The 81,338-nt window shown below is 59.9% G+C and carries 67 protein-coding genes, 1 tRNA gene and 2 rRNA genes; 38 read left to right on the top strand and 32 right to left on the bottom strand.

All coding sequences use genetic code 11. The features are described from left to right. The first annotated feature begins 448 nt into the window (after positions 1 to 448). The 6 genes from AC25BC_RS17410 (at position 449) to AC25BC_RS17385 (ending at position 6,860) form a co-directional block, all read left to right on the top strand. A 23S ribosomal RNA gene (locus AC25BC_RS17410) occupies positions 449 to 3,354 on the top strand. A 229-nt stretch (positions 3,355 to 3,583) separates the two neighbouring features. Beyond that, a 5S ribosomal RNA gene (gene rrf, locus AC25BC_RS17405) occupies positions 3,584 to 3,698 on the top strand. Positions 3,699 to 3,828: 130 nt separating this feature from the next. Further along, positions 3,829 to 3,905, top strand: a tRNA-Met gene (locus AC25BC_RS17400). 792 nt (positions 3,906 to 4,697) lie between these two features. Then, positions 4,698 to 5,501, top strand: a complete 804-nt coding sequence (locus AC25BC_RS17395) for an SDR family NAD(P)-dependent oxidoreductase (protein WP_026157462.1) — start codon at positions 4,698 to 4,700, stop codon at positions 5,499 to 5,501. An 80-nt stretch (positions 5,502 to 5,581) separates the two neighbouring features. Further along, on the top strand, positions 5,582 to 6,076 hold the full coding sequence (locus tag AC25BC_RS17390; protein ID WP_281023984.1) for an FAD-dependent oxidoreductase: 495 nt from the start codon (positions 5,582 to 5,584) through the stop codon (positions 6,074 to 6,076). After that, entirely contained in the window at positions 5,979 to 6,860 is an 882-nt protein-coding gene (locus tag AC25BC_RS17385) for an FAD-dependent oxidoreductase (RefSeq protein ID WP_260687148.1), read from the top strand. The genes AC25BC_RS17390 and AC25BC_RS17385 overlap by 98 nt, the downstream gene beginning before the upstream one ends. A 90-nt stretch (positions 6,861 to 6,950) precedes the next feature. Here AC25BC_RS17385 and AC25BC_RS17380 read toward each other — a convergent pair whose 3' ends face one another. From AC25BC_RS17380 to AC25BC_RS17370, 3 genes are read right to left on the bottom strand one after another with little or no spacing between them, the layout of a single operon-like run. After that, positions 6,951 to 7,286 carry a hypothetical protein gene (locus AC25BC_RS17380; protein WP_017961851.1) on the bottom strand — a complete coding sequence of 112 codons (336 nt, stop codon included), beginning with the start codon at positions 7,284 to 7,286 and terminating at the stop codon, positions 6,951 to 6,953. Next, the gene (locus AC25BC_RS17375; RefSeq protein ID WP_017995038.1) at positions 7,286 to 8,152 is read right to left on the bottom strand and encodes a DUF6772 family protein; all 867 of its coding nucleotides are present in this window, start codon (positions 8,150 to 8,152) and stop codon (positions 7,286 to 7,288) included. The genes AC25BC_RS17380 and AC25BC_RS17375 overlap by 1 nt, the downstream gene beginning before the upstream one ends. Positions 8,153 to 8,210: 58 nt before the next feature. Then, a complete protein-coding gene (locus AC25BC_RS17370; protein WP_128438280.1) occupies positions 8,211 to 9,356 on the bottom strand; it encodes a mandelate racemase/muconate lactonizing enzyme family protein in 1,146 nt (381 codons plus the stop codon). Positions 9,357 to 9,516: 160 nt separating this feature from the next. Between AC25BC_RS17370 and AC25BC_RS17365 the strand changes: the two genes are divergently transcribed. The 6 genes from AC25BC_RS17365 to AC25BC_RS17340 all read left to right on the top strand — a co-directional run bounded on the left by AC25BC_RS17365 (position 9,517) and on the right by AC25BC_RS17340 (position 15,280). Continuing rightward, positions 9,517 to 10,275, top strand: a complete 759-nt coding sequence (locus AC25BC_RS17365) for a FadR/GntR family transcriptional regulator (protein ID WP_012758791.1) — start codon at positions 9,517 to 9,519, stop codon at positions 10,273 to 10,275. Continuing rightward, positions 10,272 to 11,063, top strand: a complete 792-nt coding sequence (locus tag AC25BC_RS17360) for an SDR family NAD(P)-dependent oxidoreductase (RefSeq protein WP_113548515.1) — start codon at positions 10,272 to 10,274, stop codon at positions 11,061 to 11,063. The genes AC25BC_RS17365 and AC25BC_RS17360 overlap by 4 nt, the downstream gene beginning before the upstream one ends. 132 nt (positions 11,064 to 11,195) lie before the next feature. Further along, on the top strand, positions 11,196 to 12,443 hold the full coding sequence (locus AC25BC_RS17355) for an ABC transporter substrate-binding protein (protein ID WP_012758789.1): 1,248 nt from the start codon (positions 11,196 to 11,198) through the stop codon (positions 12,441 to 12,443). A gap of 11 nt (positions 12,444 to 12,454) precedes the next feature. Next, positions 12,455 to 13,378, top strand: coding sequence for a carbohydrate ABC transporter permease (locus AC25BC_RS17350; RefSeq protein WP_128438279.1), 924 nt, complete (start codon positions 12,455 to 12,457; stop codon positions 13,376 to 13,378). After that, on the top strand, positions 13,375 to 14,217 hold the full coding sequence (locus tag AC25BC_RS17345) for a carbohydrate ABC transporter permease (protein WP_128438278.1): 843 nt from the start codon (positions 13,375 to 13,377) through the stop codon (positions 14,215 to 14,217). Before AC25BC_RS17350 ends, AC25BC_RS17345 begins: the two co-directional genes overlap by 4 nt. 13 nt (positions 14,218 to 14,230) lie before the next feature. Beyond that, positions 14,231 to 15,280 (top strand): ABC transporter ATP-binding protein, encoded by a 1,050-nt coding sequence (locus tag AC25BC_RS17340; protein ID WP_012758786.1) that lies wholly within the window; start codon positions 14,231 to 14,233, stop codon positions 15,278 to 15,280. A 58-nt stretch (positions 15,281 to 15,338) separates the two neighbouring features. Here AC25BC_RS17340 and AC25BC_RS17335 read toward each other — a convergent pair whose 3' ends face one another. Together AC25BC_RS17335 and AC25BC_RS17330 are read right to left on the bottom strand one after the other, a co-directional pair. Further along, positions 15,339 to 16,337 (bottom strand): ABC transporter permease, encoded by a 999-nt coding sequence (locus AC25BC_RS17335; protein ID WP_003542537.1) that lies wholly within the window; start codon positions 16,335 to 16,337, stop codon positions 15,339 to 15,341. 40 nt (positions 16,338 to 16,377) lie between these two features. Next, complete coding sequence (locus tag AC25BC_RS17330; protein ID WP_012758785.1) at positions 16,378 to 17,118, bottom strand: ATP-binding cassette domain-containing protein; 741 nt, start codon at positions 17,116 to 17,118, stop codon at positions 16,378 to 16,380. 259 nt (positions 17,119 to 17,377) lie between these two features. Here AC25BC_RS17330 and AC25BC_RS17325 point away from each other — a divergent pair, with 259 nt between their 5' ends. The 5 genes from AC25BC_RS17325 (at position 17,378) to AC25BC_RS17305 (ending at position 21,617) form a co-directional block, all read left to right on the top strand. Continuing rightward, positions 17,378 to 18,358 (top strand): NAD-dependent epimerase/dehydratase family protein, encoded by a 981-nt coding sequence (locus tag AC25BC_RS17325; RefSeq protein WP_128438277.1) that lies wholly within the window; start codon positions 17,378 to 17,380, stop codon positions 18,356 to 18,358. 48 nt (positions 18,359 to 18,406) lie between these two features. Next, positions 18,407 to 19,393, top strand: coding sequence for a substrate-binding domain-containing protein (locus AC25BC_RS17320; RefSeq protein WP_128438276.1), 987 nt, complete (start codon positions 18,407 to 18,409; stop codon positions 19,391 to 19,393). Between the two features lie 195 nt (positions 19,394 to 19,588). Next, positions 19,589 to 20,371, top strand: a complete 783-nt coding sequence (locus AC25BC_RS17315) for a FadR/GntR family transcriptional regulator (protein WP_041935569.1) — start codon at positions 19,589 to 19,591, stop codon at positions 20,369 to 20,371. Positions 20,372 to 20,503: 132 nt separating this feature from the next. Then, positions 20,504 to 21,097 (top strand): ankyrin repeat domain-containing protein, encoded by a 594-nt coding sequence (locus AC25BC_RS17310; protein ID WP_012758781.1) that lies wholly within the window; start codon positions 20,504 to 20,506, stop codon positions 21,095 to 21,097. Positions 21,098 to 21,110: 13 nt separating this feature from the next. Continuing rightward, positions 21,111 to 21,617 (top strand): YHS domain-containing (seleno)protein, encoded by a 507-nt coding sequence (locus AC25BC_RS17305; protein WP_012758780.1) that lies wholly within the window; start codon positions 21,111 to 21,113, stop codon positions 21,615 to 21,617. Positions 21,618 to 21,623: 6 nt separating this feature from the next. On the opposite strand, the gene AC25BC_RS17300 is transcribed toward AC25BC_RS17305, so the two are convergent. The 3 genes from AC25BC_RS17300 to AC25BC_RS17290 all read right to left on the bottom strand — a co-directional run bounded on the left by AC25BC_RS17300 (position 21,624) and on the right by AC25BC_RS17290 (position 28,241). After that, positions 21,624 to 23,795, bottom strand: a complete 2,172-nt coding sequence (locus AC25BC_RS17300; protein ID WP_164902983.1) for an adenylate/guanylate cyclase domain-containing protein — start codon at positions 23,793 to 23,795, stop codon at positions 21,624 to 21,626. Between the two features lie 192 nt (positions 23,796 to 23,987). Continuing rightward, positions 23,988 to 25,775 (bottom strand): adenylate/guanylate cyclase domain-containing protein, encoded by a 1,788-nt coding sequence (locus AC25BC_RS17295; RefSeq protein ID WP_017995030.1) that lies wholly within the window; start codon positions 25,773 to 25,775, stop codon positions 23,988 to 23,990. 147 nt (positions 25,776 to 25,922) lie between these two features. Next, entirely contained in the window at positions 25,923 to 28,241 is a 2,319-nt protein-coding gene (locus AC25BC_RS17290; protein WP_128438274.1) for a membrane-bound PQQ-dependent dehydrogenase, glucose/quinate/shikimate family, read from the bottom strand. A gap of 142 nt (positions 28,242 to 28,383) precedes the next feature. Between AC25BC_RS17290 and AC25BC_RS17285 the strand changes: the two genes are divergently transcribed. Beyond that, positions 28,384 to 29,604 carry an acyltransferase family protein gene (locus AC25BC_RS17285; RefSeq protein WP_206642358.1) on the top strand — a complete coding sequence of 407 codons (1,221 nt, stop codon included), beginning with the start codon at positions 28,384 to 28,386 and terminating at the stop codon, positions 29,602 to 29,604. A gap of 592 nt (positions 29,605 to 30,196) precedes the next feature. Next, entirely contained in the window at positions 30,197 to 30,493 is a 297-nt protein-coding gene (locus tag AC25BC_RS17280) for a hypothetical protein (RefSeq protein ID WP_012758775.1), read from the top strand. A 150-nt stretch (positions 30,494 to 30,643) separates the two neighbouring features. On the opposite strand, the gene AC25BC_RS17275 is transcribed toward AC25BC_RS17280, so the two are convergent. After that, positions 30,644 to 31,300, bottom strand: coding sequence for a sugar transferase (locus tag AC25BC_RS17275; protein WP_012758774.1), 657 nt, complete (start codon positions 31,298 to 31,300; stop codon positions 30,644 to 30,646). Positions 31,301 to 31,752: 452 nt separating this feature from the next. Here AC25BC_RS17275 and AC25BC_RS17270 point away from each other — a divergent pair, with 452 nt between their 5' ends. Then, positions 31,753 to 32,508: a Crp/Fnr family transcriptional regulator gene (locus tag AC25BC_RS17270; protein ID WP_128438273.1), complete on the top strand. Its 756-nt coding sequence runs from the start codon at positions 31,753 to 31,755 to the stop codon at positions 32,506 to 32,508. A 179-nt stretch (positions 32,509 to 32,687) separates the two neighbouring features. On the opposite strand, the gene AC25BC_RS17265 is transcribed toward AC25BC_RS17270, so the two are convergent. Together AC25BC_RS17265 and AC25BC_RS17260 are read right to left on the bottom strand one after the other, a co-directional pair. Continuing rightward, the gene (locus AC25BC_RS17265; protein WP_128438272.1) at positions 32,688 to 33,710 is read right to left on the bottom strand and encodes a glycosyltransferase family 2 protein; all 1,023 of its coding nucleotides are present in this window, start codon (positions 33,708 to 33,710) and stop codon (positions 32,688 to 32,690) included. 130 nt (positions 33,711 to 33,840) lie between these two features. Next, positions 33,841 to 34,752 (bottom strand): glycosyltransferase family 8 protein, encoded by a 912-nt coding sequence (locus AC25BC_RS17260; RefSeq protein WP_128438271.1) that lies wholly within the window; start codon positions 34,750 to 34,752, stop codon positions 33,841 to 33,843. Between the two features lie 308 nt (positions 34,753 to 35,060). On the opposite strand from AC25BC_RS17260, the gene AC25BC_RS17255 reads away from it, so the two are divergent. Continuing rightward, entirely contained in the window at positions 35,061 to 35,360 is a 300-nt protein-coding gene (locus AC25BC_RS17255) for a hypothetical protein (RefSeq protein WP_012758769.1), read from the top strand. A 185-nt stretch (positions 35,361 to 35,545) separates the two neighbouring features. Here the strand turns inward: AC25BC_RS17255 and AC25BC_RS17250 are convergent, their stop codons facing one another. From AC25BC_RS17250 to AC25BC_RS17230, 5 genes are all read right to left on the bottom strand, one after another. Beyond that, a complete protein-coding gene (locus AC25BC_RS17250; protein ID WP_012758768.1) occupies positions 35,546 to 37,012 on the bottom strand; it encodes a hypothetical protein in 1,467 nt (488 codons plus the stop codon). A gap of 123 nt (positions 37,013 to 37,135) precedes the next feature. Beyond that, positions 37,136 to 38,521 carry a polysaccharide biosynthesis/export family protein gene (locus AC25BC_RS17245; protein WP_012758767.1) on the bottom strand — a complete coding sequence of 462 codons (1,386 nt, stop codon included), beginning with the start codon at positions 38,519 to 38,521 and terminating at the stop codon, positions 37,136 to 37,138. A gap of 6 nt (positions 38,522 to 38,527) precedes the next feature. Beyond that, complete coding sequence (locus AC25BC_RS17240; protein ID WP_050786635.1) at positions 38,528 to 39,550, bottom strand: glycosyltransferase family 2 protein; 1,023 nt, start codon at positions 39,548 to 39,550, stop codon at positions 38,528 to 38,530. After that, positions 39,547 to 41,313, bottom strand: a complete 1,767-nt coding sequence (locus AC25BC_RS17235) for a polysaccharide biosynthesis tyrosine autokinase (RefSeq protein WP_017995023.1) — start codon at positions 41,311 to 41,313, stop codon at positions 39,547 to 39,549. Before AC25BC_RS17235 ends, AC25BC_RS17240 begins: the two co-directional genes overlap by 4 nt. A 118-nt stretch (positions 41,314 to 41,431) precedes the next feature. Further along, on the bottom strand, positions 41,432 to 42,133 hold the full coding sequence (locus AC25BC_RS17230; RefSeq protein ID WP_012758764.1) for a sugar transferase: 702 nt from the start codon (positions 42,131 to 42,133) through the stop codon (positions 41,432 to 41,434). A gap of 468 nt (positions 42,134 to 42,601) precedes the next feature. Between AC25BC_RS17230 and AC25BC_RS17225 the strand changes: the two genes are divergently transcribed. The 5 genes from AC25BC_RS17225 (at position 42,602) to AC25BC_RS17205 (ending at position 48,364) form a co-directional block, all read left to right on the top strand. After that, positions 42,602 to 43,339, top strand: a complete 738-nt coding sequence (locus AC25BC_RS17225; protein ID WP_017995021.1) for a Crp/Fnr family transcriptional regulator — start codon at positions 42,602 to 42,604, stop codon at positions 43,337 to 43,339. After that, a complete protein-coding gene (locus AC25BC_RS17220) occupies positions 43,336 to 44,685 on the top strand; it encodes a glycosyltransferase family 4 protein (RefSeq protein ID WP_017995020.1) in 1,350 nt (449 codons plus the stop codon). Before AC25BC_RS17225 ends, AC25BC_RS17220 begins: the two co-directional genes overlap by 4 nt. After that, entirely contained in the window at positions 44,682 to 45,926 is a 1,245-nt protein-coding gene (locus tag AC25BC_RS17215) for a glycosyltransferase family 4 protein (protein WP_017995019.1), read from the top strand. The genes AC25BC_RS17220 and AC25BC_RS17215 overlap by 4 nt, the downstream gene beginning before the upstream one ends. Positions 45,927 to 46,004: 78 nt before the next feature. Further along, positions 46,005 to 47,486, top strand: a complete 1,482-nt coding sequence (locus AC25BC_RS17210; protein WP_012758760.1) for a lipopolysaccharide biosynthesis protein — start codon at positions 46,005 to 46,007, stop codon at positions 47,484 to 47,486. A gap of 50 nt (positions 47,487 to 47,536) precedes the next feature. Then, positions 47,537 to 48,364 (top strand): glycoside hydrolase family 16 protein, encoded by an 828-nt coding sequence (locus tag AC25BC_RS17205; protein WP_012758759.1) that lies wholly within the window; start codon positions 47,537 to 47,539, stop codon positions 48,362 to 48,364. Between the two features lie 131 nt (positions 48,365 to 48,495). Here the strand turns inward: AC25BC_RS17205 and AC25BC_RS17200 are convergent, their stop codons facing one another. From AC25BC_RS17200 to AC25BC_RS17175, 6 genes are all read right to left on the bottom strand, one after another. After that, positions 48,496 to 49,569 (bottom strand): ABC transporter ATP-binding protein, encoded by a 1,074-nt coding sequence (locus AC25BC_RS17200; RefSeq protein WP_012758758.1) that lies wholly within the window; start codon positions 49,567 to 49,569, stop codon positions 48,496 to 48,498. After that, the gene (locus AC25BC_RS17195) at positions 49,566 to 50,495 is read right to left on the bottom strand and encodes a PfkB family carbohydrate kinase (protein ID WP_012758757.1); all 930 of its coding nucleotides are present in this window, start codon (positions 50,493 to 50,495) and stop codon (positions 49,566 to 49,568) included. Before AC25BC_RS17195 ends, AC25BC_RS17200 begins: the two co-directional genes overlap by 4 nt. Next, positions 50,496 to 51,518: an SIS domain-containing protein gene (locus tag AC25BC_RS17190; RefSeq protein WP_128438270.1), complete on the bottom strand. Its 1,023-nt coding sequence runs from the start codon at positions 51,516 to 51,518 to the stop codon at positions 50,496 to 50,498. Beyond that, positions 51,515 to 52,360, bottom strand: a complete 846-nt coding sequence (locus AC25BC_RS17185; RefSeq protein WP_012758755.1) for a carbohydrate ABC transporter permease — start codon at positions 52,358 to 52,360, stop codon at positions 51,515 to 51,517. Before AC25BC_RS17185 ends, AC25BC_RS17190 begins: the two co-directional genes overlap by 4 nt. Continuing rightward, on the bottom strand, positions 52,360 to 53,244 hold the full coding sequence (locus AC25BC_RS17180) for a carbohydrate ABC transporter permease (protein WP_012758754.1): 885 nt from the start codon (positions 53,242 to 53,244) through the stop codon (positions 52,360 to 52,362). The genes AC25BC_RS17185 and AC25BC_RS17180 overlap by 1 nt, the downstream gene beginning before the upstream one ends. Before the next feature lie 73 nt (positions 53,245 to 53,317). Then, complete coding sequence (locus AC25BC_RS17175) at positions 53,318 to 54,556, bottom strand: extracellular solute-binding protein (RefSeq protein WP_012758753.1); 1,239 nt, start codon at positions 54,554 to 54,556, stop codon at positions 53,318 to 53,320. Between the two features lie 223 nt (positions 54,557 to 54,779). On the opposite strand from AC25BC_RS17175, the gene AC25BC_RS17170 reads away from it, so the two are divergent. The 5 genes from AC25BC_RS17170 (at position 54,780) to AC25BC_RS17150 (ending at position 60,855) form a co-directional block, all read left to right on the top strand. Continuing rightward, positions 54,780 to 55,985, top strand: a complete 1,206-nt coding sequence (locus tag AC25BC_RS17170; protein ID WP_012758752.1) for an ROK family transcriptional regulator — start codon at positions 54,780 to 54,782, stop codon at positions 55,983 to 55,985. A 360-nt stretch (positions 55,986 to 56,345) separates the two neighbouring features. Beyond that, on the top strand, positions 56,346 to 57,701 hold the full coding sequence (locus tag AC25BC_RS17165) for an extracellular solute-binding protein (protein WP_012758751.1): 1,356 nt from the start codon (positions 56,346 to 56,348) through the stop codon (positions 57,699 to 57,701). A 222-nt stretch (positions 57,702 to 57,923) separates the two neighbouring features. Beyond that, positions 57,924 to 58,808, top strand: a complete 885-nt coding sequence (locus AC25BC_RS17160; RefSeq protein WP_012758750.1) for a carbohydrate ABC transporter permease — start codon at positions 57,924 to 57,926, stop codon at positions 58,806 to 58,808. A 10-nt stretch (positions 58,809 to 58,818) separates the two neighbouring features. Next, positions 58,819 to 59,733 (top strand): ABC transporter permease subunit, encoded by a 915-nt coding sequence (locus AC25BC_RS17155; protein ID WP_017995013.1) that lies wholly within the window; start codon positions 58,819 to 58,821, stop codon positions 59,731 to 59,733. Between the two features lie 12 nt (positions 59,734 to 59,745). Continuing rightward, positions 59,746 to 60,855 (top strand): sn-glycerol-3-phosphate import ATP-binding protein UgpC, encoded by a 1,110-nt coding sequence (locus AC25BC_RS17150; RefSeq protein ID WP_012758748.1) that lies wholly within the window; start codon positions 59,746 to 59,748, stop codon positions 60,853 to 60,855. Positions 60,856 to 60,941: 86 nt separating this feature from the next. Here the strand turns inward: AC25BC_RS17150 and AC25BC_RS17145 are convergent, their stop codons facing one another. Beyond that, positions 60,942 to 61,415: a cupin domain-containing protein gene (locus AC25BC_RS17145; protein WP_003542461.1), complete on the bottom strand. Its 474-nt coding sequence runs from the start codon at positions 61,413 to 61,415 to the stop codon at positions 60,942 to 60,944. A 266-nt stretch (positions 61,416 to 61,681) separates the two neighbouring features. Between AC25BC_RS17145 and AC25BC_RS17140 the strand changes: the two genes are divergently transcribed. The 6 genes from AC25BC_RS17140 to AC25BC_RS17115 are packed head-to-tail and all read left to right on the top strand — an operon-like array spanning position 61,682 to position 67,331. Beyond that, a complete protein-coding gene (locus AC25BC_RS17140; protein ID WP_128438269.1) occupies positions 61,682 to 62,224 on the top strand; it encodes a carboxymuconolactone decarboxylase family protein in 543 nt (180 codons plus the stop codon). Between the two features lie 29 nt (positions 62,225 to 62,253). Next, positions 62,254 to 63,840, top strand: a complete 1,587-nt coding sequence (locus AC25BC_RS17135) for an ABC transporter substrate-binding protein (RefSeq protein ID WP_128438268.1) — start codon at positions 62,254 to 62,256, stop codon at positions 63,838 to 63,840. Next, positions 63,841 to 64,923 carry an ABC transporter permease gene (locus AC25BC_RS17130; protein WP_012758746.1) on the top strand — a complete coding sequence of 361 codons (1,083 nt, stop codon included), beginning with the start codon at positions 63,841 to 63,843 and terminating at the stop codon, positions 64,921 to 64,923. Next, the gene (locus tag AC25BC_RS17125) at positions 64,920 to 65,777 is read left to right on the top strand and encodes an ABC transporter permease (RefSeq protein WP_012758745.1); all 858 of its coding nucleotides are present in this window, start codon (positions 64,920 to 64,922) and stop codon (positions 65,775 to 65,777) included. Before AC25BC_RS17130 ends, AC25BC_RS17125 begins: the two co-directional genes overlap by 4 nt. After that, positions 65,770 to 66,594, top strand: coding sequence for an ATP-binding cassette domain-containing protein (locus tag AC25BC_RS17120; protein WP_012758744.1), 825 nt, complete (start codon positions 65,770 to 65,772; stop codon positions 66,592 to 66,594). The genes AC25BC_RS17125 and AC25BC_RS17120 overlap by 8 nt, the downstream gene beginning before the upstream one ends. Further along, positions 66,591 to 67,331, top strand: coding sequence for an ABC transporter ATP-binding protein (locus AC25BC_RS17115; RefSeq protein WP_012758743.1), 741 nt, complete (start codon positions 66,591 to 66,593; stop codon positions 67,329 to 67,331). Before AC25BC_RS17120 ends, AC25BC_RS17115 begins: the two co-directional genes overlap by 4 nt. Positions 67,332 to 67,334: 3 nt before the next feature. On the opposite strand, the gene AC25BC_RS17110 is transcribed toward AC25BC_RS17115, so the two are convergent. The 8 genes from AC25BC_RS17110 to AC25BC_RS17075 form a co-directional block, all read right to left on the bottom strand. Then, entirely contained in the window at positions 67,335 to 69,434 is a 2,100-nt protein-coding gene (locus AC25BC_RS17110; protein WP_012758742.1) for a beta-galactosidase, read from the bottom strand. Between the two features lie 108 nt (positions 69,435 to 69,542). Further along, the gene (locus AC25BC_RS17105) at positions 69,543 to 70,418 is read right to left on the bottom strand and encodes a 2-hydroxy-3-oxopropionate reductase (RefSeq protein ID WP_012758741.1); all 876 of its coding nucleotides are present in this window, start codon (positions 70,416 to 70,418) and stop codon (positions 69,543 to 69,545) included. Continuing rightward, entirely contained in the window at positions 70,415 to 71,209 is a 795-nt protein-coding gene (otnI, locus tag AC25BC_RS17100; protein ID WP_012758740.1) for a 2-oxo-tetronate isomerase, read from the bottom strand. Before otnI ends, AC25BC_RS17105 begins: the two co-directional genes overlap by 4 nt. A 10-nt stretch (positions 71,210 to 71,219) precedes the next feature. Next, complete coding sequence (locus AC25BC_RS17095) at positions 71,220 to 72,947, bottom strand: ABC transporter ATP-binding protein (protein WP_128438267.1); 1,728 nt, start codon at positions 72,945 to 72,947, stop codon at positions 71,220 to 71,222. 10 nt (positions 72,948 to 72,957) lie between these two features. After that, positions 72,958 to 74,148: an ABC transporter permease gene (locus AC25BC_RS17090; protein WP_012758738.1), complete on the bottom strand. Its 1,191-nt coding sequence runs from the start codon at positions 74,146 to 74,148 to the stop codon at positions 72,958 to 72,960. Positions 74,149 to 74,158: 10 nt separating this feature from the next. Beyond that, positions 74,159 to 75,145, bottom strand: a complete 987-nt coding sequence (locus AC25BC_RS17085; RefSeq protein ID WP_011653237.1) for an ABC transporter permease — start codon at positions 75,143 to 75,145, stop codon at positions 74,159 to 74,161. A gap of 104 nt (positions 75,146 to 75,249) precedes the next feature. Beyond that, a complete protein-coding gene (locus AC25BC_RS17080) occupies positions 75,250 to 77,358 on the bottom strand; it encodes a family 10 glycosylhydrolase (protein ID WP_012758737.1) in 2,109 nt (702 codons plus the stop codon). 87 nt (positions 77,359 to 77,445) lie between these two features. Further along, a complete protein-coding gene (locus tag AC25BC_RS17075; protein ID WP_012758736.1) occupies positions 77,446 to 79,371 on the bottom strand; it encodes an ABC transporter substrate-binding protein in 1,926 nt (641 codons plus the stop codon). Between the two features lie 180 nt (positions 79,372 to 79,551). Here AC25BC_RS17075 and AC25BC_RS17070 point away from each other — a divergent pair, with 180 nt between their 5' ends. Next, positions 79,552 to 80,571: a LacI family DNA-binding transcriptional regulator gene (locus tag AC25BC_RS17070; protein WP_012758735.1), complete on the top strand. Its 1,020-nt coding sequence runs from the start codon at positions 79,552 to 79,554 to the stop codon at positions 80,569 to 80,571. Here the strand turns inward: AC25BC_RS17070 and AC25BC_RS17065 are convergent. Continuing rightward, positions 80,568 to 81,338 (bottom strand): TIM barrel protein, encoded by a 771-nt coding sequence (locus tag AC25BC_RS17065; protein ID WP_012758734.1) that lies wholly within the window; start codon positions 81,336 to 81,338, stop codon positions 80,568 to 80,570. The genes AC25BC_RS17070 and AC25BC_RS17065 overlap by 4 nt on opposite strands.

Below are 81,338 nucleotides of genomic sequence, written 5' to 3'. Positions count from 1 at the left end.
CTTACGAGCTGATGCGTGTTCTGCATACATTGTGAAGAGAAGATTGATCTGGAGGCTTCCAGGTGTCGGGTTCTGCCCTTTTGGGTTTAACTTGGCGTCCGAGCCCAGTTCTGATGATCCCATGGATGGCCTAGCCGGCCGGATATGGGTGAAGGACTGGAGGTAGGAAGGAAGCTTGTCGCTCTGGGTCGTTGTTGTTTGTGGTCTTTAGGGACTGCATCTGACGGACGACTTGATTACCGTTGCCTGACCGCGCGGTATCGGATCATATCTCGAGAAGCTGGTCTTAAGACAGGCTGCAAGCGAGCTGCTCGGCGTAGCTCCAATAAAGCAGACCTGTCGAACACGTTAATGGCATTGTTGGATTGACTGGGTTGTAAAAGGTAACCCGGTCTGTTGCCATTCCTTTGGAATGGGCAACGAGACGATGAGCATTGGCAATGAGAACGATTAAGTGTCGTAAGGGCATTTGGTGGATGCCTTGGCATGCACAGGCGATGAAGGACGTGATACGCTGCGAAAAGCCGTGGGGAGCTGCGAATGAGCTTTGATCCATGGATCTCCGAATGGGGCAACCCACCTTAAATACCTAGAAAATCATTCTGGTTGTCGGATCTTCGATCCGACATTACGGCGAACGATCGCCGACGGCCTCTGGCCTGTATGGGAGTTTCCCATGCTGTGCGGAGTGCGTCGCCGGTTGTCTGGCGTGAGTGAAAACCCGAATGGTTTCTAGGTATTGTGATAAGGTATCTACACCTGAATACATAGGGTGTAAGAAGCGAACGCAGGGAACTGAAACATCTAAGTACCTGCAGGAAAGGACATCAACCGAGACTCCGCAAGTAGTGGCGAGCGAACGCGGACCAGGCCAGTGGCAATTGTGATTAAAGTGGAACGCTCTGGAAAGTGCGGCCGTAGTGGGTGACAGCCCCGTACGCGTAGATATCATGATTGTCCTAGAGTAGGGCGGGACACGAGAAATCCTGTCTGAACATGGGGAGACCACTCTCCAAGCCTAAGTACTCGTGCATGACCGATAGCGAACAAGTACCGTGAGGGAAAGGTGAAAAGCACCCCGACAAGGGGAGTGAAATAGAACCTGAAACCGGATGCCTACAAACAGTCGGAGCCCGCAAGGGTGACGGCGTACCTTTTGTATAATGGGTCAACGACTTAGTGTAACAAGCAAGCTTAAGCCGGTAGGTGTAGGCGAAGCGAAAGCGAGTCTGAATAGGGCGATTTAGTTTGTTGCATTAGACCCGAAACCGAGTGATCTAGCCATGAGCAGGTTGAAGGTTGGGTAACACCAACTGGAGGACCGAACCCGCATCTGTTGCAATAGATTGGGATGACTTGTGGCTAGGGGTGAAAGGCCAATCAAACTCGGAAATAGCTGGTTCTCCGCGAAATCTATTTAGGTAGAGCGTCGAGCGAATACCCCCGGGGGTAGAGCACTGGATGGGCTATGGGGACTCACCGTCTTACTGATCCTAACCAAACTCCGAATACCGGGGAGTACTACTCGGCAGACACACGGCGGGTGCTAACGTCCGTCGTGAAAAGGGCAACAACCCTAACCTCCAGCTAAGGTCCCCAAGTCATGGCTAAGTGGGAAAGGATGTGAGGATCCCAAAACAACCAGGATGTTGGCTTAGAAGCAGCCATCATTTAAAGAAAGCGTAACAGCTCACTGGTCTAAATAAGGGTCTTTGCGCCGAAAATGTAACGGGGCTGAAGCCATGCACCGAAGCTGAGGATTTGCGAGTAATCGCAAGTGGTAGCGGAGCGTTCCGTAAGCTGATGAAGGGAGACCCGTGAGGGCTCCTGGAGGTATCGGAAGTGCGAATGTTGACATGAGTAACGATAAAGAGGGTGAGAGACCCTCTCGCCGAAAGACCAAGGGTTCCTGCTTAAAGTTAATCTGAGCAGGGTTAGCCGGCCCCTAAGGCGAGGCAGAAATGCGTAGTCGATGGGAACCACGTTAATATTCGTGGGCCTGGTGGTAGTGACGGATTGCACAAGTTGTTCATTCTTATTGGATTGGATGGGCAGCGGAGCGGTTCCAGGAAATAGCTCCACCGTATAGACCGTACCCGAAACCGACACAGGTGGTCAGGTAGAGTATACCAAGGCGCTTGAGAGAACTATGTTGAAGGAACTCGGCAAATTGCACGCGTAACTTCGGAAGAAGCGTGACCCCATGGTAGGCAACTATTATGGGGTGGCACAGACCAGGGGGTAGCGACTGTTTATCAAAAACACAGGGCTCTGCGAAGTCGCAAGACGACGTATAGGGTCTGACGCCTGCCCGGTGCTGGAAGGTTAAGAGGAGAGGTGCAAGCTTTGAATCGAAGCCCCAGTAAACGGCGGCCGTAACTATAACGGTCCTAAGGTAGCGAAATTCCTTGTCGGGTAAGTTCCGACCTGCACGAATGGCGTAACGACTTCCCCGCTGTCTCCAACATAGACTCAGTGAAATTGAATTCCCCGTGAAGATGCGGGGTTCCTGCGGTCAGACGGAAAGACCCCGTGCACCTTTACTATAGCTTTACACTGGCATTCGTGTCGGCATGTGTAGGATAGGTGGTAGGCTTTGAAGCGGGGACGCCAGTTTCCGTGGAGCCATCCTTGAAATACCACCCTTATCGTCATGGATGTCTAACCGCGGCCCGTCATCCGGGTCCGGGACAGTGTATGGTGGGTAGTTTGACTGGGGCGGTCGCCTCCGAAAGAGTAACGGAGGCGCGCGATGGTGGGCTCAGACCGGTCGGAAATCGGTCGTCGAGTGCAATGGCATAAGCCCGCCTGACTGCGAGACTGACAAGTCGAGCAGAGACGAAAGTCGGTCATAGTGATCCGGTGGTCCCGCGTGGAAGGGCCATCGCTCAACGGATAAAAGGTACGCCGGGGATAACAGGCTGATGACCCCCAAGAGTCCATATCGACGGGGTTGTTTGGCACCTCGATGTCGGCTCATCGCATCCTGGGGCTGGAGCAGGTCCCAAGGGTTTGGCTGTTCGCCAATTAAAGCGGTACGTGAGCTGGGTTCAGAACGTCGTGAGACAGTTCGGTCCCTATCTGCCGTGGGTGTAGGAATATTGACAGGATCTGTCCCTAGTACGAGAGGACCGGGATGGACATATCTCTGGTGGACCTGTTGTCCTGCCAAGGGCATAGCAGGGTAGCTACATATGGACGGGATAACCGCTGAAGGCATCTAAGCGGGAAACCCACCTGAAAACGAGTATTCCCTATCAGAGCCGTGGAAGACGACCACGTTGATAGGCCGGGTGTGGAAGTGCGGCAACGCATGAAGCTTACCGGTACTAATAGCTCGATTGGCTTGATCGTTCTCATTGACTATGCTCATCGAACTTCGTTCGATGTGCCAGACCTTTGTCCTGGCGCTGTCGCGGCTTTGCCGCTTCGCTCCGGACGGGCCGCGCCACAAGGCGCGACGGCCACTTGGCCTTGCGGAGCGCTGCTCCGACGCCCTCAAGAAGGTTCAAAGACGTGTTCAAAAAAAGAAAACAGGCTAACGCCTGCCAGCTTCTCAAAACATATAGTTGCGCTTTGCCGACCTGGTGGTTATGGCGGGGTGGCTGCACCCGTTCCCTTTCCGAACACGGCCGTGAAACGCCCCTGCGCCCATGGTACTTCGTCTTAAGACGCGGGAGAGTAGGTCGCTGCCAGGTCTGCAAAACGCAACTGATGTAAAACAATCTTCTCAGAACAAACTCTGCGGCCCATGCCGAACAAAAAGGGCCGCTCACAAGCGGCCTTTTGTGTTACAATACATCAGCAAATCTCAATGATTTGCTCTGGCGCGGGGTGGAGCAGCCCGGTAGCTCGTCAGGCTCATAACCTGAAGGCCGCAGGTTCAAATCCTGCCCCCGCAACCAATCCTTCCCTTAGATACTCCCAAGCCCCTGCCATGCAGGGGCTTTTTGTGTTGCCAGAAGAGAGCAATATCGCTGGCGCGAAGACTTCATCTTCGCTGGCGACGGTAGCTCCTCGTCCTGCGGACCATAACCTGAAGGCCGCAGGTTCAAATCCTGCCCCCGCAACCAAACAAATAGCCGCCTTCAGGGCGGCTTTTTGTTTGGTAACGGGTCGAGGGTTTAATGCCTAATCAGGGGCCCGCAAGAAGGCGTAGCCGACGCAGCGGGACAGAAAACTACAAATCCTGCCCCCGCAACCAAATCCTTCCTCTTAAAGATCAGCATCTACCTTCTTATCGCTGGCGGAAAAGCTTCGCTTTCCCTGGCGATGGTAGCTCCTCGTTCGCAGAGCTCACCATAACCTGAAGGGTGAGCGGTCGATCGGGCCCGCCCGATAAAACAGTCCACTGAACTGTTTAAGACCCGAACGGGGCAAAGCCTCAAACCGAAACCAAATTCCATAAAAATAATACGCAAAAGCCCCGGACCGTAAAACGGCCGGGGCTTTGTTGTTTTTGCCGAATGGCGCTGCCGACCCAAGATTTGACGTTGGAACTGCTACAGCAAATTCGGCCACCTTCCGGCAACTTTCGTCAGAGCTTGCCCGTTCGATCCACGGCGCCTTTCTGGTCGGGATACTACTGCCAGATAGCATACCGCCTCCACATCGCACTTTACAACTATATAACATAGTTGCTACGTTGCTAAAGATAGAGAGGCGGGCCCGCTGACTGGTTGTTTGGGCTGCCCTTAATGAAGGACGCTGCGACGATGCCTGGGACTTATGCTACTTTTTCCGACGATAGTTTTGCGGGCCGAACGGTCTTAATCACGGGCGCAGCGAGCGGGATGGGTCTTGAAACTGCAAGGGCCTTCGCCAGCAAGGGCGCGGAAGTCGTCATGGCCGATCGTGATGAGGCGGGGTTGAAGCGCTACGGTGCGGAGCTGCGCAATGACGGCACGGCTGTCCATACCGTGACGGTGGATGTCAGCAATCAGGAAAGCATCGACAGGGCTTTCGATTATTGCGACGCCAATCTCGCGCGCCTTGACAACGTCGTGACATGTGCGGCGATCATCACGGCCAAGCGTATATTCGAGCAGGATCGGGCGCATTGGCACCGCGTGCTCGACGTCAATCTGCTCGGCAGCTTCTTCGTCGTGCAGGGCGCAGTCAAACGCATGCTCGACAACCCCGATGGCGGCAACATCGTCTGCATCGCCTCGGATGCCGGCGTGCATGGCGGCGGCGGGCTGATTGCCGATACCGCCTATGCGGCATCGAAGGCCGGGACCCTGTCGATGGTCAAATCGGTGGCGCGGGAACTTGCGGGCAAGAAGATCCGCATTAACGCGCTGAACCCCGGGCCGACGGATTCCCCGATGCACTCCCATATCGACCAGTCGCTGAAGGACCGTATTGCCGGCAATCTGCCGATGCGGCGCATGGGGCGGCCGGAGGACATGGCGGCGGCAATCATGTTCCTGTGCTCGGATGCAGCCAGCTTTACCTACGGCGCCGCGCTCGATGTCGATGGCGGATCGATGTTCCGCTAGACGGGGAGGGGATAAACGTATGCAGCAGAGCCCGCCGTTATGCCTATTCGGCCGATATTCCCGAACTCGATGATGTCGATGTGCTCGTCATCGGGGGCGGACTATCGGGATTATCGGCCGCGGTCGCGGCGGCACGTCTTGGCGTGCGGGTACGTCTTGTGGAGCGCTACGGCTTCCTCGGCGGCAATCTCACGGCGGGCCTCGTCGGCCCCTGCATGACCTCCTATTCGCTCGATGGCAGCCAGCAACTGATCCGCGGCATCTACGAAGAATTCGTTCAGCGGATGATGGCGCTCGGCGGCGCGCTGCATCCGAGTACCATCCCGGCAGGTTCGGCCTATTGCGGCTTCATCGTCTACGGCCATGACAAGGTGACCCCTTTCCAGCCTGAGGCGGCGAAGGTCGCGGCGCAGCGTATGTGCGTCGAGGCAGGAGTGGAATTGTTGCTGCACACCATGGTCGTGGATGCCATCGTCGATGACCATGATGCGGACAATCCCCGGTGCTCGGGGTTGTTTGCGCCGGCAAGGGCTGAGGAGCGCTCGTGCGAAGGTCGTCGTCGATTGCTCGGCTGATGGCGATGTCGCCCATTATGCCGGCGTCCATACCCGTCAGGGGCGGGAAAGCGACGGCCTTTCCCAGCCGCAAACATTGTTCTTCCGCGTGCAGAATGTCGATGACCAGGTGGTGGAGGATTACATCCGCGCGCATCCGCAGGACTTTCGGCCTTTCGCCTCGATCGTCGCCAAGGCGACGGCAGAAGGCCGCTTTCCCGCGCCTCGCCGCGGCATCGGCCTCTACAAGACCATGGAACCGGGCGTCTGGCGCATCAATACCGGCCGCGTGTTGCGCCGCAATGGGGCTGACTCCCTTGAGCTCTCGCTTGCCGAGGTTGAAGGCCGCGAGCAGACAGTGGCGCTGCTCGATTTCTTCCGCGACAATCTGCCCGGCTTCGAACAGGTGGAACTGCGGGACACGGCAACCCAGATCGGCGTGCGGGAAACCCGACGGATCGATGGCGCCTACGAACTGACGCTGCAAGACTTGCATTCCGGCCGCCCCTTCGACGATGTCGTGGCATTGTGCGGCTATCCGCTCGATATTCACGACCCCACAGGCTCGGGCGGTGGTACCGGTGGCCAGGGGCTTGATGCGGCCAATATTTACCAGATACCTTACCGGGTCATGCTGCCGCGCGTTCATGAGGGCCTGTTGGTGTCCGGCCGCGCCGTTTCGGCGACGCATGAGGCGCTCAGTGCCATTCGCGTCATGCCGCCCTGTTTTGCGCTCGGCCAGGCGGCCGGTGTTGCCGCGGCACTTTCGGTCGGCAACAGGGCAAGCCCCCGGCATGTCGACTAGGCGGATTTGCGCAGGGAACTTCTGGCCCAAGGCGCTTATCTTGGCTGACGGAAGGAGAAAGCGCGGAAGCGATACCCGCGTTATCTCAAGTCAGGCCTTCAGATGAAGGGTCACCAGCACGGTGCATTCAGCGCCATCGGCAAAGCGGGTCGCAACGCGCAGCCAATTGCCGAAGGCGTTGAGCCGGGCGACGGCAACGCCGTCCTGTTCGCCAGGCATGGCGAATTCCGTTCCTTCTCGAACCCAGTGCATGCCGTCAGGCGAGATCTCCACCCAACCCTTGGGTGCAGTGCCGACGGGAGGCTTCAATGCCCGAATAAAGAACACGGCTTCATGCGCCCAGCCGGCCTCATAGGGTTCGCTCGCGGCGTCGCCGCTCCAGCGCTCATTGCGGGTTATCACCGCCGTGATGTTTTCGGGAAGCATCAAAAATCCCCTGAAATGCAGATGGAATCGACGTAGAGAAAGGCACGCTTGGCGACATCCGTCTCGGCGAACAGGCAGAAGTTCAGCATGCACCAGAGGTTTTTCATCGCCGGAATCCGGATCGACTCGAAGCCGGACACATCGAAATTCCGGTCGTTGCACTGCAAGCCGGTCGCCTTCATGGAGGCAAGGTCGAAATCGAAGCGCATATAGCTCCAGTTCACCTTCGTCGGGATCTCGTTGTAGCAGAGCCGTTGTTCACCATCCGGCAAGTCCAGCCAGCCTTCAGGCGCCAGGTGATAGTGGCTAACGGTCTTGTCTTCCCGGCCGATGGCGGTGAAGGACGTGGTCTCACGTTTGTACTGCCATTTCTGCAGGTGCTTGCCGTCGAGTGCGTTGAGAAAGCGCAGATGTGGCATAACCCGCTCGCCGTCTCCGTCGCGATCACCGCATTGCAGGTCGAACAGGAAGCCGATCGATCGCACGTCGGTTTCCGATAGTTTCAGTTCCGTCGCCTCCGGCTTGAACGTGAAGAAAATCTCGAAGCGGATCGGCCCGCGCTTGCGGAAGGTATGGCGCTTGATTGCAACGTTCTGCGCACCGGGTTTCGCCTTTGTGGCGATCTTCAGCGCATAGGACGAATCCATACCGCCGTGGGATCCTGCATCCCAATGCCCGAGCGTTGAGAGCATGGCGCTCGAGTGCTGGGCAAAGCCGGGCAGCATGACGTCGAGGCTGTCCTCGTAATTGCCGACCAACTGTGACCAGCCGCAATGCCCGCGCGAAAAATCGTCAAAGGACAGGATGCGCGGCAGAGGATCGAAACGGCTGAGCGCCGGATCTGCGCGAAGCATGGCGAGCCTCATGGCTTCCATCATGTCGGTTGTGGAAGAGGGGACTGATGTCGTCATTATGGCGTTGACCTCACTGTATGCGGAGCCGTTTGACGGCGCCCCAATCGATTTCGATGCCGAGACCCGGCCGTGTCGGCACGTCGAGCCGGCCATTCTTCTGGCGTAGGCAGCCGGGCGCCAGATCGGCCAGGTCGCGCTTGAAGGGGCTAAGATCGCATTCGCATTCCATCACCCGGAAATTCGGAAGGGCGGCCGCCAGATGCGCGCTGGCCGTCTCGCAGATAATGCCGGACATGCCGATATGCGGGGCGTAGCCCACATCGTGCAGGGCGGCATAGTCGGCCATACGCCGTGTTTCGGATATGCCGCCGGCACGCGCGACATCCGGCTGCAGAATTGAAAGGGTTCGGTTGGCGACGAGACGGTGCGCCTGATCGGCGGTAAAGTTGCTCTCTCCGGCTGCGAGCGGCACGTCGCAGCGTTTGCGAAGTTCTACGTAGCCTTGCTCGTTTTCCGGCGCCAGCGGCTCCTCGAACCAGAAGTAGCCGTTGGCCGAAAGCGCCCTGCCGACTTCGATCGCCTGGTCCAGATCATAGGCCCAGTTGGCATCGACACAGAGTTCGATATCGTCGCCGGCGCGCTTGCGCAGCCGTTCGATGCGCCGGCAGGCTTCCCTGACGGGATTGGCCATCTTGACTTTGATGCGCGGGAATCCCTCGCCGATATAGCGCTCCAGTTCCCGATCCGCCTCAGCATCGTCGACCCAGTTTACGGCGGCGGCATAGACCTCGATCGCTTCCCGGCCGATGCCGCCAAGCAGCCTGGCGATCGGCATGCCGGCGGCCTTGCCCATGATGTCCCACAGCGCAATATCGACGCCAGCGATCGCCTCGATCAGCATGCCGCCGGCGCGGCCTGACAGCGAGCGCCGCATGGATTGCCAGAGCGCGCCGATATTGCGTGCGTCCTGTCCGATCAGCCGTGGCTTTAACGAGGTTTCGATCAGTTCCGCATAAGCCTTGGGCGAAAACCGGGCCAAAACCTCCCCGACGCCGACGATGCCGGCATCAGTGCGCACCTCGACGAGAACCATCGAGACCTTGTGATAGGTGCCCCAGGACGTGACGGTCGGTTTGGGCAGCGTCTGGCTGAGCGGATGGGCGACGACATCTGAAATGAGGATCGCCTGTCCGGTCGAACGTTGCACAGAATCCATCGGCTCTTTCGTTCCCAATGTTTTGCTCGCTGCTCTTGGTTTTGCTCGCTGCTTTGGGGCGTGTCTGTTATTCCTAGCTAGATGTTGGCGACTTGGCAACTGATAAACCTAGTTGCTAAGTTGGAAACTGCCTGTTAGCTTTGTGAATATGAGGACCGAGATGACTGAAATTCCCGAAAGGAAACCCGTTTTCACCGCCAAGCCGCCCAACCCTTCGCGGTTGGCGGATGGGGTGTCCGATGCGATTGCCGCCGCACTCTTTGATGGACGCATCTCGCCTGGCGAGCCGTTGCCGCCCGAAGGGGAGATCGCCAGGGAGTTCGGTGTCTCGAAGCCGATCGCCCGCGAGGCGCTTCGCCAGCTGACGGCAGCCGGGCTGATCTTCACCCAACAAGGCAAGGTTGCCCGCGCCAAGGCGCTGAGCGGCGACTCGATGGACAAAATCTACGGCTACGCGGTGCGTTCCAGTCTCAAGCGGCTGCGCGAAGCCAATGAAATGCGCCGCGTCGTCGAGACGGGAATTGCCCGGCTCGCTGCCGAACGTCGCGATCCGGAAGGTCTGGATATCATGCGGCAGGGCTTGGCGGGCATGCTGGCTTCCGTGCAGGAGCCTTCCGGCTTTACCGCCGCCGATATCCTGTTTCACCTTGGCCTTGCCGTGACGACGGGTAATTACATGATCCGCGTGCACATGGAGAGCATGCGTTCCGTGCAGCGCGAGGTGTCGGAATTGTTTTCACGTCGCGCCAATCGCAGCGACGCTGACTGGCGGGCAACGATTGACCGGCATCAGGCGATCTACGATGCAATTGCAGTTGGTGATGCCGATCTCGCCGAGCAAAAAATCCGGGAGCATTTCGAAGCTGCCGACATTGCCTCGCTCGAGGTGGCCGACAAGTTGAAAGATGCCGAGCGATGAGCGCCGCGCGCTTCTCACTGAAAGGCCGGCGCGTGCTGGTAACCGGTGGCAGTTCCGGCATCGGCCGAGCTGTTGCGCTTGGCCTTGCGGAGCATGGAGCGGAACTGATCCTGCATCATTTCGGCAATGAGACGGGTGCGCGTGAGGTGGCCCGGGCGACCGGCGGCACAGCGCCGGTACTGGAAGCAGACTTCACCGACGGGCGTGCGACGCGGGCTTTTGCCGATGAAGTGCTGGGAACATACGGCCCGATCGATATCCTCATTGCCAATGCCGCCATCGAACATCGGCGGCCCTGGCAGGAATTGGATGAGGCGCATGTCAACGCCCATGTGGCATCGAATTTCTCGGCGCTGCTGACGCTGACGGCAAAGCTGGTTCCACCGATGGCCGAGCGGGGCTGGGGCAGGGTCGTCGCCACAGGCAGTATCATGGCGGGGCGGCCGCGGGCGGAAACGGTTGTTTATGCGTCGCTCAAGGCGGCGCAGTTGACCGCGATCAGGTCGATTGCGCGCGAAACCGGCCATCGCGGCGTCACGCTGAATGTGGTTTCGCCGGGTGCGATCGAGATCGAAGCCAATGCCGCGCGCTACGGCGACCCGGCGTTCCGCAAAGCGGTAGCCGCCAAGATCCCTATGGGCAGGCCGGGCCAGCCGCAGGACCTGGTTGGGGCGTTTGTTTTTTTGTGCAGCGATGCTGCCAGCTACATTACGGGTGCAAATATCCCGGTCGACGGAGGATGGTCGATCGGAGACGCGCCCGGGAACCTTCCGCACGCTGCCGGGTGAGCGGCCTGCGGCAAGGTTTTCGAGATCATGCGGCGGAACCATCCGCCGCAGCTTGCAGCCAAATTCCAGGCGAATGCCGTTTGCATTCAGTCGGTGAAGGCTGATTGCCGACGACCAAAAAGGGAGGAAACCATGAAGGCCGCATTAGCAGGTATCGCAGCATCCGCGTTGACATTGTGCATATCGACGTCTGCCGTCTTCGCGACGGATCTCCGCATGACGGTCTGGACCGGGAGCGAGGCGCATCTGAAGATGCTGAATGGCATTGCGGAGAGCTTCAAAGCCACACACCCCGATGTGAACGTGAAGTTCGAGACCGTGCCGGTCAGCGACTACACGCAGAAACTGACCTTCCAGATCGCCGGCGGCAATGCTCCCGACATAGCCTGGATGATGGAGGATGCCGCTCCGGCTTTCGAAAACGCCAATCTTCTGATGGATCTCGGCCCGACGCTCAAGGCGGCGGAAGGCTATGATTTCGACGATTTTTCGAAGCCGGCCATGGGCCTCTGGCAGAAGGATGAAACGGTCTACGGCATTCCGTTCTCCACCTCGCCTTTCATGATCTACTACAACAAGGACATGTTCGACAAAGCCGGGCTCGAAGATCCGCTGACGCTCGCCACCAAGGGCGAATGGAACATGGACAAGTTCCAGGAAGTCTCCAAGAAGCTCGCGGAAACCAATCCCGGCAAATGGGGCTTCGAGTTCAAGGATGGCGAAGGCTATGCCTCTCGCATGACCCATGCCCTTCTGCCGCCAATCCGCGCCTATGGTGGCGATATCTGGTCGAACAAGGAATGCGGCTTCGACAAGCCCGAAGCGGTCAAGGCGGTCAAGCAGCTGCATGACATGGTCTTCAAGGACAAGTCCATCGTTCCGCCGGGCGAACAGGGCGATTACTTTTCCGGCAATTCGGCGATGACGGTCAACCAGATTTCCCGCGCTTCGAAGATGGCGGAAGCCGGCTTCAAGTGGGGCATCGCACCGTTGCCCACCGGCCCAGGTGGTGAGTCACCCGTTATCGGCCAGGCCGGTCTTGTTGTGTTCGCCCAAGGCAAGAATACGGAAATCGCCGCGGAATTCGTGGCGCATATGACCAACAAGGAAAACGTCGCCACCATGGCGCAGTTCTTCCCGCCCGCCCGCAAGAGCGTTCTGCAGGCCGATGCATTCATCAACGGCAACAAGCTCGTGCCGCCCGAGATGATGAAGAATGTGGCTGCCGCCATAGAAAAGGGCCGGGTGGTTTCGGCTAACGAAAAAGCGCCACAGATCCTTGCCGCCATGGCGCCTCGCGTCGATGCCTTGTGGAAGCCGGATGCCGATGTCGATGCCGCCATCAAGGGCATCTGCGCGGCAATCCAACCGCTGCTTTGATCAGAACGAAGATGGCCGATACCGTTCATAACTCCATTCGAACCGGCCAAAAGACCTGGCTGACGTTGAAGATGAGAGAGATGATGGAGGCGTGGCTGTTTGTCAGCCCCACCCTCATCGGTTTCCTCATCTTCTTCCTCGGTCCGCTCTGCGCAGTGGTCTATTATTCAATGACCGAATGGAACCTGCTCAGCCAGCAGGCCACCTTCGTAGGCCTTGCCAATTTTCAGAATGCGCTCTTCGAAAACCCTGACTTTTGGCTGGTGGTACGCAATTCGGTTATTTTCGCGATCGGTCTCGTGCCGCTCAACATGGCGCTCGCGCTCGCCTTGGCGCTCGCCCTTTCCCGGCCGTTCTTCGGGGTCGTGTTCTTTCGCACGGTGTTTTTCGCTCCCGTCATCACCTCGGCCATCGCCTGGGCGATCGTCTGGAATTTTCTGCTGCAGGGAGAAGGCGGTTTCATCAACCAGGTACTGGCGCTGGTCGGGATCACCGGCCCAAACTGGCTGCGTGAACCGAGCTGGGCGATGGCAGCGGTCATCGTGACCCGCGTCATCAAAATGGTCGGCCTCAACATGATCCTCTATATTGCGGCGCTGCAGGCAATCCCGCGGGACTATGAAGAGGCAGCGCGTCTGGAGGGCGCCTCACGCCGGCAGATTTTCAGCATGATCACCTGGCCGTTGCTGGCGCCGACCACGCTGGTCATCATGGTCATCACGACGATCGGCTCTTTCAAGGTCTTCGATCACATATACCAGATGACCGGTGGCGGCCCGGAAAACGGCACATTGGTGCTTGCCTTCTACATCTACCAGCAGGGCTTCAAGTTCTTCAATGTCGGCTATGCCTCGGCGCTCGCGATGATCATGTTCGTGATGATCATGGCGCTGACCCTGGTGCAGGTGATGCTGCGGAGAAAGGGATCGGAGTGACCCAGCCCCAAATCCAGATCCTCTACCGCGCCTGCTGGACGATCGCACTCTTGATCGCCGCCATTCCTTTTGTTTTCCCATTCGTTTGGATGGTATCTGCCGGCTTCAAGAGCGTGACCGAGATATTCGGTGCACCGACGCTTATTCCGCGCGTTTGGCGCTGGCAGAATTTCGTCGAAGTGTTCACATACCAGCCGTTCGCGCGGCAGTATTTCAACTCGCTTTACATCGCGATCGTGGTGACGGCGCTCACCCTCATCATCTCGTCTCTGGCCGGTTATGCGCTGGCGCGCATGCGGTTTGCCGGTGCCGGGCTGCTTATGCTTTTTCTAATCTCGGCGCTCATGGTGCCGGAGGAAGTGACGATCATTCCGAACTTCTTCCTCATGCGCTGGTTTGGTTTGGTGGATACTCACTGGCCGCTGATCCTGCTGCCCACCTTCGGCCCTCATGGGGTGATGGCAACGTTTCTGATGCGCCAGTATTTCCTGGCCCTGCCCAAGGAGTTGGAAGAAGCCGGCAAGATGGACGGCCTCTCACGCTTCGGCGTCTGGTGGAAGATAGCGCTGCCGATGGCGCGTCCGGCCCTGGCTGCGGTTTCCATCATCACCTTTCTGTTCTCATGGAACCTGTTCCTGGAGCCGCTGATCTTTCTGAGCTCGCTCGACATGTTCACGCTGCCTTTGGCCTTGTCGAACTTCAACGACAGCTACGGCTTGCCGCTGTGGAACCTGCAGCTTGCCGCTACAAGTCTTGCAGTGGTGCCGATCCTGATCGTCTATCTGATCGCCCAGCGGCAGATCATCGAAAGTTTTGCGCTATCAGGCGTGAAGGGATGAGGAATTTTCGTTCATGAGCAGTGTATCGCTTAAAGGCATCGAAAAACGCTTCGGCGCCGTCGAGGTCATCCGCGGCGTCGATCTCAGGATCGATCCGGGCGAGTTCGTCGTATTCGTCGGTCCGTCGGGTTGCGGCAAGTCCACCTTGCTGCGGCTGATTTCGGGGCTGGAATATCTCAGCGGCGGTGAGCTTGCGATTGGCGGCCGGGTGGTCAACGAAGTGCCGGCTTCGAAACGCGGTGTTGCCATGGTCTTCCAATCCTATGCCCTCTATCCGCACCTGACCGTCCGGGACAATATGGGTTTCGGGCTGAAGGTCCGCAAAGTTCCGGCACAGGAGCGTCAGAAGCGCGTCGATGAAGCAAGCGCCACGCTGAAGCTCGAAGCATTGCTCGATCGCTACCCCCGCGAGCTTTCCGGCGGTCAGCGGCAACGCGTCGCGATCGGCCGGGCCATCGTCGGAAATCCCGACGTCTTCCTGTTCGACGAACCGCTGTCGAACCTCGATGCAGAATTGCGCGTGCACATGCGCTCTGAAATCGCCGCGCTGCACAAGCGGCTCTCCACGACGATGATCTATGTAACGCACGACCAGATCGAAGCGATGACGCTCGCCGACAAGATCGTCGTTCTGCGCGACGGCCGCGTCGAGCAGGTCGGCTCCCCCCGGGACCTATACGAGCGGCCGGCAAATACCTTCGTGGCGCAGTTCATCGGGAGCCCAAAAATGAATCTGCTGCCTGCAGATATCGCGCCTTTGCTGACAGGCGCAACGGCAATGGATGCCGCCGCCGAGACCATCGGGATAAGGCCGGAGCATCTGACGGTCGTGGAACCTCGAGACGGGACGCTACGCGGAACCGTCGGGCTTTGTGAATATACCGGGGCAGTAACGCTGCTCCACGTCAAGCTGCCGGACGGGCACGATTGCCTCGTCCTGCACGACGGTCATGACACGAAGGCGGGAATCCAAATAGGGCTCACCGCCGATGTCTCGAAGGTGCACTTTTTCAAGGGCAACGGGCAGACAATAAAGCAGACCGAACGAGGTCGGACTGCTTGAACGTACGGCCGCTCTTGGCGCGCACGAGCCGCGGAAATCTCTTAAGAGCCGGGTTCGTCTACTCGCCCTGTCGTAAGTTGCGAAGTCGGTCGAAAAGGACGGCGAGCACGATTGCGCCACCGATAAAGCAACCTTGCCAGAACGCGTTGATGCCGAGCAAACCAAGACTGTTACGGATGACCTCGATGAGTGCGGCGCCGACCAAGGCTCCAAAGGCGGTGCCGACGCCGCCCGCCAGATTGGCGCCGCCGATAACCGCGGCGGCAATGACCTGAAGTTCCATCCCGGCGCCGATGTTTGTGGTGACGGCGCCGAGCCAGCCGGTCTGAATGATGCCGGCAACCCCCGCCGACAGGGCAGAAATCATATAGACGATGACCTTGATCCTCGGCACGGGAACGCCTGTCAGTGTCGCGGCGTGCTCATTGCCGCCGATCGCAAAGACATAGCGGCCGAACTTGGTCCAGCGCAGCACGAAACCGGTAATGAGTGCCAGCACGACCATGTAAAGCACTGGATTGGCGATGCCAAAAACCCAGGCGCCGCCACCCAGCGCCAATAGTTTGTCGTGATCAGGTCCGAATTCAAAAACCACAGTGTTGTTGGATGCAACCATCGCAAGGCTGCGCGCAATCGACAACATGCCGAGCGTGACGACGAAAGGGGGGAAGCCGAGATAGGCAATCAAGACGCCGTTGAAAGCGCCGACCAAAAGAGCCGTACCGATCGAGGCGGCGATGCCGACTTCAATACTGTATCCCGCATGCATGACGACCGCCAGCACCATGCTGCACAGGCAAAGTACGGAGCCGACGGACAAATCGATGCCGCCGGTGATGATGACCAGCGTCATGCCCAGCGCGATAATTGCGACGAAGGTGACGTTGCGGGTGATGTTGTAGATGTTCTTCGCCGTCGCAAAGGAGTCCGTTGCCATCGACAGAAAAATGCAGGCTAGAATGACTGCAATCAGCACCCAGAATGTCTGGCCGCTCATGATCGTTGCAAGCCAGCTCCGTTGCTTCTGTCCGATCGTTTGGTCAAGTGTAATCGCCATCGTCGACCTTCTTCCTTCCTGTTGCAACGGATAGCATCGATCACACCTGTTCGATGGCGCCGGTGATCAGTCCCGTTACTTCCTCCGGCGAACTTGCCGCAATCTGCTTGTCGGCTACTTTTCTGCCTCGCCGCATCACGATCACACGGTCGGCGACCGAAAAGACGTCGGGCATGCGGTGGCTGATCAGGACAACGACAATGCCCCGGTCCCGCAATTGGCGGATCAGATTCAGAACCTCAGCGACCTGGCGCACGGAAATGGCTGCGGTCGGCTCGTCCATCAATACGATTTTTGCTTCCGACAGCATCGTGCGGCCGATCGCGACCGCTTGCCGCTGGCCACCTGACATTTGCTTGACGAGATCGCGCGCCCGCGTCTCGGATTTGAGCTCGCGAAATATCTCGCCGGCGCGCTTGTACATGGCCTTGTGGTCGAGGATGCGAAGAGGCCATACGCCGCGGCGCAATTCTCGTCCCAGGAACACGTTCGCTGCCGCCGTCAGATTGTTGCAGAGCGCCAAGTCCTGGTGAACGATCTCGATGCCATGCTGGCGCGCTTCCTTCGGCCGATGAAGCACGAGATCGGCGCCGTCGAGCCGCATGGTTCCATGGCTCGGCCGGAAGTTGCCGGCGATCATCTTCACCAGTGTGGACTTGCCAGCCCCGTTGTCGCCCATGAGGCCGACAACCTGCCCCGCTTCGAGTGAAAACGAAACATCGTTGACTGCCTGGATGGCACCGAAATGTTTCGAAATATTGCTGAGCTCAAGAACCGCCACCAGCCTCCTCGCCTCCCAAAACCTGCGGGCTATCCATCACACCAAACCCTGCTTGTCTTCGAGGCAAGGCTCCGGCGAGTTCTCTTTTCCAGTATCCTCCCAGGAAAAGCGATCGGGAGCATTTACGCAAAACCCTGTGACAGCGTCAACTCATTGTCCCGGCTATTGACCTTATTGTCGCAAAAATCTGTTTTGTCAGACAAATATCATTTGACGAAAGTGGCGCCCGGATATTAGCTATCAATGGGGGAGAAAGAGCATGCTGATCCTTGTGACCGGTGCGACGGGCAAGGTCGGGCGGCGCTTCATTGCTGGGCTGCTTGACGATCCGAGATTTTCCAAAGCCCGTATTCGTGCGCTTTGTCATAATCGTTTGTACGAGGCGACCGACCGTGTCGAGGTCTTCCAAGGCTCGATCGCCGATCGCGATGTCGTGGCAAAGGCGCTGGATGACGTTACCCATGTCGTGCATCTCGCCACATGCAAGGAAACGCCTGAAGACATCATGGATGTCACGGTCAAAGGTCTCTTTTGGCTGCTCGAGGAGTTCCGTGCGAGCGTCACGGCACGCCAGTTCATCCTGATCGGTGGTGATGCGGGTGTGGGACATTTCCACTATCGCCACGACGGCCCGATCACCGAGAACGCCCGCCATTGTGCCTATCCGGGAAGCTATGCGCTGTCCAAAGTCCTGGAAGAGGTGATGCTGGAGCAGTTTGGCATTCAGTATGGCCTCAATGGCTGTTGTCTGCGCGCCCCCTGGATCATGGAAAAGGACGATTTCAAGTATTCGCTGTCTTTTGGAGACGACGTCTTTGGCGGTCCGGACTGGAAGACGCTCGTTCCTGAAGACGCGGCACGACGCTATGCGGCGATGGGTACGGTGCCGCTGCTCTTGGATGCCGACGGACGTGCACTGAAACGCAATTTCGTCCATGTCGACGACCTTGTGTCGGCAATATTGGCAGCGATCGACAACCCCCGGGCGGAGCGGCAGCTCTTTAATATCTGCATGGATCGACCCGTCGACTATGCTGAAGTCGCCGCCTATCTCTTGCGCACGCGCAATCTCGGCTCTGTCGACATACCGAGCCGCTTCCATTCGAATTGGATGGACAACAGCAAGGCCAAATACCTGCTGGATTGGCAGCCAAACTACGATCTCGATATGCTTATCGACTCGGCCTGGCAATACGAGCGTTCGAAGGAGGAGCCTCGCATCGTCTGGTATCCGGGTTGATTTCGTGTGGCGGGCACGCGGTGTCCGTCTGTTTCAAGGGAGGAAACTATGAGGAAGGCATTACTACTTACAGCCGCAGTTTTAGCACTGACCGCCGGGCAGGCCTTGGCCAAGAAGCAACTTGTCATCGTCGTCAAAGGCCTCGACAATCCGTTCTTCGAAGCAATCAATCAAGGTTGCCAGAAATGGAACAAGGAGAACCCCACGGCGGAATACGAATGCTTCTACACCGGTCCGGCATCGACATCCGATGAAGCCGGCGAAGCGCAGATCGTTCAGGATATGTTGGGCAAGGCGGACACGGCTGCAATCGCAATCTCGCCGTCAAATGCAAAGCTGATCGCCCAGACCCTGAAGACGGCCAATCCGACGGTTCCGGTGATGACGCTCGATGCCGATCTTGCCGCCGAGGATGCAGCGTTGCGCAAGACCTATCTCGGCACCGACAACTATCTGATGGGCGCCCGCATCGGCGAATACATCAAGAAGGGCAAGCCGAAGGGCGGCAAGATCTGCACCATCGAAGGCAATCCGGGAGCGGACAATATTCTACGCCGCGCACAAGGAATGCGCGACACGCTTACTGGCCAGAAAGGCTTGACCGAGCTGAAAGGCGAGGGTGGCTGGACCGAGGTCGCCGGTTGCCCGGTGTTCACCAATGACGACGGTGCCAAGGGCGTTCAGGCAATGACCGATATCCTCGCGGCCAATCCCGACTTGGACGCATTCGGCATTATGGGTGGCTGGCCATTGTTCGGTGCACCGCAACCCTATCGCGACCTGTTCAAGCCGCTGGCTGACAAGATCGCCAGCAACGATTTCGTCATTGGTGCCGCCGATACGATCGGCGACGAGGTCGCCATTGCGAAGGAAGGGCTGGTGACAGCGCTCGTCGGCCAGCGGCCATTCGAGATGGGCTACAAGGCACCGTCGGTGATGATGGATCTGATTACCGGCAAGCCGGTTGAAGATCCGGTCTTCACCGGGCTCGATGAGTGCACGAAGGATACAGTCGATACCTGCATTCAAAAGTAGGTTTCACGGTTTGGCGCACCCGGTTCAAGGGTGCGCCGAACTGCCCCACGAGACGGATCGAGAGATCCGCTGGGCTTGACGCGCCCTGAATTCCGCGCTTTGTGCCGGCGTCAATCGCAGGCGACTTCCTCGTTATTACGATTGTTTTGATCATACGTGCAGACAGTCGAAAGAATGCTGAGGCAGTAGAAATAAATGCCTGACAAAAAATCGGGAAAGCCAACGGCTACGGTCGAGGTGGAGATGGTTGACCGCTCGACCACCACAAGGCGCCCAAATTCTCCCCGCATGACTGGGGCGAGTGTTCATGTGTCTTTGGCAGGCGAGATCGGTCTGCGAATCGTGCGCGGCGACTATCCGCCGGGCACAATCCTGCCAAATGAGGCAAAATGGTCGGAAGTCTTTGACGTCAGCCGATCGGCGGTGCGCGAAGCGATCAAAATGCTGATGGCCAAGGGCCTGCTTTCTTCCCGCCCGAAAATCGGCAGTTGGGTCGAACCCAAGGAACGTTGGAACCTGCTGGATCGAGATGTCTTGGGCTGGTATGCGGCATCTCCTGATCGCGAATCCTTTCTGAGGGCCGTGCAAGAACTCAGGCATATGATCGAGCCGGAAGCGACTGCGCTTGCTGCGGAGCGCCGAACTGACGAGCAGATGACCGCGATCAGTCAGGCCCTGCACGATATGGATCAGGCGACATCGCTCCAGCAGCGAACAGAATCCGATGCGCGATTTCACATCGCGATCTTGCGCGCCTCGGGAAATGATCTGTTGGTACCGCTCGGCGTATTGATCGAATCGGCGCTGAACCACCTCTTCGCCCATGTAACGCGGGAGGAAGACAACTTGCGGTACGCGCTGAAACTTCACGAAAATATTGAGAAAAACATTCGACTGCAGCGGCCGAACATGGCGCGCAATGCAGTCCGCAAGGCGTTGGCAAATACCGACGACATCATAGCCCGGTGGTCGCGATAGATTTTGCATCCTGTCAGGATGGCGCGTTGCCGACAGCTTGATGCAGGGGAATTCAACCTCCTGCGATCCTCGGTGCCTACCCAAAACCCGCGGCTTGTGCTATTTTCCTTGGCAACCTTCGGGGGCTGAGCCATGCGTGGGCTGCTTGCATCGGTGACGTTGATTTTCACAGCGACGGTGGCCGCTGCGGGGAGCCCCTTGTTCGATGCCGTTGCCACCGGCAACACCGCCGTCGTCGAGCAGGTTCTGGCTACCGGTGCCGATGTCGACAGCCGGACACGCGATCAGGCAACACCTCTCATTAACGCCGCGCTCGGAGCCCAGCTTCCCATAGCTGAATTGCTGATCGGCAAAGGCGCCGACGTCATGGCTCGGAATTCAGGCGGCTTTACGCCGCTTCATGCCGCGGCCTTTTCCGGCAGCTTGCCGATCAGCAAACTGCTTCTCCACCACGGCGCGACGCTCGACGATGCGGCCAACAAAGCGGGTGTGACGCCGCTGATGGTCGCCGGTGAGGAAAACCACGTCGCTCTCGCCACGTTTCTTCTCGCTGAGGGGGCTGACGTCGGTCATGCGGAGGTTCATGGCTACACGCCAATCACGCGAGCGATCTGGAAGGGCAACACCGACATCGTGCGGCTTTTCAAGCGGCATGGCGCGCCTTGCCCTCCGGCCAGCCGCATTGGCGAAAAAGAATACGCGAAGTGCATGGAAATTCATGATTGAATAGGAGGCGCAGATGTATGCGGGGACCATAAGCGGTGCGCGAGGAATTGGGCATTCTATGGCGGTGATCCTTCTGGCTTTGGCAGCTGTCGGTGGATCGCGGGCTTTCGCCGACGACTCGGTAAACACGGGCTACTTCGGCGGCGTGGCGATCATGGGATACGACCCCGTCGCCTATTTCACCGAAGGCAAAGCGGTGAAAGGCTCCGAGGAATTCTCCCACGAATGGCTGGGGACGCCGTGGCTTTTCGCCAATGCCAAACACCGCGAAATGTTCATCAGCGAGCCGATCAAATATGCGCCTCAGTATGGCGGTTACTGCGCGGGCGAGGTGGCTCTGGGGTCGGTGACGATCAACGTCGATCCGGAAGCGTTCAAGATCATCGACGGCAAGCTTTACCTAATCTACGACAAGGGATCGGCCGAGGGGTTTGCCGCTCATGTGGCCGAGGCAGTGCCGAAAGCCGACAGCAACTGGCCGAAGGTCGCCGCCGATCTCGAACGGGATCAGTATCACTGACCGCGGCTATTTGACGGGCGAAAAATAGAAGACCTTGGTGGAGTTCACGTAAGCATAGCTGGTTTCTGCGGGCGAGTTTGCAGGTCTGTAGACCGGGCCGCAATCGGCTCGTCCAAATGCGTTTTCACTCTGCTCGCAAAGCATGTCGCCATTGACGAAAACCGTTCCGGTGATCATCTGCGTCGCCGAGCGGAAGGCCGCCTTGCCGTCGCGTTCGATTTGCATGAGTGCAGGGCTTCCTGAGGGCTCGGTCTTGCCCCGGAGGAGTTTACCGATGACGGTGCTTGCGATTTCTTCACCGTGCAGCCGATCCTGCTCATTGCCCTTGAAACCGAACGGCCATTCCGGCAGGCCGGCCTCGCGCAGGGCATCGAGGATAAACACCAAATCCTGCTCGTTGCGGAAATGGGCATTGCTGATACGCCAGCCCGCCAGGGAATCGCGTCCAGCCACAAAGCGAATTCCTTCGGCGACAGTTGCACGAGCGTCATCGAGGCGACCGGCACGGGCATAGGCCATAGCGAGTGGGGTAACGAAATCGCCATTTCCCGGAGAACCATCGCGCGCGCGTTCGAAGCTGTCGATGGCCTTCGTGTAGTCGCGCTGCAAATAAAACACCAGGCCGGCCGTATATCGGTTGATGGCGGAGAGGTTCGGATCGTGCCTGAGCGCCGTCTCGACGGCCGCGCCGGCTTCGGCATGATTTCCGGAGAACAGTTGAACGTATGCCAACGCCATATGAGCTTCGGCATCGGCAGGCCCAAGCGATACTGCCTGCTGCGCCGAGGCGACCGCCTGCTCGTAGCGGCGGTCGACGACTTGCATGACGGCAAGCACAGCGTATGGCGATGATAGAACCGGGTCGAGAGCCAGCGCGCGGCTTGCCTTCTCGTAGGCTCTTTTTCGCGCCAACGCGCTCTGCAGAACGTCGTCGTACGCGCTTCGCCAGACATAAGCGGTCGCATGCGCGTCGGCCGCGAAGGCCTCTGCAAAACCGGGGTCGAGCGCCTCCGCCTTGTCAAAGAGCGCCAGTGCCTCGAGCAGCCGGGAACGGCGGCCGGTGCGCGTCGCCTGCTCAGCACGAAGGTAGTAGTCGTATGCCTCGAGATTGGCGGTCGGCGGACGGGTAATCCGTTCCGCCTCGGATTGAGTGAGTTTTAGGCCGAGCGCTTCGGCAATCTGCCGGCTGAGCTCATCCTGCACAGCCATGACATCTGCCGCGGCGCGATTAAATCGGTTAGCCCACAAGTGGTCACCGCTTGCGGCATCGCTCAGCTGTGCATTGACGCGGATTTGATCGCCTATCCGTTGCACGCTGCCCTCAACGATAAAACGCACGCCGAGATCGCGTCCGATGTCGGCCAAAACGAGAGGCTTGCCTTTGTATGCAAACACCGAATTATGACCGATGACGTCAAGGTCCGAAAGCATGGTCAGATCGGCAATCAGGCTGTCTGTAATGCCATCGGTGAAATAATCCTGGCCGGCGTCGCTACTCAAATTGGCGAAAGGAAGCACCGCGACAGATGGACGTTGGGGCACAAATGGCCATTGCCATGCGAGGACAATCGCAGTGGCCGCAATCAACAGTGCTGCAAGTGTGGCTAGGATGACCGCCCGGCGGCGCGGCCGACGGGAGGCGACGACCTTGCCTGCCTCGGAGGGATCTAACAGAACACGATAGACGCGAACGGGATCGGCTATGTTCTTCAGTCGCTGCTCACCAAGAGCCGAGAAGCCGACATCAGCCTTGTGTACCGTGTGATCGAATGCGGTGCCGGATATGCAAATCCCGCCGGGCTGGGCAAGGCTCTCCAGGCGCGCCGCTATGTTGACGCCGTCTCCATGAATGTCCTCTCCTTCGACGATGACATCGCCGAGATTGACGCCGATGCGGAAAAGCATTCGCTGCTCGGGCCGCAGGGCCGCATTGCGTTCCGCCTTTTGTTGCTGGATTTTGACGGCGCAGCGCAAAGCATCCACCACGCTGTGGAACTCAACCAGAATCCCGTCGCCCATGGTCTTAATCAGGCGGCCGTGATGCGTGGCGATCTTCGGTTCGAAGAGTTCGTGGAGGTCGGTGTGGAAGCGGATACGCGTTCCCTCTTCGTCGATCTCGCTCAGGCGGCTATAACCGACCACATCCGCAATCAGGACTGCTGCAAGGCGGCGCTCCATATCAGCTCTTTCCGGGTGTCCGATCCCTTACCGATATCTTACAGCAGGTGCCGTGCCGTTGCCATTACAGTTGCCCGAAGTGGCATCACGTTCGCGGGTCACATGCTCCCGTGGAGAGGGCGTGACCTGAGGCTTGTCGCGCGTCCGCCATAACATGTGCTGTTCGCCGTATCGGCTCGACAGCAGTTCCCCTCAACATAGACCAAGATCTGAACCGGTAAGTCCTGCCTTACGAAGTCCTTCCACGCGGCGGTCAAAGTCCTCGGGGTTTCGAAATGGAAGGACCCGCCGGCGGCGCTCGACAGAAAAATCAGGATTGATCCTGAGTGCCTTTTCCCAGGCCTGCCGGCTCTCCTCCGGCCGGTCGAGGTGCCCATAGCATGAGGCAAGCAGGGCGTAGGCGGTCTCCGACTGAGAGTTTTGTTGGAGCCGCTGCTCGATGGCTGCAATCGCTTGTTCATACTCGCCGAGAGAAAAGTGCGCATCGGCGCGAAATTGGAAGAGAATTTCCGGATGGTGCGGATCGAGCCGCATCGATGCATCGAGTGTTTCCAGGGCGCCGGCGGGATCGCCGGAGAATATCTGGATATGGGCCATCAGCAACAGGAGCTCGGCGGAGTTGGGCTGTAGCGCGAGGCCCTGCTGCACCTCCGCCTGCGCCCGGTCCAGTTCCCGGTTCCACATGCAAGCCATGCCCAGTGCGAAGCGGCCGTTGGGCTGTTCCTCGGCCATCTCCACGGCCTTCTGCGCGAGATCCATCCCGATCCGCAGCGAGCCTTCCGGATCGGTGCTCCAGGCGTTGACGTAGTCGAGCACGTGGGTGAAGGAAATGAGGGCCTGGGCGGCCGCATATTGCGGATCGACGGCAATGGCGTCGGCCGCCAGGCTGCGGGCGGCTCTGTTTCCGGTTCGGGTGTGGGACGACGCCTGCTCGCGGCCACGTAACAACAACTCGTAAGCGTCGACATTGAGTGCGCGCCCTTGGGCCAATCGGTCTTGGTCACCATGCGTGAGGTTCAGCCTGAGCGCGGCCACGATCTCCTGCGTGAGCTCATCCTGAACCGCGAAAATGTCGGTGAGGTCGCGATCGAACCGGCTGGCCCAGATATGTCCGCCATTGCTGGCGTCGATCAATTGGGCGGTGACACGCACTCGGTTGCCGGCCTTGCGGACGCTGCCTTCGAGGACATAGCGGACGCCGAGCGCCTTGGCCATGGCAGGCACGGAGGCCGTTACATTCTTGTAGACGAAGGATGAGTTGCGGGCGATGACGTGCAGTTCGGACAGCTTGGAGAGATCGGTGATGATGTCCTCGCTGATACCGTCGGAAAAATACTCTTGTTCGGCATCGCCGCTCATGTTGTTGAACGCCAGTACGGCGATGGACGGCTTGTCGGGAACGGCCGGAGCCGACGGCATTTCGATTGCGGGCCGCACCTGTCGTGCCGAGTTCGGCTCCGGAGTTCCGATCTGAAGTGAATAGACCTGCATCGGTTCAGCGATATTCTTGAGCTCAATTTTACCGAGATCGGTGACGGCAAGATCAAGCCGCGCTTTCACCTGGCGGTAGGCATCTTCGGAAAGACAGATGGCGCCGGGCTTGGCAATTCCTTCCAACCGCGCGGCGATATTGACGCCGTCGCCCATCAAGTCGCCGTCGTTTTCCTCGACCACATCTCCCAGATGGATCCCGACCCGGAACTCGATGCGATGCTCTGACGGCACGCCGATATTGCGCTCGACCATGGCGGTCTGCACTTCGATCGCGCAACGCACGGCGTCGACGACGCTGCGAAACTCGATGAGGCTTCCGTCTCCCGTTCGCTTGACGACCCGGCCATTGTGCACGGCAATTGTTGGATCGACCAGGTCGCTGCGCAGCGTTCTCAACCGCGCCAGGATGCGATCCTCGTCCGCACCGGCGAGGCGGCTGTAGCCGACCACATCTGCGACCAGGATCGCCGCCAGTTTTCGCGTCACGTTCGTAAGTCCCAATTCCTCGTCGGATCAAAGTAACACAGTGTGACCGACAACGCCGCCAAATCCGATTGCCTTCGCTAAGAAGCGGTCCGGTGGCCGGTTGCTTAGACTTGAAGATAGTCGGTGAACGTTATGCGATATCTGTGGCTAAGCTCCGTCTTTTAGAGAGAAGGCAAGGACGTAGTCGCCGACGTCTTTCGAATAGGGTGCGCCGCCAACCGATATCAGGACATATTGCTTGCCTGTTTTCGGTGAGACGTAGGTCATGGGCGTTGCGCTCGAGCCGACCGGCAGGGGGTATCTCCAGAGCTCGGCACCGTTCTCGGCATCATAGGCACGGATATAATAGTCCTGGAAGCCAGCGAAGAAGACGACGCCGCCGGCGGTCGCAGACGTGCCGGCGTAGCTCGGCAGGCCCATCGGCATAGGCAGTTTGGTTTTGATCTTGAACGGCCCGAGTTCTTCGGCTGTACCGGCAGGAACCTGCCACGCGATCTTGCGCGTCTTCAGATCCACTGCAGTGACGGTGCCGAAGGGCGGTTGCGTGCAGGGAACGCGGAGCCTCGATGTCCACATCTCGGTGGCCATGGCGTAAGGCGTACCGCGCTGGGGGGCGGAGGGGCCGTGCGCGGTCGTGGTGAGGGCAAAGTCGACATACTCCTCGCGTGGGATGAGTGCGAAGAGACTGGGGACGCGGATATCGTTCATGAAGACCCTGTTGTTGGGCAGATCGACCGATACGCTTCCCCAATTGAGGCCACCCAGATTTCCCGGCTGCTGGATCGCATATTGCGTGCCGATCGGGGTGAAGTCGCCGTCATAGCGCATCTTGCGGAAGGCGATGCGACATGCCAGCTGATCGAACATCGTCAGGCCCCAGGCCATCTGCTCCGTCACGCGCTCCGCACCGATTGTCGGCATGCCGACGGAGTAGGGCTGCGTTGGGGAGAGTTTCTCTTCCGGCACGCCGCCTTGCTGCGGCACCGGCTTCTCCTGAACGTCGGCAAGCGGCGTGCCGGTTCGGCGGTCGAGGAGAAAAAGCTGCCCGCGTTTGGTGGTCTGCAGCAGAGCAGGCATGGTGGCGCCATTGCCGTCAGGCAGGTCGATCAGGACCGGTTGAGCGGGCAGATCATAGTCCCAGATGTCGTGATGCACGGTCTGGAATTTCCATTTTTCCCGACCCGTCGTCACATCGAGTGCCACCAATGTCGCATTGTATTGATCGGCGAAGGGAGGGCGATTGACGCCGTAATAATCCGGCGTGGTATTGCCGAGCGGTGCATAGATAAGGCCAAGCTTGTCGTCGAATGCGGCCGTCGTCCACATGTTGGGCGTGGCCCGCGTGTAAGTCTGGCCCTTCGGCGGGAGTTTGGTGATCTCCGGGTTGCCGAGATCCCATGCCCATTCAAGCTCGCCGGTGACGACGTTGAACGCACGAATGACGCCAGAGGGTTCGCCGACCTCCTGATTGTCCGTGACCCAGCCTCCGACGACGATCAGGTTGCGGGCAATCAGCGGCGCCGATGTCTGGAAATAATAGCCCGTCTTGACTTCGCCCATGCCCTGGGAAAGCTGCACGGTGCCATTGACTCCGAAGTCCTTGCAGGGCGTGCCGGTCCTGCTGTCGATCTCCAGGAGACGGGCATCGATCGTCGTCTGCACCAGGCGCTCATTGCAAAGACCATCGGCGGACTGGGCTTCCGTCGGCATCTTGTAGTAACCGAGGCCGCGGCAGCGTTGCCAATAAGGCGCCGTCGCCTTGGGATCGAAAGCCCAGCGGGGTTTGCCGGTATCTGCATCGAGCGCTGCGATCACATCTGTCGGCGTGCAAGTGTAGACCGTATCGCCGATCTGCAGAGGCGTGTTCTGATCGGCGCCATCGCCTTTTCCGGTGCGATATGTCCAGGCGAGATCGAGCTTGGAAACATTGCCGCGGTTGATCTGATCGAATGGGGAATAACGATCTCCTGCCGTGGTGCGGCCATAGGATGGCCAGTCGGAGGGAGAGTTGTCGCCCTTGGCGGTTTTATAGGCGGTGATGTCGGCGGAGGGGCGGATGATCCCATGCGGCACGAAGCTGAGACCGAAACCCGCGACAAAGATGAGAGCGGTCACCAAGGCGCCGCCATAAAAGAGCTTCCGGTTGGCGGCCGGGGAAAGCGATGGTGCAAAGAGAAGGGCAAAGCCCGCCAGCGCGATGGGGGACATCAAGCGGGCAAACAGCGCCCAGAAATTGAGACCCGACTCCCATAGCGCCCAGGGAAGGGTGAAAACGGCGACCAGCAGGACGATGAGCCCGCCTGCCGTCTTCCGGCGCCACAGCAGAAGCGCGGCAACCAGATAGGCAAGCCCGATGATGGCGTAATAGGGCGAGCCGCCGAGGCGCAGCAGCCAGGCGCCGCCGCCGATCAGCGCCAATCCGATAAGGGCTAGAACAATACAGAACAGGGTGGCCAGAAATTTCATAGTCTCCTCATCCAATCCGCCGCCCGATCACCTGGATTCCAACTCCGACCGTCGCATGGCCCTCGGGAAGCACAGGGCCATGGGTTGATGGTCAGAGACGCGTCTTCGGGAGAGGGCTGCTCTCTCGTTCAATTTTTACCTGATGTACCTGTGGTCACTGACACGCGGCCCCGACCCGGCAATGATGCCGCCGCCGCTCTGCGGCAACGGCTTGCCATTCCAAATCGAGTCAATACTTCTGAAAGGGGCACAGATGGTTCTCGGCGAAAAGCTTGATCTAGCGAACGGGCGACCGACAGGATTCGACTATATGCGATTACTGTTAGCCTTTTCAGTGCTTTGGATACACACGGCCCGCGTCACTTATGGCGATGACCTGTTTCTTTGGGAGTCGCCATTCCGTCCTTTTATCAAATCAGTGCTGCCCATGTTCTTTGTTCTGAGCGGTTTCCTGGTGGCCGGCAGTCTTGAACGATCGAAGACATTGATCTCCTTTCTCGGTAATCGATTTATCCGGATCTACCCCGCTCTCGCGGTAGAGGTATTGTTGGCTGCCTTTATACTCGGAGCGATCTACACTGAGTATGACCTGCGTGACTATTTCACCGATCCTCAGTTCTTTACATATCTGATGAATGTCACAGGGCACATTCACTTCAATCTCCCCGGGGTATTCCTGGATAATCCTGACGCCGCAATGGTGAACGGCCAGCTCTGGACGGTGCCCTTCGAGCTTGAGTGCTATGCCGTGATCGCCGTTCTCTTCCTGCTCGGTGTGGTCAGGCGGCGGGTGATTGCCCTTATCGCCACGCCGGCTTTGATCATAGCCTTCGGTATTGCAAGATATTGGAAACATGAAAGCGATTGGGCTACTATGCCGACGACCGCGTCTGGCAATCTGCTCATTTGTTCTTTTCTTGTGGGGGTGACCTTCTATCTCTACAAGGACAAGGTTCTTTGGGATATCCGAATTTTCCTCGCCTCTGTGGCAATGATATTGTGGGCCTACTGGTTCACCTCCTTTGGGGACTTCATTGCCATTCCGGCCATGGGGTATGTCACGGTCTTCCTTGGTCTTACCTCGCCCCGCAAGCTTGGCGTCCTGCGTGGGGCCGACTACTCCTACGGCGTCTTCCTCTATGGCTATCCGATCCAACAGGCGTTCGTGGCGCTCGGCCCCTGGGCGCATAACTGGTGGTTGAACGGCATCGTCTGCAGCATTGTTGCCGCTTGCTTTGCCGCCTTCTCGTGGAGATTTATCGAAAAGCCGGCGTTGAAATTGAGGAAACAAGTTACCTGGCTGGAAAACCTCAGTCTCCAACGCGGCGTAAAACGGCAACTGGCCGGCGCGGTCTCGAAATAGGTTTGTCGATACCGGCCTCGATGCCGGCAATTCCATCGCAGGTGCTTAACCGGCAAGGACATCAGCAGGGCTTGCTATAGCGGCGGGCCTTGTTTCGTTGTTGCGTGCCGATCACCTCAGATAAATATCCGGTCGATCGTAGCGGCCGAGTTTTCCATAGGCTGCTGCGCAACCCTGATGCCGTCGATGTCACGCTTGCCGGACGAGCGTAAGCCCGATCGTTGCCAGCTCATATGCGCTCGAGCGTAAGCCTATGGCCAAATTCATCTTTTCAGAATCGACAAATGAACGTTCAGTTCGGCGAGAGAACGCCGGGATCTGCGTTGCTGGCTCCCGTATAAACCCCCGAGAGCTAAATCTTTCTGAGGGCAATATCCAAGGATTTCTTGGATTTAATCGGGAGAACGGCCCCACTGGATGAATAGTCGAATATTCTCCGGCGCTGTTCCGTCGATTTGCTGGACTGAAGTTAGCAATATTTTAACCGCAATAGATAAAATACTTTGATCGGACTTCGTTTCGACTTTGGGTTTTGTCATGTCATCGAGGGCTGACGGTGACTTGAAGGAGGTGTGAAGAGAGGATCAGAATAATGCTGAAGAGCACGCTCGTCGTGGTTGCCGTCTCTATCGCCGCCGGAGCAACCATTCGCGCCTCGGCCTTTGCAATCTTTGCATTTCTGGTGGTCACGTCCTTGGGCGGCGTGATCCTGCTGAAAGGTTCCTCCTTGGCGGAGGCGGTCGTTTCTTGCGTCGAAGTGCTTGTATTGATGGAGATATGCTATCTGGCGGGTCTATTCGCTTTCTCCTTGTGGCATATTCAGAAGCGCCGGAAAAGGAACGCCATTACTGAGCGCTCCCATCTCACAGGTAAGCGTCCTCATGGGTAATGACATGACCGAGGCGGCAGAATTCTCGGTTGCGCTATATGTCAGGTGTAAAGCGCGCCGCGATCTTTTAGATTCGCTTGCCACGCCTTGGTCTCTGGTTTTGCGTATGTCTTTATCGCAAAACCGCAACATAGTTTTATGCGACATGCTTTAGGAATCGACTTTGGGTAGCAAGGCGTGCCGGGAAAGCAGCGCCGACAGCGTTTTTGCCATGATCACGAAATCCAGCGCGAGCGTCCATTTGGACAAGTATTCAACGTCGAGGGAAATTCCGTTCCGATAGTTGACGTCGTTGTGCCCGCTGGTTTGCCAATGGCCAGTCAGGCCGGGACGAACGGCCATGTAGGCATAGGCATGTTCACCATAACGCTGCAGCTCTTCCTTGGTAATGGCGCGAGGCCCGACGAGGCTCATTTGACCCAGCAACACGTTGACCAATTGCGGAAGCTTGTCGAGGCTCGACCGCCTCAAAATATCGCCGACGACCGTGACGTGCGTGTCGGTCGTTGCGTCGGATCCTGTCGTCCGAAACTTGAGGCAACCAAACTCTTTTCCCTTATAACCGATCTTGCGATGAGAATTGAAAACAGGGCCCCAATCACTTAGCGCGACGATGACTGCCGCCGACAGAAGGAGCGGCGACAGAAAGAATAAGAAACTTGCCGCAATGATAATGTCCAATGCGCGCTTCAGAATTCTGCTGATTAGACGGGGTTGTGACGAATTGAATGGACGCCTTTCCTGTCGAGCCCTGGCGAAATCCCGCCAAGGTCCGGTTGGGTTGATGCCCTGATTTTTTCCCGCCACCCGCGTCTCCGTTAGACGAATTCCAGAAATCACAGCCAAAGCTTTGTTTTAATGCAAGGTTGAAGTCTGTGACCAAGGTCATAATCATGAATAAATTCTTTATACTCTAAAGAAATTATTATGTATATTAAAAATATTACATTTGCTTTTGGCTATATTTGGAAATGTTATTTAGTTTTATTTTAAAATTCTGTGTTGTTGTTGTACTTAGTGGATGTGTCCTGCGGATAGGCGATTGTCACAAATTGTATAAAAATTGTCATGCAGCCTCAAAGAATTGTCTGCGATAGAATTCAATATGAATTTTATGATATATAAATATGAGGATTATTCATAATAATGTATAGTTTTAACACGAAGTTTTTATTTTATTATTGTTTGACTTTCTAAGCTAACCTATTACGAATGTCGCTCCAGATAATATGTTGTTTAGTCTGCGTGGAGTTGTGCGTATGGACGGGGCGATCAGCACCAGAGATAACAGAGCTAGAGGAAACGCAGCGCGAACAAGCGAAGCGGTTACTTGCGGGCCGTGGCCTGCAGGTATTGTTTACGACGGCCGGGCGGATTTGGATCACGAGTTCCCGTTTTACCGCTCGAGTGTTCGAAAGTTTCGCCGCGGTGAGATTATTGCCGGCGCCGGCGTTGTCCTTGACATGTTCGCCCGCGTACAGCGCGGAATGGTGAGCGCAAGCACCCCGCTTGCCGATGGACGAGAGTTCATCGTGGAAATCGTTCCGAAAGGCGGCTTGATCGGCGAATTGGAGGTGCTCCGCAAGCAGTCTCTCAGCCTGGAATATCGGGCCTCGTCGGATTGCGAACTGCATTACTTCGACGGTCGGTTGCTGCGGGACCTGTGTGCGAACGATCCGCAATTTCAGGTGAAGATCCTGTCGAAGGCGCTGGCACGTGTTTCCGAACTCGAACTGCGGATCATTTCCAATGCCGGATCGAGTCTAAGGCAGAGACTTGCCCGAACGCTGCTGCGTCTTTCTGCCCTCTACAGAATGGATGCGCAAAATAGCGGCGACGAGCTGATCATCTCCCAGCATGAGCTGGCCGCGACACTGCCGGCGTCGCGTGAAAAGGTCAACCAATGCCTGCGGCGCTTGCGCGAGAGCAAAGTGGTCGACGGGACACAGGGCAAAATCCGTATTCTCAATCGGAAGGCGCTGGAGGCTTATGCCGAGGGGGCGGATCTCGCCTGAGGCGTCGCCGCGACAAAAAAACGGAATGGCAGAAAGCCTCGACAGAACCCGCCGCCGGCGGGTTTTGTGTTTGATGACAGTGCGAGTTGATAGACAGGCGGAGCAGGCTGAAAGATCAGGTTGGCGCTTGTCTTCATGCACGTCGTCCCAAAATCGCTGCGCATTTTGGCGCGGCATACTTAGACGTCGCTCTCGGAAGCATTCCTCCAGTATTTCCAGCCTTCACCCTGTATGAGCCCGCGATCGGACAGGTCCTTCCAGCTTCTGTAGGTGCCAGTATCGTCGTAGACGAAGTCATACATGTCCTTGCCTGAGGAGTATACGGTATATTCTTCCGTATGTTGGGACCGGTGTGCCGCATCGGCGACCTTGTGCACGAAGGTTGACAGGAACTTGAAATGCAGAAGGGCGCCGGATACGCCGAGCGCTCCGCGCATGTCGCCCAAATTCAGGGAGAGCGGCCAGACCTGGTGCGATGACTTGAGAAACAGACGTTCACCCGCCACATAGACGAGTGGTATCTTGTTGAGCGCGGGGCCGTCCCAGAGGCGGTCGTGGAAATAGACGCGCCCGCGAACGCCGCCCTTGATCCATATCGTCCGGTTGTGTTTGTCGAAATGCGCCACATAGCCGGAGCGGTCGAAGAGATTGCAGACCTCGAGCGGGTTGCGACCGGGTTCGCATATGTTTTCGAGAACGGGATGCGGGCTGTACATGTCGATCATGACCGAGCGGAGGGAATGGCCGCCCATGGAATCGATGTAGGAAGTCAATTGATCGATCGGCCTTGTATCGCAATGCGGATAGACCAGGAACTCGTCTGCATCGACATACAGGACCCACTTCTCCCGGCAGTGGCGGTTGATGACCTCGTTGATCCAGTCGTTTCCGAACCTCGCCGCTTTGTAGGAACCATGAGCCGAGAGAAGGGAGACATCGTCGAAGCTGGACAGCAACTCGACCGTGCCGTCGGTCGAGCCGTTGTCGATACAGATGAAGTGCTCGAAGCCGAGATCGCGATAATACTGAAGGAAGAAGGCCAACCGGTGTCCCTCGTCACGGATGACGCAGATGACGACGTGGCGCGCCTGCTTGAGCCCGCTGCGCAGCAGGTCATAGCGAACCTGCCGAGCCTTGAGCGACCGGCGCAGACGGGCTTTCATGTAATGCGAGATACTGGCGGCGGAAGCCCTATAACTCATATTCTGTCCTGAAGATTATCCATTCCTGGAATGAATGGATGAATACTTTGCGCTTCCGTCTGCAAATCCACGCCTCGACCGGCGACGCTAAGCTGAGCGCGAACATTCAAGTCGGACCAACAATACATCATCATACGGCATAGTCGCCAACCAGCAGGCTCTGGACCCTAGGATTGGATTCGTCTTTCTCAATTGCATGCTCGATGCGCGCCCGTATCGACCGGTATTTATACAGCATCTTCCGATCGAAGGTTATTCCGCGATACAGTGAGTTGTAAATCGGATGTGCTTTGCGCAGGTCTACGTATACTTGGCTTTCCTTATCGGTCCACGGAAAGAAAGTTCCATGCCATGGCTTCGGATGCGCCATATAATGGACGATCGACAAGGAGGGCATGTTCACCAGATGAAGGAACTGTTTGGGAAAGTTCCAGCGGTTGGATACCAGGATGAGCGATGAACCGCAGACATAATTCAATGCACCCTGATCATGTTTGCCCTCGCACGCCTCGGGATTTCTAGCGAAAAGCTCGAGAGCCTCCTGCCCGATCCAGCCGTTTCGATGAAATTTCAGGACGCCTGCGTTGAAATAGTGGCTGTCCTTTCCGGTGTCGAGGAAGTCATGGATCGCCGTGTAATCGCGAGCCGCGAAAAACCTGCCCTCGGGCACAGTGGCGCTTTCGAACGCACCGAGATCGCTGACGATCTGGGTATCCCCATCCAGGTAGATGATCTGGGTATAGTTGGAAGGCAGTATCTCGCAAAGGACCAGCTTGGCCATCGTGCTGACGCTGATGCGTCCCTGGAAATGCGAACTGTCGAGCTTGCCGAGCGAGTCCTGCAGCGCTTCGGTCGCATCGGTCAATATGACCCCACTCCTTGCGAGCAGGGCTTTCAGCTCTTCGAAATTGTCGAGATGTTCCGACATCAGAACGCAGACGTCGGTCGCAGGGCTTGCGAATTTGCGAGCCTGAAGCGCCGAGAGAATGGTTGGAAATGAATACTCGACATCCGTGACGTAGACGACGCACTGGTTGTTCATGTCATCACCTTTCCGATTGTGCGCAATACAAGTGAATCGGTATTGTCTTTGCGAGGCGAGGGACCAGTTGTGAATTGAGCCGACGGGTCTGTCATATGAAGGCCCTGTTCGGTATATATAGGCCAGTATCCAGTGCGCTGGTGCTGAATCGGTGTCTGGCTGTTGGCGGCTTTTGTATGTTTCATTGTTGAGATATTCACCATGAAGAGTGCCTTGCCTGTCATAAGGCTATGTTTCGACATGTTGTTTCGCGGTACGGCGAGTGGTGCCGGAACCCTTGTCGGAATGCGGAGGGAAGGGGGATTGTGATGTTGATCACCACACTCGGGGCAGCCGTGATTTCGATCGCTGCCGGGGCGTCCATCCGCGCCTGGGCTTTCGCGATTTTTGCAATCCTGGTGGCAATCGGCTTCGGCGGCGTGGCTTTTGCCGGCGGGTCGTCCGTGATCGCGGCCATGCTCTCCGGTATCGCTATCCTCGTAATCATGGAAATCGGCTATCTGGCAGGTGTGTTCCTGTCGGGGCTTCTGCGGCGCAGTGCCAAGCTGCGCGAAAACAATTCCGTTGCAGATAGCGTCGCGACCACCAGCGAGCGCCCGCAAGGCTGATGTCGGCATAAAATCTACAGCATAGCCTTCTGCGACTGACCTCCGACGGCGCTTGTTCGATGGACTGCTTTTACAGGCGATCCTTGAAAGATGCGGTGCGGCCGGCCGGCTTCGGCCCAATGCGGGCACGTCGATGGCTCGACGAGATTGCCATCCCGCGCCGTGGCGGAGTTCCAAAGCGGGCGTCATCGTGTTGAAAACATCGGCGCTCTCATCAGAGATGTCGATGTCTCCAGCGGGGTTCGATTTGCGAGCGATCGGGTCGCGCGCCGGGGGGATGTATTGGTTGCCAGGCAGCCGGCCGCCAGACCTGCCGTGGTGCTGAACAGCAAGCCGAGATCCGTGCCGCTCCCCGATATCGCCGCCGAGGCGACCTGCGCGATGGATGCCATAACAGCGGCGTTTCCGATCGTGTGCGTCTCCCGGTTGCCTGACATGTGCCGGCCGGAGGCTCTCGCAAGGCTGTACAGGAAGGCGGCGAAGAGAAGAGTGCCGGTCAATCCGACATTAGAGAGCAACGCAGCGATAAAACTCGAGGCCCGAACCGTGCCAAGCCCGGCGCCGAAGGTGGCGGTATCGACGAATGCGATCAATGCCAGCGTGTTCCAGGCAGTGCGCTCTTCGCCGGATTGCGATTGAAGCTTGTCCGACAAGGTGGTGTTGACCAGGCCGGCTATGGAATCCCAGGCATCGGGGACAAGGCTTAGCGCGGCGATCCCGCAGGGAATCAAGAACAGCGTGATCACCAGGAAAGTCACATGCGGGGTCTTGGCTGGGCCGCTGATCAGTCGTTTCAGGCAAAACAGAACGAACATGCAGACCACGGAAATGCCGGCGATATAGGCGGTTGTCGATGTGCAGAGGATGATCGTCGGACCAATGAAAAGCGTCGCAAGCCCGGCCATACGGCTTTGGACGCGCTCCAGCCAAAGCATGAGCGTGAAGGAAAAATAGGCCAATGCGACCGCGCCATAAGTGCTTGCTTCAGGGAACGGACCGACGATGCGTTTGAAGCCACTGATCGTCTCGGCCGTATGCATCGTATAATTCGCATTCCTGATGACATCGAGCAGGTAGGACTGGTCGGTCAGGAATGTTCCGATATCAGTCAACGCCAGGGTAAAACATGCGATCGAGGCGACGATTAACTGCAGTGCGATGAAACGGGCATAGCCGAGCCTTGCAAGCCCCGAGACGACGGCAAAGCAGGCGAGGTCGCCGAGCAGATAGACGGACTGGCTGAGATTGGACGAACCCGGCGACAGGGGAGCGGCCACCGTCGACATCATGCCCGTGGCGTCTCTTGCAGAGGAGTAGACGAGGGTCGCGCCTGCAAAGATGCGCGGCAAAAAGAAAGATGATGCCACGGAAAACAGGATATAGGCGGCAAACCAGAAGCCGGGACCCGGATAGGCCATGCTGGCGAGCGTCGCCTGTGTTTGAGCCGGGCGCAACAGGGCGGCCACGACGAGAAAAAGCACGAGAAGATGGCTTGGCTGGATGCTGCTGCCGCCGAGCGCGGGCAATTGCAGAGCCGCTGCCGCTCCGAAGAGCGTCGACAGGCAAAGGGTCGTGATCGCAAAACGCGCGCCGTTGACCATGCTGAGCAGGCCAAGCAGCAGAACGATGAAGCCGATCGGTTCTATCGACATGCTTCAGATCCCGATCCGGACGGAGCGGCGGAGGCATCGGGTTTGCCGAAAACCGGCATCCGCCTTTCGGGGCGCTGCTCGAGGCGGTAGTCGCCAGTTGTCGTCGATGGTCACAACCGCCCCCTAATTCGATCTCGTCTGGGATATCCAGCCGGGAGCCGCCTGATTATCGCCTGCTACATCAGACAGCGGGACGGTCGAGCTTTGCTGCTGCGGGGCGGACTGCAACTGCAGCGGAGGCGACGGCGTCTGAAGGTCCGTATTAATGCCGATTTCGACGACATCATGCGGCCGCAAGCTGGTTGTCTCGTCCGCCTCGATATTGCGATAAGTGCCATCGTCGCTGCGACGCACGATCCTGTAGTTCTTCTGCGCTCTGCCAAGACCCGGCGTGTCCATGTTCATCTGTGCGAGTTGAGCGCTGTAGCCAGCCTGTTCGCCGAGAAGCTGAGCCACCTGAATGTCGATTGCCGCCCTGCCGATCGCGAGATTGACCTGGTTGAGCAGCTCCTGGTTTTCGCTGTTCTGCCGGTTGACGATATTGATCTTCGAGCGATCGGCTTCGCTGAGTCCCTGGCGAGCCGTGGTCAAGGCGACCTCGAGATCGATCAAGGTGCCTTGTGCATCCGCAACGCCGCGGTCGACCGAGACCTGACGGGAATTACTGACCAGGCCTTTGCTCACCAGGCTGTTGACATTATCCAGTTCCTTTTGCGCGAGCTCGATCTGCCGCCTTTGCGAATTGATCTTGGCCTCGAGCGACTGGACCTGCTGGCCGTAGAGACGGGTGAGGTCGCTCGCTGCATCGATCTGGCTTTCAATATCGACACGTCGAAGCCGCATCAGGTTCAATTCCTGCGCCTTCAGCTTGTCTACATCGGGTGTTCCGGCGAGTTCGGCAGGGATATCGAAACTTTGTTCGCCGGCGATCTCGGCGCGCAATCGCGCTTGGCGCATCAGAAGATCGCGCCGGTTGAGAATGGCCGTTCGATAGGCGCCGGCAGCCTGGATCCGGTCGCGCTCGAAGATGGTATTCTCCTCGCGGTCGCGAAGGAAGCCGCCGGCGATGCTGACGGCCTTCATGACCGTCATATCGGCCTCAAAAGCATAGCGCCCGGGGGTCTGCACGGTCCCGGTCACGAAGATCGGCGCATGCTGGGCAATTTCCACGGCGATGAATGGCTTTCCCGGCAGTTCCGCCTTTTCGGCGAGCGCAGTGGCGATCGCATCGGAAACCTGTTCCGTCGTCTTCCCGATCGCCTGCACCTGGCCAGCGATCGGGACAGCCAGATTGCCGGCATCATCGACTGTATATGTCCCGCCGAGTGCTTCCCAGCTGGCATACCGGGAATCCGAAGATCGCCACTCGACGACCCGCAGTCTCACCTGATCTTCCGGCACGAGGGTATAGTTTTCGGCATGGGCGACGCTCCAGCCGGTCACGCAGGAAAATACCAGCAAGGCAAGGGCGGCGGAGATAAAGCGGTCGGACCAGGATGTGCGCTGCATTGTCAGCTATCTCCGTTTCGTTGCTATCGACGGTGAAGGCATCTCGCGGGGCGAGGGACTACCGAATTCGAGAATGCGGGACGGAGAGGCGCGCCCGATAAGTAGATCGGACAGCGCCAGCAAATTGCCGTTCAAACGTCCCCAACGGTCGATCAAGCGATCATTGAACAATAGGCCCCGCGTATTCGCCAGGATGTTACGGCCGATCTGTGCGATGGCACGGCCCTTCGACATTGTGCCCTTCCGGATCAGGTAGACAGGATTGGCAACCTGCGAATAGCCAAGTCTTCGGCCGGGCTGGCGCCCGGATCTGACGCCGAGATGCACTCCGCGGGCGCCTTCGACACGTACGGACCTGCCGTAGCGGGCGATGGACCGGCTGAAATCGACATCCTCGAGCCAGCCGTAGAGCGGCAGCTGTTCATCGAAGGCCAGCGCGTGCTCGAGAATGGGTGAAAGGCGAACCGCCATGTTGCATCCGTAGGCGTTATAGACTTCCGTCACATGCCCGGCCTCTTCGGCCGCAGTTTCAAGAACCTGCAGGGCGTTTGACATGCTGAGGCCGCCGTCGAGGATGCCATCGGCCAGAACTTCCCCGGTGGCGATCGCCACGTCAGGGTTTGCCGCAAAGACAGCTGCCATACGTGACAGGAAGGTCGCGGCGGGAATGAAGTCGTCATCCAGGAAGATCAGAACATCCGTATCGGCGGCGGCGGCCTGGATGATCCTGTTGCGCTGAGAGGTCAGGCCACGGCTGCCGACGATGACTTCCACATCAAGGCGGTCGGCGAGCCCGGCGGCGTCGTCGATCACGGGCACGCAGACGATCAGCCGCTCGGCCTGGTCCGGCAGGGCGGTGAGATAATCGACGGTCTCCTTGAGTATCGAGGGGCGGCCTGCCGAAGCAATTCCCACCGCCATTCGCAATGGGCGGCGCGCGTGGCCTGCCACGGCTTTAGCGCCGCAAGGAACAGGCGCCGGTCCGATCGGGCTGTCCTGCCTGGTTGCTGCTGCCGAAGGTGAAGTCATGACTCTATTCTTTTCGGTGCATGGTTGATGACCGCGCCGAGGATCTCCGCGCCGACATTCCGCAGGGTCTCAATGACGTGCATGGTATCGTCGATCGAGGTGTGCCCGTGCGAGGTGACCACGAGGACACCGTCCAGTTCCGGCGCGATGGCATTGGCATCCGGCGAAGCGGAGAATGCGGAAATGTCGACGAATATGGCGTCGAACTCCTTTTTCAGGTCGGCGAAACTCAACTGCGTGCGGCGGGAACTGAGGCGAATGGCGGGCGTCACCGCTTCGACTTTGCCGAGGGGTAGGAATTTCAGCGTCGGGGTGAGGGGCAATGCCGCCGTCTGGATCAGTTCGCCGTTGTCGAGAACGTCGATGAGGCCTGTGGAACTATGGGGTGCGATCGACTTGCTGAGCGACGATTTCTGTGCGGCCGCATCGATCAGCAGCGTCTGCGCTCCTGATATCGAAGAGAGCACCGCAAGTTCGCATGCGATGGTCGATGCCCCGCCGCCGGGATTGACGGCGACGATTCCAATAACGACTCGGCGTTTGCGCCGAAGACCAACGACCGTGGCGCTCAGCTCCGCCATGCCCGGAATAACAGGATAAGCGGCTACCGTGCCGCTGCTGCTGGTACCGGCGGCGAGGAAACGCGCAGAATAATCATTGCGGGTCCTCGATGTCGCCAGCAAAGTGACAAAGGGCAGCCCACCGGCATCCGCGATCTGATTGGGCCGGACGATCCGGCGATCGCCGGCGTGCCTTATCATGGCGAGTGCGAAGCCGACGCCAAGACCAACCGCCGCCGCAAAGGCGATGATGAGCGTGCTGCGTGGTCTGGCTTTCGAAAGAGGCAGGGTCGCCCGAGAGACGATCGTGGCATCCGACACCGGGTAGGTGATGCGCTGCTTGGCTTCGGTCAGCTGATTCAAGGTATTTTCATAGAGGGTGCGGCGGGCGTCAGTCGCGCTCTGCAGTTCGGCAAGCTTGAACTGATCGCGCGGATTGCTGGTGAAGCTGGCCAGGGCACTGGCAGCTTCGGCCAATCCGCGCTGCTGCTCGCTGACGAATCTGGTCAGCCATTCGCTGTATTGCCGGGACGCACTGGCCTTCATCGCGATATTCTTCTGGATATACTGCCTGGCCAGCGTGTCGGCGATGTCGACGGCCTTCTGCGGGGTCGATGCTGCAGCCGATATCTCGATGATCGTCGAACTCCCGATCCGGCGTACTCCCATCATGTTCAGCAGCGTGGCGATCGCCCGGTCATGGATCCGCCCGTCCTCGATCTGCTGTTGTGGTTGTGTGTCACGCGGTCCTGTGCCCGCCGCTTCCTGCGATGCCGTATCCGGTTCGGAAGAAACCCCCATCAACCAGTTCTTTGCCCTGACCTGCAGCGAAGGCGTCTGATCGACAAAGTCAGGATCGGTATCGAGACCAAGAGCCGTTACCGTTCCACCGACGACATCGCTGGATTTGGCGATCTCCAACTGTCCCTCGATGAACGCGTCTTCCGCGAAAGCCCGCTGTGCTTCGGAGCCGCTGACCTGGGGGAAGATCACAAGTTGCGTGTTGGCAACGAACGTCGGTTCGGCGGTCAGCACGTAACTTCCTGCCAATACGAGGAAAGCGAAAGTCGTCGCCGCAATCCACAGCCAGCGCATTCTGAGAAAGAAGAGCATATCCCGCAAGGTGAGCGGCGAATTCCCGCCGGTGGCTGCGGCAGGCAGAGATATCGGAGAAACGCCGCTGAAGATCGTGCTTGAGGTCATGTCGTCCTAATCCAAAATGGCGAGATCACGGAGTAACCAGGTAGTGGCAGCTTGGAGGGACGGGGGAGTAGTGTGTCTTCCGATTCCAGGCCTGATTGGCGGCTCTCCCCATGAATGCTCAATACGAGCCGCGCTGGGAAAACAGAGCGGGAATGGTCTTGGCAATGATGATGAAGTCCCGGCGCAGCGACCAATTGTTGAGATAGTGAACGTCGAGGGAAACCCGGTACTCGTAACTGACATCATTGCGCCCGCTGGTCTGCCAGTGACCGGTCAGGCCCGGGCGGACGGCCATGTAGGCCCATATATGCTCGCCGTAGCGCGGCAATTCCTCGGCCGTGATCGGCCGGGGGCCGACAAGGCTCATGTCGCCACGCACGATATTGATCAGTTGGGGAAGCTCGTCGATGCTCGACCGCCTAAGGATATCACCGACGGCCGTGATCCTCGGATCGTCCTTCAGCTTGCGTGTCTCTTCCCATTCGCTTCGCGCAGCCGGGTTGTTTTGCAGCAATTCGGCAAGCTGAGCACCCGCATCAGTCTTCATCGTGCGAAACTTGAGGCATCCGAACGGCGTTCCGCCGACGCCGATGCGCGTATGGGAATAGAAGATCGGGCCGCGGTCGCTTATCTTCACGATCATCGCGACGATCAACAGAAGCGGGGAAAGCAGGATCAGCGCCGTGACTGCGATGAGAAGGTCTAGCGCGCGCTTCGACGATCTGCCTGCCGCACGAGGCCGGGACGAATGGAGATCGCCGCCTTTCGCGGAACGTCCGACACGCGACCACGCCTCGAAACTATGTGCTTCCCATGTCATCGGTGGTCTCCAAAACATTCCGATTAAGAACCGTTCAAAGTTTGCTGCGCCGCACTCTGGTTGTCTGTTACCAAGGTCATAATCCTTAACAAATTCTTTATGCTACTAACGGGCAATCGAGAATTAGGATTACACCTTGATGGCCTTATTTTCATCTAAAACGACAATCTAATCTAATTCTTGGTGATTATATGCTGATGATTCTTTATTAGTTTTGATATCATCATTTCGATTATTGCTGTTTTTTATTCACTAAGCCATTTTATTAGGCAGGCATCTTCGACTGCGTGGCTGTTTTTTGGCTTAAATGAGATTTTGATCCATTTCTATGGTGTATATTTTGTTTTGAAGTTAAATATATACTTTATCTTTACGTCATATCTCCGTGATGTTATTTGACTCTCATATTAAGGCAATATAAATGATGCAGTGCAGCATTGCCTATGGTTATCGAGTGGAGTTACGCGCATGGATGGGGCGACACACGCATCAGATCGCAGGGCCGGCATCGGCAAGGCGGCGATATCAGCTAACAGCGGCATTCATCTGAACAGCCGCATCGTCATCGACGACGAATTCCTTTCCTGCCGGTCGAGCGTCCGGCGTTTCCGGCGCGGCGAGATTATCGCCGGGGCCGGCGTCCTCGTCGATACGTTCGCGCGCGTGCATTCGGGGGTGGTCAGCGCAAGCACGATGCTGCCCGACGGCAGGGAATTCATCGTTGAGATCATTCCAAAATCCGGCCTCATCGGCGAGCTCGAGGTTCTGCGCAGGCAGACGTTGAACCTCGAATACCGCGCCGGTTCCGCCTGCGAACTGCATTTCTTCGAAGGCCGGCTGCTGCGCGACATGTACGCCAGCGATCCCTGTTTTCGTGAAAAGGTCTTCTCCAGGGCGCTGGCGCGTATTTCAGAGCTTGAACTTCGGATCATTGCGAATGCGGCGTCGAGCCTGCAGTCGAGGCTGGCCAGTACGCTGCTGCGGCTCTCCATTGTTTATGGAAAAGATGCGGCAAACAGCGGCGACGAACTGATCATCTCGCAAAATGATCTGGCCGCGACGCTGCCGGCGTCCCGCGAGAAGGTCAATCAATGCCTGCGGCGCCTGCGGGAAGGCAAGATCATCGACGGGGGCCAGGGTAAGATCCGCATCCTCAACCGCAAGGCGCTGGAGGCTTGTGCCAACGGCGCAGTTTCGGCGAAGTGATGCGCCCGTCGCTTCCAGAGGTCCTGCGATCCGCCGCAAGCGTCGGCCGGTTTCCCGGCCCCGGCATGACAAAGATCGATCGCGTGGTCATCATCGACGACTATTCAGTCGCCAGAGGCGGTGCGACGGCGCTGGCCGTGCTGTCCGCCAAGCTTTTTCGGGAACTCGACATCCCCGTGACTTATATTTGCGGGGATGACGCCTCCAATGCGGAGCTTGTCGCCCTCGGAGTCTCAATGGTCGGGCTGAACAGCCGCGACCTGCTCAGCGCCGAACGTGCGAAGGCTTTCGTGACCGGCATTCACAATGGCGCCGCCGTCCGTATGGTCGCAAACTGGATTGCCGCAAACGACACTGCCAATACCGTCTACCATGTGCATGGCTGGCACCAGATTCTGTCTCCTGCAATTTTCAGGGCGTTGCTGCCGGTCGCCAGACGCTGCGTGGTGCACGCGCATGATTTCTTCACGGCCTGCCCCAACGGCGCCTTCTTCGACTATCAGGCGCAGGAAATCTGCCTTCGACGCCCGCTCGGCGGAAGCTGCATTGCGACAGCCTGCGACAAGAGAAGTTATTCGCACAAATTGTGGCGGGCTGCCCGCGGCTCCAATATCCTCCGGCTGCTGAAGGATCGGGCCGATTTCGGCCGGATCATCCTGCTGCACGAGAAGATGGCAAGCTTCCTCGTCGGCGCCGGATATCGGCCCGAACGATTGACGACGATCCGCAATCCCGTCGCTCCCCTATCCATCAAACGCATCGAGGCGGAGACCAACGACGAGTTCGTCTTCATCGGGCGGTTGGACGAGGAGAAGGGCATAGAGGACGCCGTGGCCGCCACGCGCAAAGCCGGCGTTCGGCTCTGCGTGATCGGGGACGGGCCGCTGATGCCGCTGGTTGCGGCTTCGGGGGATCACGTCAGGGCCGTCGGCTGGCAGTCGCATGCGGAGATCGGCCCGACCATCCGCAAGGCGCGTGCATTGTTGATGCCGTCTCGCTATCCCGAGCCATTCGGCCTCGTCGCTATCGAAGCGGCCAGGAGCGGTCTGCCGGTCATCATGTCGCGCAGCGCCTTTCTTGCCGAAGAAATGCAAAGAGCCGGCATGGCGATCGCCTGCGATACGGCTGACGAAAGCGCCTTTGCCGATACGTTGACGAGATTTAGCCAAATGCCGAGCCATGAGGTCCGCGCCATGAGCGAGCAGGCTTTCCTGAAGTCGCCGGATCTCGCCTCGACACACGAGGAATGGCGCGACGCGCTTCTTTCCGAATACCACAGCCTGATTTCGACGAATGTGGTTTCCCAGCTGACAGACGGTGTGGCGATACAAGGAGTATTGAGTTGACCCTTAAGGCAACAACCTCTCTTCCCGACGCGAGGGCATTTCTCGGCGATGCGCCTGTCATGGCGAAAAGACGTGTCACTGAGGCTGGAAGCGCGAGCGATACCAAGCAGCTTCGTGTCGCCATCGTGCATTATTGGCTCGTTTCGATGCGCGGCGGCGAGAAGGTCGTCGAAGAGCTGTGCCGGATGTTTCCGCAGGCCGACATCTTCACCCTCGTCTGCAACCGCGATCGCATCAGCGATTTTCTGAAGACGCGGAACATCCGCACGTCCTTCTTGCAGAAGATCCCAGGCGCGCAACGGCATTATACCAAGATGCTGCCGCTGATGCCCTTCGCGCTCGAGCAGTTCGATCTGCAAGACTACGATCTCGTGCTGTCGAGCGAATCCGGACCCGCCAAGGGCATCATCACGCGCGCTGACGCGCTGCATGTCTGCTACTGCCACTCGCCGATGCGTTACATCTGGGATCAGTTCCATGTTTACCGGCATGGCCTGCCCTGGTTGGGTCGCGCCTTGATGTCGATCACCGCGCCCATGCTGCGCGCCTGGGACGTGACGACGTCCTCGCGGGTCGATGTGTTCGTCGCCAATTCCGATTATGTCGCAAGCCGCATCCGCCGCTTCTACGACCGGGAATCCATCGTCATCCATCCGCCCGTTGCGACGGACGATTTTGCGGTGGGCAAGGGGAAAGGCGAATTCTATCTCTATGCGGGACAGCTGACCACCTACAAGCGGCCGGATATTGCCGTTCGCGCCTGCACCGAGGCCGGGCGGAAGCTGGTCGTGATCGGCGAGGGAGAACAACTGGCCTATCTGAAGTCGATCGCCGGACCGACCGTTGAGTTTCTCGGCCATCAGCCCTTCAACGTTCTGCGCGACCATCTGTCGCGATGCCGCGCCCTGTTGTTTCCGGGCACGGAGGATTTCGGCATCCTTCCGGTGGAAGCCATGGCATCAGGGCGGCCGGTCCTGGCTTTCGACGCCGGCGGCGCCCGGGAAACCGTTTCCTCCCCGCATGTCGGTTTTCGCTTCGCGCAGCAGACCACGGAAGCTCTATTGGAAACAATGGCGGCGTTCGAAGAGGTGGAGGACGATATCGATCCGCATGCCATCCGCGCGCACTCGCTGAAATTCTCTTCCGCCGTGTTCCGCGACCGTCTGTCCAGCCTGATCGAGCAACAACTATCCACCCATGGCGACCGATCCGCCGAGGTCTTCAGAAGACGGGCGGGCTGAGGGCAAGGAACGGAGCTGCCTGTCTTGCTGCTGCGCCGAAACCGTCTCAATTCGCCGACGAGGAATAGAAAATAGATCATGTCAAGCGTATCTCAGAGGACGGCGACGGCGAGTATCTGGACCATCAGCGGAAAATTCCTGGCGCGACTGCTCGATTTCGTCAGCCTTCTGATCCTCGCAAGGCTTTTGAGCCCAGCGGATTTCGGCCTTGTCGCCATCGCGACCTCGGTTCTGGTCATCGTCGAGACAATCCTGGACCTGCCACTGACGCAGGCCCTGATGCGTCAGCCGTCGCCTTCGGACGATATGTTTGCCACCGCCCTTACCCTCAGCCTGCTTCGAGGCGTGGCCATCAGCACGCTGATGATAATCGTCTCCTGGCCGATGGCTTTGATCTATGACGATTCCCGGCTTTTCTCTCTTGTCGCCGTGCTCTCCATCGCGCCTGCCATGCGCAGTGTGATCAGCCCGCGCATGGTTCTCTTCATGCAGCGGTTCGATTTCAAACGCGAGTTTGCACTCGATCTCATCACCAAGGGGTCGACACTGCTGTTCGGTGTCGGGGTGGCGGTCGCGACCGGCAGCTATTGGGGACTGGCGATCGGCGCGGTTGCAGGCCCGACCGCCGCGGCGATCACCTCCTATGTCTTTGCGCCGATGCGACCGAGGTTCAGCCTTTCCGAGTGGAAGCACTTTCAGGATATGATCAGCTGGAACACCGTGTCGCAGGTGCTGAGTTCGATCAACTGGCAACTGGACCGGCTGCTTTTGCCGCGCTTTACCGGCTTGTCGACGTTCGGCGCCTTCAGCGTCGCCGACAATATCGCCGCTATTCCATACCAGACCTTCGTCGGGCCATTGTTGCGTCCGCTGATGGCGGCATTCTCGACCGTCGATGACCGTCGTAATCTGATCGCTGCCTATCTGAAGGCGACGAACGCGATCACCTTCGTGGCAGCGCCCATCCTCATCACGCTCGCTTTTCTTGCCGAGCCGGCCGTGCGGATCATCGTCGGCGAGAAATGGGCATCCGCCGCGCCGATTCTGCAATGGCTGTGCATCGTCAGTCTGCTCGGTCTTCCCACGAACATGATGCCGCCATTGGCGATGGTCCTGAACAAAACCCGCTATCTCGCTCTCCGGATGTTTGCCGAGTTCGCCGTCAGGGTTCCGGTCACCATCCTGGGCATTGTCTATTTTCAGGTAGCCGGAGCGTTGGGCGCGCGGATCGTGGCGGTGCTTGTCGCCTATGTCGCATCGCTCATCATTACGCGGCAGCTGATCGGCGCGACGTTTGCCGCTCAGTTGTATGCCTTTTTACGGCCTCTGGCCGCGAGCTTGCCGATGATCGCTTTCCTGCTGTGGATCGAGCCGATGCTCTCCGCCATGCCTGTCGGCCTCAACCTTGTCGTCAGCCTGGCGCTTTGCGGCGGGGCGGCAGTAGCGATCTTCTGGGCCTTCGCGTTGCTGCTGTGGCAGGTTGTCGGAAGGCCCGACGGCATCGAGACCATCGTCGTCCAAAGGCTCATGCCGCGACGAAACGGAGTTCTCACCTTTTGATCGAGACAAGTGTAGTCCAACGATTGGTTTGGCGTTTTCGGAGGAGCAGAATGCGTTACGGGATATCTTCTAAGGCTCTGGGTTTGCTCATCGTTCTCGGTCTGGGGGCGTTGCCCGGCCAGCCCAGCGTGGCTCAGCAACCACTCAATATCAATGCGTATCAGCTAACGTTCGAGGAGAGTTTCGACAGTCTCGACGTCTCGGCCTGGGGAGAGAGAAGCTCCCGCTGGATCGCCCATACGCCCTGGAACGGCGATTTCGGTGACGCCCGTTTCACCGATCCGGCCCCCGGCTTTCCGTTTACCACCGATCAGGGAATTCTGAAGATCGAGGCGCGCAAGGAGGCCGATGGAACCTGGCGATCGGGCCTGTTGTCGTCGGTGAACCCGAAAGGCGAAGGGTTCTCGCAGCAATTCGGTTATTTCGAAGCACGGATGAAGCTGCCGCCGGGCAAGGGAGTCTGGCCAGCCTTCTGGCTCATCGGGCTCGATCGGTCGAAATACACCGCCGAAATCGACGTCCTGGAATATTATGGGCGCGCGCCCTACGAATTCAGCATGGGCTTCCATATCTGGCGTCAGAGCCAGGGCGGCCAGAACACAACTGGTGGCCATTGGCAAACCGTCCAGGACGGAATTCTGAACAGCGAATATCATACCTACGGCGTCGATATCCAAGCTGACAAGACGAGCTTTTATCTCGACCGTCAGTTCATCTGGAGCTTCGACACGCCGAAGGAGTTCCACATGCCGTTCTATCCGCTGGTGAACCTGGCACTCGGCTCGGGTTGGCCGATCGATGAAACGCCCAATCCTTCCATCCTGCTTGTCGACTATATTCACGTCTACCAGCGGAAGCCCACCGACGCGGCAAATTGAACAGCCGACGGGATAGCCGTTCCGTCGCTAAAGCGCGTCGCGATCTTTCAGATTCGCTCCTCGCGCTTTAGGTCCTTGTTTTTACGCATGTCGTTGTCGCAAAACCGCTGCACACTTTTGCGCGACATGCTCTAGCGGCCGCAGCTGAGGCCGGTTTGCGGGTCGAAGAGATGCATTGCTTCCTCGTCGAAAAGGAGGGTGAGCTTTTCATTGTCGCGGATTGGCGTGCGTGGTGGCAGGCAGGCCATCAGGCGCTGATTTCCGGCAAGGGCGGTGACGACGAGTTCCGGGCCGGTCAGCTCTGCGACTTCAAGGATTGCCTCGATCGACGGGCCGGTGCCGTCTGTGCGAAGCGCCTCGGGACGAATGCCGAGGATAAAGTCGCGGCCATTGCCGGCCGTCTCGCGGAAACGAGCGGGCAGGGGCAGGCTGACATCGGAGCCTGAAAGCGCCAGGCGACCGTCACGCGCCGTTGCCTTCAGCAGGTTCATCGGCGGCGCGCCGACGAAGGTCGCGACATAGAGCGTTGCCGGATGGTTGTAGATCTCCTCCGGCGTGCCCAGCTGCTCGATGCGGCCGTCGCGCATGACGGCGATGCGGCTTGCAAGCGTCATCGCCTCGATCTGGTCATGGGTGACATAGACGACCGTGGTCTTCAGCATCTGATGCAGCCGCTTGATCTCGGTGCGCATCTCCATGCGCAGCTTGGCGTCAAGGTTGGAGAGCGGCTCGTCGAAGAGGAATACCTCCGGCTTGCGCACCAGCGCACGGCCGATGGCGACGCGCTGGCGCTGGCCGCCGGAAAGCTGGCTCGGCTTGCGGTCGAGGAGGTTTTCGATCTGCAGGAGCTTTGCGGCGTCGCGCACGGCATTGTCGCGCTCCGGCGCCGGCACCTTGCGCATTTCCAGGCCGAAGCCGATGTTCCGGTGCACCGTCAGATTGGGATAGAGCGCGTAGGATTGAAAGACCATGGCGATATCGCGGTCCTTCGGATGCACGCTGAGCACCGAGCGGCCGCCGATCCTGACATCGCCGCTCGTCGCCTCGGCAAGGCCGGCGATGATGTTCAGCAGGGTGGACTTGCCGCAGCCGGAGGAGCCGAGCAGCACCAGGAATTCGCCGCTTTCCAATGAGATGTCGATGCCTTTCAGCGTCTCGACGTCGCCATAGGTCTTGCGGATATTCTGAATTTCGAGCGCGCTCATCGCACAGGCTCCTCGGGAGATGACGGGCCGTCATAGTCGCGGGGAAGGGTGGATATGGCGCGCGAGGCGACTGCGGTTCCCGCCTCCAGACAAGAAATCAGCGGCTCATCGCTTGCGAGCGCGGCAAGGAAGGCGGCGTTGAAGACATCGCCGGCGCCGATCGTATCGACGACCTCGACAACGGGTGCCGTCACCGAAACCAACAGGCCGTCCGGCCCGATCGCGAGAGCGCCGTCCGGGCCGCGCTTGACGACGATGATCGCACCCTCCGGCATATGCGACCTGATGTGACGGGCCGCCTCGACCGGATCGGCAATGCCGGCAAGTGTCGTTGATTCGACCTCGTTCAGCAGCGCGATACCGCTGCGGGAGAGCCATGCGCGTGTCGCTGCGCAATTCTCGTCTGTCCAGCCGTCGAGTGGCCAGCCGGTATCGAGCGCGACGGTGATGCCATGGCTGTCGGCCCAGTCAAAGAAGGCGTCATAATCCGCTGTCAGGTCATCGGTCAGGAACGAGCCGCAGAGAAGGGCGTAGCCGCCCTGCAGCCTGGCACCCTCGATGACGGCGAAGACATCTGCCAGGCTGAAACGCGGCAGGTGGCCTTTTGTCGTGAAGAAGGTGCGCTCGCCGTCCGGATGGGTGATGCCGACGGAGAGCGTCGTTTTCTCCGGACGTACCGGCCACTTGTCGGAACGGTGGCCGAAGGCTTCGCTCAGCCAGCGGCCGAACTGGTCACTGCCGATATTGGCGGAGATCTCGAATTCGACGCCAAGCGCTTGCCAGGCGAGCGCGCTGTTGCCGGCGGCTCCGCCAACCCGTAACTCGTCATGATCGACGATGATTTCCGTCCCGGCCTTCGGCCAGGGGGCGGCCGGTCCGAGGATGAGGTCGATGTTGACGTTGCCGATGACTGCAAGCGGCCGCATTCATTCGCTCCGGGTGATCTTGGTGGATCGGACCGGCGTTCCGGCATTTTCCACGCGGGCATCGGCAAAGGCGATCATCAGCCGCTGGGCGACCGGCAGCATGGCGAAGATCGCGGCAAGGCCGGTTGCCGGGGCAAAGCGGATCGTCACCGCGCCGGCGACCGCCGCTTCGCCCGAGGCGTCGAAAAGGATGACGGGGGCGCCGGTCTCGACGGCGGATGTCGCCATTGCCGTCACCAGGCCGGCCGTCTCGTCGAAGCCACGGAACAGCACGACGCCGATCTCCGGCCCCAGCATTTCCATCGGCCCGTGGCGCAACTGGCCGCCTTCGAGCGAGAAGCAGGGACGGCGCGACAGTTCCGTCAATCCGAGCGCCAGCCCCTCGGCGATACCCTGCAGCCGGCGGCCTGACGTGACGATGGTCGCGACATTTTCGAGGGCGGTGAGCGCGGCGGCGATGTCATGGTCTTCCGGCGTTTTGAGGGCGGCAATCGCGGCGTCTGGATCGTCACCGAGGGTGGCGAGGATTGCCAGATGCAGGGCGAAGGTCACCGTCAGGCTCCGGGTCGCGGCGAAGGCAAGCTCGGTGCCGCCGGTGCCGATGAGTGACGGGGCGGCGCTTGCGAGGAAGGAGCTGCCTTCGAGTGTCAGGCCGAAGGTCTCCTCGGTGCCGCCGGTTTCGTTGAACCAGCGCACGACCTCGGCGCTTTCGCCGGATTGCGAGGTGACGAAGATCGTCCTACCGGCGATCGGCAGCGGCTGGCCGAGCTGCTCGGACAGCGGCATGGCGACGGTATCAATGCCGAGGGCACGGTAGAGTGGCTCGACGGCGCGGTTGACGGCATGCGAACCGCCCATGCCGATGAGCAATAGCCGCCCGGTCCGCTTCAGCGAGGCGGCGGCCCTCGTGGCCATCGGCTGGGCCGCTTCATAGGAGGAGATCGCATCGGCATGCTGGCGGGCCATTTCGCGATCGATCGCGGCAAGTCCGGCCGGCCGGGGTCTTTCTGCTGTCATGTTCATCCCTTGACGCCGCCGCTGGTGAGCCCCGAAATCAGGGCGCGTTGCATGACAAGACCGATCAGCACCGGGGGCAGGGCGGCGAGCACGCCTGCCGTCGCGATCAGTCCGTAATCGGAAACGCGGCCGCCGGCGAGATCGGCGATGGCGACGGTCAGCGTCTTGGCGCGCTGGTCCGAGGTGAAGAGCAGCGCATAGAAGAATTCATCCCAGGCAAGCAGGAAGGCAAAGAGGCTCGACGTCGCCATCACGGGGGCGGCGAGCGGCAGCGTGATGATCCTCAACGTCTGGAACAGGCCGGCGCCGTCGATCATCGCCGCGGATTCGATCTCGCGCGGGATGGAATCGAAGCCCGATTTCATCAACCAGGTGGTGAAGGGCGCGAGAATTGTCAGATAGACGAGGGCGAGGCCGAAGACGTTGTTCAGCATGCCGAGATGGGAGAGGCCCATATAGAGCGGCACGGCGAGCGCCACCGGCGGCAACATGTAGGTGGCGATCACCATCGATAGCGACCAGCCGACCGAAGGTGTGCGCGACACAGCCCAGCCGGCCGGAATGGCGAGCGCGATGGCGGCGATCGTCGCCATGCCCGCCACCTCGATGCTGTTGCGCAGCGACGAGGTGAAGGCGGCGCCGGCGCTGTTTTCGATCGTCGAGAGCAGTACGCCGTAGCGAGAGAAATCCACCGTCTGCGGCCACCAGCGCAGCGGCTTTGCGGCAAGGTCGGCGGCCGGCGAGATGCTCATGATGAACAGCCACAGGATCGGCGCCAGGATGACGGCGGCAAGCAACAGCGCGCAGAGATGAATGAAGACAGAAAAGAGCGGGCTCTGGCGTTCCATCAGGCCGCACTCCCGGCGGTCTTGCGCACCAGAGCGGCGTAGGCGGCAGCAAGCAGCGTCACCAGCAGCGTGACGATCAATGCCAGCGATGCGCCCGAACCTGCCCGCTGGAAGGAGAAGGCTTCCTGATAGACGAGGATCGACAGCGTGCGCGTGCTGTTGGCCGGGCCGCCGCGGGTCATGACCCAGATGATGTCGAAGACCTTGAAGGCTTCGATCGTGCGCAGCACCAGGGCCACCATCAGCGGGCCGGCGAGATAGGGCAGGATGACGAAGCGGAAGCGAGCGAAAGCGCCGGCGCCGTCGACCAGCGAGGCGGCGGTGATGTCGCGCGGCACGGCCTGGAGGGCGGCCAGTGCGATCAGCGCCACCAGCGGGAAATTCTTCCAGCAGTCGGCGACGATGAGGGCCGCCAGCGCCGTGCCCGGTTCGCCGAGCCAGGAGCGGTAGGCCTCCAGCAGTCCGAGTTGGGTCAGCGCGGCGTTTAGCGCGCCGTATTCGGGATTGTAGATCAACCGCCAGAGTGTGGCGTTGACGACGGTCGGCAGTGCCCAGGGCAGGATCATCAGGGCGCGCAGCGCGGTGCGGCCGCGAAACTGCTGGTTCAGCAGCAGGGCTGCCAGAACGCCGATCGCCATTTCGGCGGCGACCGAGACGATCGCGAACCATGCGGTGGTGATCAGCGTGCGCTGGAAATTCGAGCCGGTGATCATCTTCGCGTAATTGTCGATGCCGACGAAGTTTCCTTCGGTGCCGACGAGCTTGGCATCGGTGAAGGAGAGGCCGACGGTATCGATCAGAGGCCAGCCGATGACTGATATCATGACCACGAGAAGCGGCAGCATCAAAAGCCACGCGCGCGTTGTCAGCCAAGTGCCCGACATCAAGGCGACCCTTCTTCATTATCGGTTTGGAGACCGGGCGACGGCGGGCGCCGCCCGGGGTTTCATGGCTTAATCAGAGGCCGCTATTGTCGGCCGCCGACTTCAGCGCATCTTCGGGAGAGGACTGGCCGAGCAGCGATTCCTGGATCGCCTGTTGCAGCGCGGTCGAGAGCTCCTGATATTTCGGCGTCGTCGGACGCGGATACATCGCGGCAAGGCCGATCTTGGCGGCGGAGATCAATTCTTCCTGACCCTTGGTGACATCAGGGTCCTCATAGGAGGACGCCCAGATCGGCAAGCTGAGCTTGGCATAGGCATTCTGCGTCGCCTGCGAGGTCATGAAGGTGATGTATTTCCAGGCCTCATCAGGATGCTTGCTGGCCGAGGTGATGCCGAGGCCCATCGAGCCGTTGACGGCCGAAGCCTCGCTTTTGCCGGCAACACCCGGCGCCGGCACGACGCCGACCTTGCCTGCGACCTTGCTGTCCTTCGGATCGTTGGCCATGTTGTACATGTAGGTCCAGTTCAGCGCGAAGGCGGCATCGCCGTTTTCGAAGACCTTACGGACGTCCTCTTCGAGGAATTCCTTGGAGTTCGGATTGGTGAGGCCCGAGGAATAGCTGGAGACCATGTATTTCAGTGCATCGAGGCCACCGCCGGTCTGGAAGGCCGGCTTGCCGTCCTTCAGGAAATCGCCGCCATAGGCGCTGACGAGCGTGGTGTAATCGCAGATCGCGGCTTCGGCCTGCGACCAGCTCCAGGCGATCGGCGTGGCGAGCAGGCCCTTGTCCTTGATGGTCTTTGCCTGTTCGGTCAGCTCGTCCCAGGTCTTGGGCGGAGTCTTGATGCCGGCCTTTTCGAGGATCTCCTTGTTGTAGAACAGGTATTTGGTGTCGAGGATCCACGGCATGCCGTAATATTTGCTATCATATTGCACGGTGGTCCAGGCTCCCGGCAGCACACCTTTCTTCATCTCGTCGGTGACGCGAGAGGAGACGTCGACCAGCACCTTGTTGCTGGCGTATTCTGCCGGCCAGATGACGTCGAAGAGGACAACGTCGTAACCGCCGCCGGAACCCTGCGCCAGCACCGTCTTGTCGTGCAGGCCTTCATAGGGAACGAATTCGAGATTGACCTTGATATCGGGGTTCGCCTTGGCGAAGGCGTCGGTCATGGCGCGCACATCGGCCTCGCTATAGGCGGCCTGGGCCATGAAAAGCGCGTTCAGCGTCGTTTCGGCGAAAGCATGCGGCGCAAGGGATGCGCCGATCAATGCCGCACCGAGAAGCGTCTTGTTAAGGGATTTCAGCATTGCAGCCTCCAGTTTTTGACATTTACGCATTGCCGAGGGCGGTTCTCCGCCATCGGTGTTCGAGCAAGCACGCGCGGAAAGCGTGCCGGTTCGTCGTCTCGGAGCGTCGTTGGAGCCGTTGCCCGCCTCCTGCGTTCCCTGGAACTCTCCGGTTCCTCATTAAGTCAAGTGTATTGACTTATTACTTCTTCAACATTCTATTGGAGTCAAGAGGGAATTGCACATGAATGACAGCCGCCCGATCCGGGCCAAGAGCGGCACCAATCACGAAGGCACCAGCGCACATAACCGGCGCGTGATGATCGATGCCCTGAGGATCAACGGCGCGCTTTCACGCGCCGATCTGGCGCGGGCGACGCGGCTGACCAAGCAGACGGTGTCCAATATCATCGAGGAACTCGAGCGCGACGGTCTCGTCAGTTCGCAGGAGGCGGTGAGAAGGGGCAGGGGCCAGCCCTCGACACCCTATGGCCTAGTGCCCGAGGGCGCCTTTGCGATCGGCCTGCAGATCGACCGGCATGTGACGCGGGCGGTCGCCGTCGATCTCGTCGGCAGTGTTCTCGTGCGTGATGAGGCCGGGCTACCACCTGGAGGTCCGTCGAATGGGACGAAGGTCATCCTCGACCTCGTCGCCGGCATACGCTCAAAGCTTGCCGGGGTCGTCCAGCAGTCGGAAAAGCGGCTGGTTGGCCTCGGCGCCGCCATGCCTGGGCCTTTCGGGGTTGCCGGCAGCGGTGACGATCCTTGGATGATGGAGGCCTGGCAGAAATTTCCGTTGTTGGAAACGCTGACCGCCGGCACCGGGCTCGATGTCGGCCTGCAGAACGATGCGGCGGCGGCGGCGACCGCCGAGCGCATGGTGGGAGTTGCCCACGGCCTCGACCACGCCGTCTGCCTCTTCGTCGGCTATGGCATCGGCGCCGGCCTCATTCTGAACGGCGAACTCTACCGCGGCACCAACGGCAATGCCGGCGAGATCGGCATGGCGCTGCTGTTTGCCGACGGCAAATCGACGCCGCTCGAACATCGCGCCTCGCTCGCCTCGCTCTATCAGCATCTATCGGTCGATCCCGCCGACCCTCATCTCCACGCACGTATCAACGATCTTGCCTTGAGAGGCGATCAAAGCATCGACGCCTGGGTTGAGGCGGCCGCTGTGGACCTGCGCTGGAGCATCCATCTCATCGAGACGCTGTTCGATCCGCAGACCGTCATCCTCTGCGGCAGCGCGCCGGAAGCGCTGGTGAACAGGTTGATTGCGGCAATCGGCCCATTGCTGCCCTCGATCGCCGAACGTAGTGGCCGGACGCTGCCGCGCCTGCAGTCCGGCATGGCCGATCCCTGGTCGGTGGCGCTTGGCGCTGCGGCCGGACCGATCAGCCGTGCGTTCGATCCGCGTTTTGCTGCAATTTTGAAGGATTCCCTTTGATTTGGAGGCTGAAACCGGGCGTTGCACAGCAGTGTAAGGGCAAAATGCGGCTGTTTTGCAAGTTTCGTTCCAGCTGCGCGCGCGAATAAAGGCGCTTCTTTCCAATATAATTGAACATTAAACGCGTTCTAAAATTGCGTTTATTTTAATGTAGATATATAGTATTTCAAATAGATTTGAAATCTATACAAAAGTTCTTTAAATATTTCCCGAAATGTTACGAATAATGATTGTATGACTGCTTTGTGACAACTGGAATTGGAACATTTCATGTCATGTAATATTCATTGGCGGCGGCAATTTCAACCAGCTAATAGGGCGTGCGCTGAAAGTGCGCGTCCTTTTACGTTCGAGGTTCTCATGCAAGCCAAGCTTCTCGGCGCCGTTGGCGCCCTTCTCGCTACAGCGTTTCTTGCTGGTCCCGCTGCCGCCGCCGATAAGACCAAGATCGACTTCTGGTTCGGCAATTCCGGGGACATCGCAAAGCGTGTCCAGGAGCAGTGCGATCGCTTCAACCAGTCGCAGGCCGACTACGAAGTCGTCTGCACCAGCCAGGGCAGCTATGACGCCTCCCTGCAGAACACCATCGCCGCCTTCCGCGCCGGCAAGCAGCCGACCATCGCCCAGGTCTCCGACGCCGGCACCCTCGACATCATGCTCTCCGGCGCCTACTACCCGGCAAACAAGCTGATGACCGACATGGGCTATACCGTCGACTGGAAGGACTATTTCTCCGGTATCTCCGGCTATTACGCGACATCGAAGGGCGAGATGTACTCCTTCCCCTTCAACTCCTCGACCGCTCTTCTCTACTGGAACAAGGACGCCTTCGCCAAGATCGGCAAGGATCATGCTCCGGCAACCTGGAAGGAAGCAGGCGAGGACCTCAAGGCTCTGAAGGATGCAGGCTATGCTTGCCCACTCGGCTTTGACATCTCCAACAATGAAGTCTGGCAGTACATCGAGCAGTTCGAAGCCGTCAACGGCGAAGCGATCGCCACGAAGAAGAACGGCTTTGAAGGTCTGGACGCCGAGCTGGTGTTCAACAAGAACCCGCTTCTCGTCAGCTACGTCAAGGATCTCAAGTCCTGGTACGACGACAAGCTTGTCGTCATCAAGAACAAGGCTGTCGGCCAGACCTTCGTCGAAGCCTTTGCCGCCGGCGATTGCCAGGTCATCCTGACCTCGGTCGGCGACCACGGCAATGTCGGCCGCACCGCCAAGCAAGGCATGAACTGGGACGTTGCCATGCTCCCGACCTACGGCGACGCAGCCCGTCACAGCTCTTACGTCGGCGGCGCTTCGCTCTGGGTTCTGCAGGGTCACTCCGACGCCGAATACAAGGCTGCCGCTGCCTTCTTCAACTTCATCGCAAAGCCGGAAGAAGCTCTTACCTGGTCGACCGTTACCGGCTACATCCCGGTTCGCAACTCCGGTTTCGAATATCTGAATAAGCAGGGCTTCTACGGCAAGGCGCCTTATGCCGGCCGCGAACTCGCCATTCAGAGCCTGACCGCTTCTCCGGCTGGCGATGCGGCTCCGCAGGGCATCCGCCTCGGTGGCCTGCTGCAGGTCCGCACCGAAATCGCCAATGGTCTGCAGGCAATCTTCGTTAACAATGCCGATGTCCAGGCTTCGCTCGACAGTGCTGCCGAACGCGGCAATACGCTGCTCCGTCGCTTCCAGCAGACCTACAAGAACGTTCAGCTCCCCTGATCGCTTGGATAATGAGCCGCACCCGGCCCGCGTTTTGCGCGCCGGGTGCGTCTTTGTAAGTCTCAAATTGTCGCGGATGCGGCCTCGCCGCGCACGCCTAAAGCGCGCCGCAATCTTTCCGGTTCGCTCCTCGCGCTTTAGATCTATATTTTGACGCATGTCGCTACAGCAAAACTGCTGCGCGACATGCTTTAAACCAAACCAGGACGAAAACGACCACTCATGGAAAAGCGCGTCACTTTCTCCTCGACGACGATCGGACTGCTCTTCGCATTTCCGATGCTGTTGCTGATCTTCGTCTTCTTCTACTGGCCGAGTGCGCAGGCGCTCTATTGGGCGTTCACGCTCGAGCAGCCATGGGGCGGCGGTAATGCCTGGGTCGGTTTCGACAATTTCAGACAGCTGCTCACCGATCCTGTTTATTGGGACTCGATCACCCGCAGCATGATCTTCGGCTTCAGCTCGACGGCCATTGCCATGGGGCTGGCGCTGATCCTGGCGCTTTTGACGGATCGGGAGCTGCGCGGCCACAAAGTCTATCGGTCAGTCTTCATCTGGCCTTATGCAATTGCCGCTCCCGCTCTCGGCCTCGCCTTCCGCTTCATCCTGGCGCCGGAGGCCGGCCTTCTGTCGGTTATCAACCACGTCTGGCCCGGCCTCTGGAACCCCGCACTCGACGGCAAGGACGCGATGATCGCCGTCATTGTCGCCTTCTCCTGGAAATATATCGGCTACAACTTCATCTTCTTCCTCTCGGCGCTGCAAGGCATTCCGCGCTCGCTGATCGAGGCCGCCGCAATGGACGGTTCGGGACCGATGCGCCGTATCTGGGATATCCAGCTGCCCCTGCTGACGCCGACGCTGTTCTTCCTGCTCGTCATCAACATCACCGAGAGCTTCCAGGATTCCTTCGGTATCGTCGACATCATGACGCAGGGCGGCCCGGCGCGTGCCACCGAGCTCATGGTCTACAAGATCTATTTCGACGGCTTCAGAGGTCTCGACTATTCGGGCGCCGCAGCGCAGTCCATCATCCTGATGGTGCTGGTTGTCCTACTCACCATCTTCCAGTTCCGCTTCATCGAGCGGCGGGTGCACTACAAGTGAGGTCGCGGACATGATCGAACGCACGCCGATATTCAACTTCATCTGCTATAGCCTTCTCGCGCTCGGTATGGTGATCGCGCTTTTGCCTTTCGCCATCGTCATCATCGCGTCGACGCTTGATCTGGAGACGGTCAATCGCGTGCCGCTGCCGCTGACGCCGGGCTCGCATTTCTGGGAAAACGCTGAGACCGCCTGGGTTCGCGCCGATCTCGGCAACAAGCTATTCCACAGCATCATCTTCGCCGCAACCGTCGGCGCCGGCAAGGTCATGCTGTCTTCCATGGCAGCCTTCTCGATCGTCTACTTCCGCTTCCGTGGCCGGTATGTGATTTTCTGGATCATCTTCATCACGCTGATGCTGCCGCTGGAAGTCCGCATCGTGCCGACCTATTCGATCGCGGCCAACGCCCTGCAGCCTTTCCAGACGATCCTCGACGTCACCGGCATAAGCTGGCTCGTTGCGCAGATCACCGGCATCCAGATCAAGCTCGAATGGGGTCTGCTGAATTCCTATCCCGGTCTCGTTTTGCCGCTGGTCGCAACCGCGACCGGTACCTTCCTCTACCGGCAGTTCTACCTGACGGTTCCGGACGAGCTTGCCGAGGCCTCGAAGATGGACGGATCAGGCCCGGTCCGGTTCTTCTGGGACATTCTTCTGCCGCTCTCTCGCCCAAATATGATCGCGCTCTTCACCATCATGTTCGTCTGGGCCTGGAACCAGTATCTCTGGCCGCTGCTGATCACCACCGATCCGAATTTCGGCATCGCCGTGACGCAGCTCAAGACCCTCATCCCGTCCGAATTCGGTCTGCCCGACTGGAACGTCGCCATGGCCGGAACCCTGATCATCATGTCGCCGCCATTGATCCTCGTCATTCTGATGCAGCGCTGGTTCGTACGCGGCCTTATCTCCACCGAGAAGTGAAGGAGTATTCCCTTGGCACCGATCTCCATTCGTGGCGTGAAGAAAAACTACGGCAAGACCCCCGTCGTTCACGGCGTCGATCTCGACATCCAGTCGGGCGAGTTCATCGTCATCCTCGGCCCATCCGGCTGCGGCAAGTCCACGCTGCTGCGCATGATCGCCGGCCTCGAGGAAATCACCGGTGGTGAAATCGCCATTGACGGCCGCGTCGTCAACCAGCTGGAGCCGCGCGAGCGCGGCTGTGCCATGGTGTTCCAGAACTATGCGCTTTATCCGCATATGAGCGTTGCCGAGAATATCGGCTACGCATTGAAGGTGGCCGGTGTCTCGAAGGCAGAGCGGAGCCGGCGCATCGGCGAGGTCGCCAAGGCGCTCAGCCTCGAACCCTTCCTCGAACGCCGGCCGGCCGCTCTTTCCGGCGGTCAGCGCCAGCGCGTCGCCATGGGCCGGGCGATGATTCGCGAGCCGAAGGTGTTTCTCTTCGACGAACCGCTGTCGAACCTTGACGCCAAGCTGCGCATTGCCATGCGCGCTGAAATCCGCCGCCTGCACCGCCGCCTCGGGGCCACTTCGATCTTCGTCACGCATGACCAGACCGAGGCGATGACGCTGGCCGATCGGCTGGTGGTAATGAACGGCGGCAGGGTGGAGCAGGTCGGCACGCCCGAAGAGGTCTATCATCATCCGGTCTCGCGCTTCGTTGCGGGCTTCGTCGGCACGCCGGCGATGAACCTGCTCGAGGGCACGATCAATGACGAGGGCGTCTTCGTCTACGATCAGAGCCGCATGGTGGCGCTGCCACGCGAGCGCGCCGCACCGCTGAAAGGCAAACGCGTCGTGCTCGGCATGCGTGCCGAGGCCGCCCGGCTGGTGGCCCCGGATGCGCCAGGCGCCTTGGTAGCAACGACCGATTTCATCGAAGAGCTCGGCGCAAGCCGCATCGTCCACGCCGATTTCGACGGGCTACCCTTTGCCGTGGCGCTGACTGAGGCCGTGAAGGTGAAGTCGGGCGATCCGATCGGCATCGCGATCGATTACGACCAGATCCACCTCTATGCCGCCGATACCGGCCGGATCATCGAGAAGCCTGTTATGAACAGCGCAGGCGTCGTCCACGCCTAAAGCGGTCTGCGACGTTCCTTTGCTATGATCTTGGCAGAGCGTTCGGCGGCTGAGGATGTCAGCCGCTTGCTCGACGGTGAATTGCTCTAACGGTGGATCGGGTCGATCCAAGCGACGTCTTCCGGCTTTTCGACCGGCTCGATGTCGAGGTTGACGACGACCGGTTCCTGACCTGATCGGACGAGCACGCATTCCAGCGTCTCGTCGCGGCTGGCGTTGATCTCCTGATGCGGCACATAGGGCGGAACATAGATGAAGTCGCCGGGGCCGGCCTCCGCGGTATACTCCAGATGCTCGCCCCAGCGCATGCGGGCCTTGCCCTTGACCACGTAGATGATGCTTTCGAGATCGCCGTGATGATGGGCGCCGGTCTTGGCGTTGGCATGGATCGTCACCGTGCCGGCCCAGATCTTCTCGGCCCCGGCGCGCGCATTGTTGATCGCGGTCGCGCGGTTCATGCCTGGCGTCTGCGCGGTGTTCGGATCGAGCGAATTGCCGGGAATGACCTTGACGCCATGTTCCCGCCAGTCGACGTGATGATGCTCGTGGTCGTCGCCCATGCCTTGCCTCCACCTTCGATCTGAGCAGTCTAGGCGGGCGTCGAGCAGCGGCCAAGTGGATTCACGGCTGCCCGGGGTTTCATGAGTGCGCCTGCAAGCGTTCTCGATGACTGCCGGATGCTGATATATCTGATTGGCACGAACATGCCGGCTGGTCGCCCCAGGCGGAATAGTTTTTGTCGAAAGTCGGAAAAGCTAGACGAAGTTGGACTGCACAATATGTCGGCACCTCGATAGCTTCTTTGCACAACGAAAGAGCCGAGCCGATGAGCCACCTCCCGCAGATCGATTACGACACCGCCTCGGAAGAGGTTCGTGCGGCGCATGACGAGGAAGTCAGGCTGCGCGGGCGCATGACCAACATGAAGCGGACGCTACTGCACTCGCCGGCCGCTCACCACATCTATGCCGAATGGTTCACGCTGCGCGCCGAGCTCGATCCCGCCATCAGCGACCGGGAAATCTGGATCTTCTCGCATGCGATCTCGAAGGCGGCGAAATCGAAGATCGCCATCACCTTCTTTCGCCGGGCGCTGATCAACAAGGGTTTCGATCCTGACGCGCTGGAGCTTTCCGAAGAGGAGGCGCTGCTGGACGCTTTCGGTAAGGCGATCGTTACCAATTCCAACGCCGTTCCCGCCGAAATCTGGGCGAAGCTGAAACAGCGCTACGAAACCAAGGTGCTCGTCGATCTCGTCGCCTTTGCCGGCATCATGCTTGCCACCGCCGTCTTCAACAATGTCGTCGAGGTCGATTTCGACCCCGAGCTTGAAGCTTTTGCCGAAGGCAACAGTTCATCCGCATCCTGAATTTCAAAGATCATTTGAGGGAGTCCATCATGTCTATCATCACCAAGCGCTCGCGCCTGCTCGGGACCGTTTTCGGTCTTGCGCTGGTTTTAGGCGCAACCGCCACACAGGCCGAGACGCCGGCCAATGTTCTCGTCGTTGCGCAGTCGATCGACGACGCCGTCAGTTTCGACCCGGCCGAAGGATTCGAGCTCACCACCGTGCAGTCCTTCAACAATCTCTATCAGCGACTCGTCCAGTCGAACCGCGAGGATGGCACCAAGATCGAGCCGGCGCTCGCTGCTTCCTGGGAAGCGGGCAGCGATGGCAAGAGCCTGACCTTCGCGCTCACTGACGCCAAGTTTTCTTCCGGCAATCCGGTGCGTCCCGAAGACGTGGTCTTCTCGCTGACTCGCGCCGTGAAGCTCAACAAGTCGCCGGCCTTCATCCTCAACGAACTCGGCTGGACGGCCGACAATGTCGATACTGCCGTCACGAAGGTCGACGACACGCATGTGAAGCTCACCTGGAGCGCCGATGTCGGTTCGGGCTTCGCGCTGTCGCTGCTGACGGCGCCGATCGCTTCCGTCGTCGACGAGAAGACAGTCGCCGCGGAAGCCAAGGACAATGATTTCGGCAATGCCTGGCTGAAGGTCAATTCGGCCGGCAGCGGTGCCTATACGATCGCCACCTACACGCCGCACGAAGCGCTCGTGCTGCAGGCGAATGCGAATTCCTCCGACAAGCCGAAGCTCGAAAGCGTCATCATCCGCAATGTGCCCGATGTCGGCGCCCGCCGCCTGCTCGTCGAGCAAGGCGATGCCGATATCGCACGCGGCCTCTCGGCCGACCAGATCGATGCGTTGAAGGGCAAGAGCGGCATCAAGGTCCTCTCGGTCCCGTCTGCCCGCACCGATTATATCCTGCTCAACAGCAAGGCGAACGAGACGCTCGGCAAGCCGGCCTTCTGGGAAGCGGCGCGTTACCTCGTCGATTACGACGGCATTACCAAGAACCTGCTGCGTGGCCAGAGCAATGTGCACCAGGCCTTCCTGCCGGTCGGCTTCCCCGGCGCGCTGACGGACAATCCGTTCAAGCTCGACGTCGAGAAGGCGAAGAAGATCCTCGCCGACGCCGGCATCAAGACGCCGTTCAAGGTTGAATTCATCGTCTTCAACGACCAGCCGTTCCTGTCAATCGCGCAGTCGCTGCAGTCGACCTTCGCCCAGGCAGGCATCGATCTCGACATCCAGCCGGGTGTTGCGAGCGACATCTATGCCCGCGGCCGTTCCGGCAAGTTCGAGATGACGCTGCGCTACTGGATCCCGGATTATTTTGATCCGCATTCCAATGCCAGCGCCTTTGCGATCAACCGCGACAACTCCACCAACACGGCCGCCAAATATGCCGGCTGGGTGATCCCGGAGCTGACCGACGAGACGCTTGCCGCCGTTAAGGAGCAGGATGCCGCCAAGCGCGTTTCGCTCTATCAGGACCTGCAGAAGAAGATCCAGGCAAGCTCGCCCTTCGTTTTCATGCTTCAGGGCAATGACCAGGTCGTGCTAAGCGACAAGGTGAAGAACTACGCCCAGGGCCTGAACGCCGATCAGGTCTATTACGACAAGGTTGAGAAATAAGTGCCGCAGACGGCAACACCTTTGACTGCCGACACCAACGACTCCCGCCAGAGCAGACGCTGGCGGGAGTTGTCTTTCGTCCGGCCACTTCTCAAGTGGCTCTGGTCCTTTGCGCTGACTCTGTTCGGCCTGGCGCTCGTCACCTTCACCATGACGCGGCTGTCGCCGATCGATCCAGCGCTGCAGCTCGTCGGCGATCACGCGAGCCAGTCGACCTACGAGGCTGCGCGTGTCGAACTCGGGCTCGATCAGCCGCTGCCGGTGCAGTTCCTGCGTTATCTCGAAACGGCACTCTCCGGCAATTTCGGCCAGTCGATCTCGACAGGCCAGCCGGTGGCGAAAGATATCGCCCGCACCTTTCCGGCGACGATTGAGCTTGCGACCGCGGCGATCATCCTTGGTGCTGCCATCGGCCTTGCGCTCGGTATTGCGGCCGCCATGCGGCAGGGCACATGGGTGGATAGCGCTGCCCGCTTCGTGTCGCTGTTCGGTTATTCCGTGCCGATCTTCTGGCTCGGGCTGCTGATGCTTCTACTCTTCTATGCCCGCCTGCACTGGGCACCAGGGCCTGGCCGGGCGGACGTCGTCTTTCAGTACACGGTCAAGCCGATCTCCGGCTTTGCGCTGATCGATACATGGATGTCCGGCAAGACAGGTGCCTTCAGGGACGCGTTGGCGCATCTGGCGCTGCCGGCGATCGTGCTCGCCTTCCATGCGCTTGCCGCGATCTCGCGGCTGACGCGGGCGGCGATCCTCACCGAGCTCGGACAGGAATATGTGACGACGGCCCGTGCCAAGGGCGCCAGCCTTAGCCGTATTACCTTCATCCACATCATGCCCAATATAGCGGGTACGCTGCTGACCGTGATCGCGCTTTCCTATGCGAGCCTGCTCGAAGGCGCGGTGCTGACCGAGACCGTCTTTGCCTGGCCGGGCATCGGCCGTTACCTCACGACGGCGATGTTTGCCGGCGACATGCCAGCGATCCTCGGCGCCACACTCGTCGTCGGCGCGTCCTTCGTGCTGCTCAATGCGCTGACCGATCTCGGCGTCTCGCGCCTCGATGCGGGGAGGCGGCGATGAGCGTGATCGTGCATGCTCCGGTCGGCGGGCCGTCCTTCCTCAAGCGCATGCTGCGCTCACCCTCGGCGGCAGCCGGTCTTGTCGTCGTTGCCGTCATCCTGCTTGCCGCACTTCTTGCGCCAGTAATCGCCCCTTACGACCCCAACCTGCAGGAAACCGCCAACCGGTTGATGCCGCCGACCTCGGCGCATTGGTTCGGCACCGATGCCTTTGGCCGGGATATACTGTCGCGGCTGATCTATGGCGCGCGGCCGACCCTGCTGCTGGTGCTTGTCGTCGTTCTGCTGATGGCGCCGCTCGGCATCGTCGTCGGCATTCTCGCCGGTTTCTTCGGCGGGCTGACCGAACGCCTGTTGATGCGCGTCACCGATATCGTCATGTCCTTCCCGCGCCTGTTGCTCGCCTTTGCCTTCGTCGCCATCATGGGACCGGGCCTGATCAACGGCGCGCTGGCGCTGGCGCTGACAAGCTGGCCCGCCTATGCCCGGCAGGCCCGCGTCGAGACAGCGGCCCTGCGGCGCAGCGATTATCTTGCCGTCGCCGAAATGGTCGGTATCAAGGGTGTCCGGCTGCTCTGGGGGCATATCCTGCCGTTGGTGCTGCCATCCGCCATCATCCGGCTGGCGCTCGATCTCTCTGGCATCATCCTCGCTGCCGCCGGCCTCGGCTTTCTTGGCCTCGGCGTGCGTCCGCCAACGGCGGAATGGGGATCTATGGTTTCGGAAGGAACGCAGGTGATCTTCGATCAATGGTGGGTGGCGGCGGTGCCGGGTCTTGCAATCTTCATCACGTCATTCGCTTTCAACCTGCTTGCCGACGGGCTGCGCGATATCCTGGATCCACGCCATGACTGAGCCGCTTCTTTCCGTCGAGGATCTGACAATTTCCTTTCCCTCCGAGGCCGGCCTTCTCCGCGTCGTCGACGGCATCTCCTTTGCCATCGGCCGCGAGGTGGTGGCGCTCGTCGGCGAATCCGGTTCCGGCAAGTCGATGACCGGCCGCGCGATCATGGGCCTGCTGCCGCGCCAGGCGGATATCCGGGCAAGGCGGCTGGAGTTCGACGGGCAGGATCTCACAGCACTTTCGCCCTCCGGCTGGAACAGGCTGCGCGGCGCCGGCATCGGCCTCATCCTGCAGGATCCGAAATATTCGTTGAATCCGGCGCATCGGATCGGCCGGCAGGTCGAGGAGGCATTGCTGCTGCATGCCCGGCTCTCGGTTGGCGAGCGGCGCGACCGCGCTCTCGACATGCTTGACAAGGTCGGACTGCCCGATCCGAAGCGGGTCTATTCGAGTTATCCCGCAGCGCTTTCCGGCGGCATGGGGCAGCGTGCGATGATCGCCGCCATGCTGATCAACCGCCCGAAGCTTTTGATCGCCGACGAACCGACTTCGGCGCTCGATCGCGGGCTGCAGGACCAGATCCTGACGTTGCTGCGCTCGCTGACGGAAGAGCTCGGCATGGGGCTGCTGCTGATCAGCCACGATCTGCAGCAGGTTTCGCGTTATGCCGACCGGGTGATGGTGATGCGGCGGGGCAGGATCGAGGAGGAGATGGCATCCGCCGATCTCGCCAATGCGAAATCGGCCTATACCAGGGCGCTCTGGGCAGCACGGCCTTCGGCCGCCACCTACGGCACGCATCTGCCAGTCTATGGAGAAGAGCCATGACCGCGCTTTCCCTGGACAATCTTTCCGTCACTTTCCATGGCCATGGCCAGGGCGGCGGCAAAGGCTTCACCGCCGTTCGCGATGTGAGCTTCACAGTTGCATCAGGCGAGACCTTCGGGCTGATCGGCCCTTCCGGCTGCGGCAAGACGACGGTGTTGCGCGCCGTTGCCGGATTGAATATCGGCTGGCAGGGTGCCATCAGCGTGTTCGGCGAGCCGCTGCATCCGGGCCGGAAGATTACCGGCGCGCTGCGCGGCAATATCCAGATGGTGTTCCAGGATCCCTATTCCTCGCTGCATCCGCGCCATCGCATCTCGCGTATCCTGGGCGAGCCGTTGTCGCTGCGCGGCATTGCCGGCGTCGAGGAGGCGGTGCGTATCGCGCTCGATCAGGTCGGCCTCTCGGCTGCGATCGCCGGCCGCTACCCGCATCAGCTTTCCGGCGGCCAGCGCCAGCGTGTTGCCATCGCGCGGGCGCTGCTGCTGAAGCCGAAGCTGTTGTTGCTCGACGAGCCGACTTCGGCGCTGGACGTCTCGGTGCAGGCGGAAATTCTCAATCTGCTCAACGATCTGAAGGCTGCACATGGCATGACCTTCGTGCTGGTCAGCCACGACCCCGGCGTCGTCGCCCATATGTGCGACCGTGCCGTCACCATGCAGGCGGGCGGCATCGAAAGCCTGCTCGACCGCGCCGCGCTGTCTGGAAACGGCTGGGTCGAGCAGTCAAGCCTTCGCTGAGTTTCAGCCAAGCGGCAGGATCAGCACGTCGCGTGGCGGCACGACGATGCCGCCGTTACTGACATAGTCGATGGGCCAGGTCGCCTTGTCCTGCGCAAGTGCCCCCCGGGCGAGTGTCACTTCGGTCTTCTGCGCCGTTCTCGTCGGATTGACGAGCCAGAGGAAGCTGCCCTTTTCCCCCTCGTGGACGCGAGCGAAGAGGGCGGTGTTCGACAGCGTCACATGCCGCTTCTTTCCACTCCATCTCAGCAGTTCGGCAAAGAATGCGCCGTTCGCCTTTCCCTGTGTGCGGTAATAGGCAACGGAGGGATTGGTGCCGATCAGCAGCGTGCGGCCCTTGCCGTAGGTATATTCGACGACGGCAAGACGGCCGTCGGTGAAGTGGCCGCGTCCCGTTCCGCCGGTCAGCCGATAAGATTGCAGGAAGCCGCCACCGTCGACCGCCGCGCCGTCCAGATCGAAATGGATGCGGTCGCCGACATCGGGCATGAATTCGACTTCCTCCTCGCGCGCGCCGAAGATCTCGTCGAGGCCCATGTTCGGCTGGACGGTGCCGACCTGACCACGATCGCCGAAATAGCCGGGGCATGCTTCGGCAATCAGCGTGCCGCCGTTTTCGACCCAGGCTTTCAGGCTCTTTGCCTGTTCTGATGTGAACATGATCGGGTAGGGGAAATAGAGGAAATCATAGGCCGCGATGTCGTCGATATGCACCCAGTCCGGCTGCACGCCATTTTCGAGGAAGGCCCGATACGCCCCCCACATGGCTTCGGGATAGGGTTTCTCCTTGCGGTCGTGGTTCAGGAGGTAATCGAACTCCTGGGTTTCGCGAACGACAAGGATGCCGACTTCGCCGCGCACCGGCTTTGCCTCCCAGAGGGCACTTTGCGCCTTGTCGTTTGCCCATTTCGCCATGGCGCTTGCCATGTCGGAGCGCGGCGTGCGCGAGCCGTCCATGCCGTAGGAGCCGAAGGCGCCGAAGAGCGGACCGTCGAGCAGCGGGCGCCAGCGCAGATTGATCACGCCGCGGGCGCCGCCGGCAAGCGAGGTCATGCTCCAGAGACGGATGTCCTCGGGCTCGGCGACGCGGCCGTCTTCCTTGTCGCGGCCGATCACCTGCGGCTGCAGCCAGAGCGGCCCGCCCTGGCGTTCGGCATGCCAGAACGGTTTGCCGCGGGCGGCGGCACGGTTGATGTCGACGCCGTACCAGTTCTTCCAGGCTTCCGACCCCTTGCGGGCCTGGATCCAGGTGAAGCCGTAAACCTCGACCTTGGATGCGGCGAGCCAGTCGTCGCAGCCGTTGGCCGCCATGTTGGGAATTGCGCCGGATATGCCGTGGGCAACGATGGTGTTCTTCTGGTCGACGGCGCGGATGGTGTCGATGCGCCATTGCATCTGGTCGTAGAAATTGTCGCGCTTGAACTGCAGCCAATCGATGCATTCGGGGTAGGGCGCCATGTGCACCGGCGGCTCGATATCGTCCCATTCGGCAAAGCTGTAGCGGTACCAGGCTTTCGCCAGGATCTTCAGGCTGCCGTACTTCTTCTCCAGCCATTTGCGAAAGGCTGATTTGGCATAGGGGCTGTAGTCGACATCGGCGGAATAGTTGCACTCGTTCCAGACGTCATAGCCATAGATCGCCGGATGATCCTTGTAGCGGGTGGCGAGCGCGGTCAAGAACTTGCCGGCGGCTTCCTTCACTTCGGGGCAGTTCAGCGTCAGGGCGCCGGCGCCGCCACCATTGTTGGAGAAGCCGCCGGTCGCCGACGAGACGCCCATATAGGAACCGAGTTTGGTGCCGTCGGCATTGACCTGCAGCGCATGAGCATATTTGCGCACTGCCCAGTCCGGCACGGCATGGATCAATTCGGCGATGACGGTCTTGATGCCGTTTGCAGCGGCAAGGTCCATCTGACGGTCGTATTCCTCCCAATCGTAGACGCCGGGGGCGGTTTCGATCGCGCTCCACATGAACCAGTGGCGGAAGATGTTGAGGCCGTCCTGCCCGGCGGTGGCGTAGTCGCGTTCCCAATCTTCGCGGGGCGGGTTGGACTTGCGGAAATAGACGGCGCCGTAGGGCAGCTGGATATCTTTGTTGAGCATTTTCCTGTCCTTCTCTATCGATGACCGGACATGGCTTCGCCGTCCGGAAAGAAGGCTCCGGCAGTCGGCAATCGAAGATGTCGTCCGGTTGTTCTAAAAAGCGTTGATCTAGCGCGGCCCTCCGGCGAGGAGTTCCAGAGTGCGGATGAGGGCGGAATGGTCGCGTTCGCCGTCGCCATTGGCGATGGCGGCATTCATCAGCTGCTGCGTGGCGGCCGTGTTCGGCAGCGACAGATCGAGTGCGCGGGCGGCATCGACGGCAAGCGTCATGTCCTTGCGGTGCAAGCGGATGCGGAAGCCGGGCTCGAAGGTCTCCTTGACCATGCGCTCGCCATGCACTTCGAGGATGCGCGAGGAGGCAAAGCCGCCCATCAGCGCGGTGCGCACCTTGGCCGGATCGGCGCCGGCACGCTTGGCAAACAGCAGCGCTTCGGCAACCGCCTCGATCGTCAGACCGACGATGATCTGGTTGGCGACCTTCGCCGTCTGGCCGTCGCCGCTACCGCCGAGATGGGTGATGTTCTTACCCATCTTTTCGAAAAGCGGCTTGGCGCGCTCGAAAACCTGCTCCTTGCCGCCAACCATGATCGTCAGCGTGGCGGCCTTGGCGCCGACCTCACCGCCGGAAACCGGGGCATCGAGATAATCACAGCCGAGCGCCTCGATGCGTTTGGCGAAAGTCTTGGTGGCGACCGGCGAGATCGAGCTCATGTCGATAACCAGCTTGCCCTGGGAAAGGCCGGCGGCGACGCCGTCTTCGCCGAACAGAACCGCCTCGACATCTGGTGTATCCGGCAGCATCAGGATGACGATGTCGGAAGCGTGCGCCACCGCCCTGGCGCTTGTTGCGGCTTTGCAGCCCTTGTCGACAAGATGCTGCGAGGTTTCCTTCACGCGGCTCAGATGCAGCGTGTGGCCGGCGTCGATCAGGTGTTCCGCCATCGGGCGGCCCATGACGCCCAGTCCGATAAATCCGATGTTCATGCTGTCCTCGCTGACTTCAGATAGGGTTTCATCCAGCCGAGGCCTTCGCTGGTGCCGGATTTCGGCTTGTACTCGCAGCCCACCCAGCCGTCGTAGCCGAGGCGATCGAGCTCGGAGAGGATGAAACCGTAGTTGATCTCACCGGTGCCGGGTTCGCCCCGGCCGGGATTGTCAGCGATCTGGACATGGGCAATCTTCTCCTTCAGCCGGATGAAGGTGGGGATCAGGTCGCCCTGCATGATCTGCATGTGGTAGAAATCATACTGGATGTAGAGATTGTCCGAGCCGACCCGGTCGAGAATGCGTTCGGCATCAGCTGTGGTCGACAGGAAGAAGCCGGGAATATCGCGCAGGTTGATCGGCTCGACCAGCAGCTTGACGCCGACGTCGGCACAACGCTTTGCTGCATATTTCAGATTGTCGACCAGCACCGTTTCCAGCGTTTGAAGGTCTGCACCCTTCGGCACCAGCCCGGAGATGACATTCACCTGCCGGCAATCGAGCGCTGCGGCATAATCGAGCGCCTGCGCGATCCCGTTGCGGAACTCCTCTACGCGGTCCGGCAGGCAGGCGATGCCACGCTCGCCGCCGGCCCAGTCGCCTGATGGCACGTTGAAGAGCGCCTGTTTCAGGCCGCTCGCCTCCAGCGCCTCGGCGACCTTCTCCTTGGGTTCGGCATAGGGGCCGAGATATTCGAGGGCGCCGAAGCCGTCCTCTGCGGCTGCCGTGAAGCGGTCGAGAAAGGGCAGGTCCTGGTAGAGGAAGGAAAGGTTTGCGGAAAATTTCGGCACGGGATCGTCCTTAAATATTGGCAGGCGCGACGAAACGATGCCGGTGCAGCATGCGCTTGTCGCGAGGGTCGGGATTGGGAACGGCGGAGATGAGGCTCTTCGTATAGGCCTCTTTGGGAGCGGTGCAGATCTGTTCGGCCTCGCCGAGTTCGACGATTTTGCCGCGATGCATGACGGCGACGCGATCGCAGAAATAACGCACGACCGAAATGTCGTGCGAGATGAAGATAAAGCTCAGGTTCAACCGTTGACGAATATCGAGCAACAGGTCGAGGATCTGGCTGCGGATCGAGACGTCGAGTGCCGACGTTGCCTCGTCGGCGATGATGATGCGCGGATCGAGTGCAAGGGCGCGGGCGATGCCGATGCGCTGGCGCTGGCCGCCGGAGAAGGCATGCGGATAACGCTCCATGCCCATCGGATCGAGGCCGACCAGGCGCATCAGTTCGGCGACGCGGTCCTCCAGCGCCTTGCCCTTGGCCAGACCGTAGACAACAAGCGGATCGCCGATCACCTCCTTGACGGTCATGCGCGGATTGAGCGAGGCGAAAGGATCCTGGAAGACCAGGCGGACTTCGCGGTGGAAGGTGCGGAGTTCGCGCTTGGTGAGTTTCGTGACGTCGATCTCGCTACCGTCCTTGCCGCGATAGCGGATGCTGCCCGATGTCGGCTCGACGGTGCGCAGGATGAGCCGGCCGAGCGTCGTCTTGCCGGAGCCGCTTTCGCCGACGATGCCGAGGTTTTCGCCGGGATAAAGATCGAAGCTGGCGTCGTCGACGGCGCGCAGCGTATTGGCCTTGCCGTGCCAACCGTAGATCTTGCCAAGGTTGCGGACGGACAGGATCGGCTGCGGCGCATCCGGCGACAGCGCCACGGCCGGCAGCCGCCCTTCGACATGGTGGGTCAGCTTGACCGTCGAGGCCAGCAGTTGGCGGGTATAGGGATGCTCGGCGGCATGGTAAATCGCATCCACCGGTCCGTGCTCGACGATGCGGCCGAAGCGCATGACGGCAACATCATCGGCCACTTCTGCGACGATCCCCATGTCATGGGTGATGAGCAGCATGGCCATCCCGCGTTCGACCTGCAAGCGCTTGATCAGGTCAAGGATTTCGGCCTGAGTGGTGACGTCGAGCGCCGTCGTCGGTTCGTCGGCGATGAGAATGTCGGGATTGCCGGCAAGCGCCATGGCGATCATGGCGCGCTGGCGCATGCCGCCAGAGAATTCGAAGGTGTAGCGGTCGGCCATCTTGTCCGGGTTCGGGATCTCGACCTGGCGCAGCAGTTCGACGGTCCTTTCGCGGGCGGCACGATGATCGAGATTGCTGTGCAGGCGCACCGCCTCGATGATCTGCGAACCGATGGTGTGAACCGGCGACAGCGAGCTCATCGGCTCCTGGAAGATCAGGCCGATGCGGCGGCCGCGTATGGCGCGCATCGCCCGGTCGGACGGCTTCAGGGCGGCGATATCGATGACCCCGTTACCCCCGGTGACCTCGTCGCCATTGCTGAGCAGGATGCGGCCGGAAACGATGCTGCCGGGGCTGTCGACGATCTGCAGCAGTGAGCGGGCGGTGACGCTCTTGCCGGAGCCGCTTTCGCCGACGAGGCAGAGCGTCTGGCCACGCTTCAGCTCGAAGCTGACATTTTCGACGGCGTGCAGGATGTGGGTGCGCAGCCTGAAATCGATCGAGAGGTTTTCGACGGAGAGAACGACGTCGTCTGAAAGATCGGTCATGGTTTCCTCCTCAATTGTCGTAAGGGTCGGCGGCATCGCGCAGGCCGTCGCCGAAGAAATTGAAGGACAGGACGGCGACGACGACTGCGAGCGACGGCCAGATCAGGAGCCACGGCGCGGTTGCGACGGTGCGGATGTTCTGGGCGTCCTGCAGCAGCACGCCCCAGCTAACGACCGGCGGCTTGAGACCGATGCCGAGGAAGGACAGCGAGGTCTCGGCGACAATCATCGTCGGCACGGCCAGCGTCACGACCGCAAGGATATGGCTCGTCAGCGACGGCAGGATGTGGCGGAAGATCAGCCGCGCTTCGCTCGATCCGTCGAGCCGGGCGGCGACGACGAAATCCTCGCTGCGCAGTGCCAGGAACCGGCCGCGCACCTCCCGCGCCAGGCTGGTCCAGCCGAGCAGCGAGACGATGATCGTTATGACGAAATAGACATTGACCGGCGACCATGTCAGCGGGATCGCCGCCGCCAGGCCGAGCCACAGCGGGATGGTCGGCATGGCGCTGACGACCTCGATGACACGCTGGATCAGCGTATCGACCCAGCCGCCGTAGAAGCCGGAGATCGAGCCGAGCACGACACCGAGGATCAGCGACATGGCGACGCCGACGAGGCCGATCGACATGGATACGCGGGTTCCGTAGACGAGCCGCGAGAAGACGTCGCGACCGAGCCGGTCGGCGCCGAGCAGGTACATCGGATCGTTCTGGTTGAGGGGGCCGATCAGGTGGCGGTTCATCGGGATCAGGCCCCAGAGATCGTAGGCCGCGCCTTTGACGAAGAAGCCGATCGGGACGACCTTGGTGTCGTCGACGACGAAGGTGCGGCGCAGCGCCACCTTGTCGATCTCGACCTTGTAGCCCTTCACGTGGAAATTGAACTCCGAGCTGCCGTCCGGTTTCTCGACGAAGAAGCTGAAGCCCTGCGGCGGGGCATAGGTATATTGCGGCCGCGAGGTCATCGGCAAAGCCGGCGCCAGGAATTCGGCGAAGAGGCCGACCAGATAGAGGAAGAGGATGATGGCGCCGGCCACCATCGCCACCTTCTGGCGAACCAGTTTGCCGGCGACCAGCCGCCAGGGGCCGATCGCGGCGGTCGAGACGGTCTTGCCCTGTTTCAGCGGGCTGATCGAGGGACCATCGGCAACGGTGTGAAGCGGACCAGCATGGGCTCCGAAGGTTTCGTGCGTGCTCATCGCATTCCCCTCAATTGAATCGGATGCGCGGATCGAGCAGCGCCAGCAGCAGATCCGACAGCAGCATGCCGACAAGGGTCAGCGCGCTCAAAAGCAGGATGAAACTGCCGGCGAGATACATGTCCTGCGAGATCAGCGCGCGGAAAAGCAGCGGACCTGCGGTCGGAAGATTCAACACGATGGCGGTGATGGTCACGCCGGAGACGAGATGCGGCAGCACCCAGCCGATCGCCGAGACGAAGGGATTGAGCGCGATTCTGACCGGATATTTGAGGATCACCTTGTATTCCGGCAGTCCCTTGGCGCGGGCGGTGACGACATAGGGCTTGTGCAGCTCGTCGGTCAGGTTGGCGCGCAGGATGCGGATCATCGCTGCCGTTCCGGATGCGCCGATGATGATGATCGGGATCCAGAGATGGGCGAGGAAATCGCCGACCTTGGCGAGGCTCCAGGGCGCCTCGGCATACTCAGGCGAGATCAGCCCGCCGACGCTCTGGCCGAGATATTTATAGGCGACGTACATCAGCGTCAGCGCCAGGATGAAGTTCGGCACGGCAAGGCCGATGAAGCCGAGAAAGGTGAAAACGTGATCGCCGATGGAGTGGCGGCGGACGGCCGAATAGATGCCGATCGGCAAAGCCACGATCCAGACGAAGAGCAGGCTCAAGAGCGAGATCACCAGCGTCGAGCCCATGCGCGCCCAGATCAGCCCGGAGACGGGCTGGCCCCACTCGAAGGAGTAGCCGAAGTCGCCGCGGCTGACGATGCCCCAGATCCATTTCAGATATTGGACATAGAAGGGGTCGTCGAAGCCGTAGATTTCCTTCAGCCGCTCGATCTGCGCGGGATCGACGGTCTGGCCGCTGTCGCTCATGGTGGCGATCATCGAGGTCAGATAGTCACCCGGCGGCAGCTGGATGATCAGGAACGAGATCAGCGACATGCCAAACAAGGTCGGGATCATGTAGAGCACGCGCTTGAAGATATAGCCAAGCATCGAAACGTTTCTCCTCCCGTCGGGAACGCTGTGACGCGCTTCCCCCGGATCTTCACCCGCCTTCGGCCCTCCAGGCCGAAAGCGCTCCTCCGTCGCATGTCATCTCATTTCCAGGTGAGATGCAGGACCTCAAGCCGATCGATACCTGGCACCTCCACCTCGGCGCGGCCATTCCCGAGGCTGAAGCTTGCGGCGCGGTCGGCAACAACGAGCCACGCCTTCGCCACCGATCGGCCCTCCGGAATCTCCACCGAAACGGTCTGCGCTGCCAGAGGGTAATTGTCGCGGATCGGGCCTTTCATCATCATCGGATTGGTGAGATTGAAGAGGCTGAGCGCCAGACCCTCACCGTTTTCGCGCAGCGCCAGATCGACGACGCCCTTGCCTTTGACGGTGACGCGCGGCGTCTTGCCGAGCGCCCAATGGACGGTGTTGGCGATGAGCCGCGCATGATCGACGGCAAAGACCTCCCAGAAGATCTCGCCGATATTCCAGGGAATATAGACCGTGCGGCCACCCTTGCCGGTCTCACGAGCGATGACGGCAGCGCCTTTCGGGGCCTCGCGCGGATAGACCTCTTCCATCGGCAGGTCGGGAAAATCGGGGATATAGAGGAAGGGCGTCTTCGCATCGGCCGACGGTTCGGCGTGGATCAGGCGGGTGCCGCCCATGATGCGTTCGGCGCCGTCGAAACCCCGATTGATCGGGTGATTGCCGGAAAGGGCGACATAGGTGTTTTTGACGATGCCGCGCGGGCCGGAAACGTATCTGGCGCCGAGCACGTCGGCCAGACCGAATTCGTCACGCTTCTTGCCAAATTCGTCACGCAGCGACGTCTCGTAAGAGGCAATCACGCTGCCGCCGCGATCGACATATGCGCGGATCGCCGCGTTCTGCGCATCCGAAAGGCAGGAGGCGTTGGCGAGAATGATCAGCTTGAAGCGGTCGAGGGTTTCCTCGGTCAGCACCTGGTCCGAGAGCAGCTCGAAGGGCAGTCGGGCTTCGACGAGGGCGTGATAGAGACCGAGATCGTGCTTCTCGGCGGAATGCCGCTCTTCCGGCGCCCAATGGCGCAGCGTCGTCGAGGGATCGACGACAGCGATTTCGGCGGTCGGCTTCATGCTTTCCAGAACGGGCTCGACGGCTGCCTGCAGGCCGAATGCGTCGGCCACCGGCTCGACCCAGCGTTTGTCGGGCACGACACCGTTGAATTTGGTGAACCAGGCGTAGAGGCCGTGGGCAGTGCCGTCGTTGATCCAAAGCTGCATCTCCTCACCCGAGGTGACGGCATCCTTCCAGCGATATTCCTCCTCCGGGCCGATCGAGGTGATCAGCACAACCGGGCGGTCGGGGAAGGTGGCGCGGATGCGCTTGCCGTTACGGCCAGCCGACCAGCCGAGCTCCAGGCCCTTGCGGCCCTGATGGTCGACGACGAGGAAGGGGCAGTGCCTGGCGATGACCGAGAGGTCGAATTCCATCAGCGACGCGCCGCCCATGTTCGGAATGAAGCTCGCATGCGGGCGGATCGCTTTGACGGCATCGTCCCATTGCGCGATCATGTCGGTGAGCACGCGGCGGCGCCATTGCACCCAAGCCTGCCAGGCCGGATCCTCGGCATCGGGTTTTACAGGCAGGGCGTGGCCGGACATATCCTTGAAGCGGCGGGCGCTGTCTTCGCTATAATCGACGCCGTGGCCCTGCCAGCGATTGGCGAAGACCGCATCGATATCGTATTTGCGGACGATCTCCTTGACCACCTCAGGCATGAAGACGCTGTTGTAGTCGCCATAGGCATTGGTCACCCAGACATCGGGATAGGCCCAGTGGCGGCGTGGCGTGCCGTCGGCATTGATCATCACCCATTCCGGATGGGCTTTGGCGGCATCATCATGGATCGCATGCGGGTCGACGCGGGCCATGACATGCATGTCGAGCTTGCGGGCGGCGTCGACGAGCGCGCCGAAGATATCCTTGTCGCCGAGATATTTGCTCACATAGTGGTAGGGCACTTCGCTCGGATAATAGGCGATATAGCCGCCTGCGCTGAGGCAGACCGCGTTCGATTTCGTGCGTTTGAAGACATCGATCCAGAATGCCGGGTCGTATTTCTCCGGGTCGTCTTCCACGAAGGTCAGCTGGGTCCAGCGGGTCGCGGTCTTGAACCAGTCCGGCGTCCTCAGCGTGTGGGTGTTCTGTTTTCTGGCGTCGAGCATCGTCTTCATCCAATCATTGGCAAAAGAAGGCCCCCGGCGCCGACCGGCTCGTCGGGCGCCTGGTATGGCTCATGAAGTTGAAGGCCATCAGGCCTTGTAGAACTGCTCCGGCATGGTCGGAGCGGGCGTCGGCCAGCCGAAAGAGTTCGGCATGATCTTCGTGACGTTTTTCATGTTGTTCTTGACGACGCCGTATCCGTCCGGCGGCAGCGAGATGCCGAAGACATAGAAATTGTCGGCGGCGCCTTGCAGGATCTGCTTCATGACCTCGCGCTGGCCTGATGCGTCGGAGGTCGCCTTCAGCTTGTCGTAGAGCGCAAGCTGGTTCTTCGTGCTTTCCGGCGGTTCCTCAGCATTGGCATTGGCGCGGTCGCGATACCAGAGCTGCCAAGCGGGGGCATACATGGCGTTGGCATCGGTCGGCACGTAATAGCGCGGGTCGAGCATGGCGGCGACGCCGCCGTTTGCGCCGAACTGGTGGGCAGTCGCATCGAAATCACGGCCCTGACGGACGCGGGTTTCCCAGAGCGAACGGTCCATCGAGCGCATCTGTGCATCGATGCCGACCGCCTGGAACATCGGGATCACCAGCTGGAAGAGATCGAGGAAGACGGCGCGCGCCTGGTCGATCTCGAAGATGATCGTCAGGCGGCGGCCCTTTTCGTCGAGGCGGAAGTTCTGGTCGTCGCGCTTCGACACGATCTGGTCGAGCATGGCATTCGCCTTGTCGACGTCATAGGCCGTGAACTGCGTGGCGAGCTGCTCGTTGTAAAGCGGATCCTCCTTCTTGATCGACGGCTGGGCGGGCGCCCCCTGACCAACGAGCACGGCATCGATCAGCGACTGCCGGTCGAGTGCTGTCGAGAGTGCCGCACGGAAATCCTTGTTCCGGAAGAGCTTCCGCTTGGTCTCGTCATTGTGGTTCAGGTTGAAGATGAAATTCATCACATTGGCTTCGGTCGAGGTCAGTGTGTAGAAATCATAGCCGCCCTGCTCACGCGCATCGTAGAGAACCGACTTGTTGTTCGGTGTGGCGATATACTGGTCCATCAGGTCGACTTCGCCCTGCATGGCCTTCAGCAATAGAACCTGCGGGTCGGCGACCATCTGGTAGACGATACGGTCCATATAGGGCAGCTGGTTGCCCTCGGTGTCGACTTTCCAATAGTAGGGATTGCGCTCGGCAACGGCGCGTTCGGTGTTTTCGCCGGGCGCTATCGTGAACATCCAGGCATGCACGCAGGGCTTCTTCGAGGAGTTGAGGAAGAAGGCGTTGTCGTCCTGGAAACCGGCGGCCGCCTGGAAGGAGGCGATCCAGCTTTCAAAGCCGCGTTGCTTGGCGAGTTCATCGGCCTTCGGATTGTGGTCGATGTGGAACTGCTCCAGATAATGCTTCGGCGTGCGCGTCGTCTGGTCATTGTTCGCCCAGGCGACCTGCAGCGGGAACAGGCCGTTCGGCTTGTCGAAGATGACCTTGAAGGTCTGTTCGTCGACGATCTCCAGCTTGGCCGGCTTGCCGCCAGACTTCCAATGATCCTGACCGACGAAGGCGACGCGCTTGTCGGTGAAAACGGTGTCGTACCAGAACTTGATGTCGGCGGTGGTGTAGGGATGGCCGTCCGACCATTTCATGCCCTTGCGCAGGCGGATCGTATAGACCTTGGAGTCGGCATCGCCCTCGAAGGACTCGGCGACGTTCAACGTCACGCCAGACCAGTCGGGCGTATAGCGCAGCAGCGGCTCGTAGGCCTGGTAGCGGAACAGCATCGACAGCGACCCGCCGCCGACCAGCGCCATGTTCCAGTCGCCGCCGTATTTGCCGACGCTTTCGACTGGTTTGACGACGAGCGGATTTTCAGGAAGCCGGTCCTTCAGACCCGGCAGGGCGCCGCTCGACACCTTCGTTTTCAGAATATCCGCTTCCTTGAAGTCAGCGGCGAAAACCGGCAGGGCCGGCAATATCAGGGCGGCCGACGTCCCGGCCAGAAACGCACGTCGTTTCAGCTTGATCATAGGGGATCTCCTCCAAAAACCGTGCCCTTATTCATTATTTTGCTATTGGGCTTGGGATGAGAGAAAGATTACATTTGGATATTGTTAGGTAAAGCGTTATGTTTTCGTTAGTGCGAAAATTTGCTTTTGGGATGCGGTTGATATAGCCAGCGTCCCATCAACCGAATGTAGGGGTGCCAGGTGGGAAGCAGAGGCCGGGTTACATTGCAGACCATCGCAAGGGAGGTCGGCCTGTCGAAATATGCAGTGTCGCGCTCGCTTGCCGGCAAGAGCGGCGTCAGCGAGGAAACGCGCGCGCTGATCCGCGAGACAGCGCAACGCCTCGGCTATACCAGGCCGTCCGGGCAGGGTGCTGGAGGCGAGGTCGCGGTTGTCTTTCACGATCTCGATGCCGTTAACAGTGAGCTCTACATGCAGGTGCAGAACGGCGTGCAGCGCGAGGCTCATCGGCTTGGCATGACGCTGCGCGTACGCTGGACCCATGATTCCAGCCAGTTGGAGGAGCTGGCGCGCGCTTGCGACGGGCTGATGCTCGTCGGTCCGCATGCCCGTGAGGCAGTGGCGGCGGCGAGTGCCACCGGCGTTCCGATCGTGCGTTTCGGCTGGGTGGATGCACTCGAACAGATCGACCATGTCGGCGGCACCGACCATGAGGCGGGGCAGGCGGTGGTGGAATATCTGGTCGGGCTCGGCCATCGGTCCATTGTTTACGTCTATGGCATGCCGGGCCTGCGGGGACGCCAAGAGCGGCACTACGGCGCCCGCGAAGTCGCCGAACGTTATCCTGACGTTGCGCTTCATGTTATGCAGTTCGACGAAGAGAATGGCTTCAGAGCGGCCTTCCGAGCGCTCGTGGAAAAAGGCATCCAGCCGACGGCTTTTTTCTGCGCCCATGACGGGCTGGCACTGACCGTGGTTTCCGAGTTGCTCGGTCAGGGATACCGCATTCCCGACGATATTTCGGTCGTCGGGTTCGGCGACTACTCGCCCGCAACGCAGATCTCGCCGGCGCTGACGACGGTGAGGATGGAGGGGCAGGAATGCGGGGCGGTCGGGCTGCGGCTCTTGCTCGAGCGCATCGAGAATCCACGCCTGCCCGGAATGCCGGCGCGGCGCATCATGATTGCCTCCCGCATTATCGAGCGCCGCTCGGCCGGACCCTGCAAGGCGGCGGCGAGCGTCGATGCCGCCGAGGTTTAACCGCCGAGCGAAGCAATCGCAGCCTTGACTGCGTCCGCGCCGGACTTGGTCGGCCGGTATTCCAGACCGACGGCGCCGTCGTAACCGTTGGCAAAGATCCAGCCGAGGCGTCGGGCAAGGTCGATATCGCCGGAGCCCGGTTCGTTGCGGCCGGGGTGATCGGCGACATGGACGTGGATGATACGGTCGAGACGGCCGTTCAGTACCTCCTCGGTGCGCTCGTCCATCACGGCGGAATGGTAGATGTCGTAGACGATACCGATCTCGGGGCGAGCGACGTCATCGATGATGTCGAGACCTTCGCGGGTCGAATCGAGGAAATAGCCGACATGGTCGATGCGGATGTTGAGCGGCTCGACGCCGAGGCGGACACCGCTGCCTTTGAGGATATCGGCGCCGGCTCTCAGCGTTTCGGTGAGTGCCCTGCGCTGTTCTTCGCGGGTCAAGCCTGGGAGATCGTCGCCCGCCTGGGCAATCAGCACTGGCGCGCCGAGACGCTTCGCGACACTGACGGATTCGGCAAGGCCTTTCAGCCAGGCCTGCCGATTGGCGGCGTCGGTCAGCGCGATCATCGGTTCGGCGACGAGGCTGGAGACGGCAAGGCCGGTTTCCTTCAGCGCCGCCTCGATCGCATCGAGATCCTTGTCGCTCCAGCGCCAGAATTCGATCGCCGTCAGGCCGGCCGCATGGGCGCGGCGGATGCGATCGGGAAAGCTGTCGCCCTCTTCGGCAAACAGCCACTCTATGCAGGCTGAATAACGTCGCAT

Source organism: Rhizobium sp. WSM409, from assembly GCF_057653825.1.
The sequence above is the reverse complement of the archived record's forward strand: the minus strand, read 5'-3'. Positions and strand labels throughout refer to the sequence as shown.

What these genes read in the sequence shown, in the direction of transcription:
- AC25BC_RS17180 (WP_012758754.1), bottom strand. Translation starts at nt 53,244, where the DNA reads ATGTCGGGCACTTGGCTGACAACGCGCGCGTGGCTTTTGATGCTGCCG.
- AC25BC_RS17370 (WP_128438280.1), bottom strand. Translation starts at nt 9,356, where the DNA reads ATGGATTCTGTGCAACGTTCGACCGGACAGGCGATCCTCATTTCAGAT.
- AC25BC_RS17200 (WP_012758758.1), bottom strand. Translation starts at nt 49,569, where the DNA reads ATGAGCGCGCTCGAAATTCAGAATATCCGCAAGACCTATGGCGACGTC.
- AC25BC_RS17090 (WP_012758738.1), bottom strand. Translation starts at nt 74,148, where the DNA reads ATGAGCACGCACGAAACCTTCGGAGCCCATGCTGGTCCGCTTCACACC.
- AC25BC_RS17285 (WP_206642358.1), top strand. Translation starts at nt 28,384, where the DNA reads ATGTACCTGTGGTCACTGACACGCGGCCCCGACCCGGCAATGATGCCG.
- AC25BC_RS17120 (WP_012758744.1), top strand. Translation starts at nt 65,770, where the DNA reads ATGACTGAGCCGCTTCTTTCCGTCGAGGATCTGACAATTTCCTTTCCC.
- AC25BC_RS17075 (WP_012758736.1), bottom strand. Translation starts at nt 79,371, where the DNA reads ATGATCAAGCTGAAACGACGTGCGTTTCTGGCCGGGACGTCGGCCGCC.
- AC25BC_RS17305 (WP_012758780.1), top strand. Translation starts at nt 21,111, where the DNA reads ATGTATGCGGGGACCATAAGCGGTGCGCGAGGAATTGGGCATTCTATG.
- AC25BC_RS17160 (WP_012758750.1), top strand. Translation starts at nt 57,924, where the DNA reads ATGGAAAAGCGCGTCACTTTCTCCTCGACGACGATCGGACTGCTCTTC.
- AC25BC_RS17260 (WP_128438271.1), bottom strand. Translation starts at nt 34,752, where the DNA reads ATGAACAACCAGTGCGTCGTCTACGTCACGGATGTCGAGTATTCATTT.
- AC25BC_RS17290 (WP_128438274.1), bottom strand. Translation starts at nt 28,241, where the DNA reads ATGAAATTTCTGGCCACCCTGTTCTGTATTGTTCTAGCCCTTATCGGA.
- AC25BC_RS17230 (WP_012758764.1), bottom strand. Translation starts at nt 42,133, where the DNA reads ATGACATGGGAAGCACATAGTTTCGAGGCGTGGTCGCGTGTCGGACGT.
- AC25BC_RS17190 (WP_128438270.1), bottom strand. Translation starts at nt 51,518, where the DNA reads ATGAACATGACAGCAGAAAGACCCCGGCCGGCCGGACTTGCCGCGATC.
- AC25BC_RS17255 (WP_012758769.1), top strand. Translation starts at nt 35,061, where the DNA reads ATGTTGATCACCACACTCGGGGCAGCCGTGATTTCGATCGCTGCCGGG.
- AC25BC_RS17355 (WP_012758789.1), top strand. Translation starts at nt 11,196, where the DNA reads ATGAAGGCCGCATTAGCAGGTATCGCAGCATCCGCGTTGACATTGTGC.
- AC25BC_RS17340 (WP_012758786.1), top strand. Translation starts at nt 14,231, where the DNA reads ATGAGCAGTGTATCGCTTAAAGGCATCGAAAAACGCTTCGGCGCCGTC.
- AC25BC_RS17245 (WP_012758767.1), bottom strand. Translation starts at nt 38,521, where the DNA reads ATGCAGCGCACATCCTGGTCCGACCGCTTTATCTCCGCCGCCCTTGCC.
- AC25BC_RS17320 (WP_128438276.1), top strand. Translation starts at nt 18,407, where the DNA reads ATGAGGAAGGCATTACTACTTACAGCCGCAGTTTTAGCACTGACCGCC.
- AC25BC_RS17350 (WP_128438279.1), top strand. Translation starts at nt 12,455, where the DNA reads ATGGCCGATACCGTTCATAACTCCATTCGAACCGGCCAAAAGACCTGG.
- AC25BC_RS17315 (WP_041935569.1), top strand. Translation starts at nt 19,589, where the DNA reads ATGCCTGACAAAAAATCGGGAAAGCCAACGGCTACGGTCGAGGTGGAG.
- AC25BC_RS17210 (WP_012758760.1), top strand. Translation starts at nt 46,005, where the DNA reads ATGTCAAGCGTATCTCAGAGGACGGCGACGGCGAGTATCTGGACCATC.
- AC25BC_RS17105 (WP_012758741.1), bottom strand. Translation starts at nt 70,418, where the DNA reads ATGAACATCGGATTTATCGGACTGGGCGTCATGGGCCGCCCGATGGCG.
- AC25BC_RS17080 (WP_012758737.1), bottom strand. Translation starts at nt 77,358, where the DNA reads ATGCTCGACGCCAGAAAACAGAACACCCACACGCTGAGGACGCCGGAC.
- AC25BC_RS17310 (WP_012758781.1), top strand. Translation starts at nt 20,504, where the DNA reads ATGCGTGGGCTGCTTGCATCGGTGACGTTGATTTTCACAGCGACGGTG.
- AC25BC_RS17115 (WP_012758743.1), top strand. Translation starts at nt 66,591, where the DNA reads ATGACCGCGCTTTCCCTGGACAATCTTTCCGTCACTTTCCATGGCCAT.
- AC25BC_RS17155 (WP_017995013.1), top strand. Translation starts at nt 58,819, where the DNA reads ATGATCGAACGCACGCCGATATTCAACTTCATCTGCTATAGCCTTCTC.
- AC25BC_RS17265 (WP_128438272.1), bottom strand. Translation starts at nt 33,710, where the DNA reads ATGAGTTATAGGGCTTCCGCCGCCAGTATCTCGCATTACATGAAAGCC.
- AC25BC_RS17205 (WP_012758759.1), top strand. Translation starts at nt 47,537, where the DNA reads ATGCGTTACGGGATATCTTCTAAGGCTCTGGGTTTGCTCATCGTTCTC.
- AC25BC_RS17395 (WP_026157462.1), top strand. Translation starts at nt 4,698, where the DNA reads ATGAAGGACGCTGCGACGATGCCTGGGACTTATGCTACTTTTTCCGAC.
- AC25BC_RS17065 (WP_012758734.1), bottom strand. Translation starts at nt 81,338, where the DNA reads ATGCGACGTTATTCAGCCTGCATAGAGTGGCTGTTTGCCGAAGAGGGC.
- AC25BC_RS17225 (WP_017995021.1), top strand. Translation starts at nt 42,602, where the DNA reads ATGGATGGGGCGACACACGCATCAGATCGCAGGGCCGGCATCGGCAAG.
- AC25BC_RS17325 (WP_128438277.1), top strand. Translation starts at nt 17,378, where the DNA reads ATGCTGATCCTTGTGACCGGTGCGACGGGCAAGGTCGGGCGGCGCTTC.
- AC25BC_RS17140 (WP_128438269.1), top strand. Translation starts at nt 61,682, where the DNA reads ATGAGCCACCTCCCGCAGATCGATTACGACACCGCCTCGGAAGAGGTT.
- AC25BC_RS17270 (WP_128438273.1), top strand. Translation starts at nt 31,753, where the DNA reads ATGGACGGGGCGATCAGCACCAGAGATAACAGAGCTAGAGGAAACGCA.
- AC25BC_RS17365 (WP_012758791.1), top strand. Translation starts at nt 9,517, where the DNA reads ATGACTGAAATTCCCGAAAGGAAACCCGTTTTCACCGCCAAGCCGCCC.
- AC25BC_RS17380 (WP_017961851.1), bottom strand. Translation starts at nt 7,286, where the DNA reads ATGCTTCCCGAAAACATCACGGCGGTGATAACCCGCAATGAGCGCTGG.
- AC25BC_RS17300 (WP_164902983.1), bottom strand. Translation starts at nt 23,795, where the DNA reads ATGGAGCGCCGCCTTGCAGCAGTCCTGATTGCGGATGTGGTCGGTTAT.
- AC25BC_RS17145 (WP_003542461.1), bottom strand. Translation starts at nt 61,415, where the DNA reads ATGGGCGACGACCACGAGCATCATCACGTCGACTGGCGGGAACATGGC.
- AC25BC_RS17235 (WP_017995023.1), bottom strand. Translation starts at nt 41,313, where the DNA reads ATGACCTCAAGCACGATCTTCAGCGGCGTTTCTCCGATATCTCTGCCT.
- AC25BC_RS17240 (WP_050786635.1), bottom strand. Translation starts at nt 39,550, where the DNA reads ATGACTTCACCTTCGGCAGCAGCAACCAGGCAGGACAGCCCGATCGGA.
- AC25BC_RS17165 (WP_012758751.1), top strand. Translation starts at nt 56,346, where the DNA reads ATGCAAGCCAAGCTTCTCGGCGCCGTTGGCGCCCTTCTCGCTACAGCG.
- AC25BC_RS17195 (WP_012758757.1), bottom strand. Translation starts at nt 50,495, where the DNA reads ATGCGGCCGCTTGCAGTCATCGGCAACGTCAACATCGACCTCATCCTC.
- AC25BC_RS17095 (WP_128438267.1), bottom strand. Translation starts at nt 72,947, where the DNA reads ATGACCGATCTTTCAGACGACGTCGTTCTCTCCGTCGAAAACCTCTCG.
- AC25BC_RS17135 (WP_128438268.1), top strand. Translation starts at nt 62,254, where the DNA reads ATGTCTATCATCACCAAGCGCTCGCGCCTGCTCGGGACCGTTTTCGGT.
- AC25BC_RS17335 (WP_003542537.1), bottom strand. Translation starts at nt 16,337, where the DNA reads ATGGCGATTACACTTGACCAAACGATCGGACAGAAGCAACGGAGCTGG.
- AC25BC_RS17125 (WP_012758745.1), top strand. Translation starts at nt 64,920, where the DNA reads ATGAGCGTGATCGTGCATGCTCCGGTCGGCGGGCCGTCCTTCCTCAAG.
- AC25BC_RS17375 (WP_017995038.1), bottom strand. Translation starts at nt 8,152, where the DNA reads ATGAGGCTCGCCATGCTTCGCGCAGATCCGGCGCTCAGCCGTTTCGAT.
- AC25BC_RS17085 (WP_011653237.1), bottom strand. Translation starts at nt 75,145, where the DNA reads ATGCTTGGCTATATCTTCAAGCGCGTGCTCTACATGATCCCGACCTTG.
- AC25BC_RS17185 (WP_012758755.1), bottom strand. Translation starts at nt 52,360, where the DNA reads ATGGAACGCCAGAGCCCGCTCTTTTCTGTCTTCATTCATCTCTGCGCG.
- AC25BC_RS17110 (WP_012758742.1), bottom strand. Translation starts at nt 69,434, where the DNA reads ATGCTCAACAAAGATATCCAGCTGCCCTACGGCGCCGTCTATTTCCGC.
- AC25BC_RS17360 (WP_113548515.1), top strand. Translation starts at nt 10,272, where the DNA reads ATGAGCGCCGCGCGCTTCTCACTGAAAGGCCGGCGCGTGCTGGTAACC.
- AC25BC_RS17250 (WP_012758768.1), bottom strand. Translation starts at nt 37,012, where the DNA reads ATGTCGATAGAACCGATCGGCTTCATCGTTCTGCTGCTTGGCCTGCTC.
- AC25BC_RS17280 (WP_012758775.1), top strand. Translation starts at nt 30,197, where the DNA reads ATGCTGAAGAGCACGCTCGTCGTGGTTGCCGTCTCTATCGCCGCCGGA.
- AC25BC_RS17385 (WP_260687148.1), top strand. Translation starts at nt 5,979, where the DNA reads ATGACCATGATGCGGACAATCCCCGGTGCTCGGGGTTGTTTGCGCCGG.
- AC25BC_RS17175 (WP_012758753.1), bottom strand. Translation starts at nt 54,556, where the DNA reads ATGCTGAAATCCCTTAACAAGACGCTTCTCGGTGCGGCATTGATCGGC.
- AC25BC_RS17170 (WP_012758752.1), top strand. Translation starts at nt 54,780, where the DNA reads ATGAATGACAGCCGCCCGATCCGGGCCAAGAGCGGCACCAATCACGAA.